Source organism: uncultured Roseobacter sp. (genome assembly GCF_947495025.1).
Classification (GTDB): domain Bacteria; phylum Pseudomonadota; class Alphaproteobacteria; order Rhodobacterales; family Rhodobacteraceae; genus Roseobacter.
Genome location: NZ_CANLXG010000001.1, coordinates 1 through 114,554, shown reverse-complemented (window position 1 = coordinate 114,554; position 114,554 = coordinate 1). Strand labels below are relative to the sequence as shown.

At 60.6% G+C, this 114,554-nt stretch carries 109 protein-coding genes and 2 tRNA genes; 59 read left to right on the top strand and 52 right to left on the bottom strand.

What is annotated here, in order from left to right:
• Positions 1-56: 56 nt before the first annotated feature.
• Positions 57-1,379, bottom strand: coding sequence for a DEAD/DEAH box helicase (locus Q0792_RS00555; RefSeq protein WP_298835598.1), 1,323 nt, complete (start codon positions 1,377-1,379; stop codon positions 57-59).
• Positions 1,380-1,732: 353 nt separating this feature from the next.
• On the opposite strand from Q0792_RS00555, the gene Q0792_RS00550 reads away from it, so the two are divergent.
• The 8 genes from Q0792_RS00550 to Q0792_RS00515 all read left to right on the top strand — a co-directional run bounded on the left by Q0792_RS00550 (position 1,733) and on the right by Q0792_RS00515 (position 8,128).
• Positions 1,733-2,146, top strand: a complete 414-nt coding sequence (locus tag Q0792_RS00550) for a Fur family transcriptional regulator (RefSeq protein ID WP_298835596.1) — start codon at positions 1,733-1,735, stop codon at positions 2,144-2,146.
• Positions 2,147-2,361: 215 nt separating this feature from the next.
• Positions 2,362-2,655, top strand: a complete 294-nt coding sequence (locus Q0792_RS00545) for a ribbon-helix-helix domain-containing protein (RefSeq protein ID WP_298835594.1) — start codon at positions 2,362-2,364, stop codon at positions 2,653-2,655.
• Between the two features lie 108 nt (positions 2,656-2,763).
• Positions 2,764-3,159, top strand: coding sequence for a VOC family protein (locus Q0792_RS00540; RefSeq protein WP_298835592.1), 396 nt, complete (start codon positions 2,764-2,766; stop codon positions 3,157-3,159).
• 21 nt (positions 3,160-3,180) lie between these two features.
• Positions 3,181-3,705 carry a twin-arginine translocation signal domain-containing protein gene (locus Q0792_RS00535; protein ID WP_298835590.1) on the top strand — a complete coding sequence of 175 codons (525 nt, stop codon included), beginning with the start codon at positions 3,181-3,183 and terminating at the stop codon, positions 3,703-3,705.
• 15 nt (positions 3,706-3,720) lie between these two features.
• Positions 3,721-5,292, top strand: a complete 1,572-nt coding sequence (locus tag Q0792_RS00530; RefSeq protein ID WP_298835588.1) for a GMC family oxidoreductase — start codon at positions 3,721-3,723, stop codon at positions 5,290-5,292.
• A 114-nt stretch (positions 5,293-5,406) separates the two neighbouring features.
• Positions 5,407-6,279 (top strand): DMT family transporter, encoded by an 873-nt coding sequence (locus tag Q0792_RS00525; protein ID WP_298835586.1) that lies wholly within the window; start codon positions 5,407-5,409, stop codon positions 6,277-6,279.
• A 62-nt stretch (positions 6,280-6,341) separates the two neighbouring features.
• Positions 6,342-7,616 (top strand): phosphopyruvate hydratase, encoded by a 1,275-nt coding sequence (eno, locus tag Q0792_RS00520; RefSeq protein ID WP_298835584.1) that lies wholly within the window; start codon positions 6,342-6,344, stop codon positions 7,614-7,616.
• Positions 7,616-8,128, top strand: a complete 513-nt coding sequence (locus Q0792_RS00515) for a GNAT family N-acetyltransferase (protein WP_298835582.1) — start codon at positions 7,616-7,618, stop codon at positions 8,126-8,128. Before eno ends, Q0792_RS00515 begins: the two co-directional genes overlap by 1 nt.
• Here Q0792_RS00515 and Q0792_RS00510 read toward each other — a convergent pair.
• Positions 8,121-9,197, bottom strand: a complete 1,077-nt coding sequence (locus Q0792_RS00510) for an FAD-binding oxidoreductase (RefSeq protein ID WP_298835580.1) — start codon at positions 9,195-9,197, stop codon at positions 8,121-8,123. The genes Q0792_RS00515 and Q0792_RS00510 overlap by 8 nt on opposite strands.
• 46 nt (positions 9,198-9,243) lie before the next feature.
• On the opposite strand from Q0792_RS00510, the gene Q0792_RS00505 reads away from it, so the two are divergent.
• Complete coding sequence (locus tag Q0792_RS00505) at positions 9,244-9,663, top strand: cupin domain-containing protein (protein ID WP_298835578.1); 420 nt, start codon at positions 9,244-9,246, stop codon at positions 9,661-9,663.
• A gap of 2 nt (positions 9,664-9,665) precedes the next feature.
• On the opposite strand, the gene Q0792_RS00500 is transcribed toward Q0792_RS00505, so the two are convergent.
• Positions 9,666-10,790 carry an anhydro-N-acetylmuramic acid kinase gene (locus Q0792_RS00500; RefSeq protein WP_298835576.1) on the bottom strand — a complete coding sequence of 375 codons (1,125 nt, stop codon included), beginning with the start codon at positions 10,788-10,790 and terminating at the stop codon, positions 9,666-9,668.
• A 65-nt stretch (positions 10,791-10,855) separates the two neighbouring features.
• Here Q0792_RS00500 and tyrS point away from each other — a divergent pair, with 65 nt between their 5' ends.
• Positions 10,856-12,148, top strand: a complete 1,293-nt coding sequence (gene tyrS / locus Q0792_RS00495; protein ID WP_298835574.1) for a tyrosine--tRNA ligase — start codon at positions 10,856-10,858, stop codon at positions 12,146-12,148.
• On the opposite strand, the gene Q0792_RS00490 is transcribed toward tyrS, so the two are convergent.
• Positions 12,145-12,282, bottom strand: coding sequence for a hypothetical protein (locus tag Q0792_RS00490; protein ID WP_298835572.1), 138 nt, complete (start codon positions 12,280-12,282; stop codon positions 12,145-12,147). The genes tyrS and Q0792_RS00490 overlap by 4 nt on opposite strands.
• A 45-nt stretch (positions 12,283-12,327) precedes the next feature.
• On the opposite strand from Q0792_RS00490, the gene Q0792_RS00485 reads away from it, so the two are divergent.
• The 3 genes from Q0792_RS00485 to Q0792_RS00475 all read left to right on the top strand — a co-directional run bounded on the left by Q0792_RS00485 (position 12,328) and on the right by Q0792_RS00475 (position 14,992).
• Positions 12,328-13,224 (top strand): GNAT family N-acetyltransferase, encoded by an 897-nt coding sequence (locus tag Q0792_RS00485; protein WP_298835570.1) that lies wholly within the window; start codon positions 12,328-12,330, stop codon positions 13,222-13,224.
• Between the two features lie 44 nt (positions 13,225-13,268).
• Positions 13,269-14,024 (top strand): SDR family NAD(P)-dependent oxidoreductase, encoded by a 756-nt coding sequence (locus Q0792_RS00480; RefSeq protein WP_298835568.1) that lies wholly within the window; start codon positions 13,269-13,271, stop codon positions 14,022-14,024.
• Between the two features lie 170 nt (positions 14,025-14,194).
• The gene (locus Q0792_RS00475; RefSeq protein WP_298835565.1) at positions 14,195-14,992 is read left to right on the top strand and encodes a hypothetical protein; all 798 of its coding nucleotides are present in this window, start codon (positions 14,195-14,197) and stop codon (positions 14,990-14,992) included.
• Positions 14,993-15,022: 30 nt separating this feature from the next.
• Here the strand turns inward: Q0792_RS00475 and Q0792_RS00470 are convergent, their stop codons facing one another.
• From Q0792_RS00470 to Q0792_RS00460, 3 genes are all read right to left on the bottom strand, one after another.
• The gene (locus Q0792_RS00470) at positions 15,023-16,852 is read right to left on the bottom strand and encodes an ABC-F family ATP-binding cassette domain-containing protein (protein WP_298835563.1); all 1,830 of its coding nucleotides are present in this window, start codon (positions 16,850-16,852) and stop codon (positions 15,023-15,025) included.
• Positions 16,853-16,928: 76 nt separating this feature from the next.
• Positions 16,929-17,654 carry a GNAT family N-acetyltransferase gene (locus Q0792_RS00465; RefSeq protein WP_298835561.1) on the bottom strand — a complete coding sequence of 242 codons (726 nt, stop codon included), beginning with the start codon at positions 17,652-17,654 and terminating at the stop codon, positions 16,929-16,931.
• Between the two features lie 66 nt (positions 17,655-17,720).
• The gene (locus Q0792_RS00460; protein ID WP_298835559.1) at positions 17,721-18,197 is read right to left on the bottom strand and encodes an outer membrane protein assembly factor BamE; all 477 of its coding nucleotides are present in this window, start codon (positions 18,195-18,197) and stop codon (positions 17,721-17,723) included.
• 91 nt (positions 18,198-18,288) lie between these two features.
• On the opposite strand from Q0792_RS00460, the gene Q0792_RS00455 reads away from it, so the two are divergent.
• The 8 genes from Q0792_RS00455 to Q0792_RS00420 all read left to right on the top strand — a co-directional run bounded on the left by Q0792_RS00455 (position 18,289) and on the right by Q0792_RS00420 (position 24,282).
• On the top strand, positions 18,289-18,861 hold the full coding sequence (locus tag Q0792_RS00455) for a YceD family protein (RefSeq protein ID WP_298835557.1): 573 nt from the start codon (positions 18,289-18,291) through the stop codon (positions 18,859-18,861).
• A 232-nt stretch (positions 18,862-19,093) separates the two neighbouring features.
• A complete protein-coding gene (rpmF, locus tag Q0792_RS00450) occupies positions 19,094-19,300 on the top strand; it encodes a 50S ribosomal protein L32 (protein ID WP_298835555.1) in 207 nt (68 codons plus the stop codon).
• Between the two features lie 48 nt (positions 19,301-19,348).
• Entirely contained in the window at positions 19,349-20,419 is a 1,071-nt protein-coding gene (gene plsX, locus Q0792_RS00445) for a phosphate acyltransferase PlsX (RefSeq protein ID WP_298835553.1), read from the top strand.
• A 1-nt stretch (position 20,420) separates the two neighbouring features.
• Positions 20,421-21,392: a beta-ketoacyl-ACP synthase III gene (locus tag Q0792_RS00440; protein ID WP_298835551.1), complete on the top strand. Its 972-nt coding sequence runs from the start codon at positions 20,421-20,423 to the stop codon at positions 21,390-21,392.
• A 96-nt stretch (positions 21,393-21,488) separates the two neighbouring features.
• Positions 21,489-21,791 carry an integration host factor subunit alpha gene (gene ihfA / locus Q0792_RS00435; RefSeq protein WP_298835549.1) on the top strand — a complete coding sequence of 101 codons (303 nt, stop codon included), beginning with the start codon at positions 21,489-21,491 and terminating at the stop codon, positions 21,789-21,791.
• 4 nt (positions 21,792-21,795) lie between these two features.
• The gene (locus Q0792_RS00430) at positions 21,796-23,001 is read left to right on the top strand and encodes a MerR family transcriptional regulator (RefSeq protein WP_298835547.1); all 1,206 of its coding nucleotides are present in this window, start codon (positions 21,796-21,798) and stop codon (positions 22,999-23,001) included.
• A gap of 57 nt (positions 23,002-23,058) precedes the next feature.
• Positions 23,059-23,135 (top strand) — tRNA-Pro (locus Q0792_RS00425).
• A 67-nt stretch (positions 23,136-23,202) separates the two neighbouring features.
• Positions 23,203-24,282: a 2'-deoxycytidine 5'-triphosphate deaminase gene (locus tag Q0792_RS00420; RefSeq protein ID WP_298835545.1), complete on the top strand. Its 1,080-nt coding sequence runs from the start codon at positions 23,203-23,205 to the stop codon at positions 24,280-24,282.
• Positions 24,283-24,286: 4 nt separating this feature from the next.
• On the opposite strand, the gene Q0792_RS00415 is transcribed toward Q0792_RS00420, so the two are convergent.
• The 7 genes from Q0792_RS00415 to Q0792_RS00385 form a co-directional block, all read right to left on the bottom strand.
• Entirely contained in the window at positions 24,287-24,451 is a 165-nt protein-coding gene (locus tag Q0792_RS00415) for a hypothetical protein (protein WP_298835543.1), read from the bottom strand.
• A gap of 71 nt (positions 24,452-24,522) precedes the next feature.
• Positions 24,523-25,131, bottom strand: coding sequence for an SMC-Scp complex subunit ScpB (gene scpB, locus Q0792_RS00410; RefSeq protein WP_298838527.1), 609 nt, complete (start codon positions 25,129-25,131; stop codon positions 24,523-24,525).
• 53 nt (positions 25,132-25,184) lie between these two features.
• Positions 25,185-25,976, bottom strand: coding sequence for a ScpA family protein (locus tag Q0792_RS00405; RefSeq protein WP_298835541.1), 792 nt, complete (start codon positions 25,974-25,976; stop codon positions 25,185-25,187).
• Between the two features lie 15 nt (positions 25,977-25,991).
• Complete coding sequence (gene nagZ, locus Q0792_RS00400; protein WP_298835539.1) at positions 25,992-26,990, bottom strand: beta-N-acetylhexosaminidase; 999 nt, start codon at positions 26,988-26,990, stop codon at positions 25,992-25,994.
• Between the two features lie 7 nt (positions 26,991-26,997).
• Entirely contained in the window at positions 26,998-27,984 is a 987-nt protein-coding gene (locus tag Q0792_RS00395) for an SPOR domain-containing protein (RefSeq protein WP_298835537.1), read from the bottom strand.
• 77 nt (positions 27,985-28,061) lie between these two features.
• Positions 28,062-29,807 carry an arginine--tRNA ligase gene (gene argS, locus Q0792_RS00390; protein WP_298835535.1) on the bottom strand — a complete coding sequence of 582 codons (1,746 nt, stop codon included), beginning with the start codon at positions 29,805-29,807 and terminating at the stop codon, positions 28,062-28,064.
• A gap of 69 nt (positions 29,808-29,876) precedes the next feature.
• Positions 29,877-31,019, bottom strand: coding sequence for a deoxyguanosinetriphosphate triphosphohydrolase (locus Q0792_RS00385; protein ID WP_298835533.1), 1,143 nt, complete (start codon positions 31,017-31,019; stop codon positions 29,877-29,879).
• Between the two features lie 85 nt (positions 31,020-31,104).
• Here Q0792_RS00385 and Q0792_RS00380 point away from each other — a divergent pair, with 85 nt between their 5' ends.
• A complete protein-coding gene (locus Q0792_RS00380) occupies positions 31,105-31,428 on the top strand; it encodes an iron-sulfur cluster assembly accessory protein (protein WP_298835532.1) in 324 nt (107 codons plus the stop codon).
• 8 nt (positions 31,429-31,436) lie between these two features.
• Here Q0792_RS00380 and Q0792_RS00375 read toward each other — a convergent pair whose 3' ends face one another.
• Both Q0792_RS00375 and Q0792_RS00370 read right to left on the bottom strand, forming a co-directional pair.
• Positions 31,437-32,492 (bottom strand): hypothetical protein, encoded by a 1,056-nt coding sequence (locus Q0792_RS00375; protein WP_298835530.1) that lies wholly within the window; start codon positions 32,490-32,492, stop codon positions 31,437-31,439.
• An 86-nt stretch (positions 32,493-32,578) separates the two neighbouring features.
• Entirely contained in the window at positions 32,579-32,866 is a 288-nt protein-coding gene (locus tag Q0792_RS00370; protein ID WP_298835528.1) for a DUF6749 domain-containing protein, read from the bottom strand.
• 350 nt (positions 32,867-33,216) lie between these two features.
• Here Q0792_RS00370 and xth point away from each other — a divergent pair, with 350 nt between their 5' ends.
• The 3 genes from xth (at position 33,217) to Q0792_RS00355 (ending at position 35,160) form a co-directional block, all read left to right on the top strand.
• Positions 33,217-33,999 (top strand): exodeoxyribonuclease III, encoded by a 783-nt coding sequence (gene xth, locus Q0792_RS00365; protein ID WP_298835526.1) that lies wholly within the window; start codon positions 33,217-33,219, stop codon positions 33,997-33,999.
• A 60-nt stretch (positions 34,000-34,059) separates the two neighbouring features.
• Complete coding sequence (locus Q0792_RS00360; RefSeq protein WP_298835524.1) at positions 34,060-34,515, top strand: hypothetical protein; 456 nt, start codon at positions 34,060-34,062, stop codon at positions 34,513-34,515.
• A 168-nt stretch (positions 34,516-34,683) separates the two neighbouring features.
• On the top strand, positions 34,684-35,160 hold the full coding sequence (locus tag Q0792_RS00355) for a hypothetical protein (RefSeq protein WP_298835522.1): 477 nt from the start codon (positions 34,684-34,686) through the stop codon (positions 35,158-35,160).
• Positions 35,161-35,208: 48 nt separating this feature from the next.
• On the opposite strand, the gene Q0792_RS00350 is transcribed toward Q0792_RS00355, so the two are convergent.
• Together Q0792_RS00350 and Q0792_RS00345 are read right to left on the bottom strand one after the other, a co-directional pair.
• Positions 35,209-35,793, bottom strand: coding sequence for an HNH endonuclease (locus tag Q0792_RS00350; protein ID WP_298835520.1), 585 nt, complete (start codon positions 35,791-35,793; stop codon positions 35,209-35,211).
• A 200-nt stretch (positions 35,794-35,993) separates the two neighbouring features.
• Entirely contained in the window at positions 35,994-37,037 is a 1,044-nt protein-coding gene (locus tag Q0792_RS00345; RefSeq protein ID WP_298835518.1) for an alpha/beta fold hydrolase, read from the bottom strand.
• 127 nt (positions 37,038-37,164) lie between these two features.
• Here Q0792_RS00345 and Q0792_RS00340 point away from each other — a divergent pair, with 127 nt between their 5' ends.
• Positions 37,165-38,172 (top strand): AraC family transcriptional regulator, encoded by a 1,008-nt coding sequence (locus tag Q0792_RS00340; protein WP_298835516.1) that lies wholly within the window; start codon positions 37,165-37,167, stop codon positions 38,170-38,172.
• 59 nt (positions 38,173-38,231) lie between these two features.
• Here the strand turns inward: Q0792_RS00340 and Q0792_RS00335 are convergent, their stop codons facing one another.
• Complete coding sequence (locus Q0792_RS00335) at positions 38,232-38,780, bottom strand: Crp/Fnr family transcriptional regulator (RefSeq protein WP_298835515.1); 549 nt, start codon at positions 38,778-38,780, stop codon at positions 38,232-38,234.
• Between the two features lie 99 nt (positions 38,781-38,879).
• On the opposite strand from Q0792_RS00335, the gene Q0792_RS00330 reads away from it, so the two are divergent.
• On the top strand, positions 38,880-39,428 hold the full coding sequence (locus Q0792_RS00330) for a hypothetical protein (RefSeq protein ID WP_298835514.1): 549 nt from the start codon (positions 38,880-38,882) through the stop codon (positions 39,426-39,428).
• Positions 39,429-40,048: 620 nt separating this feature from the next.
• Here Q0792_RS00330 and Q0792_RS00325 read toward each other — a convergent pair.
• The 3 genes from Q0792_RS00325 to Q0792_RS00315 are packed head-to-tail and all read right to left on the bottom strand — an operon-like array spanning position 40,049 to position 42,082.
• Complete coding sequence (locus Q0792_RS00325) at positions 40,049-40,714, bottom strand: alpha/beta fold hydrolase (RefSeq protein WP_298835513.1); 666 nt, start codon at positions 40,712-40,714, stop codon at positions 40,049-40,051.
• Entirely contained in the window at positions 40,711-41,337 is a 627-nt protein-coding gene (locus tag Q0792_RS00320) for a DNA-3-methyladenine glycosylase 2 family protein (protein ID WP_298835512.1), read from the bottom strand. Before Q0792_RS00320 ends, Q0792_RS00325 begins: the two co-directional genes overlap by 4 nt.
• A 1-nt stretch (position 41,338) precedes the next feature.
• The gene (locus Q0792_RS00315; protein ID WP_298835511.1) at positions 41,339-42,082 is read right to left on the bottom strand and encodes a precorrin-6A/cobalt-precorrin-6A reductase; all 744 of its coding nucleotides are present in this window, start codon (positions 42,080-42,082) and stop codon (positions 41,339-41,341) included.
• A 78-nt stretch (positions 42,083-42,160) separates the two neighbouring features.
• On the opposite strand from Q0792_RS00315, the gene Q0792_RS00310 reads away from it, so the two are divergent.
• Complete coding sequence (locus Q0792_RS00310; protein ID WP_298835509.1) at positions 42,161-43,384, top strand: MFS transporter; 1,224 nt, start codon at positions 42,161-42,163, stop codon at positions 43,382-43,384.
• 14 nt (positions 43,385-43,398) lie between these two features.
• Here Q0792_RS00310 and Q0792_RS00305 read toward each other — a convergent pair whose 3' ends face one another.
• From Q0792_RS00305 to cysS, 4 genes are all read right to left on the bottom strand, one after another.
• Positions 43,399-44,163: a squalene/phytoene synthase family protein gene (locus tag Q0792_RS00305; RefSeq protein WP_298835507.1), complete on the bottom strand. Its 765-nt coding sequence runs from the start codon at positions 44,161-44,163 to the stop codon at positions 43,399-43,401.
• Positions 44,160-44,882 (bottom strand): trans-aconitate 2-methyltransferase, encoded by a 723-nt coding sequence (locus Q0792_RS00300; RefSeq protein WP_298835505.1) that lies wholly within the window; start codon positions 44,880-44,882, stop codon positions 44,160-44,162. The genes Q0792_RS00305 and Q0792_RS00300 overlap by 4 nt, the downstream gene beginning before the upstream one ends.
• The gene (cimA, locus tag Q0792_RS00295; protein WP_298835503.1) at positions 44,879-46,501 is read right to left on the bottom strand and encodes a citramalate synthase; all 1,623 of its coding nucleotides are present in this window, start codon (positions 46,499-46,501) and stop codon (positions 44,879-44,881) included. Before cimA ends, Q0792_RS00300 begins: the two co-directional genes overlap by 4 nt.
• Positions 46,502-46,607: 106 nt before the next feature.
• Positions 46,608-48,068, bottom strand: coding sequence for a cysteine--tRNA ligase (gene cysS, locus Q0792_RS00290; RefSeq protein WP_298835501.1), 1,461 nt, complete (start codon positions 48,066-48,068; stop codon positions 46,608-46,610).
• Positions 48,069-48,290: 222 nt separating this feature from the next.
• Here cysS and Q0792_RS00285 point away from each other — a divergent pair, with 222 nt between their 5' ends.
• Positions 48,291-49,463, top strand: a complete 1,173-nt coding sequence (locus tag Q0792_RS00285) for a pyridoxal phosphate-dependent aminotransferase (protein WP_298835499.1) — start codon at positions 48,291-48,293, stop codon at positions 49,461-49,463.
• Positions 49,464-49,515: 52 nt separating this feature from the next.
• Here Q0792_RS00285 and Q0792_RS00280 read toward each other — a convergent pair whose 3' ends face one another.
• A complete protein-coding gene (locus Q0792_RS00280) occupies positions 49,516-50,121 on the bottom strand; it encodes an outer membrane beta-barrel protein (RefSeq protein ID WP_298835497.1) in 606 nt (201 codons plus the stop codon).
• A 405-nt stretch (positions 50,122-50,526) separates the two neighbouring features.
• Between Q0792_RS00280 and Q0792_RS00275 the strand changes: the two genes are divergently transcribed.
• Positions 50,527-52,065: a trimethylamine methyltransferase family protein gene (locus tag Q0792_RS00275; RefSeq protein ID WP_298835496.1), complete on the top strand. Its 1,539-nt coding sequence runs from the start codon at positions 50,527-50,529 to the stop codon at positions 52,063-52,065.
• An 84-nt stretch (positions 52,066-52,149) separates the two neighbouring features.
• On the opposite strand, the gene Q0792_RS00270 is transcribed toward Q0792_RS00275, so the two are convergent.
• The 7 genes from Q0792_RS00270 to pdxH all read right to left on the bottom strand — a co-directional run bounded on the left by Q0792_RS00270 (position 52,150) and on the right by pdxH (position 60,102).
• Positions 52,150-52,383 (bottom strand): hypothetical protein, encoded by a 234-nt coding sequence (locus Q0792_RS00270; RefSeq protein ID WP_298835495.1) that lies wholly within the window; start codon positions 52,381-52,383, stop codon positions 52,150-52,152.
• Between the two features lie 307 nt (positions 52,384-52,690).
• Entirely contained in the window at positions 52,691-53,125 is a 435-nt protein-coding gene (locus Q0792_RS00265) for a YHS domain-containing (seleno)protein (protein ID WP_298835493.1), read from the bottom strand.
• Positions 53,126-53,647: 522 nt separating this feature from the next.
• Positions 53,648-57,307 (bottom strand): vitamin B12-dependent ribonucleotide reductase, encoded by a 3,660-nt coding sequence (locus tag Q0792_RS00260; RefSeq protein ID WP_298835491.1) that lies wholly within the window; start codon positions 57,305-57,307, stop codon positions 53,648-53,650.
• Positions 57,308-58,107: 800 nt separating this feature from the next.
• Positions 58,108-58,184 (bottom strand) — tRNA-Pro (locus Q0792_RS00255).
• 40 nt (positions 58,185-58,224) lie between these two features.
• Positions 58,225-58,686 (bottom strand): DUF192 domain-containing protein, encoded by a 462-nt coding sequence (locus Q0792_RS00250; protein WP_298835489.1) that lies wholly within the window; start codon positions 58,684-58,686, stop codon positions 58,225-58,227.
• Positions 58,683-59,180, bottom strand: a complete 498-nt coding sequence (locus Q0792_RS00245) for a cold-shock protein (protein WP_298838524.1) — start codon at positions 59,178-59,180, stop codon at positions 58,683-58,685. Before Q0792_RS00245 ends, Q0792_RS00250 begins: the two co-directional genes overlap by 4 nt.
• 316 nt (positions 59,181-59,496) lie before the next feature.
• On the bottom strand, positions 59,497-60,102 hold the full coding sequence (pdxH, locus tag Q0792_RS00240) for a pyridoxamine 5'-phosphate oxidase (RefSeq protein WP_298835487.1): 606 nt from the start codon (positions 60,100-60,102) through the stop codon (positions 59,497-59,499).
• Between the two features lie 141 nt (positions 60,103-60,243).
• On the opposite strand from pdxH, the gene fabI reads away from it, so the two are divergent.
• From fabI to Q0792_RS00200, 8 genes are all read left to right on the top strand, one after another.
• On the top strand, positions 60,244-61,050 hold the full coding sequence (gene fabI / locus Q0792_RS00235; RefSeq protein ID WP_298835485.1) for an enoyl-ACP reductase FabI: 807 nt from the start codon (positions 60,244-60,246) through the stop codon (positions 61,048-61,050).
• 4 nt (positions 61,051-61,054) lie between these two features.
• Positions 61,055-61,657 (top strand): LysE family translocator, encoded by a 603-nt coding sequence (locus Q0792_RS00230; protein ID WP_298835484.1) that lies wholly within the window; start codon positions 61,055-61,057, stop codon positions 61,655-61,657.
• A 7-nt stretch (positions 61,658-61,664) separates the two neighbouring features.
• Positions 61,665-62,195, top strand: a complete 531-nt coding sequence (gene gpt / locus Q0792_RS00225; RefSeq protein ID WP_298835482.1) for a xanthine phosphoribosyltransferase — start codon at positions 61,665-61,667, stop codon at positions 62,193-62,195.
• A gap of 133 nt (positions 62,196-62,328) precedes the next feature.
• On the top strand, positions 62,329-63,504 hold the full coding sequence (locus Q0792_RS00220; RefSeq protein ID WP_298835480.1) for an aminotransferase: 1,176 nt from the start codon (positions 62,329-62,331) through the stop codon (positions 63,502-63,504).
• An 81-nt stretch (positions 63,505-63,585) separates the two neighbouring features.
• Positions 63,586-65,424: a peptidylprolyl isomerase gene (locus Q0792_RS00215; RefSeq protein WP_298835478.1), complete on the top strand. Its 1,839-nt coding sequence runs from the start codon at positions 63,586-63,588 to the stop codon at positions 65,422-65,424.
• A gap of 7 nt (positions 65,425-65,431) precedes the next feature.
• Entirely contained in the window at positions 65,432-66,943 is a 1,512-nt protein-coding gene (trpE, locus tag Q0792_RS00210; RefSeq protein WP_298835476.1) for an anthranilate synthase component I, read from the top strand.
• Positions 66,944-66,946: 3 nt separating this feature from the next.
• On the top strand, positions 66,947-67,984 hold the full coding sequence (locus Q0792_RS00205) for a succinylglutamate desuccinylase/aspartoacylase family protein (protein WP_298835474.1): 1,038 nt from the start codon (positions 66,947-66,949) through the stop codon (positions 67,982-67,984).
• Between the two features lie 148 nt (positions 67,985-68,132).
• On the top strand, positions 68,133-70,217 hold the full coding sequence (locus Q0792_RS00200) for an EAL domain-containing protein (protein ID WP_298835472.1): 2,085 nt from the start codon (positions 68,133-68,135) through the stop codon (positions 70,215-70,217).
• On the opposite strand, the gene Q0792_RS00195 is transcribed toward Q0792_RS00200, so the two are convergent.
• Positions 70,218-72,146, bottom strand: coding sequence for a divergent polysaccharide deacetylase family protein (locus tag Q0792_RS00195; RefSeq protein WP_298835470.1), 1,929 nt, complete (start codon positions 72,144-72,146; stop codon positions 70,218-70,220).
• Between the two features lie 189 nt (positions 72,147-72,335).
• On the opposite strand from Q0792_RS00195, the gene Q0792_RS00190 reads away from it, so the two are divergent.
• From Q0792_RS00190 to lexA, 7 genes are all read left to right on the top strand, one after another.
• A complete protein-coding gene (locus tag Q0792_RS00190; RefSeq protein ID WP_298835468.1) occupies positions 72,336-72,917 on the top strand; it encodes an aminodeoxychorismate/anthranilate synthase component II in 582 nt (193 codons plus the stop codon).
• The gene (trpD, locus tag Q0792_RS00185; RefSeq protein WP_298835466.1) at positions 72,914-73,933 is read left to right on the top strand and encodes an anthranilate phosphoribosyltransferase; all 1,020 of its coding nucleotides are present in this window, start codon (positions 72,914-72,916) and stop codon (positions 73,931-73,933) included. Before Q0792_RS00190 ends, trpD begins: the two co-directional genes overlap by 4 nt.
• Positions 73,930-74,601, top strand: coding sequence for a uracil-DNA glycosylase (locus Q0792_RS00180; protein WP_298835464.1), 672 nt, complete (start codon positions 73,930-73,932; stop codon positions 74,599-74,601). The genes trpD and Q0792_RS00180 overlap by 4 nt, the downstream gene beginning before the upstream one ends.
• Complete coding sequence (trpC, locus tag Q0792_RS00175) at positions 74,598-75,410, top strand: indole-3-glycerol phosphate synthase TrpC (protein WP_298835462.1); 813 nt, start codon at positions 74,598-74,600, stop codon at positions 75,408-75,410. Before Q0792_RS00180 ends, trpC begins: the two co-directional genes overlap by 4 nt.
• Before the next feature lies 1 nt (position 75,411).
• The gene (gene moaC / locus Q0792_RS00170) at positions 75,412-75,891 is read left to right on the top strand and encodes a cyclic pyranopterin monophosphate synthase MoaC (protein WP_298835460.1); all 480 of its coding nucleotides are present in this window, start codon (positions 75,412-75,414) and stop codon (positions 75,889-75,891) included.
• On the top strand, positions 75,888-77,060 hold the full coding sequence (gene glp, locus Q0792_RS00165) for a gephyrin-like molybdotransferase Glp (RefSeq protein WP_298835458.1): 1,173 nt from the start codon (positions 75,888-75,890) through the stop codon (positions 77,058-77,060). Before moaC ends, glp begins: the two co-directional genes overlap by 4 nt.
• A gap of 67 nt (positions 77,061-77,127) precedes the next feature.
• On the top strand, positions 77,128-77,829 hold the full coding sequence (gene lexA, locus Q0792_RS00160; protein WP_298835456.1) for a transcriptional repressor LexA: 702 nt from the start codon (positions 77,128-77,130) through the stop codon (positions 77,827-77,829).
• Positions 77,830-77,844: 15 nt separating this feature from the next.
• Here lexA and Q0792_RS00155 read toward each other — a convergent pair whose 3' ends face one another.
• Positions 77,845-79,875 carry a ComEC/Rec2 family competence protein gene (locus Q0792_RS00155; RefSeq protein WP_298838521.1) on the bottom strand — a complete coding sequence of 677 codons (2,031 nt, stop codon included), beginning with the start codon at positions 79,873-79,875 and terminating at the stop codon, positions 77,845-77,847.
• 99 nt (positions 79,876-79,974) lie between these two features.
• Here Q0792_RS00155 and gltX point away from each other — a divergent pair, with 99 nt between their 5' ends.
• The 3 genes from gltX (at position 79,975) to Q0792_RS00140 (ending at position 83,460) form a co-directional block, all read left to right on the top strand.
• Positions 79,975-81,375 carry a glutamate--tRNA ligase gene (gene gltX / locus Q0792_RS00150; RefSeq protein ID WP_298835453.1) on the top strand — a complete coding sequence of 467 codons (1,401 nt, stop codon included), beginning with the start codon at positions 79,975-79,977 and terminating at the stop codon, positions 81,373-81,375.
• Positions 81,376-81,490: 115 nt separating this feature from the next.
• The gene (gltA, locus tag Q0792_RS00145) at positions 81,491-82,786 is read left to right on the top strand and encodes a citrate synthase (protein ID WP_298835451.1); all 1,296 of its coding nucleotides are present in this window, start codon (positions 81,491-81,493) and stop codon (positions 82,784-82,786) included.
• A 374-nt stretch (positions 82,787-83,160) separates the two neighbouring features.
• Positions 83,161-83,460, top strand: coding sequence for a hypothetical protein (locus Q0792_RS00140; protein WP_298835449.1), 300 nt, complete (start codon positions 83,161-83,163; stop codon positions 83,458-83,460).
• 23 nt (positions 83,461-83,483) lie between these two features.
• Here the strand turns inward: Q0792_RS00140 and Q0792_RS00135 are convergent, their stop codons facing one another.
• From Q0792_RS00135 to Q0792_RS00090, 10 genes are all read right to left on the bottom strand, one after another.
• Positions 83,484-84,260 carry an enoyl-CoA hydratase-related protein gene (locus Q0792_RS00135; RefSeq protein WP_298835447.1) on the bottom strand — a complete coding sequence of 259 codons (777 nt, stop codon included), beginning with the start codon at positions 84,258-84,260 and terminating at the stop codon, positions 83,484-83,486.
• 94 nt (positions 84,261-84,354) lie between these two features.
• On the bottom strand, positions 84,355-84,819 hold the full coding sequence (locus Q0792_RS00130; protein WP_298835445.1) for a cytochrome c-type biogenesis protein: 465 nt from the start codon (positions 84,817-84,819) through the stop codon (positions 84,355-84,357).
• The gene (locus Q0792_RS00125) at positions 84,816-86,780 is read right to left on the bottom strand and encodes a heme lyase CcmF/NrfE family subunit (protein WP_298835443.1); all 1,965 of its coding nucleotides are present in this window, start codon (positions 86,778-86,780) and stop codon (positions 84,816-84,818) included. The genes Q0792_RS00130 and Q0792_RS00125 overlap by 4 nt, the downstream gene beginning before the upstream one ends.
• A 59-nt stretch (positions 86,781-86,839) precedes the next feature.
• On the bottom strand, positions 86,840-87,427 hold the full coding sequence (locus Q0792_RS00120; protein ID WP_298835441.1) for a holin family protein: 588 nt from the start codon (positions 87,425-87,427) through the stop codon (positions 86,840-86,842).
• Positions 87,418-88,029 (bottom strand): holin-associated N-acetylmuramidase, encoded by a 612-nt coding sequence (locus Q0792_RS00115; RefSeq protein WP_298835439.1) that lies wholly within the window; start codon positions 88,027-88,029, stop codon positions 87,418-87,420. Before Q0792_RS00115 ends, Q0792_RS00120 begins: the two co-directional genes overlap by 10 nt.
• A gap of 81 nt (positions 88,030-88,110) precedes the next feature.
• Complete coding sequence (gene ccmE / locus Q0792_RS00110; RefSeq protein ID WP_298835436.1) at positions 88,111-88,554, bottom strand: cytochrome c maturation protein CcmE; 444 nt, start codon at positions 88,552-88,554, stop codon at positions 88,111-88,113.
• 6 nt (positions 88,555-88,560) lie between these two features.
• Positions 88,561-89,589: an N-acetyl-gamma-glutamyl-phosphate reductase gene (gene argC, locus Q0792_RS00105; protein WP_298835434.1), complete on the bottom strand. Its 1,029-nt coding sequence runs from the start codon at positions 89,587-89,589 to the stop codon at positions 88,561-88,563.
• Between the two features lie 25 nt (positions 89,590-89,614).
• Complete coding sequence (locus tag Q0792_RS00100) at positions 89,615-90,424, bottom strand: glutamate racemase (protein ID WP_298835432.1); 810 nt, start codon at positions 90,422-90,424, stop codon at positions 89,615-89,617.
• Positions 90,425-90,450: 26 nt separating this feature from the next.
• Positions 90,451-91,329, bottom strand: coding sequence for a lysophospholipid acyltransferase family protein (locus tag Q0792_RS00095; RefSeq protein ID WP_298835430.1), 879 nt, complete (start codon positions 91,327-91,329; stop codon positions 90,451-90,453).
• 77 nt (positions 91,330-91,406) lie between these two features.
• Positions 91,407-94,805 (bottom strand): indolepyruvate ferredoxin oxidoreductase family protein, encoded by a 3,399-nt coding sequence (locus tag Q0792_RS00090; RefSeq protein ID WP_298835429.1) that lies wholly within the window; start codon positions 94,803-94,805, stop codon positions 91,407-91,409.
• A 172-nt stretch (positions 94,806-94,977) separates the two neighbouring features.
• Between Q0792_RS00090 and Q0792_RS00085 the strand changes: the two genes are divergently transcribed.
• The 3 genes from Q0792_RS00085 to purL all read left to right on the top strand — a co-directional run bounded on the left by Q0792_RS00085 (position 94,978) and on the right by purL (position 100,747).
• A complete protein-coding gene (locus tag Q0792_RS00085; RefSeq protein WP_298835426.1) occupies positions 94,978-95,883 on the top strand; it encodes a LysR family transcriptional regulator in 906 nt (301 codons plus the stop codon).
• A gap of 286 nt (positions 95,884-96,169) precedes the next feature.
• Positions 96,170-98,458, top strand: a complete 2,289-nt coding sequence (locus Q0792_RS00080) for a mechanosensitive ion channel family protein (RefSeq protein ID WP_298835425.1) — start codon at positions 96,170-96,172, stop codon at positions 98,456-98,458.
• 129 nt (positions 98,459-98,587) lie between these two features.
• The gene (purL, locus tag Q0792_RS00075) at positions 98,588-100,747 is read left to right on the top strand and encodes a phosphoribosylformylglycinamidine synthase subunit PurL (RefSeq protein WP_298835423.1); all 2,160 of its coding nucleotides are present in this window, start codon (positions 98,588-98,590) and stop codon (positions 100,745-100,747) included.
• Positions 100,748-100,751: 4 nt separating this feature from the next.
• Here the strand turns inward: purL and Q0792_RS00070 are convergent, their stop codons facing one another.
• Together Q0792_RS00070 and Q0792_RS00065 are read right to left on the bottom strand one after the other, a co-directional pair.
• Positions 100,752-102,017 carry a VWA domain-containing protein gene (locus Q0792_RS00070; protein WP_298835421.1) on the bottom strand — a complete coding sequence of 422 codons (1,266 nt, stop codon included), beginning with the start codon at positions 102,015-102,017 and terminating at the stop codon, positions 100,752-100,754.
• Positions 102,018-102,128: 111 nt separating this feature from the next.
• Positions 102,129-103,037: a MoxR family ATPase gene (locus tag Q0792_RS00065; RefSeq protein ID WP_298835419.1), complete on the bottom strand. Its 909-nt coding sequence runs from the start codon at positions 103,035-103,037 to the stop codon at positions 102,129-102,131.
• 283 nt (positions 103,038-103,320) lie between these two features.
• Between Q0792_RS00065 and Q0792_RS00060 the strand changes: the two genes are divergently transcribed.
• The 4 genes from Q0792_RS00060 (at position 103,321) to Q0792_RS00045 (ending at position 107,797) form a co-directional block, all read left to right on the top strand.
• On the top strand, positions 103,321-104,250 hold the full coding sequence (locus Q0792_RS00060) for a phosphoadenosine phosphosulfate reductase (protein ID WP_298835417.1): 930 nt from the start codon (positions 103,321-103,323) through the stop codon (positions 104,248-104,250).
• Between the two features lie 38 nt (positions 104,251-104,288).
• Positions 104,289-105,323, top strand: coding sequence for a dihydroorotase (gene pyrC, locus Q0792_RS00055; protein ID WP_298835415.1), 1,035 nt, complete (start codon positions 104,289-104,291; stop codon positions 105,321-105,323).
• 66 nt (positions 105,324-105,389) lie between these two features.
• The gene (locus Q0792_RS00050; protein WP_298835413.1) at positions 105,390-106,067 is read left to right on the top strand and encodes an orotate phosphoribosyltransferase; all 678 of its coding nucleotides are present in this window, start codon (positions 105,390-105,392) and stop codon (positions 106,065-106,067) included.
• 236 nt (positions 106,068-106,303) lie between these two features.
• Positions 106,304-107,797 carry a replicative DNA helicase gene (locus tag Q0792_RS00045; RefSeq protein WP_298835411.1) on the top strand — a complete coding sequence of 498 codons (1,494 nt, stop codon included), beginning with the start codon at positions 106,304-106,306 and terminating at the stop codon, positions 107,795-107,797.
• An 18-nt stretch (positions 107,798-107,815) separates the two neighbouring features.
• Here the strand turns inward: Q0792_RS00045 and bluB are convergent, their stop codons facing one another.
• Positions 107,816-108,439, bottom strand: a complete 624-nt coding sequence (bluB, locus tag Q0792_RS00040) for a 5,6-dimethylbenzimidazole synthase (protein WP_298835410.1) — start codon at positions 108,437-108,439, stop codon at positions 107,816-107,818.
• Positions 108,440-108,554: 115 nt separating this feature from the next.
• Between bluB and Q0792_RS00035 the strand changes: the two genes are divergently transcribed.
• From Q0792_RS00035 to Q0792_RS00020, 4 genes are all read left to right on the top strand, one after another.
• Entirely contained in the window at positions 108,555-109,352 is a 798-nt protein-coding gene (locus Q0792_RS00035; protein ID WP_298835409.1) for a DUF1194 domain-containing protein, read from the top strand.
• Positions 109,353-109,425: 73 nt separating this feature from the next.
• The gene (alr, locus tag Q0792_RS00030) at positions 109,426-110,460 is read left to right on the top strand and encodes an alanine racemase (protein ID WP_298835408.1); all 1,035 of its coding nucleotides are present in this window, start codon (positions 109,426-109,428) and stop codon (positions 110,458-110,460) included.
• Positions 110,457-111,230 carry an ABC transporter permease gene (locus Q0792_RS00025; protein ID WP_298835407.1) on the top strand — a complete coding sequence of 258 codons (774 nt, stop codon included), beginning with the start codon at positions 110,457-110,459 and terminating at the stop codon, positions 111,228-111,230. The genes alr and Q0792_RS00025 overlap by 4 nt, the downstream gene beginning before the upstream one ends.
• An 8-nt stretch (positions 111,231-111,238) precedes the next feature.
• Positions 111,239-111,985, top strand: a complete 747-nt coding sequence (locus Q0792_RS00020) for an ABC transporter ATP-binding protein (protein ID WP_298835406.1) — start codon at positions 111,239-111,241, stop codon at positions 111,983-111,985.
• 16 nt (positions 111,986-112,001) lie between these two features.
• Here the strand turns inward: Q0792_RS00020 and Q0792_RS00015 are convergent, their stop codons facing one another.
• From Q0792_RS00015 to Q0792_RS00005, 3 genes are read right to left on the bottom strand one after another with little or no spacing between them, the layout of a single operon-like run.
• Positions 112,002-112,670, bottom strand: a complete 669-nt coding sequence (locus Q0792_RS00015) for an aspartate/glutamate racemase family protein (RefSeq protein ID WP_298835405.1) — start codon at positions 112,668-112,670, stop codon at positions 112,002-112,004.
• A gap of 6 nt (positions 112,671-112,676) precedes the next feature.
• Positions 112,677-113,516 (bottom strand): ABC transporter permease, encoded by an 840-nt coding sequence (locus Q0792_RS00010; RefSeq protein WP_298835404.1) that lies wholly within the window; start codon positions 113,514-113,516, stop codon positions 112,677-112,679.
• Positions 113,517-114,371, bottom strand: a complete 855-nt coding sequence (locus Q0792_RS00005) for an ABC transporter permease (RefSeq protein WP_298835403.1) — start codon at positions 114,369-114,371, stop codon at positions 113,517-113,519.
• Between the last annotated feature and the right edge of the window lie 183 nt (positions 114,372-114,554).

Here is a 114,554-nt window from a genome sequence, read left to right as displayed (position 1 = left end):
ACATGATTGTCAATTGCCCGGACCTGCGCCGGACAGCTTCAGTGGCGTTCTGCGGATCAGGCCGCGCGCTGGCTGCCGCCACCGCCACGATTGCCACCGCGGCGCCGTCTGCGACCTGCACCAGGTTTCTTGGCCTGGGTTTGTTCGCCGCCAGGGCGGTTTCCGCCTGATTGTGGACGACCGCCGCCACCACCACGCCGACGCCCGCGACCACCTTTGGGTTTTGTGCCTTCGGGAATATCTGCAACCTCCCAGGGGCGACCTGACCCGACAGGGATCGCAATCCCCATGGTTTTCTGAATGGCTTTGAGTTCGCCCATCTCATCGGGAGCACAGAACGCAATCGCGGCACCGTCCTTACCGGCACGAGCCGTTCGGCCGATGCGGTGTACGTAATTGTCCGGAACATTTGGCAGGTCGAAGTTGTAAACGTGCTTCACATCCGGAATGTCCAGGCCGCGCGCGGCCACGTCGGTCGCAACCAGCACGGTGATCTCGCCGGACTTGAACGCCGCAATGGCACGGTCGCGCTGGCCCTGGGATTTATTTCCGTGGATCGAGGCCGCATCATAGCCCGCCTTGACCAGCGTCTTCATCAGCTTTTCTGATCCGTGCTTGGTGCGGCCAAAAACAAGCGCCCGTTCGCCGCGGTGCCTGGCCAGCATCTCGATCAGCAGGTTCGCTTTCTCCGCCTTGGCAATGAAATGCACCTCCTGCGTCACCTTGTCGGCCGCCTTGCCCGGCGGCGAGACTTCCACCCGGATCGGGCGATTGAGATAGCTGTTCGCAATCTCATTCATCAGTTTCGGCATGGTTGCCGAAAACAGCATTGTCTGCCGGTCTTTGGGGATCACAGATGCGATTTTGCGCAGATCATGGATAAAGCCCATGTCGAGCATCTGGTCTGCTTCATCCAGCACCAGAAAATCGGCTTCATCAAGGCGCACCGCCCGCCGGTCCATAAGATCCAGCAGCCGCCCGGGCGTGGCCACCAGCAGGTCAACACCCCGCTCCAGCCGTTTGATCTGGTTATTGATGGACTGCCCGCCAACCACCATCGCCACCTTGATCGGCGTGTTCTCTGCAAATGCACGCAGGTTGACGCTGATCTGTGTGGCCAGTTCGCGCGTCGGCGCCAGGATAAGCCCGTGCACAGACCGGGGCGCGGGGCGTTTCCCGATCTCCAGCATCCGCGCGATCAGCGGCACACCAAAAGCCGCCGTTTTACCTGTGCCGGTCTGGGCCAGGCCCATCACATCACGCCCGTTCAGCGCATGCGGAATTGCCTGCTTCTGGATCGGGGTCGGATCCTTCAGACCCATTTTTTTCAGGCGCGCCACCAGAGCCGGTGGCAGATCCATCATATCGAAGTCACTCATATCGTCTTTCCGGCCCGCACGCTGGCAGACCTTACAAATTCTCGGTCGCACCCTTTTTTCAGGGGTGCGTACGTCGGGACACGCGAAACAGGATCGCAGGTGCCGGCATCCTGCCGGAACCTGTCCGTCGCGTCTGGCCCCACGCGTGATTTTGGGAACAACAGCGGACCTCTGAAACGGGCGCGCACATCAGGTCGTCTGACCCGGGCGCCCGCACTGCTCACGCGGCAGAAGGCATCGCCTGCGGTGCACATGGGGGTTTTTTATCCACATGTCAACAGCCGTGACCGATACCGGGTGGCACCGTCCGTGAAAGACCGCTAAACAAAAGCCCGTTCGGGCAGGAAGCAACTATGAGCAACTCAATTATCAGACGCTGCGAAGACCGCGGGCTTCGGATGACCGGTCAGAGGCGCGTTGTGGCCCAGGTGCTGGAGGACAGTGACGACCATCCGGATGTTGAGGAGCTTTATGCCCGCGCCTCGGCCGTTGATGACGCGATTTCCATTGCAACGGTCTACCGGACGGTCAAGTTGTTTGAAGAGGCCGGCATTCTCGACAAGCTGGAGTTCGGAGACGGCCGGGCACGCTATGAGGATGCCGAACGTGACCACCATGATCATCTGATCGACATGAACTCGGGCGAGGTGATCGAGTTTGTAGACGCGGAGATCGAAGCGCTGCAGGAAAAGATCGCGCGCAAGCTGGGATACGAACTGCGTGGGCACCGGCTGGAGCTCTACGGCGTCCCGCTCAAAAAAACCTGAAACAGCTGCTGGTCAGGCACCTGCCCGGCTCTCCACATTCTGCGCCACGCCCCCGGCTGATCGGTCCGGTCACCGCCCAGACGGCGTGACTGCTGTGCTTTTCCGGAGTGCTGTCCGCTGCGTAGACAGCCAGAAACAACTCGTATACGCTTTTCGGTACGGGCAGGTGAAAAATACGGTTGCGCACAGTACAGCGCCGGCCCAGGGAGGAAAATATGTGTCAGGTATTTGCCGGACAGGATCCGGAAAGGTATGCGTCGACCACACGCAGATTGCGGCTGAACGGTCAGAGCACGAGCATCAGGCTTGAAAACGCGTTCTGGCAGGTCATTGATACCATTGCAGAAAACGAGGGCACGACGGCACCCGCCTTTGTCTCGACCCTGCATGCCGAGGTCCTGGAGCTCCGTGGCGAGCCAGAGAACTTTACGTCGCTGCTGCGCTGCGCCTGCCTCAAGTTTATGGAACTGAACCCAGGCACCGAAGACGTGGCCATCGCCGCGGAATAGCCCGATCCGCTGACCGGATGCCCCCGGGACGGGTAGTACTCCCATACTACCCGGCCGACTTTGCCCGCGCTTACTCTGATTTGTGAACCGTCACAAAGGAGAGGCGCTTTGGCCAAAAATATCCATTCAATGATCCGGGTGCTGGATGAAGCGCGCTCGGTCGCGTTCTACGACAAAGCCTTTGACCTGAAAGTCGCCGACCGCCTGGATTTTACCGACTTCACTCTGGTGTATCTCAGCAATGCCGAGAGTGGTTTCGAGCTGGAACTGACAATCAACAAAGACCGGACAGAGCCCTATGACATGGGCGATGGCTACGGGCATCTCGCAGTGTCAGTTGCAGACCTGGAGGCAGAACACGCCCGGTTTGAGGCCGAAGGGCTGGCGCCACGCAGACTCGTGACATTCGCGCCTGACGGCAAGCTCGTCGGGCGCTTTTTCTTTGTAACCGATCCGGACGGTTACGAGATCGAAGTGCTTGAACGCAGCGGGCGCTTCACGTGATTTTTCGAGGGAGGACTTAACATGACAATCCAAGACAGCCCGAAAGGGCTTACCCGGCGCCAGCTGTTGTCGCGTGCGACTGCAGCCGGGGCGTCATTCGTAGTCGGAGCAGGCTTTATCGCCGCACCCAATGCGTCCTGGGCGGCCACGGCGGACCATCTGCGGCCCGAAACCTTTGCCACACTGGTCCAGATGGCCCGCGATATCTATCCCCACGACAAGGTAGGTGACGAATTCTATGTGATTGCCGTCAAGGGCTATGACACTGCCGAGGCCGCGGAGAACGTCGAGGTGGGCATTGCCGGTCTGGATGCCGCAGCGCGCGGCAAAGGACATGCAAGCTATCTGGGCATGGGCTGGGAACGCGACCGTGTCGATCTGTTGCGTGCGATGGAGGACAGCGCGTTCTTTCAGCAGGTGCGCGGCGGCCTGGTCACAGGTCTCTACAATCAGAAAGCTGTCTGGCCGATCTTTGGCTACGAGGGCTCCTCATTTGAATTCGGCGGTTACATCGACCGCGGTTTCAACGACATCAACTGGCTTTAAGGGGAGACTGGCACCATGACGGCACCATTTGATCTCACAGACGACAGCGTCGTTGTTATCATAGGCACGGGCGCAGGCGGCGGCGTGCTGGCAAACGAACTGGCTCAGAAAGGCGTCAGCGTCGTCGCGCTGGAGGCCGGCGGTCGGCACCTGCCGGAGGATTTCATCAATGATGAATGGGACAGCTTCGGCCAGCTGGCCTGGCTCGACCCACGCACCACCTCGGGAGACTGGCGCGTAGCCAAAGACTTTTCCGGCCTGCCCGCCTGGATCGTAAAATCCGTGGGCGGCACGACCCAGCACTGGGCAGGCGCCAGCCTGCGGTTCCAGGAGCATGAGTGGAAAGCGGCAACCACCTACGGCAATGTCCAGGGCGCGTCCCTGCTCGACTGGCCGATTGACGCCGCCGAAATGGACCCCTGGTACACAAAGGCCGAAGACAAACTGGGCGTCACCCGCACCGGCGACCGCCCTGGGCTGCCGGGCAACAACAATTACCTGGTGTTCGAAAAGGGCGCAAAGGCGCTTGGCTATGAGCAGGTCCATACCGGTCGCATGGCGATCAACTCTGATGAGAACCGCGACCGGCAGATGTGCCAGCAGACGGGCTTTTGTTTTCAGGGGTGTAAATGGGGCGCGAAATGGTCGGCCGGATACGTTGATATCCCGCAGGGCGAGGCGACCGGCATTCTCGAGGTCCGTCCACAGTCGCATGTCGCGCGGATCCTGCACAACGACGCAGGCAAGGTCACAGGTGTCGAATACTATGACGCAGAGGGCACTCTGCAGATGCAGAAGGCCCGTGTGGTCTGTGTTGCCGGCAATTCGTTTGAGAGCCCGCGCCTGCTGCTGAACTCGGCCTCGTCAATGTTCCCGGACGGCCTTGCGAACAGCTCCGGCCAGGTGGGTCGCAATTATATGCGGCACATGACCGGGTCGGTCTATGCGACCTTTGACCAGCCGGTGAAGATGTGGCGCGGCACGACCATGGCCGGCATCATCCAGGACGAATCCCGACACGACCCGAGCCGGGGTTTCGTAGGTGGTTACGAGCTGGAAACGCTCGCGCTCGGCCTGCCGTTTATGGCGGCCTTCCTCGACCCCGGGGCATGGGGGCGTGAGTTTACCTCGGCGCTCGACAGCTATGAGAACATGGCCGGCATGTGGATCGTGGGCGAGGACATGCCGCAGGAAACCAACCGCGTCACGCTGAACACAGGTGTTACGGATCAGTACGGTCTGCCGGTGGCGAATGTGCACTTTGACGATCACCCCAATGATATCGCGATGCGCAACCACGCCTATCAGCAGGGGGTCGCCGTCTACGAAGCGGTGGGGGCCACACGGACGTTCCCGACGCCTCCCTACCCGTCCACGCACAACCTCGGCACCAACCGGATGTCCGAAAACCCGCGTGACGGTGTTGTGAACAGGTGGGGACAGACCCACGACATCGCGAACCTCTTTATTTCGGACGGCTCGCAGTTCACAACCGGGGCTGCGGAAAACCCCACACTGACGATCGTTGCCCTGGCGATCCGCCAGGCCGACCATCTGGCGGGTGAGTTGTCCAGAGGCAATCTCTGAGCATGAACCTGTGTGCCCCGGCCCGCCCGGGGCACAGCCCACGCCCTGCAGGGCATTGACGTTTTCCTGACATTCTGAAACTCCGGACCCTGTAATTTCCAGGACGTTTCCCACATGGACAATCTGCGCGGTGCCGCTCTGATGGTGCTGGCCATGGCCTGTTTCGCGGTCGAGGACATGCTCATCAAGTTTCTGGCGGCAGGCATGCCGGTGGGTCAGATCATCGGTATGCTCGGGCTTGGCAGCGCGCTGCTGCTGGGGGTCGTCCTGCGTATCCGGGGCGAGGCCCTCTTTGACCGGGCGATGCTGACCCCTGCAATTGCCATCCGCGCTGTGGGCGAACTGATCGGCACGCTGGGCTTTGTCACCGCTATTGCGCTGACCCCCCTGTCGTCCGCGTCCGCGATCCTGCAGGCCACACCGCTCGTTGTGACCCTCGGTGCCGCGCTCTTTCTGGGCGAAGCCGTCGGCTGGCGCCGGTGGTCGGCGATCCTGGTTGGTTTTATCGGCGTGCTGATGATCATCCGTCCCGGAATGGAAGGTTTCAGCTGGCTTTCCCTCTTTGCCCTGCAGGGCGTCTTCGGGCTGGCAATCCGTGATCTCGCCACGCGCCGGGTGCCACCCCATACATCCACCCTGCAGCTGAGTTTTCTGGGCTTTCTTGTTCTGATCCCCGCCGCTGTGATCATGCTGATGATCCCGGGATCCCCGGTCACCGCCCCGACGGCCATCGCCTGGGTCTGGCTGATCTGCGCACTGCTGATCGGCATCGTCGCCTACTACACCATTGTTTCGGCCATGCGCATCGGCGACGTCAGTTTTGTCACGCCTTTCCGGTATTCGCGCATCATCTTCGCGCTGGCGATCGGCGTGGGTGTTTTTGGTGAAGAGCCCGATACCATGACACTCGCCGGGGCCACCGTTATTGTTGCGTCGGGCCTCTATACCCTGTGGCGGGAAAGAAATGTTCGCGCTAACAGCGCCTGACCCTTTCCATCACAGCCGCATCCCGGTATCACCCGGCCAACAGATACGCACAGGAGCCTGACATGAGCACGATCATTGACATCCATGCCCGCGAAATCCTCGACAGCAGGGGCAACCCCACGGTCGAGGTGGACGTGATCCTTGAAGATGGGACGATGGGACGCGCTGCTGTGCCATCCGGGGCATCCACCGGTGCATATGAAGCGGTTGAAAAGCGCGATGGCGACAAATCACGCTATATGGGCAAAGGTGTGCTTGAGGCCTGTGCTGCCGTGAACGGCGAGATTGCAGAAGCGTTGGTGGGTATTGATGCGACCGAACAGGTCGACATCGACACCACCATGATCGAGCTTGACGGTACAGACAACAAAGGCCGGCTGGGTGCCAACGCAATCCTTGGTGTGTCCATGGCCGCTGCCAAAGCCGCTGCGGATTTTTGCACGCAGCCGCTCTACCGTTACGTGGGCGGTACATCAGCACGGGTTCTGCCGGTGCCGATGATGAACATCATCAACGGTGGCGAGCACGCAGACAACCCGATCGACATCCAGGAATTCATGATCATGCCGGTGGCTGCGGAGAACATCCGCGAAGCAGTTCGCATGGGTTCCGAGGTTTTTCATACGCTGAAAAAAGAGCTGTCCGCGGCGGGTCTGTCTACCGGCATCGGTGACGAGGGCGGCTTTGCACCCAATATCAGCTCCACGCGGGACGCGCTTGATTTCATTCTGAAATCTATCGAGAAAGCCGGATATAAACCGGGTGACGACATCTACCTCGCAATGGATTGTGCCGCCACCGAATATTACAAAGACGGCAGATATGAGCTGGCCGGAGAAGGCAAATCGCTCTCCTCCGCCGAAAACGTCGATTACCTGACAGCGCTGGTAAACGACTATCCGATTATTTCCATCGAAGACGGCATGTCCGAAGACGACTGGGATGGCTGGAAGGCACTCACGGACGCTCTGGGCGACCGGGTTCAGCTGGTGGGCGACGATCTCTTTGTGACAAATCCCGCCCGCCTCGCGATGGGCATCGAACGCGGCTCGGCCAACTCGATGCTGGTCAAGGTCAACCAGATCGGCAGCCTGACCGAGACGCTCAAAGCGGTGGATATGGCGCACCGCGCGGGCTTTACCAACGTGATGTCCCACCGCTCCGGCGAGACCGAGGACGCCACAATCGCAGACCTCGCCGTGGCGACAAACTGCGGCCAGATCAAGACCGGCTCGCTGGCACGTTCCGACCGGCTGGCCAAATACAACCAGCTGATCCGCATCGAAGAAGCCCTGGGCGAGACCGCAGAATACGCGGGTCGTTCGATCCTCCGCTGATGTCAGAAGTCATCGTCAGGCAGGCGGAAACGCCTGCCGATCTCGACGCGGTCCGGGACCTGTGCTGGGAATACCGGGATTATCTGCTGAACTACAGCGACGAAGTGCGCGCGGCGGTTGCCGTGACCTACGGCGAACAGGCCTATGCGGCTCTGATGGACCAGCTGGCCGCAAAACACGCGCGGCCGAAGGGCATTATTCTGATCGCCGAAAAAGACGGCGAGGCAGTGGGGTGCGGCATGTACCACCCCCTGAATGATGAAGACGCGGAAATCAAACGCGTTTTCATGCGAAAAACAGCGCGGGGGACCGGTGCAGGGCAGAAGATCTCGCAGTGCCTTGTCGATCAGGCCCGCTCGGACGGGTATCGCCGGATACTGCTGGATACATCACGACAGTTTGTGCACGCGCAACGCCTCTATGAAAAACTCGGGTTTGTGTCGCGTGGGCCGTATTCAGAGCTGCCTCCCGAATATGTAAAACTGCTGGCTTTCTACGAGCTTATTATCTGAACCGCTGCGGCCGGTATGGGGCCAGCAGGGCCGCATCACCATTGCCGAGCGGTCGGTCCATCACTTCTGCGGCCGCCAGCTCACCCACCAGGGGCGCCAGCGTTGCGCCCGAGTGCATTGTCGTCACATAAAGACCTTCGGGTCCGCAGCGGCCAATCACCGGCAGCCCGTCTTCAGGCACCGGACGCCAGGCCAGAGTGACATCCTGCCAGTCCACCTTTTGCCCGATCAGTGCGCCTACCCGGTTTGCTGCTCTCTGGGCAAGATCAGACGGCAGTTCTCTGACATCTGTACTGTTGTCGCCCTGATGGGATGCGGCGGTTGGTGCCAGCAGGCGCCCGTCCGGTTGCTGACGCAGTTCCTGACCGGGGCTGACCAGAATGTGGCTCAGCAAGGGTGGCTGGGGTGTGGTGCGCATGATCAGGCCGGGTCGGTCCGGCATCTTCAGCGGCACATCCACGGACGCCAGCAGGCGGGGTGTTGCCGTACCGGTTGCCAGCACGACACGGTCGGCTTCAATTGTTCCGCCGGCCCATTCGACGCCCGTGATCCGTCCGTTTGTCTGCGCCAGCGCTGTAACTGGCACCCCGGCGATGATGCGCGCGCCCAGCGAGCATGCTGCATTCAGTGCATCCTGCGTCAGTACAGCCAGATCAACGGCGCCCTCGTCCGCGAACAACAGCGCGCGCTCCGGCGGCCGGACGGATGGTTCGAACGCAGCAAAGGCGCGGGCATCCAGTTCACGGACAGCATATCCAAGCGCTCTCAGTGCGTCGCGCTGTGCGTCAAAGGCCTCGCCCTGCTCTTCCCAGCACAGACACCCCTGCCACTGCACTGCGCGGCTGCCCAGCGCTTCTGCAAGCCGATGATGCGCCCCGATTGACGCCGCACGCAGCCGGAAATGGTCCTCGTCTGAATAAAAACTGGCGTTGATCCAGCCAAAAGAAGCACCGGACGCACCGCCCGCCGGCTGACCCGCCTCAATGATAGTGACGGCAACACCAGCAGCCGCCAGATTCCATGCAGTGACGGCGCCCAGAATGCCCGCACCCACGACGATCACTTTCATTTGCCGTTCCTCTCGACCTGCACCGACAGAAGAGTACAGTGCTGTTATGACAGCACAAGAGATCATCGCACGTCTGGGTCTGGAACCGCATCCCGAAGGCGGGCATTACCGCCAGACCTGGGTTGCGGAAAATGCCGGACGCCCGACAGGCACCTGCATTTTCTTTCTGCTGGCCGCAGGTGAAACCAGCCACTGGCACCGGGTCGACGCGACGGAAATCTGGCTCTGGCACGCAGGCGCACCTCTGGTGCTGTCGATGAGTGACACTGATGCGGGGCCAGCGACGGATCACATGCTCGGGCCGGACCTGACCACCTCCCTGCCCCAGATTATCGTGCCGGAGAACCACTGGCAGGCCGCGCGCACGACCGGAGACTATACACTCGTCAGCTGCACCGTCTCACCCGGCTTTCAGTTCGATGGGTTCACACTGGCCGATCCCGGTTTTGACCTTCCCCGCAGCTGAAATCAGTCTGCCGGCACTGCCGTATCCGGGGTGCTGAGAATGCCACCACTTACAGCAGCGCGCACGCCGGTTGTACCAGGACAGGAGGTCGGCAGGCCGCGCGCGACCCGCACGGCGAGATAGGCAAAGGCCTGCGCTTCGAGCATATCGCCATCAAGGCCCACCTCTTCGACCGGGATTACCGGACAATCCAGCGACACCGACAGCATCTCCATCAGCACCGGGTTGTGCCGCCCGCCGCCGGTGACCAGAACCCGTTCGGGTGGTGTGGGACAATGCATGACACCCTGGGCCACGCCAGCCGCACACATTGCCGTCAGCGTCGCGGCAGCATCCGCATCGTCCAGTTCGTTGACCAGAGCCACCATTTCCGCAAAATCATTCCTGTCCAGCGACTTGGGTGGTATCCGAGCGAAATATTTTTCGGCCAGGAAAAGCTCAAGCGCGCCCTGTTCGACCGTGCCCTGCCGCGCGATCCTGCCATCTTTGTCAAATGGAACTCCCCTGCGCGCGCGCAGCAGATCATTCAGCGGCGCATTGGCGGGCCCGGTGTCAAAGGCGAGCAACCCGCCATCGGTCTCGGGATGCGGAGCCGCCGGATCGACATACGTCAGATTACCAACACCGCCAAGGTTCAGAAAGGCCAGTGGAGCCTCTGCGCCGATGTAACGGGCGCAGGCAAAGTGGAAGAACGGTGCCAGCGGTGCCCCCTCGCCGCCCAGTTCGACATCTGCCGTCCTGAAATCCCAGACAACAGGGCGCCTGAGCGCCGCAGCCAGCCAGGCGCCATCACCAACCTGCAGGGTTCCCTGTGCACGCGGTGCATGTGCCAGGGTCTGACCGTGAAATCCGACCAGATCGACGTCTCCGAAACCACCCAGCAACTCCCGGTGGGCTTCTTCAACGACGCGCTTTGCAGCGGCGACGGCCGGACCGTTCCACTGACCAAGAGCGGCTGCGAGAATTTCCTGTTCTGTCGGGGAATAAGCGCGGTAGCCGGTTTCGCCGAAAGCATCGATCCTGTGCCCGTCGGTACGCAGCACAGCCGCATCAACACCGTCCAGAGAGGTGCCGCTCATAGCACCCAGTGCCGTGACGATTCCGGTTTTGGGGATGGCCCTGCTCAAAGCCTTTTCCTTTGTCTTTGCACCGCATATAGAGTGATCGTATTCACCGTGAAAGAGCAAGTACCATGACCTGGCACCCCAAATCGGATTTCGTCGCTGTAATGATCGAGCGCGGCTTTCTAGCCGATTGCACCGATTATCAGGGGCTGGACGAAGCGCTGCTGTCCGGGGTGAAGCCTGCCTATATCGGCTTTGATGCCACGGCAAAATCGCTGCACGTCGGCTCTCTCATCCAGATCATGATGCTGCGCTGGTTCCAGAAAACCGGTCATAAGCCGATCACGCTCATGGGGGGTGGTACCACCAAGGTGGGTGATCCGTCGTTCCGCGCGGACGAGCGCCCGCTGCTGAGCCCCGCAGACATCGACACCAACATCGCCGGGATTAAAAAGGTGTTTTCTGCCTACCTCCACTATGGCGACAGCGACACCGGCGCGATGATGATCAACAATGCCGAATGGCTGGATGATCTGAACTATCTCGATTTTCTGCGCGACATCGGGCGGCATTTTTCGATCAACCGTATGCTGTCATTTGAAAGCGTCAAATCGCGTCTTGATCGCGAACAATCCCTGTCGTTTCTCGAATTCAACTACATGATTCTGCAGGCCTATGACTTTATGGAACTGCACCGCCGCTATGGCTGCGTGCTGCAGATGGGCGGGTCGGACCAGTGGGGCAATATCGTCAACGGCATCGACCTCACGCGGCGCGTTGTCGACGGCGAGGTCTATGGCCTGACCTCGCCGCTGCTCACCACCTCGGATGGTAAGAAGATGGGCAAATCCCTGGCCGGTGCGATCTGGCTGAATGGCGATATGCTGAGCCCCTATGAGTTCTGGCAGTTCTGGCGGAATACAAACGATGCCGATGTCGGGCGTTTCCTCAGGCTGTACTCGGAGCTGCCGGTAGATGAATGTGATCGTCTGGGCGCTCTGGAAGGCTCTGAGGTCAATGAGGCCAAGATCAGGCTGGCCAATGAGGTCACAACGCTGTTGCATGGTGCCGAGGCTGCCGCAGCGGCAGAGGCAACGGCGCGGGAGGTTTTTGAAAAAGGCGGTGTGGGCGATGATCTGCCGCGTCTGACAATCGCGGCCGACGAGCTGTTCCTGGTACCGGCACCAGGCCAGCCAGAGGGTTCAGAGCCGACGGAAATTCCGGTTGCCGGTCTGCTTGTAAAGGCGGGCCTGTGTAAGTCAGGCAAAGAGGCAAAGCGCCTGATCGCGGAAAGTGGCGCGCGTGTCGACGACGAGCTTGTGACACCGGACAGCCCCCTGCTGAGCCTGCGCCGGCTGCGCGCGAAGCCGGTGAAACTCAGCGCCGGCAAAAAACGCCACGCGCTCGTACAGCTGGGCTAGAACCAGAGCCAGTCGACCACCGACAGGATGGCAAACACAGGAACTGACAGAGCGGCCGCCACAAGAAAGGCGGCCGTTTTTGTCACGCGGGTCGATGGTGCGGAAACGCCCAGTACAGTCTCGCTGTTTTTCATGCCGTCATTAACCACGTTTTAGGTTTCCACTGCGTTAATCAGTGCATGTTTGACGCAGCCCCGGATACCCCGCCAACCGCTCTCCAGCAAAGTGCTGAATTTGCCGGTGCGCTGGAACTGCTCGGGCAGATGCCCCGGCGCCTGCCGGATGGCACGCTGGCACTGCAGCGGCGCTGGAAAGGTCTGCCGGTGACGCTCCTGTCCCGGGCGCAGGTACACAACCCTTCCGCGCTGTGGCGGCATCTGGCCGGCAGCCGCACGCGTGGGCCGGTCATCATTTCGCCTGATCACCCGGTTGATCTGGTTCCGGAGGGTGCCCTGCCACTGGTCAGCCCTGCGACCATTGCCCGACTTGATCTGAGCGGAACAGAAGAGACGCTTGCCTCAGGGCTGCATCAGAAGTGGCGCAACAGGCTGAAACACGCGCAAGGCCAAAACCTCCGCGTCACCCGTCAGAACATGCCGGACGATCCCGGCCACTGGCTGTTGCGTGCGGACAGCGCGCAACAGCGCAGACGCGGCTATCGCAACTGGCCGACCGCAATGACAATTGCCTGGCTGCGGGCCAACGCCGGCAAGGCAAAGCTGTTCACTGCGCTGGACGGCAAAGAAACCGTTGCCGGGCTGCTGATCCTGCGTCACGGCAACGCAGGCACATATCACATCGGCCATACGACCGCGCGCGGGCGCAGGTGTTCGGCGCATACTCTGCTGCTCTGGTCGGCTCTGACGTGGCTGCAGCGCAAAAGTGCGGACACAGTCGACCTTGGCATCATCAGCACAGAGGACGCTCCCGGGCTGGCGCGTTTCAAACTCGGGACCGGCGCGGGGGTCCATCGCCTTGGCGGCACCTGGGTCTGGTGGCCCCCGGTTACACCTGTGTTCAGGGGTATCGCACGTCTGGATAATCGTCTGATGCAGGGTCTCTGGACAGACCGCTGACCCCGTGCTTTCTGGTGCGCGTGAACAGGGAGGGGCAGCAGATCATGGAACTGGCAGATACAGCGGCAATCATCACTGGCGGAGCCTCTGGCCTGGGCGAAGCAACGGCGCGTGGTTTTGCAGCCCGCGGTGCAAAGATCACGGTTCTTGACCGGGATCGGATACGCGGAGAGACAACGGCGCGCGAGATCGGCGGCCATTTTGTGGAAACGGATGTGACCGACGAAGCCTCGGTGGCCGCTGCGATTGCCGAAGCCCTCGACAGAATGGGCAGCATCAATGCTGCAATAAACTGTGCAGGCATTGCCGATGCCGCAAAAACAATCGGGCGTGACGGACCGCACCCGCTTGACCTTTTCCAGCGCACCGTCGACATCAACCTTGTAGGCACCTTTAATGTGGCCCGGCTGGCGGCGGATGCGATGCAGCACAACGCTCCCGCTCAGGATGGTGCGCGTGGGGTTATCATCAACACAGCCTCAATCGCGGCTTTTGACGGGCAGAAAGGTCAGACGGCATATGCCGCATCCAAGGGTGGTGTTGTCGGGCTGTGCCTGCCGATGGCACGCGATCTCGCCCGCTCCGGCATTCGTGTCATGACGATTGCGCCAGGTATCTTTATGACGCCAATGCTTGCGGGACTGGGCCAGGATGTGCAGGACCAGCTTGCCGCAGATGTACCCTGCCCGCCCCGTCTTGGTGATCCGTCGGAATACGCGGCACTTGCCGCATTCATCATCAACGCCGGGTACCTCAACGGCGAGGTGATCCGCATCGACGGCGCGCTGAGGATGCGCTGAGCCGCGGCGCAGGTCGGCGCGTTTCTGCCGCCGCCAGGCGTACCTGCGCCCGTCCCGGTGGGGATTCCTGCTCATTCTTGTGTCATCGGCCCCGATGCAAATTCCATCTCCGGTAGTGAATCAGGCATGTCGTCTGATCACCAGAACACCTGAAATTCCGGAGTATGCCCATGACGCACAGATCCCCAGTAAACCTGTTCAGATACACAGCCGCCGCAGTGCTTCTCTGTGCAGCGCCCGTACCGGCCGCGGTGCTGCAGCTCGATATTGTAACGGTCGGTATCTGCGATTCCGGCCCTGCGGGTTGCTTCGAGCCGGATATCGACCAGAGCTATATGAACCGGATCTTTGATCAGGCGGATATCTCGCTGAACTTCCTGCCATCGCCTGATCCGGTCACGCTGGATCTGGCCTCGTTAAGCAACAGCGCGGGACGGGCGAGCCCGTTCAGTCTGCTGACCGACTTTGCGAACACCGCAGCACCCGACACGCCCCCAGGTGTGGCAGTTCTGGGATTCGGCCCCCGGCTGACCGGCAACACCGTGGGTGCTGCGTTTTTTGATGCACCGTCTTTTCCCTTTGGGATTGTCAGTGCCGATGGCACCTCCCGGCCGCTTCAGAGCGTCGTTGCTGCGCATGAGCTGGGTCATATCCTTGGAGCGGATCACACCGACGACGGGATGGGCGCGCTTATGGATCCTGTGATCAACGTCTCACTGCTGGATGACCCGGGGTTCCTGCCTTTCATTCCTGCCGGCGTGGCCGGGTCGCTGCGTTCAAGCAGCCTGCTTCAGGAACTCAACGGTGAGGATCCGGGCGACGGACCGGGTGATGTTCCGGGCGACACGCCGGAAATTCTGCCCCCCAGCGTCGCCGCGGTACCCCTTCCGCCTGCATTTGCGGGCTTTCTGATGGCTCTGAGCGCGTTTGCCTTCCCCGCGTTGCGCCGTCGTCGCCGCGCCGTCTGAAACCGGTTGACCCGATGCGTCCGTATCGGGTCAGCTGCCCTCAGCCGAAGCTTTCTCTTCCAGGGTCAGCCATTCTTCCTCGGCAGCCGCGAGTTTCTCCTGGCGTTCGACCAGCGCATCGGTCGCTTTCTGAAATTTGACGGGACTGGACGTATAGAGATCAGGATCTTCGAGCAGACCGCCAAGTTTTCCGATCTCGGCTTCGAGTCTCTCGATCTCGGCAGGCAGCGCTTCAAGCCGGTGTTTTTCCGTAAAACTCAGCCCCTTTTGCTTTGACTGTTTTGTCTCTCCGGGCGGGTTACCGGTTTTTTTCGCTCTCGCCGGCTGCTCTGCCTGCGAGGGTGCATCACGGGGCGCGCGCTGGCTGATATAGTCACTCCAGCCGCCTGCATATACCGTTGCCCGGCCGTCGCCTTCCATCGCGATCGTCGTGGCCGCGACGCGGTCGAGAAAATCCCGGTCGTGGCTGACCAGCAGCACCGTTCCGTCATAGGTGCCGAGAAGCTCCTGCAGCAGATCAAGCGTTTCCACATCCAGATCATTGGTCGGCTCATCGAGCACCAGAAGGTTGCTTGGCCGGGCCATCAGTTTTGCCAGCAACAGGCGCGCTTTTTCACCACCTGACAGCGCACGCACCGGCGCACGCGCCTGCGCCTCGTCAAATAGAAATTCCTTGAGATACCCCACAACATGCTTGGGTGTGCCGCGCACCATGACCTGATCGGCCTTGCCCGAGACACGCATTTCGGGATCACCGGTCAGGCTGTCCCAGAGGCTCATATCGCCATCAAGCTGCGCCCGCGCCTGATCAAACAGCGCGAGCTCCAGATTGGTACCCAGCCTGACAGTTCCGGTATCCGGTGTTTCGCGACCAATGAGCATGTTCAGGAGAGTGGTTTTGCCAACACCGTTGGGGCCCACAAAGGCTATTCGGTCACCGCGCTGCACTGTCAGCGAAAACGGCCGCAGGATCGTCCGGTCACCGAACGACTTTGAAATACCTTCTGCCTCGATTACCTTACGGCCCGATTTGGGTCCGGCATCGAGGGCCATTGCCGCTGTGCCCTGTCGCGTGATCTGCGCCGCACGGACTGCCCGCAGGTCCTGCAGAGCACGTACCCGGCCCATATTGCGCTTGCGGCGCGCAGAGATACCTTCGACTGCCCAGCGGGCCTCGGCCCTGATCTTGCGGTTGAGTTTATGCCGCTGCGTATCTTCTTCTTCCCAGATTGTGTCGCGCCAGGCTTCAAAGTCCGCAAATCCTTTTTCCTGACGGCGCACATCACCCCGGTCGATCCACAGCGTGGCGCGGGTCAGGGCGCGCAGAAACGCACGGTCATGGCTGATGATGACATAACCCTGACGGGACTGCCTGAGCTCGTTCTCCAGCCAGGCGATAGCCTCGATATCGAGGTGGTTTGTCGGCTCATCAAGCAGCATCAGATCCGGCGCACCGGCCATCAGACGGGCCAGAGCCGCACGGCGGCGCTCTCCACCGCTGGCGGTTGCGACCGGACGGGCGGGATCAAATTTCAGCCCCTCGCCCGCGCGTTCAATCCGATACATCTCGGACGGCTCCAGCCCCTGGGCTGCGAAATCTCCCAGCGTGGTAAAGCCGGACAGATCCGGGTCCTGTTCCATGTATCCCACGGACACGCCCGGGCCTGCCACAACCTCGCCGCTGTCAGGTTCCACAAGGCCGGCCATCACCTTCATCAGAGTGGATTTGCCCGACCCGTTGCGCCCGACAAGGGCCACACGATCACCGGGCTGAGCCACCAGGCTCAGGTCGTCGAAAACCGGATCACCGCCAAAAGTCAGCGATACGCCGTTCAGTTGTAAAAGCGGTACACGTGCCATAGTGGCGGGCTACGCGCCCGCGCCGCCGGGGTCAATGCATCCCGGACGGCAGACTGGCGAAAAGCGGCTTTGCGGTTCAGACAAGGGCGCGCAGCAGCCTTTTGCGCGTCGCGGGTATGGCGCTTATTTCGATGCCGGTAAAGACGTGCAGTGTATTCATCTGCCGGTCGATGACGGCGTGATCACTGACCCACCCGCCCATCATCAGATAGCTTCTCAGCAGCGGCGGCATCGAGCGCAGGGCCTTCACCGGGTCGGGTGTACGGCGCAGGCGCGCGGCATACCGGAAAACCTCCGGTGCTCTGATCCGCGGCAACCAGCGCCGCGGTGCCAGATACCGCGCGCGCAGCATCGCAAAGGTATCGAGGTAGGCATCCGGTTCCGTACCCTGAAAGGACGAACAGCCAAAAAGCAGCCGCGCGTCACGATCATCGACATGTTGCGTAATGACTGACCAGGCCAGGCGCAGGATGTCCGGGTCGCTGCAGCCGGGCGCCACGCAGAACCGCCCGACCTCTACCATGAGACCCTCAAAGTCCTTAAAGGCTTCCAGACCATAGAACCGCGCGGAATAACTCTGTTCAATGTCAGCCGCTGTGAAATCCCGCATGCGGAAACAGCACACCAGTGCTCCGCTGCGGCTGTCTTCGATCAGAATATGCGCAGCATCCGCATCCCAGGCGTCCCCGGTGTGTTCCCCGGCATGCCCGAAGGAAGACGCGCGCAGCCTGAGTGCGGCAGCAACCTCTTCCGCGCTGCGGGCGCGACGCGCCGTAAACACAGGGCTATGCGCATTTCCCATCGCCGTCTCCTGTCGTGTGATCCTGCCGGCGGCATATCTGTCGCGCATGACGCGGCGGTGACAGGATCAGCCGCCCAGACCAGACGGTGCAAAGCTTCCGATGTTGCCAAAGAGCTGCTGCAGGAAGCTGCGGCTGCCGACAGTTGTATCTGTCACGCGTCTGGCAAGCGGAACGACCTGGCCGTCCTCAAGGCCAAAGCGTTCGACATTTGCGACGATACCGTTCGAATCAAAACTGATGGCCAGCACTTCGCGATCTACCACCTGAGGTTCAAGAAATGCGGTTTTGCGGATTCTGCTGCGTACGAAATACATCGCATTGTCACTGATCACGGACGAGGACGCTGCAGAACCCAGCGTTTCCTCAACGCTTGAGCGTGTGTCAACGCCAACGGCGATCTGATCAAGGTCTTCCTGCGTCGGCACATACCCGTGATTACTGTAAAGCGACGAACAGGCACCGACCACACAACAAACGGCGATAACCCCCGCTAGTCTGAGTGCGCGCGCGGCACATCTTTTCGACTCAGACCCTGTCAGCATGCAATTGTACCCTCTTGCCCTTGGGCGGTATGACTTTTATCCCGCTTATACCAAGCAGACGCCCCGGTTCAAGAAACGAAAGCAACACATAATGAAGCAGACCACAACGTCTCCGACGGCACTGCGCGTGGCCGACCTTGCCCAGAACCATCCCACACCCTTTGCCTTTCGCCCTGAAACCGAAGAGCTGAAGGCAATTGCCGCGCAGCTTGACCTGCTGGGGTTGCGCAAATTGTCCTTTCAGGGGGAAATCACCGCCACCGGTGCCGCCGACTGGCAACTGCAGGCGCGCCTTGGCGCGACGGTCGTTCAGCCCTGCGGCGTGACACTGGCCCCGGTGACGACGCGGATAGATGCCGACGTCACGCGGCTTTTTCTGAGCAACTTCTCTGATCCGGACGAACCGGAGGCTGAAATGCCGGCGGATGATACCTCTGAACAACTCGGGACGCATATCGACCCTCGGGCCATCATGCTGGAGGCGCTTGCCCTCGAACTGCCGCTGTATCCGCGCGCGCCTGACGCAGGGACAGGTGACCTTTTATATGCCGGACCAGGCGTGGAACCGATGCGGGATGAAGATGCGCGCCCCTTCGCTGGGCTGGCAGACCTGCGGGACCAGCTGGCACGGGATACGTCTTCCGATGATACTGATGACCGGTAAAGCACCCACCGCGATCGTCGGGGAAAACCGGCCGGAAACCCTCAGAATATCCTGAAAACCTGCTTGCAGAGCTTTTGAATCCGGGTATTTTGCGCGCCTCTGCGAATTAGGGTTGGACTTCCTTTCAGACAGGCCCTAAACGCACGTCACACCCGATGTGGGACAGATTCCGAAAACAGGCCGTCTGGCTGCCTTCTGAGCGCCCGGCCCCGAACGACAAAAGGACAAGCCAATGGCTGTTCAACAGAACAAAGTTTCCAAATCGCGCCGCAACAATCGTCGTGCGCACGATTCTCTGGTTGCTGCAAACCCGAACGAATGCACCAACTGTGGCGAGCTGAAACGTCCCCACCATGTCTGTGCTTCCTGTGGCCACTATGACGACAAAGAAGTCGTGGCACTGACAGAAGAGATTGATCTGGACGACGACGCGGCCTAAACCTGTCCCTTAAAGAATAAGGGCAGCAGGTTTGGAGGCGGTCGCTCTATGACGGCACAGACCGATCAGGCAGAGACAAAGACCGGGCGGATCGTCATTTCCGTTGATGCGATGGGCGGAGACGCCGGGCCCGCTGCTGTTGTGGCGGGCTGTGATGTGTCTGCCCGCAAGAACCCTGACATCAGTTTCATACTCCACGGACCCGAAGACGAGCTGCGGGCACTGGTTGCAAGACGCCGTGTTCTGGACGGACGCTGCGAGATCCGTCATGCGACGGGCATCGTCACCATGGACGACAAACCCAGCCATATCGTGCGCAACGGCGGCGAAACCTCTATGTGGTCCGCTATCGAGGCTGTGCGCGAAGGCAGGGCCTCGGTCACAGTATCCTGTGGCAACACCGGCGCACTCATGGCGCTCTCGACGATCCGGCTGCGCAGGCTGCCCGGTGTCAAGCGCCCGGCTATCGCGGTGCTCTATCCCTCTTCGAACCCGCAGGGTTTTAACGTATTGCTCGATGTAGGCGCAGATGTGCGTGCCGACGCGGATGATCTGCTGCGCTATGCGCTGATGGGCATGTCCTACGCGCGCAACGGTCTGGATCTGCCCCGCCCCAGGGTCGGCCTGCTGAACGTCGGCACCGAGGAACACAAAGGGCGGCCTGAGCTGAAAGAAGCCTATGAGCTGATTCGGGGTCAGTGCGATACCGCAGGTTTTGAATTCACCGGCTTTGTTGAGGGCGGCGATATTTCGGGCGACATCTGTGACGTCATTGTCACTGATGGCTTCACCGGCAACGTCGCGATCAAGACCGGAGAAGGTACTGCAAGCCTCGTCGGCAACCGTCTGCGGGAGGCCTTTCACTACTCACCTCTGTCCAGGCTTGCCTCTCTGCTGGCCTATACCTCGCTGGGACGCCTTCGCAAAAAGATTGACCCGCGCCGGGTAAACGGCGGTGTTTTTCTTGGCCTGAACGGCACCGTGGTGAAATCGCATGGCGCTGCTGACGCAACAGGTGTATCAGCGGCGATCAAGCTTGCCGCTCAACTGGCCCATATTCAGTTCACGGACAAACTGGCGGCGCGGGTTGCGGCCCTGCCGGCAGAGGAGAACACATAACATGACGATCCGCGCTGTAGTTGCCGGTGTAGGCCATTACCTGCCAGAACGGGTAGTGCCGAACACGGCCTTCGAGAAGACGCTGGATACGACCGACGAGTGGATCCGCGCAAGGTCAGGCATTGAACGCCGCCATTTCGCTGCCGAAGGCCAGACGACATCCGACATGGCCGCCCGCGCGGCCGAAGCTGCAATCGCGGACGCGGGCCTGACGGCCGACGATGTGGACGCCATTGTGGTTGCGACGTCCACGGCCGATCTGACTTTCCCGTCCGCGGCGACCATGGTGCAGGCCCAGCTGGGCATGACCGGCGGATTTGCATTCGATGTCCAGGCTGTCTGCGCGGGCTTTGTCTATGCGCTGAGCAATGCAAACGCGCTGATCCTCTCCGGCCAGGCGCGCCGCGTTCTGGTCATCGGCGCGGAAACATTCAGCCGCATTATGGACTGGACCGATCGCTCGACCTGTGTGCTGTTCGGCGATGGCGCAGGCGCGCTGCTGCTTGAGGCGCAGGACGGTGCCGGCACGCCCGATGATCGCGGCATTCTGTCGACGGATCTGAATTCGGACGGTCGTCACAAGGATCTGCTTTATGTGGACGGTGGCGTATCGACCGGTACAACCGGGCACCTGCGCATGCAGGGCAATCAGGTTTTCCGCCACGCCGTCGAGAAGCTTGCAGCGACCGCCAACACAGCCATGGAACGTGCCGGCGTGACAGCTCAGCAGGTCGACTGGATCGTGCCCCACCAGGCGAATATCCGCATCATTCAGGGCACAGCGAAAAAGCTGGGTCTGCCAATGGAAAATGTCGTTGTTACGGTGCAGGACCATGGCAATACATCGGCTGCATCGATTCCCCTGGCCCTGTCCGTGGGCCGCGACCGGGGCCAGATCAAACCCGGCGACCTGATCGTAACCGAGGCGATCGGCGGTGGTCTTGCGTGGGGCGCCGTGGTTCTTCGCTGGTAATCATGTATTTTCCGCTTATCCCCGGCCACGCAAGCCGTTGATATTGACTCGGAAATTGCGCCTCCCCTATGGTGACTGAAAATTCAGGGGGACACCATGGCCGAAAAGACTTTGACACGTATGGATCTGAGTGAGGCCGTTTTCCGGGAAGTCGGCCTGTCCAGAAACGAAAGCGCACAGCTTGTTGAATCCGTGCTCGAGCATCTGTCAGACGCGCTCGTGCGCGGCGAACAGGTCAAAATCTCTTCATTTGGCACATTTTCGGTACGGGACAAATCCGCCCGTGTTGGCCGCAACCCCAAGACCGGCGAAGAGGTTCCGATCAACCCCCGCCGTGTTCTCACCTTCCGCCCTTCGCACCTGATGAAGGATCGCGTGGCGAACGGGAACAAGTCCTGAGCTGATGTCAAAATCACCTGATGCTTTCCGCACGATCTCAGAGGTCGCAGACTGGCTGGGCGTGCAGGCGCATGTCCTGCGTTTCTGGGAGAGCAAGTTCAGCCAGGTAAAGCCCGTCAAACGGGCCGGCGGCCGGCGGTATTATCGCCCGAATGACATGTTACTGCTGGGTGGGCTGAAAAAGCTGCTGCACGAAGACGGCCTGACCATCAAAGGCGCTCAGAAAATGCTGCGCGAAAACAGCGTGGCACATGTCGCCGCGATGTCTCAGCCGCTGGACGACCTTACAGCCGCCGTTATCGATGATCGCATCGAGGAGGCGGCGGCAGATACGCCTGACCCCGCGGCGGCAATGCCAGATGATATCGTCACGCAGGCAAAGGCTGCTAAGCCTGCAGAGGGAACGTCTGATCCTGCTCCTGCAGAGACGGTCAGTGAGACAGAAGAGCCGGAAACAGCGGAACCTGTCGACACAACCGATGTGACGGAAGTCACCGACCACGCGTCTGAAACACCGGAACCTGCAGGGCTGGAACAGGCTGACGACAGTGAGGACGCCGCACCACCTGTCGCAGCCGAGCCGGTTTCAGACAGTGAAACGGCACCCGATGCCTCGGACGTTCCGGTCGTCGACGACGCTGTGGAGACAACGTCGGATGTCGATACAGAAACCGAAGTTCTGATGGATGCCGATGACCCCGGTGCTGCAGGTATGTCTGCAGAAGAAATTGAAGCGCCGGAAGACGACCCGCCTCATGACGATCCGGAGGAGGTGAGCGGAGACCTTCCGGGTTTCCTGCGACACCCGCTGTCACATACAACCCAAGAAACAACAGCCGAAGACGCGCCACGGGAAATGTCTGCGGCGGCGCCACCAACGATCTCTGATGAGCCACCACAGGATAATGTTCTGGAACACGTTCCGGACACAGAACCCGAAGTCGCCGAAGTGGACTCCGCACCGGAACCAACGGCGTCCGACACCTCACCGGACGACGTACCCGCACCTGCCCCGGCCCCACGCAAAGTGGACATCCCCGCGCCGCCTGCTGAAAGCACAATGACGGTCGAGCCCTCCGCGCTGACAGCCCTGTCGCGGGTTCGCAGGCTGACACCGGATCAGGCCGATGCAATCCGGCCTCTTGTGGCGCGACTGGCACAGCTGCGGGCGGATATGTCCGGGCCGCACAAAGACTCCGGCAAAGACTGAGGCAATGGCAATTCGCTCTTGTCACGGCCCTCAGATCGGGTATGAAGCGGCACATGTCGGGCTATGGCGCAGCCTGGTAGCGCGTCCGTCTGGGGGACGGAAGGTCGCAGGTTCGAGTCCTGCTAGCCCGACCATCAACCGACATGTACAAAGAGCCCGCGCCCTTGCAGCGCGGGCCTTTGCACTTTCAGGAGCCAGTTCATGAGCGGCGTTCTTCCCAGTCAGCAGATCGCACAGATGATCGCTTCAAATCAGATCGCAGGCACGCGCAGCGTATCCACAGCGCAGATCCAGCCAGCGAGCCTCGATCTGCGTCTCGGGCGCACAGCCTGGCGGGTACGGGCCTCTTTTCTGGCCGGTTCGGGGGCACGTGTTTCAGACCGGCTGCGTGAATTTGAAATGCACCGCGTTGACCTCACCGATGGTGCTGTTCTGGAAAAGGGCTGCGTCTATGTCGTGCCCCTGATGGAGTCGCTCGCGCTGCCAGACAATGTCCAGGCGGTCGCCAATGCCAAAAGCTCCACCGGACGCCTTGATCTGCTGACCCGCACGATCACAGATGGCGGCACCGAGTTCGACCGTATCGCGCCGGGCTATCACGGCCCGCTTTACGCCGAGATCTGCCCGCGGTCTTTCTCGGTCCTCGTCCGGCCTGGCATGCGTCTGAACCAGATCCGTTTTCGCGACACGCAGGCGGTGCTGGGTGACGACAGCCTGCGCGCTCTGCACGCACAGACACCGCTGGTCGATGGCGAAGCTGTCATTGACGACGGGCTTGGCTTTTCCGTGGACCTGCGCCTGCCCGATACAACGCTTGTGGGTTACCACGCCAAGCCGCATACGGGCGTGATCGATCTGGACAATATCAATCACTACACCGCATCCGAATACTGGGAAGAAGTGCACAGCGACAACGGCAAGATCATTCTTGACCCCGGTGCCTTCTACATCCTTGTCAGCCGCGAGGCGGTGACCATTCCACCGGATTATGCCGCGGAAATGGCACCCTTCCTGGCCATGGTCGGCGAATTCCGGGTGCATTATGCCGGATTTTTTGATCCCGGGTTCGGGTATGCCGAAGCGGGCGGTGCAGGTTCGCGCGGGGTGCTTGAGGTGCGCTGCCATGAGGCCCCTTTCGTGCTGGAGCACGGACAGGTTGTCGGGCGGCTGATTTACGAGAAAATGGCCGCTCAGCCCGAACAGCTTTACGGCGCAGATCTGGCATCAAACTATCAGGGCCAGGGCCTGAAACTTTCCAAGCACTTCAAAACCCCGGGCTAGCACATCACAGGCGCCCGATACGCCGGGCCACTTTCAGTGACCGCTGGGCCTGGTGGATCTGAACCGGCGCGGCCTGATCACCTGAAATACCTTTCAGACCAGCGCGCATGCCACGGTTTACCAACCGTCGCAGCACCAGTCGCATGACCATCTGAAAAATTCTGTCCATCGGGCTTCTCCCATCTTACTGCTCCCGGAGCAGCCTGCCCGGGAAATAGGGCCAATTTGAGGAAACACCTGTCAGTCCTCGAAAAGCTCGCTCTGGCCTTCGGTGCTCTCTTCCTCATCGTCTTCCGCGTCGCCCGCAATCGGCAGGCTGCCCGGCGGTGGCCTGTTTTCGAGCAGACCGGCTGCCCGCAGTTCCTTGAGACCTGGCAGATCACGGGCATTTTCGAGCCCGAAGTGATCAAGGAACCCTTCAGTCACCACAAAGGTTACAGGCCGCCCGGGGGTCATCTTGCGGCGTCCGAACCGGATCCATTCCATCTCCAGCAACTGATCCACCGTGCCCCGACTGACGGATACACCACGGATTTCTTCGATCTCGGCCCGGGTAACCGGCTGATGATAGGCAATAATCGCCAGTGTTTCGATGGCCGCACGCGACAGCTTGCGGGTCTCAACGGTTTCGCGTTGCATCAGAAACCCGAGGTCAGGCGCGGTGCGCATCGCCCAGGCATCGCCGATCCTGCAGACGTTGACACCCCGGCCTTCATAGCGTTTGCGCAGATAGACGATTGCTTCTGCCGGGTCTGACCCATGGGGCATCCGTGCTGAAAGCTCCCGCAAGGACACAGGCTCTGCCGACGCAAACAGGATCGCTTCGACCATGCGCTCCTGCTCCGCCATTGGCGGTGCCTCAAACAGGCTCTGTTCTTCTTCGGTTTCCGGGGCGTCTTCTGTCACGCAGGTCTGTCCTTTTTGCGCAGCTGGATCGGCGCGAATGTCTCTGACTGGCGTATCTCCAGATGGCCCTCTTTGACAAGCTCCAGCGACGCCGCAAAAGTGGCAGCCGTGGCCGAACGGCGGCGCAAGGGGTCCATTTCCCAGCCTTCGGGCAGATAGCTCACAATATCTGTCCAGTCACCGGCAAAGCCGATCAGGCCACGCATGCGGTCCAGCGCCTGCTCCATGGTGAAAACCGCATCCCGGTCCATGACAAAGGGCCGGAATTCATCCCGTGTGCGGATGCGCGCATATCCCTGCATCAGATCCAGCAGGTTCGCCGTATACCGGATCCTGCGCGTGCGGGTGACTTCCTGGGTCTGCCCCCGGGCGAAAAAGTCGCGCCCTAGGCGATCGCGCCCCATCAGACGTGCAGCGGCGTCGCGCATAGCCTGCAGCCGTTCCAGCTGGAAGGCCAGATGAGCTGCCAGCTCTTCCCCCGAGGGGCCCTCCTCCGTCGGATCAGGTGGCAATAAAAGGCGTGATTTCAGAAAAGCGAGCCAGGCCGCCATCACCAGATAATCCGCGGCCAGTTCCAGACGCAGCGCCTTGGCGCGTTCCACAAAGGCCAGATATTGCCGGGCCAGGGCCAGCACGGAGATTTTGCGCAGGTCCACTTTCTGGGTGCGGCTCAGCGTCAGCAACAGATCCAGAGGGCCTTCAAACCCGTCGACGTCGACGATCAGCGCCTCGGCTGCCAGCCGGTCCGCGACGGAGGTTCTGTCCTCTTCGAAAGTGTCCTCTGACATGGACTGGCCCGACCTTCACGCCCTGTTCAACAGCGTCCCAAGCTGGGCGTGAAGGGCGGGAATGTCAATATCATCAGGTGTCCTGCGCGCGGCCAGTGCACGCTCTGCGCGCGCCTGGGCGGCAGGGGTCATGCGGCCCGATGCATCGGCCACTTCACGACGCGCTTCCAGCGGTGCGTTACAGTGCAGAATAACGTCGCATCCTGCATCCAGCGCCCGGCGCGCGAGATCGCTGAGCTGCCCCCGCAGCGCCTTCATCCCCAGGTCATCCGTCATGATCAGATTGTCGAAACCGATTTCCTCACGGATCAGTTTCATCACGACCGGCGACAGAGTGGCCGGGCGATCATCAATTTCCGAATAGACCAGATGCGCGGTCATGCCCATCGGCAGATCATTCAGCGCATGGAAAGGCGCGAAATCCACCGCGCTCAGGTCCTGCGGACTGGCCGGGACATGTGGCAGATCGAAATGACTGTCCATCGTTGAACGGCCATGCCCCGGAATGTGTTTCAGCACCGGCAGAACACCACCTGCCAGCAGCCCGTCTGCCGCCGCGCGGCCAAGACCGGCAACGGTTTCAGGGTCAGTCCCGTAGCACCGGTTGTAAAGAAACGGATGGGTTTGCGGCCCGGCGACATCCACCATGGGGGCGCAGTTGCTGTCGATACCCAGCGCGTAAAGCTCTGCAGCAATCAGCCGGTATCGCAGATACATCGCCTCGCCCGCGTCCGGCCCCGCCGCTGCGACAAAGTCCAGCGGTGGCATCCACTCTGTCCAGACCGGGCTGCGCAGGCGTTGCACCCGCCCGCCTTCCTGATCGATTGTGATCGGCGCGTTGCGCCCCACACAGTCGCGCATTTCCGCGCAGAGTGCGCGAACCTGGTCAGGGTTGTCGATATTGCGCGCGAAAAGTATAAATCCAAACGGGTCAGCGTCGCGGAAAAACGTCTTTTCCTCAGGGCTCAGGCGCAACCCGTCTGCATCGAGAATTGTCGCGCCAAAGCCGGACACCAGGCGCCTACCGGCTCGCAACAGGGATACAATCGACCCCTTCAGCCTTGAACGCAGCGCAGAACCGGCGCGAGTCGCTCAGATCCAGAAAACCCATAACGCGAAGCCGGTAGAACGTCCGACCACCGGACTGCGCCTTTTCGATCACCCGTGATTTGCCGTTCATGAAATCGCCGAACCGGCCTGCCAGTCTGTCCCATTCGCTGCGCGCAACCTTTGGACTTTCAAATGCGCCCAGCTGTGCAAGACGTGTGCCTGCCGGAATGCGGGACGGATCAATCTCTGCCGTCTCAGGCGCCGGTGTAAACGCGGCCGTCTGCACACGCGCCGGACGCAGCACAGGCCGCGCAGATACACGCAGACCGGTCTGCGACACGACCGCGGGCTCCGGTGCCGGCAGTGCTTCGGCAGCGGCCTGCAGAACGGCGTCCCGCGGAACGGATGCCGCTGCAGCTGTTCCGGTCTCCATCGGCTCCGTATCCGCTGTCAGTTCCTCAACGAGTTCGTTGATCGCCGCAGCCTGATCAATGCTTGCCACCGGACCGGGCGCAACGCCCTCAAAAGCGTCCTGCGCGGGGCTGAGACGCACCGGCAGCTCGACAGGTGCCGCCGCCTGAATGACCGGCTGGTCTTCGTCGCTGAGCGCGGCACCGCGCGGCGCAAGCACAACCTGATCCACCGGTCCTGCCGCAATACCTTCTGCAGCGATGGCGTTCACCGCAAGGCCCTGGTGGCGGGCCAGTTGTCCTCCGGGATTTTCCGGCCTGACGCGCATGTCGCCCTCGGCGGCCCTGACGACCGGAATACCGCTCACGTCGCGCACCATCAGCTTGTAGCCCCAGACGCCGATACCGGCAATCAGGGCCAGCGATACCGCCGCCCCGGCCAGATTCGTCATGAAAGTCAGGGAATTAGCTGCCTCGGGCTCCTGCGCCCGGGTTTCCGGTGCACGACCATAGCCGCCCATACCATGGGAGAATTCTATATCCGCCATCAATGCCTCGCTCTGCCGTCGGGGTACATTGCCCCTCTGGTCGTGTTCGATTGCCTGTCCGGACGCTGGCTGGCCTGTTACCGCATTTCCTGCGCCGGTGTGACGCCAAGAATACCCAAACCGGCCGAAATTACAATCGCCGTGGCACGGGCCAGGGCGATTTTTGCCTGGCTTGTGGCGGCATTGCCCTCCTGCACGGCACGCAGGCTGTCGTCTGACCGGCCAAGGTGATAGAGGCTGTGGAAATCGGAGGCCACATCATAAAGATAAAAGGCGACCCGGTGCGGCTCGTTTGTGCGTGCCGCTGTCTCTACCAGCCGCGGCCACTCCGCCAGTCGCGCCGCCATCGACAGCTCGGCCGGATGCGACAGCTGACCAAGGTCAGCCCCGCCAAGCGTGTCGTCATCGACAGCAATGCCCGCCTCTCCCGCTTTGTTCAGGATCGACGCGATCCGCGCATGCGCATACTGGACGTAGAACACCGGGTTCTCCCGGCTCTGTTCGAGCACTTTGTCAAAATCAAAGTCCAGCATCGCGTCGTTCTTGCGGGTCAGCATCACGAACCTGGTGACATCGGGGCCAACCTGGTCGACCACATCGCGCAGGGTCACAAAAGTCCCTGCCCGTTTGGACATCTTGAACGGCTCACCGTTTTTGAAGAGCTTCACCAGCTGCGTCAGTTTGATGTCGAGCGGCACGTTGCCATCAGAAAGTGCAGAGACTGCGGCCTTCATCCGTTTGACATAGCCGCCGTGATCCGCGCCAAAGATGTCGATCAGCGCGTCAAATCCACGGGACACCTTGTCATAGTGATAGGCGATATCCGGTGCAAAATAGGTCCAGCTGCCGTCTGATTTCATGACCGGCCGGTCCACGTCATCGCCGTGCTCTGTTGACCTGAACAGGGTCTGCTCCCGCGGCTCCCAGTCTTCGGGTTTCTTGCCCTTGGGTGGCTCGAGCACGCCTTCATAGATCAGACCCTTGCCCCGCAGATCGTCAATGGCAGCCTCGATCCGGCCGGTGCCGTAGAGTGATTTTTCGGAGTAAAACACATCCATTTCGACGCCGAGCGCTTTGAGATCAGCACGGATCAGGCCCATCATCGCGTCAGTGGCGAAATTCCGGACCTCTTCGAGCCAGTACTGCTCGCCTTTGTCGAGGTAAGCGTCGCCAACCTTGTCCTTAAGCGCCTGCCCCACCGGGATCAGATAGTCGCCGGGATAGGTACCATCGGGAAAGGCGACTTCCTGGCCATGCGCTTCCTGATACCGCAGGTACACAGACCGGGCGAGCACATCGACCTGTGCGCCGCCATCGTTGATGTAGTATTCCCGCGTCACCTCAAAACCGGCAAAGTCCAGTAGAGATGCCAACGCATCACCGAAGACCGCACCGCGGGTATGACCCACATGCAGCGGGCCGGTCGGATTAGCGGAGACATATTCCACATTGACCTTTTTGCCGGCCCCGAGCGATGCCCGGCCAAAACCGGTGCCCGCGGCCAGTATTGCGCGCACAACATCCTGCCAGACGACAGGTGCCAGCCGCAGGTTCAGAAACCCGGGGCCCGCGACCTCGGCACTGGTGATCCGTGCATCCGCGCTCAGCCTTTCGGCCAGCACGCCGGCGATGTCGCGGGGTTTCATGCCAGAGGGTTTGGCCAGCACCATTGCAGCATTGGTGGCCATGTCACCATGGGCTGCGTCCCGCGGTGGCTCGACCGTCACATTTTCCAGCGAAAGCCCCTGCGGCAGCACACCATCCGCCATCATGGCGGTCAGCGTTTCGGTCACAAGGTGACGGATATCAGCAAAAAGGTTCACAGGCTCTGGTCCTTTGGCAAGTGCTGCGCGCGGTTTATCACGGCCTGTGCCCGGGTCAACCGCGCAGGCTCAGAGCCCGCCGACCAGGCGCTCATGCTCCTGCAGCGCAAACCGGTCCGTCATCCCTGCGATATAGTCGGAAACGATCCGCGCAAGGTCCGTTTCGGTCTGTGCGGCCTCGACGTCCTTGCGCCATTGTTTCGGAAGCTGATCGGGGTTTTCCATGAACCATGGAAACAGCTCTTCGACGACCCGTGTGACACGTGCGCGCATCTCGATCACGCTTGGCGCGCGGTACATCCGCTCAAACAGGAATGCGCGGATGACTTTGAGGTCCTCAAAAACGGGACCGGAAAACCGGATGATCGGATAGCCCGCCAGCCGGATGTCCTGCACCGTTGCGGGCTGCAGACCGGCAAGTCTTGTCTGCGCATACCCGATGACATCCTCAACCAGCACGCCAAAGAAACGGCGCAGTGCTTCGTGACGCCGGCGGTAATAGTTCAGCCCCGGATAGCGTTTGTCTACGGCAGTAAAACAGTCTCTCAGGATTGGCAACTCTGCCAGCTCGTCGGTTGAAAAGAGCTCCGCGCGCAGACCGTCGTGCAGATCGTGGTGGTTATACGCCACATCATCCGCAATGGCCGCCACCTGGGCCTCGGCGCTGGCATGAGTATGCAGTTCCAGATCCATTTCGGCGTTACAGGCAGCAAGCGCCCAGGGAATGTCCCCGGTCACCGGGCCATTGTGTTTTGCCAGACCTTCCAGCGTTTCCCACGTCAGGTTCAGCCCGTCGAAATCGGCATAATGCCGTTCCAGATGCGTGACGATCCGGATTGCCTGCGCATTGTGATCAAAACCGCCAAAGGGCGCCATCAGCTCGCAGAGCGCGTCCTCCCCGGTATGCCCGAATGGCGTATGGCCCAGATCATGCGCCAGGGCGACGGCTTCGGTCAGCTCTGCATTCAGCCCCAGCGCGCCGGAAATCGTCCGCGCCACCTGCGCCACTTCGATAGAATGGGTCAGACGGGTGCGGTAATAATCGCCTTCATGCTCGATAAACACCTGGGTTTTGTGCTTCAGCCGCCGGAAGGCGCTGGCATGGATAATCCGGTCCCTGTCGCGCTGGAAACACGAACGGAAGGTGCTTTCCTCTTCCCGCACACGCCGCCCCCTGGCCAGTGCGGGATCAGAGGCATAATGCGCAGTCATAGCTCGCTGGTCCTTGTGGCCTGTCCCGGGGCTTTCTATATTGCACATGTAACGTGATTGAAACCGCCCCACGGAGCCTGAGCAGATGCAACTGCCCCCCAAAGTCACCTCACGTGCGTTTGAGCGCCTTGCGGAAATTGGTGCTGCAACCGACGGCAAAGCCCTGCGGGTCGCTGTCGAGGGCGGTGGATGTTCGGGGTTTCAGTACGAAATCGCGCTTGATGAGCCACGCGATGACGATCTGGTGCTGGAAGGTGCCGGGGAAAAAGTCGTTGTGGACGCGGTTTCGCTGCCATTTCTGACGGATGCCGTTATTGATTTCACCGAAGAGCTGATCGGCGCGCGGTTTGTGATCGAAAATCCGAATGCCACAAGTTCCTGTGGCTGCGGCACGTCGTTCTCGATGTAGGCGGCCCGTCAGGCGTCAGCCCGGGCAAACCCCTCAAAGAAATCACCGAACCGGGTGGTCGATTCTGCGGCACAGGACAGGATGCGGTGGTCGTCCTCCCCGAGGACCGCTTCCAGCAGACCGCGCATCTGATCCCAGTCGCAGCTGCGCGCGGGCCCAAGATGGAACATATATTCGGAAATGCGCCGCAGTGGCCCGCGTGAGGACCCCAGTCGCTCGACCGTCAGCGCGCCCTCGACCGGTGTTCCGTGGAAGCCTTCGGCCCCGGCATGAGCAGCCCACCAGCTGCCCACAAGGTATTCATGATAGGCATCCGGGGCGCCGCTTCCCTGCGCTGCGGACCGCAGGGAAAAACGTCCGGTCTCCAGCGCCAGCCAGTCTTCCCAGATATCGCTGGGTGTGCGCCCGGCAAACCGCAATGCCACACAGACCTCGGAAAGCAGGTCGAAATCCTGATCCAGCCAGGCCAGCACACCGGCAAACTCAAGGCTGGTAACGGCTTCTTCGGTCAGACACGGGTCATTCCTGCCATATTCTGACAGATAAAAAACGATATGCGTCAGCTCGTAGGCTGCCTTTTTGTTGGGCAGTGCGAAGGTGTCACTGCAGCTGATAAACCTGCGAAGCCGGGCCGCGAGTGCAGTGTCGCCCGAACCCTCTCCCCGGCGCGCGAGAAGTCGTTCTGCTTCTGCCCTTTGCAGGTCTGAAAGTTCCGCATCAACAAGACCACGCGCCCGCACCCTGTGGCAGACCCCGGCACCGGCATCGCCCTGCATTCCCAGATCCTCAAGATCCAGACAGACAGAAAGCAGAAAGCGGTAATACTGCGGGAAAAAGGCAAGACGGCCGGCAATGCTGTCATAGAATGGCCGATAGACCTCCAGCGCTTCCGGCTGCAGTCTGGCGCCTGATGTCGCCAGTACATTCAGCAGCTCGGCGTTTTCCTTGAGCCAGAAGACGTCACTGCTGTCCCGGCGGTGCAGAGCGAAGTTCCGCAGAAGCAGTGCCTGGCGCTGGCTCAGATTTGGCCTGCGCGGCAACCCGATTGAAATCACGTTGGACATGAGCTTTCCTTTCGCTGTCAACGGGTTGCCGCACAGAGCGTCAACAGGTCAGGACCCTTGGGGAAGATCCTGAACCGGTTGAGCTGTTACGTGTTGGGCGTCATTGATGTGGTGAAGAGCCCGGTGGCCTCGCCCGCCAGAGCATCACTGCCCGCAATCATGGACGTGGTGAACTGTCCGGTTTCCATGCCGGTCATCGTCGAAGCAGGCGCCATTGATGTGGTGAAGAGCCCCGTGGCGTCACCGCACATCATGTCGCTGCCAGAGCACTGCATCGACGTTGTGTAAAGGGCTGTCGCGTCTCCGGTGTGAATATCTGCAGCAGGGCCGGTCACATCACGGGCGATTTCAGCTTTGAGCATTGCGTTGGTCATCAGTTTGTATCCCTTTCAGTTGAAGTTCAGGTCGCCCATTAACGCTTGCTCTTAAAGCTCGAATTTTAAAGAAAAAAACCCGTTAAGATTGCATTAACCATCAGTTATCCACAAGGTGCTCCGCCGCTAAATGATCAGAATGGAAAGAAAACGCTTTACGGTAATCTTCGTTAAAGAAATTTTATCCACAACCGGCTGGTCTGTGGATATTAACCTTTTGCCAGCTTTTCCGGGAAACACCTTAACGAGAATCACCACGTTAATACTCACCCCAAGAGTGCGATGCGCCGGGGTTGCTCCGCCTGCCCGCATGCGCGATAGATCAGAACGGAAGACGGGGAGCTCAGAATATGAAAATTGCGACGTTCAATATCAACGGTATCAAAGCCCGGATTGAAGCGCTTCCGGCATGGCTGAAAGACGCGCAACCGGATGTGGCTCTGCTGCAGGAGATCAAATCTGTAGACGAAAACTTCCCGCGCGAAATCTTCGAGGATCTGGGCTACAACGTCGAAACTCACGGACAGAAGAGCTTCAACGGGGTGGCAATCCTTTCCAGACTGCCGCTGGAGGACGTCTCGCGCGGCCTGCCCGGCGATGACAGTGACGAGCAGGCCCGCTATATCGAAGCAACCGTCATGGGCGTCAAAGATGCAATACGGGTTTGCGGACTTTACCTGCCGAACGGCAATCCTGCGCCGGGTCCGAAATTTGACTACAAGCTTGCCTGGATGGCGCGCCTTGAAGCGCGGGCCAGAGATTTGCTGTCGCAGGAAATCCCCTTTGTCATGGCGGGCGATTACAACATCATTCCTCAGGCCGAAGACGCGGCAAAACCAGAGAGCTGGCGCGAGGATGCCCTGTTTCGTCCCGAAAGCCGCACAGCTTTCCGCCGCCTGCTCAATCTTGGCCTGACAGAGGCTTTCCGGGTGCGCACGCCTGGTCCTGGTCACTACAGTTTCTGGGATTATCAGGCTGGCGCATGGAACCGGAACAACGGTATCAGGATCGATCATCTGCTGCTGAGCCCGCAGGCTGCAGACATGCTCCAGGACTGCCAGATCGACAAAGATGTACGCGGTCGCGACAAACCCTCCGATCACGTTCCCGTCTGGATAGATCTGGCTGCCTGAGCGGTCATTTTGATGCCACAGTCTGCTGTTAGAAACGCCTCCGCACCACAGGAGCGACCGATGACGCAGCAACTACCGATTTCCTTTCGCCTGACAGCCGGCAATGCCGGATTCCTGTTCGGCGGCATTGCGCTGATACTTGTGCTTGTTCAGTTCGCAGCAGGGCCGTTCGCGCCCCAGCAGACGATTGGCGTCAGCATCGGGGAAATAGCCGCAGAAATCCGTCAGTCCGCGGCAAATGCACTGGCCGGACAGACAGCCCCGGAGCCACAGGTTTCAGCCTGGAACATTGACCGCATTCTGTCTGTATTTGCTGCAGTAACGGCGGGAGCGGCGATATTGCTCGGTATGCTGGCCTTCATCCTGCGCGAAAACAGGAAAACGGCCGCCTACGCGCTCACCCTGGGCGTCGGCGCAGTTCTCTTCCAGATGTTCGTCTGGACAATCATGCTGGTTGCCGGCGTGTTCCTGCTGATCGGCATTATGCAGAATCTCGACAGCATACTGGATTTCTGACCACCCACACGTTGTCGGCCCCTGAAATACAGGTGTTTTCACGGGCCGGGCCAGGCCCGCTTGTGAGCCATTGAAAATTTTATCCGGAACATTCCGGTGCCGCGTTTGTTGTGTCTGCAGAAATCACGACCCGCAGAGGGCGTGATCATCTGACAGAAAGGACACGACATGAAACGCACATTGATCACAGGTATCGCACTGCTTTCCGCAGCACCGGCACTCGCCACATCAGCGGTCGGAGAGATTGAGGTGCAGGCAGACCTGACAGCTGTCGAGAACCTTGAAGCAGCACAGGTCTGGACCAGCCTGAGCGACGATCTGGAAACAGAGATCGCGGAACGCCTGGTCAGCAGAATTTCCGAGGATGGCGCGACAATTAAGGTCGATATCGACGAAGTTGCACTCGCCAACCTGTTTTCGCAGCGCCTTGGTGGTGCGCAGAGCAAGCTGGTCGGTGATGTCGAAATCGATGCACCGGGCCTTTTCAACCAGATAGACTATACGCTCACTGTGACAGCGGATCAGGCCATCGCCTACTATCCTGAAGGCACCACGCCGGGAGAGGTGTCGGTGGACAGTGAGATTTACTACAACGCGATGCTGGATGCCTTTGCAGACAACGTGGCGTCCAAATTCGACCGGTAAACACGCAGTACCGATAAAGGGCAGCGCTTCGGTGCTGCCCTTTTTGCGTCAGGCCTCGAGTTCTGCGTCCCAGTAGAGAAAATCCATCCAGCTGTCGTGCAGATAACCGGGCGGAAATTTCCGGCCCATGTTGCGCAGTTCCTCGGCCCCGGGCTGGCGCGGTGGTTTGCGCAGCGACAAACCCGTGCGATGCAGCGGTTTTGCCCCTTTTTTCAGATTGCAGGGGCTGCAGGCCGCAACGACATTCTGCCAGCTCGTCACACCGCCCGATGCACGCGGAACCACGTGATCAAAGGTCAGCTCTCCTTTTGCGCCACAGTACTGACACCGGAATTCATCCCTCAGAAATAAATTAAAGCGCGTGAAGGCCACGCGCTTTTGAGGTTTCACATAGTCTTTCAGGACAACGACCGAAGGGATCCTGATCTCGGTACTGGGGCTTCGGACGATGTCATCGTATTCGGCCACGATATCCACCCTGTCGAGCCAGGCCGCCTTGACCGCTTCCTGCCAGGGCCAGAGCGACAGCGGATAGTAGCTGAGAGGCCGGTAGTCCGCATTCAGAACCAGGGCTGGCCTGTGTTTCAGGCTGGCAGGGTTTCGTGTGAATTCCGTTCTGAAGTCGCCGTCCATGATCGTACTGAACCTCTTGCCGTTCCGCGTCCGGTCCGGCAGGCCAATCCCGCCGATAGGTGGACTATATCTCGTGGTTTCAGACTGACAAGCCCCTGAATGACCACAATATGTCGCAGAGTTGTTATGCCGGTTCTGTAACGGCCGGATGACGGTTATCCACAGGCCCGGCTCTGCAGCAGAGGCCGGGCCGGGAAAGGTCAGTGCCAGACACCGGCAAGGTGTGCCCGGATGATCGAAAGGATCTCGCGGTGCATCGCCGCGCGGTGGGTCGTTCCCTGTTCACAGACGATCTCGTCTCCCGGTTCTTCTCTGGCCAGGATGGCGTAGCCCTGCTCAAGACATTCGCCCATAAAGTCGAAATGACCAGCGCCCGGTATCTCGATATGCGTGACCAGATCCGGTCGCATTGCCGCGGCCAGCGCGCGCGCCTCGACATCCTGGTCCAGCATATCCTGCCGCCCCGCGCCCAGCACCATCACCGGGCGGTCAATGGCCGCAAGGCTGTCAGGATCAAAGGTCTGAACACCGCCGGGATCAAGCGCAATAAACGTCGCAATACGCGGATCTGACCGGTCGCTTTCAAGAAGCGCAAGATCGGCCTGTGCCTCGCCCACACGCCACATTGCAAGCGCTGCACAATCGGGCCGGTCCGGTACCACCTGGCATTTTGCCGCAAATCCGGCAGCGTCATGCCGCGCGCCCGCCGCAGACAGCATGGTGTACCCCCCCAGTGAATGGCCTGCGGCTGCGACACGCGTCAGATCCATGTGATCGCCAAACCGCGGGTCACGCGATGCCGCGTCGAGGCTGACGCTCAGATCAGTTGCCCGCAGCCACAGTTGCCGCGCAGCGTCAGGGTCGCGGTCAAAACTGGTGGTGCCGGGGTGGTTGGGCATGACCGAAATAACACCTTCTCTGGCCAGCGCCTGTGCAAGCCACGCCTGATTGAGAGAATTGCCGTACATCCCGTGCGAAATCAGCATCACGGGGAACACCCCTGGCGCGATACGCGCACCATGCAGCGCGCTTTCGACATTCCAGACGGCGCTGCCACGCAACTGCTGCGGTGTCCCGTCCTCCCGGGTCGGGTACCAGACATGACCCGCGAGTGTTCTGCCGGTGTCTTCGTGTACAGCTTCAAATTCTGCGACGGCCGCAGAATAACCTTCTGCATCAGCGGGTGCTGCGAGGCCCAGGGCAATGGCCGTTCCGAGTATCAGATTGTGTAGTGTGGCGTTCATGGTGAACCTCCGTCGTAAATGGGTTGCGATGCACAGGACTTGAGCGACGGGGCAATTTCGGGCAATGCCTGGGCTGTCCTGAATGCCGTTTCAGGACAGCTGAGCGCAATCGAGGACATGAAAACGGATGATTTCGATCCCCCTGCCCCTTGTACTGACAGTTCTGGCTGTCATCGCTGCCGTTTTCACAGGAACACGGCACTGGCTGCCCGGCACGGCGCGCGCAGCCTTCACGGCTCTGGCAGGCCTTATCGCCACGCTGACCCTCATGGTCACGCTGCGTTTTGCCTGGGATCTGGAACAGGTGATCGGAATACAGCGGGTTTTACCCTTCTTTATCGGGCCTCTGGCATGGGTGGGATATCTTGCGCTGTCCGACCGGGCGGAACGTTTTGCGCAGGCCGCGTGGCTGCACATCGGTATCGCCCTGCTGGCGGCGGTGCCTGTGATGGCTCTGCCTGCTGTACGTGGTGCGACAGATTTTGCCATCGCGCTGAGTTATGCTGTTTACGCGACCGCGCTGCTGCGTCTGTGGCGTGGCGGACCCGACAGGCTGTCACGCGTGCCCATCGGACACGTTACCGCGCTGCGCAGGCTGATGCTGGCCGGCGCGGGTATGCTCGCGCTGACCCTTGTGATGGACACGGCCATCGCTTTTGACTTTGCGCGTACCGGCGGTGAAAATGTGCGCCGGCTGCTGTCCTTCGCCAGCCTGTTGCTGATCGTGTTACTCCTGATCGCGGTCGTCGTTGCGCTGCGCGGACAGGGCAACGCCACCCTGCGCGATGCAACGGATGCTGACCGCGCACTGGTAGATCGCGCCGCGGCCTGTCTCAGAGAGACCCGGCTTTTCACTGATCCCGAGCTTTCCCTGACACGTCTGGCCCGCCGGATTGCGGTGACCGACCGCGCGCTTTCAGAGGCTGTCAACCGCCACACGGGGGCCAATGTCTCGCAGTTCATCAACGGGTTCAGGGTCGCCGAAGCGGCGGATCTGCTGCGCAGCACCCGCGATCCGGTCATGCGCATCGGCGAACAGGCAGGGTTTCTGACCCGCTCAAACTTTTATGCCGAGTTTCAGCGTGTGCATGGCATAAGCCCCGGCGCCTGGCGCAAGACGGAAAGCACGGTATGAATGACCGTTTGGGGCCCTCTTTGACCGATGCTGCAAGACGCACGAATGGCCGCTTCATGTCATTTGTCGCCGGTGCGTAAACGACTCATTGTGACAGGTGTGATCCCCAAAAAGGATGCAATCAATGTATGGGGAAAGATGTCTTCATAGCCGGGGAATGCTTGGCGAAACCACGTGAGCCGCTCAGCACCTTTAAGAGCGGCGAGGCACCACTCTCGATCTACCTTCCGACTTAGCGCGTCCCGTAGAACACCATTGGCCCAATTTCGGATGGGTTCAGATGAAATCATCCGATTTGAAAGTAGATCACTGTCGATCCTTGCAAGCAGGGCATCGGTTGTTGCCGCAATGGACACGAGCGACAAACCGTCGCGCGTTCGAGCGATGTTTGGCGTGATAACGCAGGGACCCACATAAAACCCGACGCTAACTTCTTTGCCGTCTTGGTCACAAATACTGCTTACCAAGCACCCTTCCAAAAGAACGAATTCGTCTGTTTCGGGTTGTTCCTGCCGGGTAAGGTGCACCCCTTTGCTCAAACGCTTTCGTTTCCATTCAGATGCAAATTCGTCCGCGCAAGCCATAACTGACAGGTCAGGTGACTGCATCAGAAACGTCCGTAAATCCATTTTGGCGTGCCTTATCAAATGATAATGCGGGTGACTTCGTCTGAGGGCATGTGTGGCACAGATCAAGGAGTTTACAAAATGACGAACAGAATTTTGTCAAAGCACATTGGAATAATCGCGGTTGGCTCAGGACTGATAGGTGCATCAATCTATTTGCTTATGATCAATATCACGCTCGTCCATATCGAAGCAGTCTCGGGGCACTTCCCCTTCGACATGCGTCCTTTCGGCTATGGCTCCACAGAGGCGGCGACGCTTCTCGGAGCGTTAGGAGCGGAAGGGCGCGCGTATTATCTCAGTCACCAGATCGCTTTGGACACACTTTATCCAGCCATGCTCACGTTGACTTTGATAGCCACGATCTGCTGGTTTGGGCAACGCATGCCAAACAGAAAACTTGTCCGCTTTGGCATTGCCCTTTCGGTTGGTAGCGCTCTGTTTGACTATGTCGAAAACCTTGGTATTGCGGCCATGATTTGGAGCTGGCCCGAGGTTTCCGTTCCACTGGTTTTTGCCACTAGCACAGCCACAATTCTTAAATCCGCTTTTACAACCGTAGCTGTGCTGCTGACGCTTCTGGTAGGGTTTAGCTGGACACGTCATTCTGAAGCCGACGTTTGTCCATAGGTGGGCAACGTCGGCTTTGTCCGCACAGCGGACGTTGTCGACCACACAGAACGAGGGGGTTCAGGTATGGTGCGTCAAAGTCGTCCTCCCCGTCTGGTCAGGAGGCGGTGACGCACTACCTCTGTGACGCCCAACACCCACAAAATGATGAGGTAAGTTGCCGATGCGACTGAGGTACCCGATCGCTTTGAGTCTGATAATTGTCGCCGGATGCGCGCCGACTTCTGATGTAACGTATTCAACGATTACCGTGAATGGTGAAAAATACCCGTTTCGGACCAGCACAGTGGACGGCCCCGATGGTCCCTTCCGGTCGTCAGGCGTCAAGGTGCGCAGCCAGTATCACCCATGCCTGCCTGAAAGCCCCGGAGATTGCGCGGCGGTCGTGCAGTACGCGGAAAACCAGCGCCCGGGCGGCAACTGACCGGCGCCTCCGGCACATTGCCGCAGATCCGCAGCACATTTGACCGGAATGCCACCGCGAGAACCGCAACCAATCGTCTGCACATCTGAAACAGCCACACCGGACGGTCCGTACGACAACCCGACATTCAGACCGGTTCGGTCAACGGTCTTTAAGCCCGCGGTGACCGAACATCGGGTGCCTCAGAGAGTAGCCTCTACAGACTGAGCTTGTCGCGCATAAAGGCCAGCGCCACTGACAGCCCGTCGGGCGCTATGCCGTGGCCGGTGCCTTTCATGATATGGGCATAGACGTCCTGCCAGCCGGCTTCCTGCAGGGCCTCTGCGGCCTGCGGCAGGGATTGCGGCGGCACCACGTCGTCCTGATCACCATGAACCAGCAGAACCGGCGGGCGGACCACCACCTCATCAGCGAGCGTTTCCGGGCGCAGCAGACGGCCCGAAAAGGCAACGATCCCTGCGATCTCATCCTCGCGCCTTGGTGCCACATGCAGGGACATCATGGTCCCCTGTGAGAACCCGAAGAGCACCACCTGTTCGGGCAGGACGTCCTCGTCCACCATCAGCGCATCCAGAAAGGCATTCAGGTCATCGACCGCCTGCATCATGCCGCGTTCGGATTCTTCTTCGGAAGAGCCGTCTATCCAGGGGATCGGGAACCACTGAAACCCCATCGGCGCCCCGGCACAGGCCTCAGGCGCGTCCGGCGCCACAAAGAGCGTGTCAGGCAGATGCTCGCCCAGCGGATCGGCAAGGCCCAGCAGATCAGCCCCGTTCGCGCCGTATCCGTGCACAAAAACCACCACAGAGCGCGTGTCCCCGGATACCGGCGCGCGGCGTTCTGCGTTAAGTACTCTGGTCATGTGATCCCATCCCTTTGTCTGGCCACCCGGTAGTACGCAAAGAGCAGTCGTGCTGCAACTGATCGCCAGGGCGACCAGGCGGCGGCCCTCTCCCGCAGGGCGCGCTCTCTGGGGCGCTCCGGCAGGTCATAAAGCACGCGCGCTGCCTCCTGCAGCGCCAGATCGCCGGCTGCAAAAACATCCGGACGGCCAAGGCTGAACATCGCATAGATCTCCGCAGTCCAGACGCCGATGCCCGGCACCGCAGTCAGCGTGCGGACCACTTCGGCATCGGAGGCGGTGCGCAGGGCCGGATAATCGATCGCTGCGCTGGCCAGCGCATGGGCATAGCGGGCTTTCTGACGGCTGAGGCCAAGCGCACGCAGGTCTACTTCGGACACAGCGCGGACTGCCGCCTCAGAGGTCATACCGGCCTCCAGTAGACGGGTCTGTATCGCTCGCGCCGAGGCCACGCTGACCTGCTGGCTGACAATCGCACTGAGCAGTTCGGAAAACCCGTCGGGCCTGCGCCTGAGCGGCAAAGGTCCGGTGGCCACCAGCGCGCGGGCCAGATGCGGGTCCTGTCCGGCAAGCCAGGCTGCTCCGGCGCTGACATCCGCATCGGTTTCGATGATCCTGCTCATGTCAGCTGTCAGCTTCCCAGGCAAGCGCCTCGGCTACACTCTCGACAACGGTGGCTCCCACGGGTGGCGGCGGCCGGTCAACCATCAGCACCCGGATCCCCAGCTGCCGCGCGGCCAGTAATTTCGACATGCTGGCAACGCCGCCGACATTGCGGCAGATCAGCCGTGTGATCCGGCAGGCCGCAAAGAGCGCCTGCTCCTGGCGCTGCGAAAAGGGCGGTTTGCCTTCGACGAATTTCAGATAGGGATAGGGCGAGGGTGTGGCCGGCATGCGGGTCTGGCGCAGATAGACCACCTGCCCGGCGAAATCCGCGTAGTCCGGCAGGCTGCCCCATCCGGTATTCGAAAAGACCCGCGCGCCCTCCGGCACTGCAGCAACCGCAGCCCGCGTGGTCGGATAGCTCGTCCACTGGTCAGATCCCGTTGGCAACCAGACACTGCGCAGCACACGCATATACCGCACCTGGTGACGGCTGCAGAAAAGACTGGCCTGGTTGCTGATATCATTGTCAAACGGATGACTGGCATCAATCACAGTCGTCACATTCTGCGACAATGCCCAGTCCCGCAGACCGTCCGGACCGGCAAAAGTCCCGACCCGCGTGGGCACCGGCAAAGGCTCCACCCCGCGTTCAGGTTCAGGCAGGCTGGCGATAACATCCCTTCCCCGCGCGACCAGTCCGATAATCATCCCATGCGCTTCCCTGGCACCAGCCAGGACAAGGGTCTTTCCAGCGTTCCTCATGGCTGCATCATTATCGCACAGGACAGGCCAGACAAGAGGGCTTGCTCCACAAACGCAGCAGGACTACTGACAGTACCTATGGAATATGCAGACGACAGCCGCGCCAGGCGAAATGTAACCGTTCTGGTCCTTGCTCAGGCCTTCCTTGGCAGCCAGATCACCATGATCTTTGTGATCGGCGGCCTAGCAGGTCAGCAGCTGGCAACCAACGTCTGCCTGGCCACCCTGCCCATCTCGATGATCGTCTTCGGATCGATGACCACCGCCCCCTGGCTGTCGGGCATCATGCAGCGGTTCGGCCGGCGTGCCGGCTTTCTTGTGGGGTCAACAGGCGGGCTGATCGGGGCGGTCATCTGTGCATGGGCACTGACAATGGAAAGCTTCAGCCTGTTTCTTCTGGGCAGCTATCTGACGGGTATCTATATGTCGGCACAGGGTTTTTACCGGTTTGCCGCCGCAGACACCGCATCTGAGAGCTTCCGGCCCAAAGCGATCTCCTATGTTATGGCAGGCGGTCTGCTGTCGGCCATCATCGGCCCGCAGCTTGTAGGCTATCTGAGCGGCAACACGCCCGATGCCACCGTGATGCGGTTCTTCCCCGTCTATATTGCGGCCATCGTGCTGAACATCATCGGGATGATGCTCTTTGCGTTTCTCGACATCCCGAGACCTGACCGGATCACGGAAGCATCGGACCGCGGCCGCAGCATCGGTGAGCTTCTGCGCACTCCGCGCATTGCCGTGGCTGTGATCTGTGCGATGGTATCCTATGCGCTGATGAACCTCGTAATGACCTCAACACCGCTGGCGGTGGTAGGCTGTGGTTTCGCTGTCGCCGACGCCTCGAACGTCGTTACCGGACATGTGCTCGCGATGTTCGCCCCGTCCTTTTTTACCGGTCACCTGATTGTCCGGTTCGGTGTGGAAAAGATCATGGGGCTCGGACTGCTGATCCTCGGTGCAGCGGGCGCTGTCGCCCTGTCCGGTGTAGAGCTCGGCCACTTCTACATCGCGCTGATCCTGCTGGGCCTCGGGTGGAACTTCGGCTTCATCGGCGCCACCACTATGCTGGCCGGATCACATACACCGCAGGAACGTGGCCGTATGCAGGGGATCAATGATCTGCTGGTCTTTGGCGGTGTGACAGTCGCGTCGCTGTCATCCGGCGGGCTGATGAACTGCTCAGGCGGCACACCACAAGAAGGCTGGGCTGCGGTCAATATCGCGATGGTGCCGTTCCTGGCACTGGCCGGCGCAGCGCTGATCTGGCTGGTGCTGCGTCCCAAACCACAGACCGTCTGATCCGGCGGTCCTGCTCAGGCCCACTGCCAAAGGCGCAGGCTGCGCTTCAGCGGGTTCATTCCCATCCCGCCTTCGGCAACGATATGCGGCCTGCGCACCACCTGCTCCAGAAGATCGCGCGCGGCAAACGCCTCTGTCAGTGCAGGCCAGGCCTTTCTGCCGACAGACCGGCGAAGGTCCCGGCGTGAAAAAGTCGCAAGCGCGTCTGAAGCAAGGGTTCTGACGGCATCAGTGCGCCCATCGACGAGCGGGATGCGTTTCTCTGCCTCAAGCGCCGGGACGGCCTGCAGAAACCGTGCCAGACCGGCTGCCCTGCCCAGGGCGCGCACTGCGGCTTCGTGTTCGGGTTCGGCCCCCAGCGCACGGGCGCCAGCCCACATCAGCCCGGCCCCTGTTTCGTCCAGATACCGGGAGAAATGCGCTGCATCCTCGAACGGATCCCGGTAAATATCCCAGCGCCGGGCTGCCACGAGGCGGTCCAGCACCTCTGCGCCCTGACTGTCCAGAGCCAGCGCCAGCGGCGTGACCACTTCATGGCGCCGCACAATGCCGCGCGCGCCGATTTCGGTCAGCGCATCACGCCACCACTGCAACCGCATCTCGGCAATCATGGCCTCCTGCGTCACCCATGGCGCCCGCGACACCTCAACGTTAAAGGCATAAACGGGAAACAGTATCCGCCGCGCATCGACCGGCCCGGCCATTGCAGCTGCAAACCGGTCCGGGTCCGCCTTCTGTACCAGCGCAGCACAGGCGGTCAGGTCCTCGTCAAATATCATCCCGGCCGTACAACACAGAGCAGGTACCCGAATTCATTGCGGTGATCCCGCCAGAGCGCGGCCTCGTCCCGCCCTTCCTGAAGCACATCGGCAAGCGCGCCCTTTGCGTCCACCGCAAGAGCGTTAATCCGGGCGTCCATTGGCTGGTAATAGGCCTCCCACGCCGCGTCTGACAGACGCCGCGTTCCCGCGCAATCGTATCCGGCAGCGCGGATGTGATCGAGGAGGCCCGCTTCTCCGGTCATATCCGGATACTCAGCCCATCCCTCCAGAGCCGCGCGCGACGGCGTTTCTGTAAACCAGCAGACCTGGGAAAAAGCGATCGCGCCACCGGGAGCCAGCGCTGTCTTCCATGTTTCCAGTGCCTCGCGAACCCCCAGAAAATAAACCGCCCCCGCACACCATATGAAATCGTATGGCCCGGCGATATCTGCCATATCACCGGCCATGATTGTTGTACGCGGGTCAGCACCATGTGCGGCCTTTGCCTGGTCAACAAAGCTCTCCGTTTTGTCCAGCGCTGTGACATGGCCCTCCGGTGCTGCTGCAAGCAGCGCTGGAATGTCCGCCCCCGGTCCGCACGCCGCGTCGCAGATACGCGCTTTGCGGCCCACACCCGCAAGGTCCGCGGCCCAGGCAACATCGGCAGGCTCGCCAGGACCCTCGCGCGGCAGGTCGCGGTGCAACGTGAAAAAAGCATCCCGGTAGGCGTCGTTCATGCAATCTGCTTCCGGTCCCGCAGGATTTTCCAGCGTATGGCATCAAGCAGCGCCTCAAAAGAGGCATCCACTATGTTGGGCGAGACCCCGACAGTTGACCACCGCCGGCCCTGCCCGTCCTCACTGTCAATAATGACCCTTGTCACGGCCTCTGTACCGCCCTGTGTGATCCGCACCTTGAAATCCACCAGCCGCATGTCGTCGATGATCGTCTGGTACCGGCCAAGATCCTTGGCCAGCGCTTTGGCCAGCGCATTGACCGGCCCGCGGTCAGACCCCAGTTCGTCCATGCTCTCGCTGACAGAGAGCTTCTTGTCGCCATCGATTTTCACAACAACGACAGCCTCGGACAGGCTGATCATTCTGTCGTATTTGTTTTTGCGCCTCTCTACGGTCACCCGGTACCGTTTAACCTCGAAAAAGTCCGGCATCTGCCCGAGGGCCGAGCGCGCCAGCAGCTCAAAACTGGCCTGGGCCGTGTCATAGGAATACCCTTCAGCCTCGCGCTCCTTGATCGTATCGAGGATCAGGCCAAGCGCCGGGTCGCCCTTTTCAACTGTCAGTCCGGCACCCTGAAGCCGTTCGCGCAGGTTTGACTGACCCGCCTGGTTCGACATTGGGATAATACGGGCATTACCGACATCCGCCGGATCAATATGCTCATAGGTGCTCGGGTCTTTGAGGATCGCGCTGGCGTGCAGACCGGCCTTGTGCGCAAAGGCCGAAGAACCAACAAAGGCAGCCTGGGCGCGCGGCACCCGGTTCAGGATTTCGTCCAGCATCCGCGAGGTACGCGTCAGTGTTTTCAGTGCCTCCGGCGTAACGCCGGTTTCAAACCGGCTGGCATAGGGCTCTTTCAGCAGCAGAACGGGGATCAGTGCGGTCAGATTTGCATTGCCGCAGCGCTCGCCGAGGCCATTGAGGGTGCCCTGTATCTGGCGGGCGCCGGCATCCACCGCCGCCAGACTGCAGGCCACAGCATTTTCGGTATCGTTGTGCGTGTGAATACCCAGCCGGTCTCCGGGGATGCCCGCAGCGATCACCTGTGCGGTGATGCGACCGACCTCTTCGGGCAGCGTCCCCCCGTTGGTATCACACAGAACAATCCAGCGCGCGCCGGCGTCCAGCGCCGCACGTACCGCCGTCAGCGCGTAATCCGGGTTGGCTTTGTACCCGTCAAAGAAGTGCTCGGCGTCAAAGAGCGCTTCGCGTCCCTGATCCACAATATGCGCAATGGATTTCGCAATGTTTTCAGTATTTTCTGCCAGCTCAACACCCAGGGCTGCGCGTACATGGAAATCATGTGTCTTGCCAACAAGACATACCGCAGCTGTGCCTGCATTCATCACCGCCGCCAGTACATCGTCATTTTCCGCTGACATGCCGCTGCGTCTGGTCATGCCAAAGGCCGTCATGCGCGCACGGGTGTCCGGAGCATTGTCGAAAAAAGCGCTGTCCGTGGGGTTCGCCCCGGGCCAGCCGCCCTCGATATAGTCCACGCCCAGCGCGTCGAGGGCCGCGGCGATGGCGCGTTTTTCGTCCGTCGAGAACTGCACGCCCTGGGTCTGCTGGCCGTCGCGCAGGGTGGTGTCATAGAGGTACAGGCGTTCACGGGTCATGCGATTTTTTCCGGCTGTCTGAGGGCGTTGGTGCGGGCTCGGGTAGGTAAAACGTCGGTATGACGTCGGTGCCCGGTGCGGGTGCTGGCCTGGGGTCGCAGAGGGATCACTTCAGAGGTTCCAGCTTTGAGGGGTCAAAGTCCGGAGTTGTCTCGAGTTCGACCTTGTCTTTACTCATCCGGACTTCCACACCCGCGCTGACCAGCATTGTTTTGAGGGCATCCACAGCTTCAAAATTTTTGGTGGTCATTGCCTCGGTGCGTGCGACTGCCATGGCGCCCTCGTAAGCGGTGAGGTCGACAGGATCGTTCAGAGCTTTATCCAGGGAGTACCCAAAAGAGGTCCACCATTTAGATGTATAGTCAAAACCAAGAAACCAGAGCCCTTCTGCAAGTTGTACTTTACTTTCGAACGAACCCTTTGCGTCCTTTGCAAGACGGTACATTTCAGTCAACGCACTGTGGGTATTCAGGTCGCCGGCAAGTGCATCCACCACCGAAAAAGGTGGGTTTGTCCCACTGATTGACCCGGCAAGTTTATCACGGTCTTCGTCGATAACAGTATACCATTCCCGCAGCGTCTTCTCCGCCTCCTGACGTTTCTTCTCTGTCCAGTCCATCGGCTTGCGGTAATGCGTCGACAGCATCACAAAGCGGATCACCTCGCCCGGCACGCCCTGATCCAGCAGGTCCCGCACGGTGAAAAAGTTGCCGAGGGACTTGGACATCTTTTTGCCCTCAACCTGCAGCATCTCGTTGTGCATCCAGACATTGGCCATGACGTCCGTGCCATTTGCGCAGCAGCTCTGGGCGATCTCGTTTTCATGGTGCGGGAACATCAGATCGTTGCCGCCGCCGTGAATGTCAAACGTTTCGCCCAGCAATTCGCGCGCCATGGCGGAGCATTCGATGTGCCAGCCCGGACGCCCCGCGCCCCAGGGACTGTCCCAGCCGGGCAGATCATCGTCCGAGGGCTTCCACAGTACGAAATCCATCGGGTTGCGCTTGTAGGGGGCGACCTCGACCCGCGCACCGGCGATCATATCATCCACGGTGCGGCCCGACAGCGCCCCATAGCTTTCCTTCCAGCTGTCCACGGCAAAGAGCACATGGCCTTCGGCGGCATAGGCATGCCCTTGCCCGATCAGCGTTTCGATCATGGCGATCATCTGGCCGATGTATTCGGTGGCGCGTGGCATTTTGTTGGGCTCCAGCGTACCGACCTCCTTCATATCCTGCAGATACCACGAGATCGTCTCGTCCGAGCGTTCGCGGATCAGATCCTCCAGCGTGCCGGGGGCGCCGGCCTCTTTGCGGCGCTGCGCCTCGGCGTTGATCTTATCATCGACGTCAGTGAAATTGCGCACATAGGTCACGTGATCCGCCCCATAGACATGGCGCAGCAGCCGGTAAAGCACGTCAAAGATGATCACCGGGCGCGCGTTGCCCAGATGCGCGCGGTCATAAACGGTCGGGCCACAGACATACATCCGCACGTTTTGCGGATCGATGGGCACAAAGGCCTCTTTCTTCCGGGTCCGGGTGTTGTGCAGTGTGAGTGTCGTCATGACAGGTGTCCTTGGCGCAGGGGTCAGCGCGGGCATAGCAATCATCTGTCAGAATGGAAACGACCAGAACTGCCCGCAGGAAGCGTTCAGTTAATAATACAGCAGATAATTGTTGTACGGGTCATAGGGAGCATGTGGCACGGGGGCCGCGCCCGGGTCAAGCCCGATTGACGAATCGCGCGGGCAATGCGCCTCTGCCCGGACAACTGAGCGGAGGCAGAGATGCAGCTTTCACAGCGCCTTATGGGCATCAACGGCGGCGGGTCCGATGGATGGGACGTCTTTCTCAAGGCGCGCCGCATGATCGCGGCCGGCACGCCGGTCACAGAGCTGACCATTGGCGAGCATGATATCCGCACTGCCGCACCGATCCTGCAGGAAATGCACAGCAAGGCGCTGGCGGGCAATACGGGCTATGCGGCAATCCCCGGATCTGAGCCGCTGCGCGAAACGGTCGCCGCACGCGTGCAGGCCCGGACAGGGGTGCCGACAAAACCGGGTAATGTTCTGATCACGCCGGGTGGGCAGTCTGCCCTCTTTTCTGCGCATATCGCCGCCTGCGACGCAGGCGATACGGCGCTGTACATTGATCCCTATTATGCCACCTACCCCGGTACGCTGCGCGCTGCCGGTGCCGTACCACAGGTAATCACCACCCGCGCCTCGGATGCGTTTCAGCCCCGCGCCAGCGACATCGCAGCCCATTCCGCGGGCGCGCGGTCGCTGCTGATCAACAGCCCCAACAACCCTACGGGCGTGGTCTATTCCCGTGCCACGCTGGAGGGGATCGCAGAGGTCTGCTGCCGCGATGATCTGTGGCTCATCTCGGACGAGGTCTATGACACCCAGGTCTGGGAAGGCAGCCATATCAGCCCGCGCAGTCTGCCGGGCATGGCCGGACGCACGCTTGTTGTTGGATCACTGTCCAAATCCCACGCCATGACCGGATCGCGCTGCGGCTGGCTGGTGGGGCCGGAAGAGGCCATCTCGAACCTGATCAACCTGGCGACGAACACCACCTATGGCGTGCCGGGGTTCATCCAGGATGCAGGGCTTTATGCGCTGACCCGCGGCACAGAATTCGAAGAAGAGATTGCTGCGCCTTTCCGGCGGCGGCGGGCACTGGCACAGCAGGTGCTGGCCGGACAGAATACGGTGGCCCTGGTGCCGGCACAGGGGGCCATGTATCTGATGCTGGATATCCGCGCGACAGGTCTGAGCGGCGAAGAATTCGCCTACAGCCTGCTGGACGCCCACCATATCGCCGTTATGCCCGGTGAAAGCTTTGGCCGTTCAGCCGCGGGGCATATCCGCGTAGCCATGACCGTCGCAGACGACGCCTTTGAGGTCTCGCTGAAAAAGCTCTGCGCACATGCCGAGGCGCTGGCCGTCTGAATTGGCCCGGATGCGGGGGGAAGACATCCGGGCCGGTGCGTGTCGGCTCCGGTCAGAACCGGAATGATGCACGCACTGTCAGGGTCGTGGCATCCGCGTCAGCGCCTGCAGCATTGCCAAGGTCGCTGAAGTTGTGACGCAGCAGTTCTGTACCAACGGTGAGACGCTCAGTGGCCTGCCAGGCGACACCCACGCCATAGAACGGCCCTGTGTCGTCACCCGCTGTGGTGTTCACACGTGCCGCACCTGCTGTGGCATAGGGCAGCCAGCGCCCCATGTCGTAACCGGCCCTGAGCTTGAGCCGCGTGACGTCCTCGACCGTGGCCGCACCGGCACCGATGTCGATGTCAGTCTCGTCATAGTCCAGCTCGATACCGCTGACCCAGGCGCCATAGTCATAGTTGTAACCGATGTGCAGACCATAAAGCGTGTCATCACCGTCCACGCCGTCCAGCGCGCTGTCACCATTGACATCACCGTATCCCAGCTGGGCACCGGCGTAGCCGCCCGTCCACTGGCCGCCTGAATACACAGGCTCAGGCGCAGGTGCCACAGGGACTGTTTCAATCACTGGTGCCTCAGGTGATCCTGCAGTTGCAGCCGTGGCGGTGAAACCTGCAGCGATCAGCGCTGCGCGGAATGCTCTTGTCTTTTTCATGACTGTCTCCTTGCCATCTTCCGGCCGGCTCAACTGCCGACCCGTCCCCTGGACCTGTGCATGTCCGAAGCTGGTTCAATGGGCCTGCCAAAAAGGACCGGACATCCTGCCCGGAACCACCGGATTTCCGGCAGAACACTGCCAGCATGGTGCTTTACCCGGCCACTTCCCGCCGGTTCCGTTGCTGTGGAAAAAAATTTCGTGAGGTCGCAAACAGACTTGACCGGTCCGCCACCGCTGCGTCACCCTGCCACAGACAGGGAGGCGCGCATGCAGGGCGTACGCAGTAAGATCAAACTGGTGGTCTGCACGATCGGCGCGGAACGCGGACGCGCGGCGCGGGGGCGTCCGGCGGCGGTCTGAGACCGATCCCATAACGCCCTTTCCCTTTTCCGGACAATACAAATGACACAATCGACCAAATCCCGCAGCGGAGGCCGTTCGGCGCGCCGTGCAGCACGCGCCCGCGCTCTGCCCGAGCATATGCGCCCCGTCAGGCCCGGCCTTGAAGGCGGCACCTACCGGCCTCTGAGTGCCATTGATATGGACAACATCCACAATGCCGCGCTGCAGGCACTCGAGGAGATCGGTCTGGTAGACGCGCCCCCAACGGGCGTTGAATATATGACTGCCGCCGGCGCGATACAGGGCGATGACGGACGCCTGCGTTTTCCCCGCGCGCTGGTCGAGGATGCCATTGCGCGTGCCAACCGCACGGTGACCCTTTTCGGGCGCGATCCGGCACACGACCTGAACCTGTCGGGCAACCGCGTGCACTATGGCACCGCTGGCGCGGCAGTTCATCTGGTGGAACCTGACGGTCGCACTTACCGGGAAAGTACCCTGCAGGATCTGCACGACGCGGCCCGGATCACCGACGTACTCGACAATGTGCATTTTCTGCAGCGCCCCATGGTCGCCCGCGACGTCACCGACAACATGGAAATGGACATCAACACCGTCTATGCCACCGCCGCCGGCACGACCAAACATATCGGCACGTCGTTTTATGACCCTGCCCATGTAAAACCCTGCATCGAGCTGCTGCACATGATCGCCGGGGGCGAGGACAAATGGCGCGAACGGCCCTTTATGAGCAATTCCAACTGCTTTGTCGTGCCGCCGATGAAATTTGCCACGGAATCCTGCCTCGTGATGGAGGAATGCATCCGCTACGGCATGCCGGTGCTGCTGTTGTCTGCGGGCATGGCCGGCGCCACTGCCCCCTCGACCGTAGCGGGCGCGATTGTACAGGCGGTGGCCGAATGCCTGGCCGGTCTGGTCTATGTACAGGCCGTGAAACCGGGCCATCCGGCGATTTTCGGCACATGGCCCTTTGGTCTTGATCTGCGCACGGGCGCGATGACCGGTGGATCGGGCGAGCAGGCCCTGCTGACTGCAGGCTGCGCACAGATGCATAAGTATTACGATCTGCCCGGCGGGGCGGCGGCGGGCATTGCTGATGCCAAACTGCCCGATATGCAGGCCGGCTGGGAGCAGATGTGCTCGAATGTTATGGCAGGGCTTTCGGGGCTTAACATGGTCTATGAAGCCGCGGGCATGCATGCCTCACTGCTGGGGTTCTGTCTGGAATCGCTGATCCTGAGCGACGACCTGATCGGTCAGGCGCTGCGCTGTGTGCGGGGCATCGAAGTGAATGAAGAGACACTGGCACTGGATCAGATGCGCGAGGTCTGCATCGGTGGTCCCGGCCACTACCTTGGCACTGAACAGACCCTCGGCCGGATGGAGATTGACCACGTTTATCCCGCCCTGGGAGACAGAACATCCCCCAAGGAATGGGCCGAAAACGGCAAACCGGATCTGATCGAAAATGCCCGCCTGCGCAAAGAGGAAATCCTCGGCCAGCGCGCGGCGGCACGGTTCGATCCGGCTCTTGATGCCGCGATACGCGAAAAGTTCAGCATTTACCTGCCGGCATAAAAGCAACCCCCGGTGCGGTATCGCACCGGGGGCACTGTCCGGATCCGGTCACAGGGCAGCGACCGGCAACCAGACGCCCAGGGATCAGGTGGGCATCAGACCGGCTTCCTGAGCAGCCTGAATTTCCGCGGCATCCAGCGCGCCATCGGCATTCAGGTCCATTGTGTTGAAGGCATCGGCCGTGATGTCAGGCATCACCGCCTGCACCTCGTCAATGGTCAGAACGCCGTCGCCGTTGGCATCTGCCTCTGTCGCGGCTGTTGCGGCACCCGCGACACCGAGGGCAAGGACGATCGACGTAAGGGTTGTTCTGGTCATGATGATTACTCCCATTTTTAAGCGGAACATCTCCGCCCCCCTCACATGGCACCGGTCCTGCACGATGACATCCCCTGCAGCACCAGGGGCTGAAAACCGGCACCTGCCAGCCCAAAGCAGGTGATTTCATCGGAGAGACTCTGCCGGGCAAAATCCTGCCGGCGGGATTTTCGGCAAACCATGACCTATATCTGGCTGTTCCGGCGCTGAACCGCCGAAACGCAGCATCGGCGGGAACCTGCAGATGCAAAAAGCCCGGGCGACAGTGGCTCGCCCGGGTTCTGGCCGCGTTCTGCGTTGTGAGGGGTCAGAACGGATGAATACGCGGCCAGTTCTCGTCACCTGCGGTGATGTACATCGGGATATCTTCCTGCCAGAGGGTCTGGGCCCGTGGGTGGACCTGGACGTAGAGCGTGCCATCGACCACCTGCCAGACGGTCGGATCGCCCGGCGCTTTGTAGCCCTGGCTGGCCGCCCACGAGCAGTATCCGTCATAGGCAGGCGCATAAGAGGCCGGGTCCGCCTTGAAGGCGTCGCGGTTTTCCTCGCTGCTGAAGTACCAGACGGCACCGTTCCAGAAGTGGTTGAAGCGTGCCTCGCCCTGCGCGGGTGTGCCCGAATGGTAGGACACGGTGTCATAGCCGCCGATTGCAACAGCAAGCTGGTTTCCGGCCGCGGCCGTCTGGGCGGTCAGCGCCACACCCGCAGCAAGACCAAGAGCGAGAAGGGATTTTCTGAGCATGGTGATCTCCGTTATTAAAAAGTCCCGGGATCGGGATGCCCGTTTGCTAACGGAGGTTGCGTTCACTTGCACATGACGTTGCCGCCAGAAAAACGGGCGGCATTTTCACACAGATTTCAGTTGCAGTTTATCGCCTCGGCACCCGGCAGGCGGGAAAGAAAAAGGGGTGCCGAAGCACCCCTGGGAGTTTCGCCGTTCAGGCTCAGTTTGTTAACCGCTCGGTATTTTTCTGCCTGCGGCCTGAACGTCGTCAGAGGCGAACGCATCCGCCCCGTGTAAGCGCGGGTTTCCTGAGAAACCCGCCAGGTTGGAGAGAGCGGGTTTCGCAGAAACCTGCGGAGTCCAACTCTGTCCCAATTGAAGTGGCCAGGGTCCCACCCCGCCCCGCTTCAATTCTTGTGGAAGCCCCTTGCGGGATTTCCGCCGGATCAGGCCAATAGGCGGCCCTTACCGGTATTCGTCGGGGGCCGGCCTGCTCGGATGGCCAGGCCCCCTACACGTCCCCCAGGGACGCGTTTCCTGTCAGCTGCAGCCGGACGTGCCGCCGCAGGTATTACACTTCATGCACGTGCCGTTGCGCACCAGCGTGTAGTTGCCGCATTCGCCGCAGGCTTCGCCCTCATAGCCCTGCATTTTCGCCTTGGTCCGGGCGTCCATGCTGACCGTGCTGCTGGCGACAGCCGTGGTGGTCGTCATGGTGGCCACACCGCCTGTGGAACCTTCGAGCGGGGCAATCCCGTCAAAGGATACGGTTTCCTCGGCAAAGCCCTGCTGGCCACCCTGCAGAACCACCAGCTCCTGAGGCAGACGCTTGCGCAGGTAGCCTGTGGAGCTGATCTGCTTAAGCACTTCGAGCGATTTGGAGGCAGCGCTTTCAGAAAGCTCAGAGACGTTGCTCACACCCTCTTCCTCGCCACGGCCCAGATCGTCAAAGCTGTGACCCTCGGGCGCGACATGCGCCAGATCGGTACGATCAAGGTAGGAGACAGCCAGCTCGCGGAACACATAGTCCAGAATGGAGGTCGCGTTCTTGATTGTCTCGTTGCCCTGCACCATGCCAGCAGGCTCGAATTTGGTGAAGGTAAAGGCGTCGACGAACTCCTCCAGCGGCACACCGTACTGCAGGCCCACCGACACAGCGATGGCGAAGTTGTTCATCATGGCCCGGAAACCTGCACCCTCTTTGTGCATGTCGATGAAAATCTCACCCAGGTTGCCGTCCTCATATTCACCGGTACGCAGATAGACCTTGTGCCCGCCCACGATAGCCTTTTGCGTATAGCCCTTGCGGCGCTGAGGCATCTTTTCGCGGTGCGATTTGACGATTTCCTTGACGATGATCTTCTCGACGACCTTTTCAGCCAGCACGGCGGCTTTTTCAGTGATGGAGCCGCTTTCCAGCACCTCCTGGGCGTCCTCGTCGTCCTCGACCAGGGCCGCGGCGAGTGGCTGGCTGAGCTTGGAGCCGTCACGATAGAGCGCGTTGGCTTTGACCCCCAGCGACCAGGAAAGCTCATAGGCCTTCTGGCAGTCTTCGATGGTGGCATCGTTGGGCATGTTGATCGTCTTGGAGATCGCACCCGAGATGAAGGACTGGGCGGCAGCCATCATGGTGATGTGGCTGTTAACGCTCAGGAAACGCTTGCCTTTCTTGCCGCACGGATTCGCGCAGTCGAAAATCGACAGGTGCTCGTCCTTCAGGAACGGCGCGCCTTCGAGGGTCATCGTACCGCAGACGTGGTCATTGGCCAGTTCGATGTCCTTTTTGCTGAAGCCCAGATGGCGCAGCAGGTCAAAGGACGGATCGTTCAGTTTTTCGGCCGGGATGCCCAGCACCTGTGTGCAGAACTCCTCGCCCAGTGTCCACTGGTTGAACACGAACCGGATATCAAACGCCGAGGCCAGTGCCGCATCCACTTTGGCCAGCTCATTGGCGCCAAAGCCATGCCCTGCCAGTGTGGTGTGGTTGATGCCCGGCGCATTGCCGATGGTGCCGTGACCGACCGCATAGGCGACGATCTCTTCGATCTCGGCGGAACCGTAGCCCAGTTTTTCAAGGGCGGCCGGCACCGACTGGTTGATGATTTTGAAATACCCACCACCTGCGAGCTTTTTGAACTTCACCAGGGCAAAATCGGGCTCGATGCCGGTTGTGTCGCAGTCCATCACCAGACCGATGGTGCCCGTCGGCGCAATCACAGAGACCTGCGCGTTGCGGTAGCCGTGCGCCTCGCCCAGTTCCAGCGCCTGATCCCATGCGCCGCGCGCCACTTCGATCAGCTTTTCATCGGGGCAGTTTTTGTAATCCAGCGGGACAGGTGCCACCGCCAGCTTTTCGTAGCCGCCCACTTTGCCGTAGGCAGCGTTGCGGTGGTTACGAATGACACGCAGCATGTGGTCTGCGTTTTTGGCGTGCCCCGGGAACGCGCCCAGCTCACCGGCCATTTCAGCCGAGGTGGCATAGGAAACACCGGTCAGGATCGCGGTAAGTGCACCACAGAGGCTGCGGCCTTCGTCGCTGTCGTAGGAATAGCCCATGTTCATCAGCAGACCGCCGATGTTTGCATAGCCCAGACCCAGCGTGCGGAAGTCATAGGAGCGCTGTGCGATCTCTTTGGACGGGAACTGCGCCATCATCACCGAGATTTCCAGTGTGACCGTCCACAGACGTGTGGCGTGCATGTAGTCCTCGACCTGGAATACGCCATCCCTGAGGAAGGTCAGCAGGTTCATCGACGCGAGGTTACAGGCGGTATCGTCGAGGAACATGTATTCCGAGCACGGGTTCGAGCCGCGGATTTCGCCGTCTTCAGGGCATGTATGCCAGTCATTCACCGTGTCGTGGTACTGGATACCCGGATCGGCACAGGCCCAGGCGGCGTGGCCGACCTGCTCCCAGAGATCGCGTGCCTTGACGGTCTTGGTAACCTTGCCGTCGACGCGGTTGATCAGTTCCCAGTCGGCGTCCTTCTCTACAGCGGTCAGGAAGGCGTTGGTGACGCGGATGGAGTTGTTCGAGTTCTGGCCGGAAACAGAGTTATACGCCTCGGAGTCCCAGTCTGTGTCGTATGTCGGGAATTCGATCGATGTGTGGCCCTGCTTGGCGTAATCCAGCACGCGTTTGACGTATGTCTCCGGGATCGAGACCTTCTTCGCCTCGCGGATCGCCTGTTTCAGCGCGTCGTTTTTAGCCGGGTCATAGGCGTCCTCGACCGTGCCGTCCCACTCGCGGATCGCGGTGAAGAGCAGGTTGAGTTTCTGCTCGTGCATCTTGGAGCCCGCGACAATGCTCGCCACTTTCTGCTCTTCGATGACCTTCCAGTTGATGAAATCCTCGATGTCGGGGTGATCCGCATCAACGATCACCATTTTCGCGGCACGGCGTGTGGTGCCGCCCGATTTGATGGCGCCTGCGGCCCGGTCGCCGATTTTCAGGAAGCCCATGAGGCCGGAGGAGCGGCCACCGCCCGAAAGGCTTTCGCCGGCTGCCCGCAGAGACGAGAAGTTGGTGCCGGTGCCGGAGCCGTATTTAAACAGGCGCGCCTCGCGCACCCAGAGATCCATGATGCCGCCGTCGTTGACCAGATCATCAGAGACCGACTGGATAAAGCAGGCGTGCGGCTGCGGATGCTCGTAGGAGGATTTGGATTTGGTCAGCTTGCCGGTTTTGTAATCGACATAGTGGTGGCCCTGGGCGGGGCCGTCGATGCCATAGGCCCAGTGCAGACCGGTGTTGAACCACTGCGGGCTGTTGGGGGCCGCGCGCTGGCTGGCCAGCATGTGGCGCATTTCGTCGAAATAGGACTGTGCGTCTGCTTCATCGGTAAAGTAGCCACCCTTCCAGCCCCAGTAGGCCCAGGCGCCGGCAAGGCGGTCGAAAACCTGCTTGGACGAAGTCTCGCCACCCATGGACGCGCCCTCTGCCGGTACCGAACGCCACAGGAATTCGGGAACGCCCTTTTCCTTTACTTTACGGGTCGCTGTCGGAACGCCGGCTTTGCGGAAGTACTTCTGTGCGATGACGTCGCTGGCAACCTGGCTCCAGGAGGCAGGCACTTCGACCTCGTCGAGACGGAAAACAATGGTGCCGTCCGGATTGCGGATCTCCGACGCCGTTGTCACGAATTCCAGGTCTGCGTACGCATCCTGCCCGACTTTGGTGAATTTGCGTTCAATCTTCATGTGCGCTGCCTCATATCCAGCTTTTCCATCCATGAGCCCGTCGCGTCATTGCGCTTGAGGCCCAGCCCGTTGCCGCCGGTCTGAGGCAAAGTGATCCGGTCCGCAGCAACGCAGAATGCGCGCCCCGGTCACGGTTCAGATCGGTAAATTACTGATCGTCTTATGCCCCTGTCCCGTCGATCCGCCCCTGAGCGTTTAACCACTACATGTTGTGGCGTCATCGTCGGCCTGCACAAACTGACGTATCTTGCCCTGGTGGGTCAACGATATTTTTGTACTTTTTTTAAAACTTAGCGGCTTGACGGAAGGCGTGATTTAAGCAGCGTTCACGACGACGTGATTCAGATCACAACCCAGAGTAACATCGCAGGTTCGGGCTGTGGACAACCTCTCAGATCATGCGTCTGGATTTTCCTTTTTGTACGGCAAGCTTACGCAGTCTCATTGAGGCGATACGTGAGATTATCCACAATACGCTGCCGCATTCTGAGACATTCGTTATCAAAAGGTAAACGAATGAACCCGACCGGTAAGGATATTCACCGGATGTTACAGTTTTATGGCACCGCCGTGGCGCGACTGCATCAACCCTCCCCATATATGGTGAGGTTAGTCACAGGACGGCCAGGAGCAACACCACATATTGTGCATTCGGATTCTGCGGAACGCCGGGGATTCTGATCTCAAGCGACGGATCGAGTCGCAGTCCGTCACTGAGCAGCAGGCGTCCGGAACCTCGCCTGGCAAGACCTGAGCCACAGCGGTTCTGCGCCCGTCAGTATTACAGAAAAATCTGAAAGTGGTCGGAGCGAGAGGATTCGAACCTCCGACCCCCTGTACCCAAAACAGGTGCGCTACCAGGCTGCGCCACGCTCCGACTGCGCCCACATAGACCGGCTGACATGATTTGAAAAGCCCTAACAGGGCCAGATAGCATCAGAGTGTTCAAAAGACGGGTGACGCACCTGCGATCCGACCGTAATTCCCAGCGCTTTGGACATACCGCCGTTGATCTCGAGCACATGGGTGAGCCCCCTGCCGCCGGGAATCGGCGTTTCATCAAGCGGCACGGCGCGATGGTGAATGTGGCGCACAATACCCTGCGGATCGATAAAGATCATATCCAGGGGTATGAGCGTGTTGCGCATCCAGAAGGAGAGACTCTGCGGTGCAGGATAAATAAACAGCATTCCCGCCGATGCAGGCATGCTTTCACGATGCATCAGCCCCTGAGCGCGTTCGGAACGATCATCTGCTATTTCGACGGTGAAACGCGCGGATCCCCAGTCTCCGCGGAGATAGACCGTACCATCGCGACACGTCTGTGCCGCCACAGGCCCCGCCAGCAGAACCAGAACGGCCGCAAACCTGAGAATCATTCCTCGTCGCGGTCGAGTGCGGCTTCCCATGCGAAAACTTCCGCGGCCATGTGACCTCTGCGGCCCTCGATAACGCGCAGCGCCAGAGCCTCTCCGGGTGCCAGATCTGACAGCCCCGAACGGCGCAGAACCTCCATGTGGAGAAAGATATCATCGCGGCGACCGAAGATATTGGCGAAACCAAAGCCCTTGCCTTTATCGAACCATTTCACACGGGCCGGTTCCAGCGGCGCGCCGGCAACAACCTCAGGATCGAGGGCTGCAATGTCAGACAGGCCGGCGCTGTCACCGGTGTCTGGTGGGTGAAGTGCAATAACGTGAGTCGCCTGAACACCACGGTCAGTGCGCTGGATCTCCAGTTCGACCCGCGCGCCGTCAGCAACCGAGCTCTGTCCGAAATTGCGCAAGACGTTCACGTGAAGGAGAATATCCGGCCCGCCCTCGTCAGCCACAACAAATCCGAACCCCTTTACAGGATCGAACCATTTGACCATTCCCGATACGGGTGTCGCGATTTCAGCCGCTTCGTTCACGCACTCTCTTCCCGGACTCCTGGGCCACTATACCACACTCTTGCGCGAAAAGGCTTTCATCTATCAACCAAAAACGCGCCTGTGCACCTTAATTAGGGCTCGTATTCCCAATTATGCACTGTCGCAAGCATCACCGGATTGTGAAAGGGTTAATTTTTCCCGCGAGGCGGGAGGACGCTCCTGCAAGCCTTTGAAAGCAAGGTGCGTCACAACATGCGCACATTAACTGTGCAAAAATACACAAACCGGAAAATGCCCTGTTTCTGAAGCAATTGCTTCACGGATTCAGGCGCTGCACGCTCCATTCAGCTTCGTGAGATGCACGTCTCCAGACGAAACGGTCGTGCAGCCGGAAATCTCCGTCCGCCCAGAATTCAATTTCTACGGGCGTGATCCTGTAGCCGCCCCAGAATGGCGGGCGCGCCGGGTCGGTACCATGACGGGCCGTGACACGGGCGACTTCGGCCATCAGCGCGCTGCGGCTGCTCAGCGGCTGCGACTGTTTTGATGCCCAGGCGCCAAGACGGCTTTTGAGAGACCGCGAGGCATAATACTCGTCAGCCGCCGGCCCGTCCTCGCGGTCGATCATACCGCGCACACGGATCTGCCGGCGCAGCGATTTCCAGTGCATCACAAAGGCCGCCTTCCCCGCGCTGTCGAGTTCGCCGGCTTTGGCGCTGCCGTAGTTCGTGTAGAAAACGAAACCATCGTCTTCGATCGCCTTGAGCAGCACCATCCGGGCGTTGGGCAGCCCGTCTGCATCTACAGTGCTCAGGGCGATGGCATTGGGGTCATTGGGCTCACTTTCGGTGGCCTCTTCCAGCCAGCGCCGCGCGATGGCAAACGGATCGTCGCCTGCAAATTTTCCTGACCGCTTTTCCATCTGATATGCTCCATCGGTGTCCGTCGCGCACAACAGGTGGCTGTTGTGCCGGAAAGGTCAAGGCCACCGCGACATCTTGATGGCCCCCTGCCAATCGCCTAAAGGTCAGAGACTGACTTATGAATTTTGCAGGGGGTGATCATGGCAAACGATCTGATGGCGGGCAAACGCGGGCTGATCATGGGGCTGGCCAACGACAAGTCGATCGCCTGGGGCATCGCAAAAACATGCGCCGATGCCGGCGCACAGCTTGCGTTCTCCTACCAGGGCGACGCGCTGAAAAAGCGGGTGGACCCCCTGGCGGCACAACTGGGCAGTGATATCGTCCTGCCCTGCGATGTCAGCGACGAAGGGTCGATCGACGCACTGTTTGACGCGCTGAAGGAAAAATGGGGCTCCATCGACTTTGTGGTCCACGCCATCGGCTTTTCCGACAAAAATGAACTGCGCGGTCGCTATGTCGACACAAGCCGCGCAAACTTTGCCTTGTCGATGGATATTTCGGTTTATTCGTTCACAGCCGTTGTTCAGCGTGCCGAAAAGATGATGAACCCGGGCGGTTCGTGCCTGACACTCACCTACTATGGCGCGGAAAAGGTCATGCCGCATTATAACGTCATGGGCGTGGCCAAAGCAGCGCTTGAGGCGTCAGTCCAGTATCTGGCCGAGGATCTGGGTAAGGACGGCATTCGTGTGAATGCTATTTCTGCCGGACCTATCAAAACGCTTGCGGCAAGCGGCATCGGTGATTTCCGCTATATTATGAAGTGGAACGAATACAACTCGCCCCTGCGGCGCAATGTGACCACCGATGACGTTGGCAAGGCAGCTTTGTTCCTGCTGAGTGATCTCGGCTCGGGCACGACGGGCGAAAACCTGCATGTGGACGCGGGATATCACGTGGTCGGCATGAAAGCGGTTGATGCACCTGATATGAGCAGGGACTGACCAGGTGAGCCCCGAGAGCCTGATTGCCTTCAATCTGGTACTGGCGGCGGCCATCGCCAGCCCCGGGGCTGCGCTGCTTTATTTCATCAGGACCACCGTCAGCGCCGGGCGTGCGGCGGGTATCGCCACAGGTGCGGGCCTTGGCGTCGCCGCGGCATCCTGGACGCTGGCGGCCCTTCTGGGTCTGGAAAGCATTTTCCGTCTCTTTCCCTGGACATACACAATCCTGAAAACTGCCGGCGCGGTGTATCTTCTGTGGATCGCCCTGCAGACCTGGCGCCGCGCACGGGACCCTCTTGCCGACAGTGCCACGCCCCGCGGTCGGGCCTTTGTTTCCGGCCTTCTGGTCAATGCGGGCAATCCCAAGTCCATGCTCTTTGCGGCTGCGGTGATCCTTGTGGTCTTTCCACAGGGGCTTGCAACCGGCGATATCGCCGTGATCGTCATTAATCATATGGTGCTTGAGATCCTCTTCTACACGCTCTTTGCCGTGCTGCTGTCCAGTGGACCTGCCAGACGGGGCTATCTGAGTGCCAAACCCCTTCTGGACCGGATCGCAGCCACTGTGCTGGGTGCTCTGGGCCTTCGCCTGCTGCTTGAGAGGTAACTGAACCATGACGTCAAAAGACCCTGGCCGCCTGCCACATGAAAAAGGGTTTCATATCAGCTGGGACCAGATCCACCGCGACAGCCGCGCACTGGCATGGCGCCTTGACGGTCAGGGCCCTGATGACGGCGCCTGGCGCGCAGTGGTGGCCATCACGCGCGGCGGTATGGCCCCGGCGATGATCGTGGCGCGCGAACTGGACATCCGCGTCGTCGACACGATCTCGGTCGTTTCTTACCATTCCGGAGGCGGCAAAGCCGACCAGCGCCGTGATGCACAGGTATTGAAAGCACCTGATGCAAAGATGATGGGCGACGGCACAGGTATTCTGATCATTGACGACCTCGTAGACAGCGGCAAAACGCTGGAGCTGGTCCGCGCGCAGTACCCCGAGGCGCATTTCGCCACCGTCTACGCGAAACCTCAGGGCGAACCACAGGTCGACACCTTCATTACCGGCGTCAGCCAGGACACATGGATCTTTTTCCCCTGGGATATGGCCCTGCAGTATGTTGAACCCTACCGCGGCACAGACTGACCCGGCAAAGCAGAACCTTCCGCTTGCGGCGGGGGTATTCAGCGCCGGACCACTACAGCACCTTCTGCGGCTTCAGGTGCGCAATATCCCGCCAGCGCCCCCCGCCACCTGACCCGGCGTGACAGGAGATCAGATGTCTGAGACGAGAACCACAAGTACTTTTGCTCCGCCGGTCATGGAAGCGCGGCGCTGGCTCGATGGCGTCGAGTTTCCCCCCGGCCGCGCACTGATCAATGTCAGTCAGGCAGCCCCCGTGGACCCGCCGGTTGACGGAATGCGTCAGGCAATGGCCGATGCGGCACTCACCCGCGACGATGCACATCTTTACGGACCTGTACTCGGCATGCCTGCGCTCAGAGAGGGCCTCGCCGACCGGACGGCAGCCATCTACAAAGGCAGTGTATCAGCGGCGCAGGTGGCGATTACGTCAGGCTGCAATCAGGCTTTTGCCGCCACGATTTCCACGCTCTGCACCGAAGGCGACGAAGTAATCCTTCCGACGCCCTGGTATTTCAACCACAAAATGTGGCTCGATATGGCGGGTGTGCGCAGTGTTCCGCTGCCCACCGGTGCCGCACTTCTGCCGGACCCGCAGGCCGCTGCCGTGCTGATCACGGACCGCACGCGCGCCATTGCGCTTGTTTCCCCAAACAACCCGGCAGGCGTCGAGTATCCGGCAGAGCTGCTGCGCGCGTTTTTTGATCTGGCGCGCGCCCGTGGCATCGCGCTGATTGTCGATGAAACCTACCGCGACTTTCACAGTCAACCGGGGGCGCCGCATGATCTGTTTCATGACCCTGACTGGCACGACACGCTGATCCATCTGTACTCCTTTTCCAAGGCCTACCGGCTGACCGGCCACAGGGTTGGCGCCCTGGTTACCAGTGCATCCCGCCTCGCGCAGGCCGAAAAGTTTCTGGATACCGTGGCAATCTGCCCCGGACAGATCGGTCAGTATGCGGCCCTCTGGGGCATGCAGAACCTCGATGACTGGCTCGCCGGCGAGCGGGATGAGATCCTGCGCAGGCGCGCGGCCATTGAGGCGGGTTTTACTCCGATGGCGGAGCGTGGATGGTCGCTGATGGGTGTCGGCGCCTATTTCGCGTATATGTCGCATCCCTTCGCCGAAAGCTCGGCGACACTGGCACCAAGGCTGGTGCGGGAACAGGGTATTCTGTGCCTGCCCGGCACGATGTTCTGTCCCGGCGATGATCCTGCCGGCGCGCGACAACTGCGGATTGCCTTTGCCAATCTCGACGTGCCCGGCATCGGCGCATTTTACGCACGCCTGGCTTCGGTGACCGGCTGACGCGCCCTGCCCCTTGCCCCTGCCCGCGCCTGCGCATAGACAGTGCTGCAACAACAATGTCCCTGTGGATGAGAGGTCAGGATGGCTGCTGGAAAGAGCTTATCGAAAACGGCGATGTGGATCCTTATGGGTCTGCTTTTTCTGGGCCTCGCCGGCTTTGGCGCGACCAACCTGTCGGGCAATATCCGCAGTATCGGTACCGTCGGTGACAAGAGCCTGCCCGTCGAGGCCTATTTCCGTGGTCTCCAGCAGGAAATTCAGGCGTTTCAGCAACAGAGCGGTCAGGTCCTGCCCTTTGCACGCGCACAGGAAATCGGCCTCGACCGAGCAGTCCTGCAGCGTCTGGTGGCCAATCGCGCACTCGATCACGAGGCATCCCTTATGGGCATTTCGATCGGTGACGAAAACCTGCGTGACCGCATTCTGAGCATCGGTGCATTCCGGGGGCTGAACGGTGAGTTCGACCGCGAGGCCTACAGATTTGCACTGCAGCAGAATGGCGTGACCGAAAGCCAGTTTGAGGTCCAGTTGCGCGAGGAAGTCGCACGCACGCTGCTGCAGGGTGCAGTTCTGAGCGGCGTGGAGATGCCCGATACCTACGTGGACACACTGATGACTTATGTTGCAGCGCGCGCCAGCTTTACCTGGACCGCCCTGGGCGCTGACGACCTTGAGGCACCGCTGCAGGTGCCCGACGATGCAGCACTGCGCGCGTACTACGACGAGAATATCGACGATTTCACGCTGCCGGAGACCCGCAGGATCACCTATGCGATCCTGACACCCGACATGCTGATTGACGAAGTGGAAATCGAAGAAGCCGTGCTGCGCGAGCAATACGAGGCCCGCTCTGCTGAGTTCAACATGCCCGAGCGCAGGTTGGTGGAACGGCTGGCCTATCTTGACGAGGCCTCCGCCTCTGCTGCACTGGCAAAACTTGGCGACGAAACCGGGTTCGAGGATCTGGTAGAAGAGCGTGGCCTGACCCTGCAGGACGTGGATCTTGGTGATGTCAGCCTGTCTGACCTTGGCGAGGCGGGCGAGGCTGTGTTCGCAGCCTCGGTCGGTGACGTGGTGGGCCCTCTCCCCAGTTCTCTGGGGTCAGCGCTCTTCCGGATCAACGCTGTGCTCCCGGCGCAGGAAACATCCTTCGAGGATGCACAGGAAATTCTCCGCCCGGCACTGGTAAACGACCGCGCACAGCGCCTGGTGGATGCTCAGGCTCAGAACCTCGATGACATGCTGGCCGGTGGTGCCACGCTCGAGGAACTCGACACCGATACCGACATGGTCCTCGGCCAGATCGACTGGACCGCTGCCACGGATGAAGGTGTCGCAGCCTATGAGGCTTTCCGCGCCCAGGCCGCTCAGGTGAGCGCCGAGGATTTCCCGGCAATCGAACGACTGGATGATGGCGGTCTGTTCGCACTGCGTCTGGACGACGTTCTGCCCCCGCGCCCGCAGCCCTTTGAGGACGCACGCGCAGACGTGATTGCCCACTGGCAGGCCACCGAAACCGCTGCCCGGCTGGCTGCACAGGTTGAAACCGCGCTTCCGCAACTGGAGAGCGGCACCAGCTTTGCCGATCTGGGATACGATGCAGTCGTCGAGGAAAACCTCATCCGCAGCGACTTTGTCGGCGGCACACCCGCGGGTTTTATGAACACCGTCTTCGGGATGGAACCCGGTGAGGTCCGCGTGGTCGAAGGCCCCGGCAGCGTCATCATTGTCCGGCTCGACAGCACGGCAGCACCGGCAGACAACGAAGACAATGCCCGCCTGCGCGAACAGCTGGCGCAACAGGCCGGTGATACGCTGGCACAGGACCTGTTCGATATTTACAGCGCGGATGTCACCCGCCGTGCGGACCCTCAGATCAACCCGCAGGCCCTGCAGGCCGTGCACGTCAACTTCCCCTGATCCCGGCATGGCACTGACACCGGAATTCGATGCGTTTGAGGCCGCCTATTCTGCAGGCCGCAACCAGATCGTCTACACCCGCCTTGCGGCGGACCTTGATACGCCCGTTTCGCTGATGCTCAAACTCACCGGTGCACAGAAGGACGCCTTTGTTCTGGAATCCGTTACAGGCGGAGAAGTGCGCGGGCGTTATTCGATCATCGGTATGAAGCCGGACCTCGTCTGGCGCTGTCGTGGCGAAACCAGCGAGGTGAACCGTTCCGCGCGGTATGATGCGGCGGCCTTTGCCCCGATGCACGGCAACCCGCTGGATGCGTTGCGCGCGCTGATTGACGAAAGCCGGATCGACCTGCCCGAGGATCTGCCCCAGGCGGCCGCCGGGCTCTTTGGGTATCTGGGCTATGACATGGTGCGCCTGGTGGAGCACCTGCCCCATATCAACCCCGATCCGCTGGGCCTGCCGGATGCTGTGATGCTGCGCCCCTCGGTCGTCGCCGTTCTGGATGGCGTCAAGGGTGAAGTCACCGTTGTCTCACCGGCATGGGCCTCTGACGGACAATCGGCACGTGCGGCATACGCCCAGGCCGCCGAGCGGGTCATGGACGCCGTACGGGATCTGGAACGGGCGATGCCTGCGGCAACACGCGATCTTGGCGATGCCGTCCCCCCCGGTGACCCGGTGAGTAACTTTACCCGCGAAGGCTATAAGGCCGCAGTGGAAAAGGCGCGCGACTACATTGTTGCCGGTGACATTTTTCAGGTTGTCCCGGCCCAGCGATGGACCCAGGATTTCCCGCAGGATCCATTTGCGCTTTATCGCTCGCTGCGGCGCACGAATCCGTCGCCGTTCATGTTCTATTTCAACTTCGGTGGGTTTCAGGTGATCGGTGCCAGCCCGGAAATTCTGGTGCGTGTCTTTGGTCAGGAGGTCACGATCCGCCCGATCGCCGGCACCCGCCCACGCGGTGCGACACCAGAAGAGGACCGCGCGCTGGAAGCCGATCTGCTGGCCGACAAAAAAGAGCTGGCCGAACACCTGATGCTGCTTGATCTGGGCCGCAACGATGTGGGCCGGGTTGCAAAAATCGGCACGGTGCGCCCGACCGAAGAATTCATCGTCGAGCGCTACAGCCACGTGATGCACATCGTCTCGAACGTTGTGGGCGAGCTGAACGAGGGCAAGGACGCGCTGGATGCATTCTTTGCGGGCATGCCTGCAGGCACGGTTTCCGGGGCCCCCAAGGTTCGTGCGATGGAGATCATTGACGAGCTGGAACCCGAAAAACGCGGCGTCTACGGCGGCGGTGTCGGCTATTTCAGCGCGGGCGGTGACATGGATATGTGTATCGCGCTGCGTACCGCCGTCGTGCAGGACAAAAAGCTTTATATTCAGGCCGGTGGCGGTGTTGTCTATGACAGCGATCCGGAGGCTGAATATATGGAAACAGTGCACAAATCCAACGCGATCCGGCGCGCAGCAGCGGATGCGGCGCGCTTTTCCGGCGACGGGAACAGCTGATCCGTGGCCCGCGCCTCATTTGAGATAGCGGGCCACCGCATCGCGCCGGGTAACGCGGATACGGTTCACCTGCCTGTCTCGAGCATGCCCGATCACACGCCGGTCAGCCTGTCCGTGCGTGTTCACCACGGCAGACGCGCGGGCCCGACGGTGTTTGTTTCGGCAGCGGTGCATGGCGACGAGGTCATCGGCGTAGAGATCGTGCGACGGCTGTTGCGCGCGCCCCAGCTGAAATCGCTCCGGGGTACGCTGCTGGTGGTGCCCATCGTCAACTCGTTTGGGTTTCTGAACCGGTCGCGGTACCTGCCCGACCGGCGTGACCTGAACCGGTGTTTCCCCGGGCATCCGTCGGGATCTCTGGGATCACGGCTGGCGCATATTTTCCTCAACGAGGTGGTTCTGCGCTGTGATACCGGCATTGATCTGCACTCAGCGGCGGTCCACCGCACAAACCTGCCTCAGATCAGGGTGTCGCCCGGTCACAGCAAAACGGCGGCGATGGCGGAAGCTTTCGGCGCGCCGGTGATCCTGACATCACCGCTGCGCGACGGCTCGCTGCGCGCCGAGGCTGCAGAGCGCGGCACACCTGTGTTGCTTTATGAGGCCGGTGAAGGGCTGCGCTTTGACGAAATGGCGGTGCGGGCGGGTGTTGCAGGTATCCTGCGCGTGTTGCGCAGCCTTGATATGCTGCCCGCGCGCGGGATCTCCAAGGCGCGCGCACGACCCTACCTGTGCAAGTCCTCCACCTGGTTGCGCGCGCCTGCGGGTGGATTGCTGCGCACCTTCCGTGCCGAGGGCGAAACCGTCAGTGCCGGTGATGTGCTGGCCAGTGTCTCTGACCCTTTTGGCGGGATCGAAACAGACCTTATTGCTCCGTCTGACGGCATCCTGATCGGCCGGGCCATTCTGCCTGTGGTCAACGAGGGGGACGCGGTCTTTCATCTTGCAGCCCTCAGCCCGACCGCCGCAGAGGACACGGTCGAGGGTCTTGCGGCGCAGCTCGAAAGCGACCCGCTTTTTGATGAGGATGAAATCATCTGAACGCTCCGGCACTGCAGATTTGTTTTAAATCGAAGACATTTTGCGCCCTCCGATCCGACGGCTTTTGAAACTTCCTCAATGATCCTGCGTCATTACGTTCCCGTATTGTGACGGTCTGCAAAGGCCTGATCTGACGAGAGTGAGAAATATGGCCCCCCGATCCTGGCTATGGAAACCTGCCGTACTGCGCGCACTTCTGAAAATCTGTATTTCCAGGCCACAGCGACTCTGGAGACGATATGTAATCGCCGTGATCTTCGTGGCGGCGATGCTGGGCACAGTACATGCAGTCTCGCTCAAGAGCGTCCGCATGCTGGAAACGCACGCAGAACTAGTGAGCATCGCAGGCGATCAGCGCATGCTGAGCCAGCGCATTCTCTTTTACATGAACAGATACGCAGAAACCGGCAGTCAGAGTGGCAAAGATGGTCTCGCCGCCTCTGCTTCAGCCTTTGAAAAGATGCACCGTGAACTGAGCGCCAGAACCGATCTGCCTGCAGAAGTCAGGACGTATTATTCTGAAACCGGCGAAATGCCTCTGGACAGTCTCACACAGCGATTTGCGGCCATGGCGATCTATTTTCCGCAATCCGGCGGCACAGAGCGGGAAAACATCCGCGAGCAACTGAACTTCTGGGCCAAGACAGAACTGCTGGACCGGCTGGATGGCATGGTCGCGTTGCTGGAAGGACGGCTTGCGCAACAGTTGCTGAGGCTAAAGCGCATTCAGAACGCGGCATTCGTCAGTGCTGTTATCGTACTCGCGATCGAGGCCCTTTTGATTTTTCTGCCCGCACAGATCAGCGTCAACCGCAGTATCAGACGTCTGGAGCGCCGAAAGAACCAGCTCCAGGCCGCTTTCCGCAGGATGCAGGCACGAAACCAGGAACTGTACCAGGCGCATAAATCACTGAACTACGCGGCCACACATGATGTGCTGACGGGTCTCGCAAACCGCCGCGCGCTCAACAGCTATATGACGCGGTTGCCACAAAACAGCGCCGAAGGAGATGTCGGGATCTGCCTTCTGAAAATCGATCTCGACTACTTCAAATCGGTAAACGATATGCTTGGGCATGCAGCCGGTGACGATGTACTGGTCCGGGTTGCCCGGCTTTTGCGCAAGCACGGAAAGCCTGACGACTTTATTGCACGTATCGGCGGCGACGAATTCGTCATGGTGATCACATCCCGCGCCGCACCAAGGTTCGTGGAAACGCTGGCGGACAACATTGTCCGGTCAGTCAGTGAACCGCTCGTGATCAAGGGCAAACCCTGCCGGATCGGCGCCAGTATCGGCTATACCTTCGCCAGTTCCTCCACCGCGACACAGGACCAGCTGCTGCTGGAGGCTGATCTTGCCCTCTACCGTGCAAAACGCGGCGGACGGGGCATTGTCTGCCGGTATTCTGAAGAGATGCGCACCGATATTGAGACCCGCAACATTCTCTTCGAGGAAATCAGACGCGGTTTCGATGAAGGCCAGTTCCGGCCCTACATTCAGCCACAGGTCTGCACCGGCACCGGCAGATTGCTGGGCGGCGAAATCCTTGTCCGCTGGGCACATCCTGAACGCGGTGTAATCCCACCCGCCCTGTTCATGGCGGCTGCAGACGAAGCAGGCCTGCTGAACCAGATCGACATGCTGATGCTGCAGGAGGGTCTTGATCTGCTGGAGCGTGTGCGTGCAGGCGGCGTGGCGCTGCCCCGGATTTCTTTTAACGCCTCGCCTGCGACACTGCGCGACGTGCACCTGCCTGATCGCATGATGCAGGCCGTAAAAGAGCGTTACCTGTCGCCGTCTGATGTGACACTGGAGGTTCTGGAATCCACCGTCGTGGAGAGCGGAGAGGACGTTGCGGTATCCATCGTCAATCGCATTGCAGACAGCGGGTTCAATGTTTTCCTCGACGACTTCGGCACCGGTTACGCCTCGATCTCTACCCTGTCTCACCTCCGGTTGAGCGGGCTCAAACTCGACCGGTCGCTGATTTCACCGGTTCCGGAAAACCGGGCGGAAAGCATTATCGGCGCTCTGGTGGGCCTGACAGAAAAGCTGGGTATGATCATCGTTGCCGAGGGCGTGGAATCTTCGGCGCAGCTGGACGTGGTGCGCGACCTGGGATGCCAGATCATGCAGGGGTTTCTGATTGCCGAGCCAATGCCGGAAGATGCGTTCGTAGCCTGGTACCGCGACCGAGAAACACAGGCCGAGGAAGCAAGGCTTGCCTGATCAGAGGCTTTCCTGAACCGAAAGTGCGGCACTCACCGGGACAATCGCCACCCGGCCGGCACGGTCCTGAAGTGCCCATACCAGCAGTGCTGAAACGGTTTCTTCGCGCAAACGGCCGAGCATCACCACACCACCTTCCTGAGACGCGCGGAATGCCGCCTGATCCAGAAAACGGCGGATGACAGCCGGCGACTGGTCCTGACCGTCAAAGTCGCGGAACACCACCGCCGACGGCACACCGGCACGTGCGGCGAGTTTCTGTACAGTGTTCAGGCCGCGGTTCTGTGTGACAAATCCGTGGCCGCTGTCTGCCAGACTGCCGGTGACCTGTTCACTGGCTTCCCGGGTGGTCTGCACGCCGGTTCCGGGCCCTTCAAGAACACCTACAGCTTCCGGCACGGCGTCCAGCGCAGCAGAGAGCGTCACCGCCGCGTCACTTGCCACCGCACCTGCTGGAAGGTTGACAAGGGACAGTACCTCGAACCCTTCAGCGCGATAGGCCGCCGCCCGTTCCGCCGCATCAGGAAGCGTCGCATCGACAGCAAAACTCACCGGGTATGGGAAGCTGCGCAACGCCGGCAGACCAATCGTGCCGGCAGAGAGATCGGCACCCGTATCCATCAGAACAATGGCCATGACCGGCTTGCCGTCCGGGTTGTCTGCAGGCCGCGCGTATTTTTCGACCGGTTTTGCACCGGTCGGTGCCGTGATTACCGCGGCTTCCCCTGCCTCGGCTTCCGGCTCTGCCGGTTCAGCGGCCGTCTCCTCTTCTTCCGCCGCCGCGCCGAGATTTGGCAGGCGGTTTGTACGGACCCCTTGGGCAAGGTTGCCCAGCGTGCCCTGCAACGTTCCGGGCACGGCAGGTGCCGGTACAGCATCGTTTTCAGCAGACGGTGGGCCCGATGACGTATCCGCAATTGCGGCGGCCTCATCCGGGATGCTGCTGCCGGCGTCAGGCTGCCCGACAGACGTTTGTATTGTCGGCGCAGTTTCAGGAGCAGGGTCACTCACACCCGCGTCACCGGTACCGGGCGCAGGTGCCCGGACGTCCACAGGAAGCGTTTGTGCCGACGGAACGCCCGCGGTCGATGTGTCCGCCCCGGCCACTTGTGCAACCTCTGGTTCTGATGCGGGTGCGGGCGTCACGAATTCCGCTTTCTCGTCTGTACCTGCAGCGGACAACGCCGCAAAGCCCGCGGAAACCACCGGTGCTTCAGGTATCGCCGGCTGAACAGGTTCTGGTGATACCTCGGGTCCGGCTGCGGCGAACGCAGACTGCTGCACCGGGACGCGGGGCGCCGGTGGCTGGGCAGGATCTGCGGATATTGATGTTTCATCCGGTGCCGGGGCGGGTACGGTCGTCCCGGTCGAAGGGGCAGAAAGACCGGCAATCTCGGTCTGAACAACCGGCGCAACCGGTTGTGCCGGACCCGTTTCAGGACCGGGGGTCGCTTCCGCGGCAACATCGCCCTGCTCTTTGGCGGCTGGCGGGCTGGCCGGGTCCGTAGACACACTGACCGAGGGTTCAGCGGACGGAACACTCAGACTGCTGGTTTGCCCGCCCCCCGCGACCGGCGCGTCAACCGCCGGCGCTGTCAGAGATCCCTCTCCGCCAGCGGGCGCTGGTTTACCGAGGGCCGACACATCACCGGCCAGAGGAACAGCAGCGGGCGTCAGGTCATCGGTCCGCAGGCCGGCCAGAGTGTCCGGCTCCGGCGCAGAACGCAGCGGGGCCACCGGCGTGTCATTCCCGTTTTCCACTGGCTGGATCGTCGTATCATCAACCGGTGCCGCCGCAACAACGGCATCATCCGTCTGTGCAGGCGCCACAACCGGTCCCGGTCTGTCAGTGAATATGGAAAGCAGTACGACGCCGCTGAGGCTGACGCAGCTGCCCCACAACACGCCTCTGATAAAACCTCTGGCCACGCTCAGCCCGTCCTCTCAGTTTGTCATACCCCGGCGGCGGGTTGGCACCCTGCCAGCCGTCCTGCGGGTTATCCGGCTCGTTCCGGGCGGCGCCACCTCTTGACGCAGGCTACCATCCCTGAACATGTATGCGCGATATATACCGTGTCTGGGGGGGCGTCCTCCAGCCCTGAAAGTAAAGTTTTGGACATGTTGCTGCTGATCGACAACTACGACAGTTTTACCTACAATCTCGTACACTATCTGGGCAGTCTTGGCGCAGATATTGTGGTCCGCCGCAATGACACCCTGGATGTGCAGGAAGCGATGGGGATGAACCCTGCGGGCATTCTGCTGTCGCCGGGTCCCTGTGATCCTGATCAGGCGGGAATCTGCCTGGCCCTTACACAGGCGGCGGCTGAAACCCGCACGCCTCTGATGGGGGTTTGCCTGGGCCACCAGACCATCGGGCAGACCTTTGGCGGCAGGGTTGTCCGTGCAGATGAGATTGTTCACGGCAAACTGGGCCACATCACCCACAGCGGAACAGGGCTTTTCAGAGGGCTACCCAGCCCCTTTGACGCGACGCGTTACCATTCTCTGGTGGTCGAGCGGGCCAGCCTGCCCGACACGTTGGAAATTACCGCACAGCTGGAGGACGGCACCATTATGGGTCTGCAACACCGTGAGCTGCCCGTTCACGGCGTCCAGTTTCATCCGGAATCGATCCGTTCCGAGCACGGCCATGCGCTGTTGCAGAATTTTCTGAATGAGATGAAGGTCCCGGCATGAGTGACGCGCTGAAACAGCTGATCGGTGCGGCTGCGGACGGCCCCCTGACAAAAGCGCAGGCCGAAGAGGCTTTTGCCATCCTTTTTGACGGCGAGGCCACACCCAGCCAGATCGGCGGCCTGCTTATGGCGCTGCGCACCCGCGGCGAAACTGTCGATGAATACGCGGCCGCAGCGGCGGTCATGCGTGGCAAATGCAACGCCGTCAGAGCCCCCGAGGGCGCCATGGACATCGTCGGCACCGGCGGTGATGGCAAGGGCACGCTGAACATTTCGACCGCAACGGCTTTTGTGGTCGCAGGCGCAGGCGTGGTGGTGGCCAAACACGGCAACCGTAACCTGAGTTCAAAGTCAGGCGCGGCCGATGCGCTGACACAGATGGGGATCAACGTGATGGTCGGCCCCGCAGTGGTCGAGGCGGCCCTGAAAGAGGCGGGGATCGGGTTCATGATGGCGCCGATGCATCACCCGGCCATTGCCCATGTCATGCCCACACGGGCCGAACTCGGCACCCGGACGATTTTCAACATCCTCGGCCCGCTGACCAATCCCGCGGGGGTAAAGCGACAGCTGACGGGTGCCTTTGCCCGCGATCTGATCCGCCCTATGGCAGAAACTCTTGGTGCACTGGGGTCCGAAAAGGCCTGGCTCGTGCATGGCTCTGACGGCACCGACGAACTGACCATTACCGGTGTCAGCTGGGTGTCCGCCCTGAACCCGGACGGCACTGTCACCGACATGGAAATCCACCCCGAAGACGCCGGTCTGCCCGTGCATCCCTTTGAAGCCATTGTTGGCGGCACACCCGAAGAAAACGCGCGTGATTTCAAAGCTCTGCTGGCGGGCGAGGCCTCGGCCTACCGCGATGCGGTTCTGCTCAATGCGGCGGCGGCGCTTGTTGTGGCAGATGCCGCACCCGATCTGAAAACCGGGGTCGGGATGGCCCGGACGTCTGTCGACAGCGGTGCTGCATCGGACTGCATCAAAGCGGTGGCCCGGATCACCCAGGCCACGTGACCGGCTTTGATCTGAGCCGCCTGGGCGACTGGGCGCATCTGCCGTTTTTCACCGAAACGCTGCCGGATATCGAGGCGGCGCTGGCACTGGACACCCGCAATACCCTGCCGCCGGCGACGCTGGTGTTTGCAGCCCTCGAGCGCACCTCACCTGATGCCACGCGCGTCGTCATTCTGGGCCAGGATCCCTACCCGACTCCGGGACATGCGCACGGTCTGGCCTTTTCTGCCGACGCCGGTGTCACCCCGCTGCCGCGCTCACTGGGCAATATTTACAAGGAGATGGAGGCAGATATCGGCACACGCCCCGCAAATGCCGACCTCAGGTTCTGGGCGGATCAGGGGGTTTTGCTGCTGAACACCTGTCTGACGGTGCCGGCAGGAGATGCAGGGGGGCATGCCAGGCTCGGGTGGCAGGCGCTGACAATACAGGTGCTGGACAGGCTCGCAGATGCGCCGCGCGCCTATCTGCTCTGGGGGGCCGCCGCGCATAAGTCAGCCGCAGACGTTGATGCGGACCGGAACCTGAAGATCATGACTGCCCATCCCTCTCCATTGTCGGCCCGCCGTGGTTTTTTCGGATCGCGCCCCTTTTCGCGCACCAATGCGTGGTTGCAGGCGCAGGGCCATCAGGCCATAAACTGGGCCAACACGCCGGAGACATCATGACAGACACCATCCTGGATAAAATCAAAGCCTATAAGCTGGAAGAAGTTGCCGCCGACAAGGCGGCCAAACCGCTCGCGGATGTCGAGGCCGAGGCGCGCGCCGCCGCCCCCGTCCGTCCCTTTGCGGACAATCTGCATCAGGCTTCTATTTCCGGTTACGGGCTGATCGCCGAGATCAAAAAAGCCAGCCCGTCCAAGGGTCTGATCCGCGAAGATTTTGATCCCGCGACACTGGCAGAGGCCTATGCAGAAGGTGGCGCCACCTGCCTGTCGGTGCTGACGGACACACCCAGCTTTCAGGGGGCCAAAGAATTTCTTGTCGAAGCCCGGGCTGCCTGTGATCTGCCGGTGCTGCGCAAGGACTTTATGTATGATCCGTACCAGGTCGCAGAGGCGCGCGCGATGGGCGCGGATTGTATTCTGATTATTATGGCATCCGTCACAGACGCGCAGGCGGACGAACTGGAGGACGCGGCGATCCACTGGGGCATGGACGTCCTGCTGGAGGTACACGATGCTGCAGAACTGGAGCGCGCAAGCCGTCTCAAAAGCCGCCTGATGGGGATAAACAACCGTAATCTCAAAACCTTCGAGACAACACTGGATACCACGCGCAAGCTGTCGCGCGATGTGCCGGCAGACCGGCTGATCGTCGCGGAATCCGGCCTCAGCACGCCCGAAGATCTGGCTGATATGGCGCGCTATGGTGCGCGGATTTTCCTGATCGGCGAAAGCCTGATGCGCCAGGCAGACGTGGAAACGGCCACACGCGACCTGCTGTCCTCTCCGGTGACAGCCGGGGGCATGTAGCATGACCGGCAAGCTCACACATTTTGACGCCCGGGGTGATGCCCATATGGTCGATGTCAGCGACAAGGCGGTCACTGACCGTATCGCCGTTGCGTCAAGTTACATCAGGATGTTGCCAGAAACCTTTGATATTATTCAGGAAGGGCGTGCAAAAAAGGGTGATGTTCTGGGGGTTGCGCGGCTTGCCGGGATCATGGCTGCAAAACGCACCGCTGATCTGATCCCGTTGTGTCACCCGCTGCCCATCACAAAAGTCGCGGTCGATCTGACCCCTGACCCGGAGCTGCCTGGATACACGATCGAAGCCACGGTGCGCACAACCGGCCAGACTGGCGTCGAGATGGAAGCGCTGACAGCGGCTTCGGTTGCCGCGCTGACGGTCTATGACATGGCGAAAGCTGTCGACAAGGGCATGGAAATCGGCGGCACCCGCGTTCTGCTCAAGGATGGTGGCAAATCCGGACGGTACGAGGCCACATGATCAGTGTCGCCGAGGCGCTCGATGCGCTCTCTGAGCTTGCCCGCCCCCTGGAGACGGAAACAGTACCGCTGCGGGCTGCTGCTGGCAGGGTTCTGGCCCGCGATGTCGCCGCAACCCGCACCCAGCCCCCCTTTGCGGCATCCTCGATGGACGGATATGCGCTGCGGCGTGTTGAGGTCGAACCGGATGCCATGTTCCGGGTCATTGGTGAAGCCGCTGCGGGTCACAGCTTTGAGGGCACCGTGGGACCTGGCCAGTGCACGCGGATTTTCACCGGCGCGCCGATGCCGGAAGGAACAGATTTTGTCGTCATTCAGGAAGATGTCACGCGCCGGGGAGATCTGATCACTCTGGGCCGGGATGTCGGCAGCAAGGACAATATCCGTCCCGCCGGTGGTGACTTCAGTACAGGTGATACGATGTCCGCCCCCCGCAGGCTGGGGCCGGCCGACGTCGCCCTGCTTGCCGCGATGAATATTGCCGGGGTGCCGGTGTTTCGGGCGCCCTCCGTTGCACTGATCGCCACAGGTGATGAGCTTGTGATGCCCGGCGAGGCCCCCGGCCCGGATCAGATCATTGCGTCCAACACCTTTGGCCTGGCCGCACAACTCGAAGCGCTCGGCGCGCGACCGCGCATGATGCCCATCGCGCGGGACACCGAAAGCGCGCTGCAGACGGTTCTGCGCCTTGCCGCGGATGCCGATCTGATCATCACCATCGGTGGCGCCTCGGTCGGGGATCATGATCTGGTGGCGGGTGTGGCCGCGGACATGGGCATGGAACAATCCTTCTACAAAGTCGCGATGCGCCCGGGCAAACCGCTGATGGCGGGTCGGCTGGGTGGCGTGCCGATGATCGGTCTGCCGGGCAATCCGGTGTCCGCGCTGGTCTGTGGGACCGTTTTTGTGGCCCCGGTTGTGGCTGCCATGCAGGGATTACCGCTCAGGCCTGCACGGCGGCTGACAACATCCCTCGCCTGTGACGTACCCGAAAACGGGCCGCGCGAACATTACATGCGTGCGCGCCTTGGCCCTGATGGGCTGGAACCGTTCGGCAGCCAGGACAGCTCGCTTCTGACGGTTCTTGCCGGTGCTGATGCTCTGCTGGTGCGCGCGCCCGGAGATCCGGCAAGGAAATCCGGAGACACCGTGGAATACATTCCACTCTGACGAACAGTTGACACAAAACGTGAACAAGACTAGAACAAACCCACATCACGTGGCGAAGGGACAGGACATGCTCACAAAGAAGCAACTGGATTTGCTGGACTTTATCAACAGGCGACTGCAGCGGGACGGTGTTCCGCCAAGTTTTGACGAAATGAAAGAGGCGCTGGATCTGCGGTCCAAATCGGGTATCCACCGGCTGATCACGGCACTGGAAGAGCGCGGCTTTATCCGTCGTCTTGCCCACCGCGCCCGCGCCATAGAGATCGTGAAACTCCCCGAATCCCTCGGTGGGGCGCCGCAGGGCGGTTTCTCCCCCCGCGTGATCGACGGCGATCGCCCTGACGGCCCACCGCCCCCGGGCGCACAACCGGTCAGTGGCGCATATGCGACCGAACTGCCGCTGATGGGTCGTATCGCAGCGGGTGTGCCGATCGAAGCCATCAATCAGCAATCGGCCAGCGTCGCTGTTCCGGGCGGCATGATCAGTGGCCAGGGCGATCACTATGCGCTGGAAGTCCGCGGAGATTCGATGATCGAAGCAGGCATCAATGACGGCGATGTTGTGGTGATCCGCGAAACCTCGGTGGCGGATAACGGCGACATTGTTGTGGCGCTGGTGGAAGACCACGAAGCGACGCTCAAACGTTTTATGCGCAATGGCAACAGCATCGCGCTCGAAGCGGCCAACCCGGCCTATGAGACCCGTGTTTTCAGCGAAGACAAAGTGAAAGTTCAGGGCAAACTCGTCGGACTTATCCGCACCTACTGAAAATCCCGGGCGGGGTCAGTCCCGCCTGTCTTTCCACTGCGTCCAGAGACGGTGACCGGTGGTGTCCCGCACGGACACCAGCCGGATACCGTCACCATCCGGAACCAGCGCAACAGCGCCGGTTGTCCGCAGCCGCGACGGATCAAAAACATCGCAGGCACGGTGTTCTGACGGCAGATCATAACTGGCAACAATAATCTCATCGGGCGCGCAGCCCGAGAAACCCGCGACCGCCTTTTTCCCGGACAGATGAATGACAGAGACGCCCCCCGGCAGAACCCCCGCACCGCCCTCGGGCCAGCGGCTGGCGGCAATTTCCTGCTCGGTGGGCTGCCCGTCGTTTTCCAGCCAGTTGCTCGCAATGAAACCCGCGCCGCGCGGTTTGCTCAGAGCGCGTCCTTCGGGTGTCATGACGCCGACAAGTGTTCCATTTTCCGCGATCAGTCCCAGCGGACGTTCTGCCTGAACCCAGAGCAGAAAGGCCAGCACAACCGGAACTGCCCCCAGCGACCTCAACCGCCCCTGCCAGATAATCATGAACAGAAAACCCAGCGCGATCATCGGCAGAACCGCCTTGCCAGGCCCCGCAACAAAGGACCGCGCTCCGTCCAGCCCGGCCACGAAGGTGCCGACCGACAGGATCCACTGCAGGCCCAGACCCATGATCCAGAGCCCGATCCAGTCCAGCCCGAATGGCGCCAGGATACCCGCAAGAACCGCCGCCGGCACAACGACAGAGCCCATAACCGGCACCGAAAGCAGGTTCGCTATCAGTCCATAATGTGACACGGCGTTGAAATGCGCCGCACCGATCGGGGCTGTGGCCAGCCCTGCGATGCCCGAGGATAAGAGAACTGCCGTTACCGGCATGGCCCATCTTGGACCCGTGGAGACTTTGTGATCCCGGATGTAGCCAAAAACCGCGACAAGCGCAGTTGTCGCCGCAAAGGACATCTGAAATCCAGGCCCCAGCAGCGCTTCGGGCCGCAGGATCAGAACGATGGTCGCGGCAATGGCCACGCCGCGCAGACTGATGGCGCGGCGATTGAACAGCACAGCCGTCAGCGCCACGGCGACCATGATAAAGGCGCGCTCTGTCGCGACGTTGCCGCCCGAAAGTGCCAGATACACCGAGGCAGCCATCAGCGCACCCACGGCGGCTGCCTTTTTTGCGGGAATGCGCAGTGCCAGAGGCGGTATCAGCGCAATGACGACCCGCAGAAGAGCAAAGACAAAACCGCTGAGCAATCCCATATGCAGACCGGAAATCGCCAGCAGATGGGCCAGATTGCTGGCCCGCAGGTCCTCCAGCGCCTGCTGGCTGATGCCGGACCGCGCGCCGGTCGTCACCGCGACCGCGACACCGCCAACATCACCGGGCAGCACCTCCATCACTCGCGCGGATGCCGCCATGCGCATACGAAAGATCGCGAGCCCGGCGGCGCCTTCGCTGGCTGGTGCAATTGCCAGAACAGGCACGCGCGTATAACCCACGCCGCCCAGTCGACCAAACCAGGCGTGGCGCTGAAAATCAAACCCGCCTGGCTCAACCGGTCCGCCCGGCGGCGATACATGCGCCGTGGTCATCACCCGCAATCCGGGCGCCGCATCGACGCTGGCCGTCTGGTCTCCATGCAGAGAGATACGCACCCGTGCCGGTGTTCGTCCGGGAGAGATCCGCTCCATGACCACCTGATCAAGCGTGAGGCGCAAAGCGTCGGAACTGCTGCGGTCAATGTTGACGATCCGGCCTTCCACCGGGCCGTAGTAGCGCCAGCCAAGCACCGGCCCGGCGACATCGTGCGCGCGCTCCGCCGCCAGCATAAAACCACCCGTCACAAGCGCAAGACCCACGGCAAGCGGCCCCCAGGCCTCGCCCAGAAACCGTGCCAGCAAAAGCAGTGCGAGTCCGGCAGCGGCCACGCCAGCCAGGAAAACCAGGGAGGGTTCAAAGCGCAGCGAGAAATAGCACCCGATTCCCACAGCAAGCAGGACCGGCACCCATTCGAAAAGGTGGCCGCGCTGAATCAGCAGTGTGGCTCTCATGGCCTGCACGCAGCACCTCCTTGCCCCCGGTCACTGCACTGGATAGACACGAGGTCACAGATTTATCCCCCCATGGTTACTGAAAGGTAAACGCGCCTTATGTCCGCTGATGTCGTCACACGTTTCGCCCCTTCACCTACAGGGTTCCTGCACATCGGCGGGGCGCGCACCGCACTCTTCAACTGGCTGTATGCACGGGGCCGCGGTGGCCGGTTTCTGCTGCGGATCGAGGATACAGACCGCGCCCGCTCCACACCCGAGGCCACGCAGGCGATCCTGGAGGGGATGTCATGGCTGGGGCTTGACCATGATGGTGACATCGTCAGCCAGTTTGAGAACGCGCCGCGCCACGCGGCCGTGGCGCATCAGCTTCTGGAAGATGGGAAGGCATACAAATGCTTTTCCACGCCTGAGGAAATCGCGGCATTCCGGGATGCCGCGCGCGAAAAGGGTGAAAGCACGCTTTTTCGTTCGCCCTGGCGCGATGCGGATCCGGCCACCCATCCGGATGCGCCTTTTGTCATCCGTATCCGCGCACCGCAGTCCGGCGAAACGATCATCCGCGACGAAGTCCAGGGCAATGTAACCATCAGCAATGCGCAGCTGGATGACATGATCCTGTTACGCTCTGACGGCACACCTGTTTACATGCTGGCGGTTGTTGTCGATGACCACGATATGGGGGTGACCCATGTGATCCGCGGGGACGATCACCTGAATAATGCCGCGCGCCAGATGATGATTTACGAGGCGATGGGGTGGGATGTGCCCGTCTGGGCGCATATCCCGCTGATCCACGGACCGGACGGCAAAAAGCTCAGCAAACGGCACGGCGCGCTCGGCGCACAGGAATACCAGGCAATGGGCTACCCGGCTGCGGGCATGCGCAACTATCTTGCGCGGCTGGGATGGAGCCATGGTGACGACGAGTTTTTCTCTGACGCGCAGGCGCGGGAGTGGTTTGACCTGGGCGGAATTGGCAAAAGCCCTGCCCGTCTGGATTTCAAAAAGCTGGAAAATCTCTGCGGCCAGCATATTGCTGCTGCCGATGATGCCGCATTGCAGCAAGAGCTGGTTTCTTTCCTGGCCGCGGCCCACCAGCCTGAGTTGAATGCCGATCAGGCCGAAATGCTCGGACGTGCGCTGTACTGCGTTAAAGAGCGGGCGAAAACGTTCCCTGAACTCCTTGATAAAGCTTACTTTGCGTTAACGTCACGCCCGATCACACCAGATGATAAGGCCGCGAAAAATCTCGATGCTGTATCCCGTGGTATACTGAGAGAATTGACGCCGCAGTTGCAAAATGCTAGCTGGAGCAGAGAAAATCTGGAAGCGGTTCTCAACGCCTTTGCAGAAGCTCAGGGGACGAAATTCGGCAAACTTGCCGGTCCTCTCCGCGCTGCACTTGCAGGACGTGCCGTGACACCGTCGGTTTTCGACATGATGCTGGTGCTCGGACAGGAAGAAACCGTCGCACGGCTGACCGATGCCGCTGAATAGGCCGCAGGGGACCCCCCCGCATGCAAGCGCGCAGATCACGACGGCAGGACGCAGGGATCTCCCTGTGTCTTAAGCCCTACGGCGGTTCACCGCCCCCAGACCGGAAGGACGACAGATGGCCGAGAGCACAAAATCCGCAAAGCTGACCATTGATGGCAAGGAGTACGATCTTCCGATCTTTTCTCCGACCGCAGGCCCGGACGTTCTCGACATCCGCAAACTCTATGCTCAGGCGGGTGTGTTCACCTACGACCCCGGCTTTACCTCGACGGCCAGCTGCGACAGCACCATCACCTTTATCGATGGCGCAGAGGGCGAGCTGCTGCACCGGGGGTATCCGATCGACCAGCTTGCCGGCAAATCGCACTATCTCGAAGTCTGCTATCTGCTGCTCTATGGCGAGCTCCCCTCGCCCGCAGAGCTTGAGGACTTTGAAAGCCGTGTGACCAACCACACGATGCTGCACGAGCAGATGATGAACTTTTTCCGCGGCTTCCGCCGGGACGCGCACCCGATGGCCGTTATGGTCGGTGTGGTCGGCGCGATGTCGGCGTTTTACCACGACAGTACCGATATCAGTGACCCGTGGCAGCGCGAGGTCGCCTCGATCCGTCTGATCGCAAAGATGCCCACCATCGCAGCAATGGCTTACAAATATACAATCGGCCAGCCTTTCGTGTATCCGCGCAACGATCTGGACTATGCGTCGAACTTCCTGCGCATGTGCTTTGCTGTTCCGGCCGAGGATTACGAGGTCAACCCGATCCTCAGCCGCGCCATGGACCGCATCTTTACCCTGCATGCAGACCACGAGCAGAACGCCTCGACATCGACAGTGCGTCTGGCGTCCTCGTCGGGCGCGAACCCCTTTGCCTGTATCGCGGCGGGCATTGCCTGTCTCTGGGGCCCTGCTCATGGTGGCGCCAACCAGGCCTGCCTGGAGATGCTCAATGAGATCGGGACACCGGACCGCATCCCCGAGTTTATCGCCCGTGCCAAGGACAAGAACGATCCGTTCCGCCTGATGGGCTTTGGCCACCGCGTTTACAAGAACTTCGACCCGCGCGCCAAAGTGATGAAAGAAAGCGCCGACGAGGTACTTGAACTGCTGGGTGTCGACAACAATCCGATCCTTCAGGTGGCCAAAGAGCTGGAAGCGGCGGCGCTTGCTGATCCGTACTTTGCCGACAAGAAGCTCTTCCCCAATGTGGACTTCTATTCGGGCATCATACTTGAGGCCATGGGCTTCCCGACATCCATGTTCACGCCGATCTTTGCACTGGCGCGGACCGTTGGCTGGATTTCCCAGTGGAAAGAGCAGATCAGCGATCCCCAGCTCAAAATCGGGCGCCCGCGCCAGCTCTATCAGGGTGAACTGGTCCGCGACTATATTGACATCGAAAACCGCTGAACCCGTCTGAGGGGACCGCGACGACAACGGGCTGCCCTGCGAGGCGGCCCGTTTTTCTGTGAGGCCGGCGAATCGCTCGGCGCGCGCCTTTGCCCTCGCAGACCACACGCACCACTACTGTAAACCAACCGCATCGTGAAAAATGGCAGGAATATGTCATTGTTTCTGGTCGCGCTCCAATACACCCGATTTCTTGACCGTGGCTCCTGCGGCTGAGTAAATACAGGTGTCGCGGGGGTAAATCTTCTCGGGATGGTTGTGCAGCGGATGCTGCCGGAATGCGTGTGTCTGCGCAGGCCGCTGAGGGGGCAGCCTTTTTGTCAGTAACCCCGGCAGGCGTTCAAACCGCCGGATGGTATGAAAAGAGTAGCGATATGCCACAGGGACACTCCCGGATAACCGGCTCCAGAGCCGGCCTCGCGCGCCAGATGCCCATCGCCAGCAGGAGCCTGCCGGGCCCTGAATGTGCGTTGTTCCACGATGAGGATGCAGACCAGGATCGTGTGGCAGTTGTTTACGACCACGGCGAAACACCACCGTCAATTACCGTGACCGATGCAGGTGCCTGCGTTCAGACCGTGCACGCAGATGGTGTTGCGGTGGCCGTGATCGCCCGTGCAGAGGGCCCGCGTCTGACCGCGGACGAGGTACTGCTTGTAGAGCGTTTTGTGTAACCGCAGGCGTCCGGCGAGACCGCTCAGCGGCCTTCGAATTTTGCGGCGCGCTTTTCAGTAAAGGCCAGGACACCTTCTTTGAAATCGCGGGAGCGCCCGCAATGCCCCTGCTGGCGCGCTTCGAGCGCAATCTGGTCCTCAAAGCTGTTATCCCAGCTGCCCCGGATCACCTGTTTGATGGCGCCATAGGCTGCGGTTGGCCCATCGGCCAGGTGGGCTGCTCTCGCTTTCCAGGTCTTTTCGAAATCGCTGTCCGCGACAGCCTCCCAGATCATGCCCCAGTCGTCTGCCTGGCGTGCGCTGATACGGTCGGCAAAAAGCGCCGCCCCCATCGCCTTGGCACCCCCCATGGTGCGCGGCAGAATCCAGGTGCCTCCTGCATCCGGGATCAGACCGATGCGCGAAAAGGCCTGCAGGAAATAGGCGCTCTCGGTCGCAATCACCACGTCGGCGGCCAATGCCAGATTTGCACCTGCCCCTGCTGCCGCGCCGTTCACAGCAGCAATCGTCGGCACCGGACATTCGGTAATCGCGCGCAGCATCGGCGCATATTCGTCGCGCAGGGTACGCTCCAGATCGATGCTGTCGGCCCCGACCCGGTCGCCAAGGTCCTGGCCCGAACAGAACGCGCGACCAGCGCCCGTCAGCACAACGACACGCGCGCGCTTGCCTGCTTCTGTCACGGCATAGGCCACTTCGGCACGCATCTGCGTGGTCAGGGCGTTCATCCGATCCGGCCGGTTCAGCGTGATGGTGGCCACGCCTGCTTGCTCTGTGCAGATGAGCGTCTGATAGTCCATGAGGTGTCCTTTCCTGACCCGCCGCAGCACCCACGGTGTGCGTCTCCGGCACAGTCATACCAAACTGATCAGTTCAGAAAAGAGAAACGATGCGTCAGTCGCGCATGATTTCACGCAAACGGGCCGCTTCGTCGTCGCTCAGCGCCGCCTCCTGGGGTGCAACGGCGTCTGAACGCCCCCGCAGATAAACAAAACCCAGCCCGAGGGCAGTCAGCAGCATCAGGGGCCCGGCGGCATAGAGCAGCCAGTTGGCCCCGGTCGCAGTCGGCTGGAAGAGAACATATTCGCCGTACCGCGCGACCACAAAATCAACAACCTGTGCATCGGTATCGCCCTCGACCAGACGTTCGCGCACCATCAGCCGCAGGTCTCTGGCAACGTTTGCATGACTTTCGTCGATACTTTCGTTCTGGCAGACCGGGCAGCGCAGACCTTTTGATATCTCCCGCGCCCGCTCTTCCAGGACGGGGTTGCTGAGCACTTCGTCAGGCTGAACGGCCAGCGCCACGCCCGGCAGTGCCGGCAACAGCATCAGGAGCAGCGCAAGCACGCGTATCATTCGGCGGGCACTCCCTGTGGGGATTTTCGCGCGCCGGCGGCCACACGAAACCGCCGGTCAGACAGGCTGAGCAGCCCGCCCAGTGCCATCAGGCCGCTTCCGATCCAGATCCAGTTCGTCAGTGGTTTGATATAGGTTCGCACGGCCCAGCCACCCTGCGCCTGCGCGTCACCGATCACAACGTAAACATCCCGCGCCAGATCATAGTCGATCGCCGCTTCTGTTGTGGGCATCTGCGCCACCGGATAGATGCGCTTCTCGGGTGTCAGCTGCGCAATCTCGCGCCCGTTCTGGGACAGTGTCACAAACCCCATCGTGGACAGGTAATTCGGCCCTTCTACCTGGCGCACATCGTTCAGCGTCAGTGTGTAGCTGCCCACACTGAAGGGCTCACCGATCTGCGCGACACGGATGTCTTCCTGTTTCCACGCCGTCAGACCTGCCACACCCATCATGGTGAAACCCAGCCCGGCATGAGCAACCATCTTGCCCCAGTCTGCCCGCGGCAGACGCAACAGACGGCCCCAGCGCTCCGGCCCGCGGCCTGCGCGCTGGATCAGATCAATGACGGTGCCCATCACCACCCAGGCTGCCAGGAACATTCCCACCGGACCGATCAGACTGCGACCGGTCTGCATCGTCCAGGCCAGACCTCCGATCGCCAGCGCCAGAATAAAGACATACCGCAGAGGCCGCGCCGTGCGCATTACACGAGCACGTTTCCACGGCATCGCCGATCCAATGGGCAGGATAAGCCCGAGCAGGATCATAAAGGGCGTGAAGGCCATGTTGAAAAATGGCGGCCCAACACTGAGCTTGCGATCAAAGAACATCTCGGCCACCAGGGGCCACATCGTTCCCACGAAAACTACAAAGCACGAAACGGCCAGCAGAAGATTGTTGGCGAGCAGCGCACTCTCGCGGCTGACAAGGCTGAAAACACCTTTCGCCTCCATGGCGCCCGCCCGCAGAGCAAAGAGGATCAGCGCGCCCCCCATAAAGAACGCCATGATCATCAGAATGAAGACGCCGCGTTCGGGATCATTCGCAAAAGCGTGCACCGAGGTCAGCAGGCCAGAGCGGACGATAAACGTACCGATCAGCGAAAAGCCAAACGCCAGGATCGCCAGCAGGATCGTCCAGCTTTTCAGGCTTTCCCGTTTTTCAACGACAATTGCCGAATGCAGCAGTGCCGCCGCCAGCAGCCAGGGCATGAACGAGGCATTCTCGACCGGATCCCAGAACCAGAAACCGCCCCAGCCGAGCTCGTAATAGGCCCACCAGGAGCCCAGAGCGATACCGATTGTCAGAAACACCCAGGCCGCCAGTGTCCAGGGACGGACCCACCGGCCCCATGCCGCGTCCACTCGGCCTTCGATCAGCGCGGCCACCGCAAAGCTGAATGCCATGCTCAGCCCCACATAGCCCAGATAAAGAAACGGCGGGTGGAAGGCGAGACCCGGATCCTGCAACAACGGATTCAGGTCCTGCCCGTCAAACGGGGGGACCGCCATGCGCAGAAACGGGTTCGACGTAAAGATAATGAAGGCGAAAAATGCAACCCCGATCGCGGCCTGAACGGCCAGCACACGCGCCCGCAGGGTGGGCGGCAGATTGCCACCAAACCACGCCGCCATTGCGCCAAACAGCGTTACGATCAGCACCCACAGCAGCATCGAGCCTTCATGGTTGCCCCATGTGCCGCTGATTTTGTAGAGCATCGGCTTGGCCGAATGACTGTTCAGCACCACAAGGCGCAGGCTGAAATCGGACGTGACAAAAGCCCACATGAGCGCGGCAAACGCGAAGGCGGTCAGCAGAAACTGGATGTTCGCCGCAGGTTCTGCCACTGCCATCCACGAGGGCCAGCGTTTGTGGGCGCCCACCAGGGGCACAACCGTCTGCACGATGGCGACCAGAAAGGCCAGCAACAGGGCGAAATGTCCGAATTCTGTAATCATGGGGCAGAGTATAAGCTCCGCCCCGCCTGCGTCCAATGCGAAAGCACCGGATCAGGTGATCACTTTGTCGCGGGTGGTACGGTGGTTTTCCACTCTGTGAGCGCTGCGTTGTGATCAGGTTCAAGAGACATCAGACCAAGCCGGCTGTCAGATCCCGTGTCGGCAGCGCCCGGAGTGTCTGCCCGCAGCGCGTGCAACGCCGCGATGTTTTTGATCACACGGGGCGCATGCGCCATTGTCTGGGCAATAGAGCGCTGAAACTGCTGACTTTTTACCTGATGGCGGGCACCGAAGTAGAACGAGACAATAACCCCAAGCAGCCACCACAACGGTTCGGGAACGAGGGCAATTCCCTGCATCCGGGCCGAGAACCATACCGGATCCGTCATCGCCGCGACAAAAAGAGCAAGCGTGCCAAGCGCCAGCGCTGGTCGCGGGATCCGGTTTATCCCGTCCATGATCCGGTCGAAAAGGCCGTCACGGCGGGTTTCAAACTCCGCAGCATATTGTTTGAGGGATTCGATCCGCAGCTCCTGATCGCGGGTTGCGTCCTCTTCGGCATTGCGGTGAAATACTTCAACTGTCTCTTTCAACACATTGCGGTTGCCACCAAATATGGTGTTCAGAATTCCTGTGATCAGGCCCATGCCGAGATCCTTTCCCTGAACTGCTGGTCTGTGAGATGAAAACGCGGCGCAATAAACTCCTCCGCACGGCGGATCCATCCGCCTTTGCCGCCGGCCCGGGTGCGCGCGTATTTGCGACTGGCTGCCCGGCGATCCGCGATGCGGAAATAGTAGTTGCGGCGTGCGATTCCGTAGGCATCCACAAAGTAATCCGGAGCTTCCATCCACGCCGCCTGCGCCGCACCTATGGTTTTGGAGCCCAGAATACCATCAACAGCCAGATCGTGACCCATGTCTCGCAGCAAACGCTGCAATATGCGGATCGCATTGCTGCCCGCATTTACATACATGTCGAAAACAGTTGCATGCAGCGCTTGTGGCAGCTTTCCGATCAGCGGCTTTTCGAAATAGTGTTTTTCAAAGATTTCAACGGCCTGCTCTCTTGTGAGTGCGCGCACGTCAGACACGTTCACCAGACCGTCCTGATCAAGGTCGAGCCCCAGTCGCCGCATGGTGTGTATCGTGACACCAAAATTCGTGGCCCCGCCCGGATCATCCGGGTCATTCACAAAGCCACCTTCGCGCGCCACAATTTCTGTGGCGATCTGCCTGACGGTCTGCATCGCTGTCCCCTTTGCGCAAATAACGTTGCGCAGGAGACTGCGATAAGGCTGTTAAATTAAGCTGATACCACCGTGACGGTGCTAGGTGTCGGGATCTTTATACACGCCCTGGGCCTTCAGGGCGTCGACCACCTCGGTTGGCATGTAAGTTTCATCATGTTTTGCAAGAATTTCAGATGCTTCAAAGACACCATTAATGTATCTTCCGGTCCCGACCATGCCCTGATTTTCTTCGAACAGATCAGGCAGAACTCCGGTATATGTCACCGGCACAACTGCTCCGCCATCTGTCACGCTGAAGCGGATCGTCTCGCCCTGACCCCGCTTCAGAGAGCCCTCCTCTACCAGACCGCCGATCCGGAAAACTTCTTCGGGGCCCGGCGGTTCCGCAAGAACCTGGCTGGGCGCCCGAAAGAAATTGATCCCGTCGCGCATCGCATAGCCGATCAAAACAGTGGACAGAACGAGCGCCACCGCGGCAACAGCCACAACCTGGATACGACGTTGTTTCTTCAGGTTTTTCATGCAACCTCACGGGAAGAGCGGAGCCATCATCAGCCCCTCGGTCTCCTCAATACCTAACATCAGATTGGCGTTTTGCAACGCCTGGCCACTGCTACCTTTTGTCAGGTTATCCAGCACACCGACGATGATCGTCCGCCCGGAGATACGGTCCTGTGAAACGCCGATATGACAGAAGTTTGACCCCCTGATATGACGGGTCCCCGGCACTTCACCAAAAGGCAGAACCTCAAGGAATGGCTCGTTCGAGTATGCAGTTTCAAACGATTTATGAATAGCTTGCGCGTCGCCCTTAACGTAAGCTGTCGCAAGGATTCCGCGGTTGGCCGGGATCAGATGCGGGGTAAACTGTACCCTGACCGGCCTGCCCGCGAGCGCCGAGAACTCCTGATCGAACTCACCCAGATGCCGGTGTGTGCCCCCGACCGCATAGGCGTTGTAGCCTTCTGACAACTCCGCATGAAGAAGGTTCTCCTTCAGACTGCGGCCGGCACCTGAAACCGCGCACTTCAGGTCCAGTATTATGTCGTCCAGATCAACCAGACCGTCTGCAATCAGCGGTCTCAGCATGTACTGGCCTGTCGCAGCGTTACAGCCCGTACCGGCCACAAGCCGCGCGCTCCGGATCTCGTCGCGGTAAAACTCTGTCAGTCCATAAACCGCCTCTTTCTGGATCTCTGCGGCGGCATGGTCATTGCCATACCACTGTTTGTAGGCCGCCGGGTCACGCAGCCTGAAATCCGCGCTCAGATCAACAATCCTGAGAGAGCGCGGCAACCGGGCGATGACTTCCTGGCTGGTTTTGTGCGGCAGGGCGCAAAAACACAGATCAATATTTGCAAAGTCGATCTCGTCGATTTGCAAAAGAGTTGGCAGGGCCAGATGACGCAGATGCGGAAACACCTGGGCGATCGTCTGCCCGGCTTTGGAATTTGCCCCCAGAGCCTTGATTTTCATAGAGGAATGCCCGGCAATCAGCCGGATGAGTTCAGCGCCGGTGTACCCGGATGCGCCAAGGATCGCGATGGAATATGTCATGGTTCGGTCCGTTAAAGAGGAAAGATCAGGCTGCCTGGAACGTGATCTGTCGTCGGAGGAACTGGGTTGCCCGGTCGCTGACGCGTGCAGCATCACCCGTGGTCAGAAATGCGGCCTCGCCGGTGCCCAGCATATCGGGGTGACGGTCGAGGTAATCCGCCAGACTGTCGGCCACCAGAGACGCCTGGCTGAACACGCGGACGTCCTGGCCGAGCGCGGACTGAAAACACTCCTCCATCAGAGGATAATGGGTACAGCCCAGAATGGCTGCATCGGGATCCGGCATTTTGCGCTTGAGCGCGTCAACATGGCTGCGCACGAGTGCTTCGGCGAGGATCATGTCACCATCTTCAATCGCATCCACGACCCCACCACAGGCCTGGGCCTCGACATCAACACCAATCGCGCGAAAGGCAAGCTCCCGCTGAAACGCGCGGCTGGAAACAGTTGCAGGAGTTGCAAACAGCGCCACGTGCCGAACCGCCACCTCGCGCGGCGGCGAGTTGTCCCCCCACTGACGTTCTGTCAGCGCTTCGATCAGCGGTACAAACACGCCAAGCACCCGCTTGTCTGCCGGCACCCAGCTTTCCTGCATCCGCCTCAGCGCGGCAGCAGAGGCCGTGTTACAGGCGAGAACAACAAGATTGCAGCCTGCATCGAACAGGCGTTCCGTAGCGTCGCAGGTAAGCGCATAGATATCATCCGCCGTGCGCACACCATAAGGCGCATGTGCGCTGTCGGCCAGGTAGACGACCGGCAGGTCAGGCAGACGCCGGTCGACCGCATCCCACACGGTCAGCCCGCCCAGTCCACTGTCAAAGATGCCAACTGCCATGGTGCCAGATCCTTCAGAGCACCCTGTCAGTTCCGGTGCCGCGCCTCGAATTCATACCCCAGCTCAAACTTCTGCGCAGGGTCTGCTGACAGCCCATACGTGGCTTTTCGCAGAAAATCCATCATCGCTTTACTGTCGCCGGATAAAGAGTCAAGGCGCGCCTGATCCAGAGGGCTGCCGACAGACACCCGAACAGGCGTGTCGACCCGTTTGCCAAACTCCTTGATCAGCAGGCCCATCCGCAGTGTGTTATGCAGATGGCTGGCGATCTGGAACAGGCGGCTGGTGTGGCCCTCGAAATATACCGGCACGACGGTGGCGCGTGATTTCACAATCATCCTGGCCGTAAAACTGCGCCAGCCCGGATCCATCGGCGTCGAAAACGGCCGTGCGGCCGTGCTGACGGTGCCGCCAGGGAAAACTCCGATCGCACCGCCGGCAGCCAGGTAATCCAGCGCCTTTTTCCGGGTGGTGATGTTGGCGGCCACCGCCTCCCGCGTTTCGTCGAAGCTGATCGGCAGAACGACACGGTTCAGATCCGCAGACCTGCGAAACACAGAATTTGCCAGGATACGGAAATCGCCGCGCGTTCGCGCCAGAATATGTCCCATCATCAGGCCATCAAGAATGCCGTATGGGTGATTGGCCAGCAGTATGAGCGGGCCGCTCCGGGGAATATTATCGAGCGCGCCCTCCGCAACATCGAGGGTCAGCCCATAGCGCTCAACCATCACATCAAAGAAATCCCGCCCGGCTGCGACTTCTGTTTCATAGCCCCTGGCGCGCCGGATTAGCCTCAGCCGACCGGTTGAGTTTTCCATCAGCCGGATCAGGGCGCGGCCCCCACGGGATTCAGCTGAATAGGAATAGCTGATGTCCGCCGCGGCTTTTGAACGGATAGACAAAGCCCTGATGTCCTTTCGCACGGCTCAGATTTGCAGGTGGACCTATCATGCCCCGCGTGTATGACAATCCTGTAAATTCACTCTGCTGCCTGTGAGGCCGCCGGGCCTCCGGCGCGGATCGTTTGCAGAAGTGCGGCGCGCGTGACTGCCGCTTTTTCGGCGTTTGCGTGTTTCACCGGGCCAAAGCCGCGGATCTGCATCGGGAGTTCGGCCAGTGCCAGAACCGCCGGGCGCGTGACGTCATTCAGAAGCGGCAGGACTTCCTTCATATCCTTTTCATACTGCCTGATAAGCGCGCGCTCCATGCGTCGCTCTTCGGTATAGCCAAAGACATCAAGCGGCGTGCCGCGCAGGAACCGCAGACGAGCAAGCAGACGCAGCGGCCGTTCGATCCAGGGGCCAAACGTTCGCTTGGCCGGGCGCCCGTCCGGACCTTTTCCGGACAGCATTGGCGGAGCAAGGTGATAGGTCATCCGGAAATCGCCGTCGAACTCGGCGCCGGCCTTTTCCGCCGTAGAACCCAGAAGGCGCGCTACTTCGTATTCATCCTTATATGACAAAAGCTTGTGATACGACTTTAAAGCGGCCCTTTGCGCCTCAGGGTCCGTGATCATCTCAACAAACCGTCTGTACCGGCGTGCGAGACGGCGACCCTGGTAGGCGACAAGGTGGTCCGCGCGGAAGTTTATCTTCTCTTCGGTGGATCTGGGCAGTTCCACGACGTTGGGCTGCATCAGAGCCGCGGCGTCTTCGGGATGGGTCACTGCCCAGCGTCCGATGTCAAAAGCGCGCAGATTGCGTTCAACCGCGGCACCGTTGAGCGCTATTGCCTCACGGATCGCTTCTTCTGAGAGCGGCAGGTAGCCTTTTTGCCAGGCTGCGCCAAAAATCATCATGTTGGAAAAGATCGAATCCCCGAGTGTCACCCGCGCCAGCTCTGATGCATCAAACAACGCCAGACGGTCGCGCAGACGCGATTCCAATGCAATGGTCAGCTGCTCCTGCGGCAGGCGGAATTCTGTGTCCCGTGTAAAATCACCGGTGATAATTTCATGGCTGTTCACCACTGCGCCGGTGCGTCCCGTACGGGTCAGCCCAAGCGTCTTCGCACCCGCTGAAACCACGAGATCACCGCCGATGAGCGCATCTGCCTCGCCGGTAGCGACCCGTATCGCACTGATATCGCCGGGATTATTTGCAAGGCGGCAGTGTATGTGCACAGCACCGCCCTTCTGCGCAAGGCCGGCCATTTCCATCATACCCGCCCCTTTGCCATCCAGATGCGCGGCCTGCGCCATCACAGCGCCGATGGTGACAACGCCAGTGCCTCCGACGCCGGTGATGATTACATTGAATGTGCCATCAATTGACGGCAGGACAGGCGCAGGCAGATCCGGCAGATCAAGACTGGCCGTTGGCTCCTTGCGGAGTTTCGCGCCCTCCAGCGTCACAAACGAGGGACAGAAGCCTTTGACGCAACTGAAATCCTTGTTGCAGCTCGACTGATCAATCGCCCGTTTTCGGCCCAGTTCGGTTTCTTTGGGTACGACGGACACACAATTTGACTGCACACCACAGTCACCACAGCCTTCGCAGACGTCGGTATTGATGAAAACCCGTTTGTCCGGGTCCGGAAACAGCCCCCTTTTGCGCCGCCTGCGTTTCTCAGCGGCACAGGTCTGGATATAGACAATGGCGCTGACACCCGGTGTCTTTGCAAATTTCTCCTGAACAGTTTGCAAATGTGCCCGCTCATGGATTTCGACGCCTTTTAAGGCATCAAAATCAATATCTTCTTTTTCGTCATAGACCACAGCAAGGTGCCTGAGCCCCATCGCGCGCAGCTCATTCACGATACGCGGTGCTGAAAGATCGCCATCGTTACCCTGCCCGCCGGTCATTGCGACAGCATCGTTGTAAAGAATCTTGTAGGTGATGTTTGTGCCGTTGCTCAGAGCAGCCCGGATCGCCTGAACGCCCGAGTGATTATACGTGCCGTCGCCAAGGTTCTGGAACACATGATCCCGGGTGGAAAAAGGTGCCTCTCCGATCCAGTTTGCACCCTCACCGCCCATATGGGTGAATCCTGAGGTTTCGCGGTCCATCCAGATCGCCATAAAATGGCATCCGATCCCCGCGTAGGCGCGGCTGCCATCAGGCACTTTTGTCGATGTGTTGTGCGGGCAGCCGGAGCAGAAATAAGGCAGACGGGCGGCAATCTCGGTAGCGTTGTCCGCGCGCTTTGCTTCTTCGAGCACCGCCAGACCTGCCGTTATGGCCTCATTGCTCCTGCCTTCTTCCACCAGCACCTGACCAAGCTTCTGTGCAATATCAACAGGGTCGAGAGCCCATTTTGAGGAGAAAAACTCCTCGCCCTCCTTGCGCCCGCCATAGACACGACGGCCGCGGCGATCATCAAAGATAGCCTCTTTGATCTGCACTTCGATCAGTTTGCGCTTTTCCTCGATGACCACGATCAGGTCGAGGCCCTCGGCCCAGTCGTGAAAGCCCTTCATGTCCAGTGGCCAGGTCTGTCCGACTTTGTATGTCGTGATCCCCAGGCGTTCCGCTGCGGCTTCGTCGATATTCAGGAGGCTCAGAGCGTGGACCAGATCGAGCCAGTTCTTGCCGGCAGCCACAAACCCGATTTTCGCACCCGGCTTTCCCCACACCCGCCTGTCCATCCTGTTGGCATGGGAAAAGGCCTCGGCCGCATACCGTTTATGGTCAATCAGACGCGCTTCCTGCTCGATACGCTCGTCAGGCAACCGGATATTCAGACCACCTTCCGGCAATTCGTAATCCGGCGTCACAAAAGACAGACGATCCGGATCGCCATCCACTACGGATGTGACCTCCACGGTGTCTTTCATCGTTTTCAGCCCGACCCAGACACCGGCATAGCGCGACAGGGCAAAACCATAGAGACCATAGTCCAGCACTTCCTGAACACCCGCAGGGCTGACGACGGGCATATAGGCGTCAACCATGGCAAACTCGGACTGATGCAGAACGGTCGACGACTCGCCGGTATGGTCGTCGCCCATGGCCATCAGCACGCCGCCGAACCTGGAGGAACCCGCCATATTGGCATGACGCATCACATCGCCGGAACGATCAACGCCCGGCCCTTTGCCGTACCACAGCCCGAAGACGCCGTCATAGCGTCCCTCGCCGCGCAGTTCAGCCTGCTGGCTGCCCCAGAGCGCCGTGGCCGCGAGATCCTCATTCAGACCGGCCTGAAAGGTGATGTCGTGCTCGGTCAGCGGCCTGAGCGCGCGCTGCATCTGCATATCCACCGCCCCAAGAGGCGAGCCGCGGTACCCTGTCACCAGGCCCGCTGTGTTGAGCCCGGCGGCCCTGTCGCGTGCCTTCTGCATCAGCATCAGCCGCACCAGCGCCTGCGTGCCGTTCAGCAACACCGGACTTTTATCCAGGTCATACCGGTCATTGAGTGTAATCTTCTGCGTGCTCATCAGGCGCCCTCCCCGGCGTATCCAGTGTTGCACATATTTCCCTCAATAATAGGTCACAAAAGCTGACCTGTATAGGGTGAATTCTGCAAAATCACCCTGCGCCCCGCTGTCGAGTCTGTATTTCCGGGCCGGATAGCGCTACCAACCCGTGAACACTTTTTCGGGATACGTCATGGACTGGGACAAACTGAGAATATTCCACGCGGTTGCGGATGCGGGGTCCCTGACGCATGCGGGTGACAAGCTGAACCTGTCGCAATCGGCCGTCAGCCGTCAGATCCGCGGCCTCGAAGAATCGCTCAATGCAACGCTTTTTCATCGTCACGCACGCGGGCTCATCCTGACGGAACAGGGCGAGCTGCTGTTTGACGCCACATCGGCGATGTCCCGGCGCCTTGATACCGCTTCTGCGCGCATCCGGGACAGCGAGGAAGAAGTCTTTGGCGAACTGCGGGTCACGACGACCACCGGGTTCGGCACGCTGTGGCTGGCCCCGCGCCTGCCAAAACTTTACGAGCAGTATCCGGATCTCAAGATCGACCTGATGCTGGAAGAGCGTGTGCTTGACCTGCCGATGCGCGAGGCGGATGTCGCCATCCGCATGAAGGAACCCAGCCAGGCAGACCTGATCCGCAAAAAGCTCATGATGATCCGCATGTGTCTTTACGCGACACCTGACTATCTCGACGCACATGCTGCGCCACGGGAGATCGACGACATCGAGGACCACCGGCTGATCTGTCAGAACACGGACAGCGATCAGGTCGGTGCGGGCCGCAGTCTTGTGCAGCACCTGATGACCTATAACCTGCGCTCCCTGCTTACCGTAAACAACTACTTCGGCGTACTTCAGGGTGTTCTGCACAATCTCGGGATTGGTGTGCTGCCCGACTACGTCACCCAGGACTTCCCTGATCTGGTTCAGGTTCTGCCAGACCTTGAGTCGGCAGATGTGCCTGTTTTTCTGGCATATCCCGAGGAGCTGCGCCATTCGCAGCGGGTTGCCGCCTTCAAAGACTTCGTCCAGGACGAGATCATCAGCTACCGTAAACAGCTGAGAGAAAAACAGAAAATCTGACCAAATGGTCAGGTATGCAGAAATCGCATAGCAGACATGTTGCCGCATATGCATAAACTGCCTTGATTGGCGGCAATCTGCATCCTATCTGACCATTCGAAGGCGGCGGAACGATGTTCTGCCCTTCATACCTCCCTGTTGGACTTGGCCGAGCTTCGCGCTCGGCCTTTTTTTTTGCGGCGACCCTGCAACAGCAGGTGGCGTCGGGAACCCCTCAGAACCGCCATGCTTGCAATAGTCTGGGAAACCGCCAGTCTGTCGTCGCTGGTTAACCGGGGGAAATCTGATGATCGTTCGATTCGTGTGGCTGTGGGCCATGTCGCTGCTGCTGCTTGCTCTGCCTGGCGCAGGCGCCGCGCAGAGCCTGTCCGTCGGAGACTCGGGCGCACCGGCGAGCGTCGAAGTACCGGAAGACCTGACACCGGAAACCGTGCGCGATCTGGTCGCCGGCCTGACGGATGCACAGATCCGCCAGCTCCTTCTGGAACGACTGGATGCTGTTGCCGAAGAGCAGCAGGAAGCCGCCGCGGAGGCCACCGAAGCCGGCGCAAACCTTTTCTATCATGCAACAACGGGCGCCGTGCAGCAGATCGTCATATCGGTACAGAAACTGCCGGTTCTGTTTGAACGCCAGCCCCAGGCGTTCGTGACGTTTTACGAGACTTTCGGCGGCAGCGGTATTCTGCAGATGCTCGGCTATTTTGCGATCATCCTTGCCGCTGGATTTGCTGCTGAGTTTGTCGTCAATCGGCTGACGCGCAACTGGCATCTCTCTTCTGCAGACCCGGTCCAGGATACGTCGCGCAGCGCGTTCCGCACTCTTGGCAAAAAACTCTGCCGCGACCTGCTGGGTGTTTTCGTCTTCGTGGCTGTTGCCCGCACTGTCGCCTTTTCGGTTCTGCCGCCGGAAATGCTGCCCTATGGGGGTATCATTCTGTTCAATCTGGTCGCCCTGCCCCGGATCGCCATGGCACTTGCCGGGTTCCTGCTGTCTCCGAAGCAGCCAGAGTACCGCTTTGTGAACACAGATGACCGGACTGCAAGGTTTCTCAGCAGGCACATTCTGGGCTTTTCGCTGCTGATCGGCTTCATGCTCGCCATTCTGGAATTCAACGGCATCAACGGTCTGGAGGCGGGGGAGACCCGTCTGGGGTTCTGGCTGAATCTCGCGGTGCATCTCTATATTGTCTGGATGGCGTGGAGGGCCCGTTTCGGGCTTGTCGACATGATGCGCGGCGCGGATGACGATGTGAGTGCCATCGAGGAGCGTGTCTCCCGGGCGTACCCCTGGTTTGCGATCGCGGTGTCCATCGGCACCTGGTGGGTGGTGAATATCATGGTCAGCTACGAGGCCTGGGAACTGCTCAGCACCACACCTCATTTCAAGAGTATGGCTCTGCTGCTGCTTGCCCCGGCGATGGATACCGCAGTGCGCGGTATTGTGCGGCACCTGATGCCCGAGATGTCCGGCGAAGGCGTTGTTGCAGAGCGCGCGCACATTGCAGCAGAACGGTCCTGGGTGCGGATCGGTCGTGTGATTGTCTTTGGTCTGGTGATTATCCAGATCGCCAATTTCTGGGGCATGTCGCCGGTGCGGATTGCCACAGGTGCCGTCGGCGAGCAGTTCGCCGCCAGTATCATCGAGTTCCTCATCGTTGTTGCCACCGGTTATCTGGCCTGGGAAATCGTTTCCCTGGTCGTGAACCGCCAGCTGGCAGCCGAGATGACCGCCTCGGGTGCGGTACCGGATGAAGAAGCCATCGGCGGCGACGGCGGCGGTGCCGGTGGATCACGCCTCTCGACCGTTCTGCCGCTGATCCTGCTGGCAGCACATACGGCCATTGCGGTGCTCTTTGCCCTGATTGCGCTCAGCGCGCTGGGGATCGACACGACGCCCCTGCTGGCCGGTGCCGGTATCGCCGGTCTGGCCATCGGTTTTGGTGCGCAGAAGCTGGTGACAGATGTCGTTTCGGGTATCTTCTTTCTGGTCGATGACGCCTTTCGCGTTGGCGAATATGTCGAGGTTGGTGATACCAAGGGCACGGTCGAGAAAATCTCGGTGCGCTCAATGCAGCTGCGCCATCACCGCGGCCTGGTGCATACTCTGCCCTACGGCGAGATTCCCAAGATCACCAATTACAGCCGCGACTGGGTGATCATGAAGCTCAAGTTCACCGTGCCCTTTGACACCGACCCCGAGAAGGTCCGAAAACTGTTTAAAAAAATCGGTCAGGAGGTCCAGGCGATGGACCTTTACAAGGACGACATGCTGCAACCCTTCAAATCCCAGGGGGTGTTCAATTTCGATGACGTGGGCATGGTGATCCGGGGTAAATTCATGGCCCGCCCCGGTTCGCAGTTCATGATGCGCAAGGAAATCTACAACCGCGTCAAGGCTGTGTTCGACGAGAACGGCATCGAATTTGCCCGCCGCGAGGTACGGGTGAACGTGAACGCCGAAGGCCATGAAGAGGATGCGGCGGATATGTCCAGAGTGGCAGGTGCAGCCGCCTCAGGCGCGGTTCAGGCCGGTCTTGCCGGTCAGGGCGCCGCACCGCCCAAGGACGGCCCCTGAAGACAGCAGCGCCCACGAAAGCGCCTTCTGCGCAGCGCTGCGGCGGATTGCATTCGTTCTCCTCTTCCATGGCAGCGCCCGCCCATGTAAGAGGTGCGCATCATCTGCCAGCCCGGGGGAATTCGGCACATGCAAGAGCCTGCAATCACACCTGACCTGATCGCCAGTCACGGGCTGAGCCCGGAGGAATATGAACGTATTCTGGAAATTGTCGGACGCGAACCGACCTTTACCGAACTGGGCATCTTTTCGGCCATGTGGAATGAGCACTGCTCTTATAAATCGTCCAAAAAATGGCTGCGCACGCTGCCTACCACCGGCCCGCAGGTCATCTGCGGACCTGGTGAGAACGCAGGCGTGGTCGATATCGGCGATGGCCAGGCAGTGGTCTTTAAAATGGAGAGCCACAACCACCCCTCCTATATTGAGCCGTATCAGGGGGCCGCGACCGGGGTGGGTGGCATCCTGCGCGATGTTTTCACCATGGGCGCACGGCCCATTGCAGCGATGAACAGCCTCAGCTTTGGCGAACCGGCGCACCCCAGAACAAGGCAGCTGGTCAACGGTGTTGTCGCGGGCGTTGGCGGGTACGGAAACTGTTTTGGCGTGCCCACCGTGGGCGGAGAGGTTCGTTTCGATCCGGCCTATAACGGCAATTGTCTGGTGAATGCCTTTGCCGCAGGTCTCGCGGATGCAGACAGTATTTTTTATTCTGCGGCTTCAGGCGTCGGCATGCCCGTCGTTTATCTCGGCGCCAAAACCGGTCGCGACGGCGTTGGCGGCGCGACTATGGCATCGGCGGAATTCGATGACACAATCGAGGAAAAGCGCCCCACGGTTCAGGTGGGTGATCCTTTCACCGAAAAACGGCTGATGGAGGCAACTCTGGAGCTGATGCAGACCGGCGCCGTGATTTCCATTCAGGATATGGGCGCGGCAGGCCTGACCTGCTCTGCTGTCGAGATGGGCGACAAGGGCCATCTGGGCGTGCGGCTGGATCTGGAAAACGTGCCCGTGCGCGAAGAGGCGATGACCGCTTACGAGATGATGCTGTCAGAAAGCCAGGAACGGATGCTGATGGTGCTGCGCCCCGAGCTGGAAGCCGAAGCCAGGGCCGTTTTTGACAAATGGGACCTCGATTTCGCCATTGTGGGTGAAACCATCGCCGAAGACCGCTTTCTGATCATGCTGAACGGCGAGGTCAAAGCCGACCTGCCTTTGTCCAGACTGGCCTCCAGCGCGCCGGAATATGACCGCCCCTGGATCGAGACACCGGCACCGCTGGATCTCGGGACGGTCGCCGGAATTGACCCCATCGACGGCCTGCGCACACTGATCTCAAGCCCCAATTACGGCTCGCGGCAATGGGTCTATGAACAGTATGATACGACCGTTATGGCGGACACCGTGCGCGTTCCCGGCATCGGCGCCGGTATCGTGCGTGTGCACGGAACCGACAAGGCCCTGGCCTTCACCTCGGATGTGACGCCCCGCTACGTCAAGGCCAATCCCGTCGAGGGTGGCCGTCAGGCCGTGGCCGAGGCCTATCGCAACCTCAGCGCTGTGGGGGCCAGACCCCTTGCGACCACGGACAACATGAATTTCGGCAATCCCGAAAAACCCGAGATCATGGGACAGTTCGTCGGCGCGATAAAAGGGATCGGCGAAGCCGTTGCAGCACTTGATATGCCAATCGTGTCCGGCAACGTGTCGCTGTACAACGAGACGGACGGTCAGGCGATCCTGCCAACACCGACAATCGGTGCCGTGGGTCTGATCGAGCACACAGATGATATCATCGGCTTTGATGTCCGCGCCGGGTATCACGCGCTGGTTCTGGGCGCGACTGTCGGACACATGGGGCAGTCAGCCCTGCTGGCAGAAGCTTTCAGCCGCAATGACGGCGAAGCTCCGGCCGTAGATCTGGCTCAGGAAGCCGTGCATGGCAACTTTATCCGCAAAAACCGTGCGCTGATCAGTGCCTGCACCGACCTGTCAGATGGCGGGCTGGCGCTTGCTGCATTCGAGATGGCCGAAGCAGCCGGCATTGGCATCACACTGACAGATGGTGATACGCCGACGCTCTTTGGCGAAGACCAGGGGCGCTATCTGATCGCCTGCACTGCAACCCAGGCGTCCGCGCTGACCAGCGCGGCCGCAGCCGGGGGCCTCGTGCTGACAAAGGTGGGAACCTTCGGGGGTGAAACAGTGCAGTATGGCAATTCCAGAGCACCGCTGGAATTCCTGGCGCGTATCTACCGCAGCAGCTTTGCCGGCGCTGTTGCCTGACCTCTCAGTCGGGCGTTTCGATCATCTGCATCAGCCGGGCCTTCTCGCCCATGTCATCGGGGCGGGATATCACCGCAGCAAGCTCCTGAAGTGATGCAATCGAATGACCGGCGCGAAAACTGTCCACATGCGGCAGCATCGCTGCAATCCCCCGGGCTCTGGGGGCAAAACCCTCCCAGCGCAGCAGCGGATTCAGCCAGATCAGCCGGCGAGCCGACAGGTGCAGACGTTCCATCTGTCGCGCCAGATGATCAGGGTCGTCCCGGTCAAGCCCGTCGGTAATCACCAGCACTACAGCACCCTGCCCCATAACGCGGCGCGACCAGTCGCGGTTAAAGGCTTCGAGGCATGCGCCGATGCGGGTGCCACCTTCCCAGTCCTGCGCTTCGGCTCCTGCCGCCGCGAGTGCGGCATCGACGTCGCGCTGGTGAAGATGACGCGTGATATTGGTGAGCCTGGTTCCGAAGGTGAAAGCATGCACCCGCGCCCAGCCCGCGCCACGCGCGTTGGAAACAGCGTGCAGAAAATGCAGCACAACACGGCTGTACTGGCTCATGGAACCCGAGATATCGCAGAGCACCACCAGATTGGGCCAGCGCGGGCGTTGCCTGCGCCGCGCAATCCGGTGCAGGTCACCGCCCTGCCGCATGGCCTGGCGCAGCGTACGCGCCGGGTCGACCTGACCGCGCAGGCTTGCCTGTCTGCGGCGTGACAGGATGGGCTGAACAGGCAGCGTCAGTTTCGACAGCATACGCCTGGCCTGCGCCATCTCTTCGGTACTCATCTGTTCGAAATCGAGGCTGCGCAGACGTTCCTCAGAGGACATTGTCTGGCTGGCGTCGACCTCGATCAGCACTTCGTCGTCCTCGCCTTCCGGACGGTCCGAAAGGTCAGGCGCCTCCAGCCCGTCCAGCAGGGCTTCTGCTGCGCGTTTCTCCGCGGCCTGCGCGCTCCGGTCCTCCTGAACACCCCGCACGGCCGGGATCATCATTGACATCATGTGTTCGAGGTACCGCGGATCGCGCCAGTACAGACGGAAAACCTGTGCAAATGTCCGGCGGTGCTCTGGCCTGCTCACAAAACAGGCGTGGAGTGTCCAGTAAAAGTCGCGTTTTTCACTGAACCCTGCGGCCTCGACCGCCCGGATGGCATCGATCACCCGCCCGGTACCCACAGGCAGTCCGGCCCGGCGCAGCGCCCGCGCAAAATGCGTGATGTTGCCCGCAAGTTTCGGGTTTTCGGGCAGTTCGAGGGGAATGTATTCAGGCATCAGGCTTTGCAGAGGCCCTGCCCTGTTCGGTCCTTATACCGCCCTGCGCGCAGCTGGCCGCTGACGCAGACGAGGCCTCTCTTTGCGGCAAATCCGTCGGTACAACCAAAGTCACGCAGGCTCCAGGGACGAACGCACCTCGTCCAGAATGCGTTTGGCAGCCGAACCCTGAAGCTTCTGAATATCATCCTGGTATTTCAGGATTGCGCCGAGCGTGTCCGCAATCACTTCGGGGCTGAGATTGATCACATCAAGCGCGAGGAGACATTTGGCCCAGTCGATCGTCTCTGCCACACCGGGTTTTTTAAAGAGATCCTCTGTGCGCAACGCCTGAACAAAAGCAACCACCTCGCGGCTGAGCGCTTCGGCGGCTTCTGGTGCGCGGGCTGTGAGGATATCCATTTCTCGATCGAAATCCGGGTAATCCACCCAATGATAAAGGCACCGCCGCTTGAGCGCATCATGTACTTCGCGGGTCCGGTTGGATGTCAGGATCACAATCGGTGGCTCCGGTGCCACGATGGTGCCGAGTTCCGGAATGGTCACCTGAAAGTCACTGAGGGCTTCCAGCAGAAAGGCCTCAAAGGGTTCGTCGGTGCGGTCCAGCTCGTCGATGAGCAGCACCGGTGCGCCGCCTGCATCCGGCCTCATGGCCTGCAGCAACGGGCGCTCGATCAGGTACTCATCACTGAACAGCTCGGCCTGCAGGCCTGCGCGGCTGCTGTCGCCTGCCGCCTCGGCGGTACGGATTGCAACCATCTGCGCCGCAAAGTTCCATTCATACACGGCACTTGACGCATCAAGCCCCTCGTAACACTGCAGGCGGATCAGGCGACGGCCCAGCGAGGCGGCAAGGGCACGGGCAATCTCTGTCTTGCCGACCCCCGCTTCACCTTCGAGAAACAGCGGACGGCCCAGCCGCAGCGCCAGGAAAACAACCGTACCAAGAGCGCGGTCGCAGACATATCCCTGCTCTGCGAGCATTTCCTGCACGGCATCAATCGTTTCAGGCTGTCCCATCCTGCCTCCCTGTTCTGTCCCGCTAAGGTGCATCGTGAACCCCGCGCGTCAAGCACCCATATCCGGTGCGGACGGTAACAGCTTACGGGTCTGTGCCGCTTTTTCTGGGCATCCGGTTCCCGACACTGTATGTTTCTCACGGCTTTTCGGCGGTTTTCGTCAACGCTCCGGCAACAATAGGCGCAGCTACGCCCTTTTGTTTCCGACCTGACGGGACAACCGGTGAAAAGCCAGGACAGCGACGCGCGGCAGGGGCCGCCCGGATGTCAGGGGGACATCAGATATGCCGGACACGGCGATAGAATTCGGACCGTCTCTTCGGGGGCTGAGCATTTCAGACTGGATCACCGAAGTGTCCGGGCTGGTGGAGCCCCATGGCTATCTGGCAAAGCTCGGGCGCAGCCATCTGGCGACCTTCGTGGAAGACAGCAGTACGCTGCTGGTAACCTTTGAAACACTTCAGGGCATCAGCGCGCTGTCTGAACACGCCCGTCCTCTGGGCTGGAAGATGGTGCGCAACCACCGGTGGTCGCATATGGCGCTGATCAGCGACGGTGATACCTGGTTCCGCGATCCGGCAGTCTATGCCTGGTTTGACCGGCTGGTGGATGAAGGTTTTTTCGACGAGTTTGACAGAGTTCTGTTTTATGGTGCCGGTCCCTGCGGTTATGCTGCGGCGGCGTTTTCGGTCGCCGCGCCTGGCGCAAGGGTCCTCGCTATTCAGCCGCAGGCCACGCTGGACCCGGAAGTTGCAGGCTGGGATGCGCGTTTTGCCCATATGCGGCGCACGGATTTCACGCGCCGGTACGGGTATGCTCCCGATATGCTCGAAGCCGCCCGCCAGGCGTATATTCTGTGCGACCCGCGCGAAACCGAAGATGCCATGCACGCTGCCCTGTTCCGCGGTCAAAATATCACGCAGTTCAGCCTGCCAAATATGGGTGCGACACTCCAGACCGACCTGCTTGAGATGGGTGTTCTGCTTGATCTGATAGAGGCCGCAGGCAAGGGCCTGCTGACCCCCGGACTGTTCGCCCGCCTGCTGCGCGCTCGGCGCGAACATGTGCCCTACCTGCGCCGGCTGCTGAACCGCCTTGAACGCGACGAGCGCCATGACCTGGTGCGTTTGCTCTGCCAGAGCGTAAGTTCCCGCATGAACGTGCCACGCTTCACCGCCCGTCTGGAAAAGCTCAGAGCGACTGGATCAGACTGACGCTGGCGCTGACCGCGCTCCTGTGCTAGCGCAGAATTATGACCTCAACACTGACGATCCGCCGCCCCGATGACTGGCATCTGCACCTGCGCGATGGCGCTATGCTGCGTGCTGTCCTTCCTGAAACTGCCCGCCATTTCGGTCGCGCGATCATCATGCCGAACCTGGTTCCGCCGGTGGTCACAGGGGCGCAGGCGGCAGCATATCGCGACCGCATTCTTGCAGCCCTGCCCGAAGGTTCGGATTTCACCCCCCTGATGACGCTCTATCTGACCGAGGACAGTGATCCCGCGGACGTCGAAGCCGCCCATGCTTCGGGCCTGATACGCGCGGTCAAGCTCTATCCGGCGGGTGCCACGACGAATTCCGCCAGTGGCGTCACCAATTTCGACAAGGTACGTCCGGTCCTGGAAAAAATGGCCGGGATCGGTCTGCCTCTCTGCGTGCACGGCGAAGTCACGGATGCAGACATCGACATCTTTGACCGCGAAGCGGTGTTCATAGACCGTATCCTTGACCCGATCCGCCGGTCCACACCGGGCCTCCGGGTCGTGATGGAACACATCACCACCTCCGATGCAGTCGACTATGCCCGGTCTCAGGGCAGCGACCTGGGTGCAACAATCACAACGCACCACCTGGTGATCAACCGTAACCACATCCTGGCAGGCGGTATCAAACCGCATTACTACTGTCTGCCGGTTGCCAAACGCGAAGAACACCGCCTGGCCCTGCGCGCCGCCGCCACCTCCGGCGAAGCGCGGTTCTTTCTGGGCACCGATTCCGCACCGCATACTGACGCAAACAAACTGTTGCCCTGCGGGTGTGCGGGATGTTTCACAGCCACAAACACCATGTCCATCCTGGCGCAGGTATTTGAGGAAGACAGCGCACTCGGCCGGCTCGAACGCTTCGCCTCGCTGAACGGCCCCGCCTTTTATGGCCTGCCCCCGCATGACAGCACGCTCACGCTCGAGAAAAAAACACCCGATTACCCTGCACAGATCAGCACTGATGACGGCCCGGTTACCGTATTTGACCCCGGATTTCCCCTGACCTGGCGCGTTGCCTGACTTCTTCTGGACTGAATTATCCCCGCCGGAGACCTCCGACCTCCGCCCTCTGCAAGGACACTGATCATGATCCCAACCAGTTACCCGGATGCCTCTGAAATCGCCCGCCTGACCGCCCGGATGCTGCTCGAAATCCGCGCCGTCCATTTCAACACCGACGAACCTTTCACCCTGGCGTCCGGCCTGCCGAGCCCGACGTATATCGATTGCCGCAAACTGATCAGCCACCCCCGTATCCGCAGCACCCTGATGGATTTTCTGACCGTCACGGTGATGCGCAACGCGGGTTTTGAAGCCTTTGACAATATCGCGGGCGGTGAAACCGCAGGCATTCCTTTTGCCGCGCTTGTGGCGGAACGTATGGCGCTTCCGATGACCTATGTGCGCAAAAAACCCAAAGGGTACGGGCGCAACGCGCGCATCGAAGGCGACATGACCGATGGCCAGCGCGTGCTGCTGGTCGAGGACCTGACCACGGATGGCGGCTCGAAACTCTCTTTTGTGGATGCGATTCGCGAAACCGGCGCAACCTGCGGCCATACGGCCGTGATTTTCTATTATGATATCTTCCCCGAAACGGAAAAGACGCTGGGGGATCACGGGGTTGAACTGCACAGCCTGTGCACCTGGTGGGATGTGCTGGCCGAGGCGCGCAACCAGCAGGTTTTCAGCGCCGGCACACTGGCCGAAGTGGAAAAATTCCTGAACGATCCGCGTAAATGGCAGGAAGAAAACAGGAAATAAATTTCTGTCCACAAAGCTCATGAGCTGTACACAGGAATCGCTCGGGGTTGCCTGGATTTTGTGGTAGAGTTGAGAAATATTACCATATCCGCCGTCTGCAGAGTTGTGCACAGGCTTATACTCACGTTATCCCGGATTTCATTCCACGTGGATTTGTGCCCGCGCTTTCGCTAGAACAGACAGACCGCGCCGGTGAAGCGCGGGGACGAGCAGCAAGTGCGCGAACAGGGACAGAAATGAACGAAGTATCGGCGATAAATCCGACCGGCGTGGATGTGCAATCCCCCGAAACAATGCCCCATTCGATTGAGGCCGAACAGCAGTTGCTGGGCGCGATACTGACCAACAATGATATCTACGACCGGGTCGCGTCTGTCATTGGTGCCAAGCACTTCTATGACCCGGTTCATGCGCGTATTTTCGACATCGCCGCGGCCCGGATCGCCAAGAACAATCTTGCCTCGCCGGTGACCCTCAAGGCCTTCATGGAAGACGACGAGGGCCTCAGGGAGCTGGGCGGCCCGGCCTATCTGGCGCGCCTTGCCGGTGCGGCAATATCCGCCTTTGCGGTACGGGACTATGCGCAGATGATCTATGATCTGGCGGTCCGCCGTGATCTGATCAGCCTTGGCCGTGAAATTTCGGAAAAAGCGGCATGCATTGATGTGGCCTCTGAACCCCGCGAGCAGATCGTGGCCGCCGAACAGGCACTTTACTCGCTTGCCGAACAGGGTCAGGTAGAAAGTGGATTTCAGAGCTTTCTCAGCGCTGTAACAGACGCTGTTAATGTCGCGAATGCCGCCTATCAGCGCGAGGGTGGACTTGCCGGTGTCTCAACCGGGCTGATCGACATGGACAAAAAGCTGGGTGGTCTGCACCGCTCGGACCTGCTGATCCTTGCCGGCCGGCCGTCGATGGGCAAGACGTCGCTGGCCACAAACATCGCCTTCAACATCGCCAAAGCCTACAAAAAGGGTGTCGGTCCTGACGGTACCGAAGGCGCCATTGAGGGCGGCGTCGTTGGGTTTTATTCTCTTGAGATGAGCGCCGAGCAGCTCGCCGCGCGGATTCTGTCAGAAGCATCAGAAGTGCCATCCGAACAGATCCGTCGCGGCGATATGACCGAGGAAGAATTCCGCCGGTTTGTGGATGCTGCCAAAGCCCTGGAAGCCTGTCCGCTGTTTATTGACGACACGCCCGCCCTGCCCATCTCGCAGCTTGCGGCCCGGGCCCGTCGCCTCAAGCGGACACACGGGCTTGATGTGCTGATGGTAGACTATCTGCAACTGGTGCGCGGAACCGGGCGGTCCGAAAACCGTGTGAACGAAATCTCCGAGATCACCATGGGGCTCAAGGCGATTGCAAAGGAACTGGATATTCCGGTTATCGCCCTGTCCCAGCTTTCGCGTCAGGTCGAAAACCGCGAGGACAAACGCCCGCAGCTGAGTGACCTTCGTGAATCAGGCTCGATCGAACAGGACGCCGATGTAGTGATGTTCGTGTTCCGCGAGGAATATTACAAAGAGCGTGAGAAACCGGGCGATCACGATCTGGAAGCCATGGCCAAATGGCAGGAAGAAATGGAACGCCTGCACGGCAAAGCCGAGGTGGTGATCGGCAAACAGCGTCACGGTCCCATCGGCACGGTGGAGCTCAGCTTTGAGGGGCGTTTCACCCGGTTCGGCAATCTTATCCAGCCCTGGCAGCAAGGCGGCGATCAGGAGTTCTGACCGCTCGTTTCCGGTGCGTCAGACAACACGCCAGCGCGTGGCCGTATTGGTCTGCCAGCCTGTTTCGTGCAACAGCGGCGTGTCGCTCGGCTCCTGCGCATACCCGAGGCAAAGATAGCCCGTCAGGCGCCAGTCACGGGGTACTTCGAGAATGTCTGCAATAGCCACCGGATCAAGGATCGACACCCAGCCTACCCCGATGTTCTCTGCACGCGCAGCCAGCCAGAGCGTGTGGATCGCCATAACGGTTGAATAGGCCAGCGTTTCGGGCATTGTCTGGCGCCCCAGCCCGCGGCCCTCGGGTACGGCGCCATCGGTGAAAATGGCCAGATGCACCGGCGCTTCGCGCAGGCCTGCGAGTTTCAGCGCAAGATAGTCCTTCTGCGCCGTCCCGGTGTAAGCCGCCGCCGCCGCCGCGTTGCAGGCTTCAAAGCTCGCGATCACGGACGCCCGGTGTGCCGGGCTGTCGACCTGCAGCACCCGCCACGGCCGGGCGTTGCCAACGGATGGCGCGCAGTCCATACGCTGCCGCAGTCTGGCCAGCACCTCCGGCGCTATGGGTTCACGCCGGAAATGACGCACGTCCCGGCGCCATTTCAGCACCTGGTCCAGGGTATCGCGGTGGTCCTGCGTCAGTTTCATGCCTCTCTTTTACACGTCTGTGCGTATTCGGACAGACCCCCGGCAAAGGTTTCCGGCGAACAGGTATACACCAATTTGATTGGACACGGGCAGGCAATTCAGGCGCAATGGCATCATGCGTTATCTGATCCTTTTAGCAGTTCTTCTGCTGCCGGCATTTCCGGGTCTGGCCGACGAAACCGAAGTCGACCTGGAACTGGTGCTGGCAGTTGATGTCTCGCGGTCGATGTCGGATGAAGAACTGGCGATCCAGCGGCGTGGCTATGCCGATGCGCTGAACAGCCCCCAGGTGGTGGCGGCAATAACCGGCGGGATGCTGGGGCGCGTTGCCATTACCTATGTGGAATGGGCCGGAGAATACAGCCAGAGGGTTCTGGTGCCCTGGCGGATGCTGAGCAGTGCCGGGGATGCCGCAGAAATGGCCGCAGAAATTCTCGCGGCGGACGCCCCGGGGTTGCGCCGCACGTCAGTCTCGGGCGCGCTTCTCTATGCGGCGGACAGTTTTCAGGACAACGGCTTTCGCGGATTGCGCCGGGTCATCGACATTTCAGGTGACGGCCCCAACAACCAGGGCCGTCCGGTGCTGCGCGCACGCGACCAGGTGCTGGCGCAGGGTATTACAATCAACGGCCTGCCGCTGATGACCTCTGACGCGCTGAGTTCGCTCTGGGGGCTGCCGGACCTCGATCTCTACTACACGGACTGCGTGATCGGCGGCCCGGGCGCTTTTGTCGTTCCGGTCTTCGGCTGGGATCAGTTTGCCGAAGCAGTCCGGCGCAAGATGGTTCTGGAGATTGCAGCACAGCCCGATCCCGACCCGTTGCTGCGCCGTGTCTCAGGCAGGCCACCCTACGATTGCCTGATCGGCGAGAAAATGTGGGAGGAAAACCGCCCCTACCTGGTTATTCCCTGAAATCGTCCGCCTGCAGGCACGGTGCCCGCGCTCCGGGACTTGACCTCGCCCGTCATCCTGTCATGAACGCCACATGAGCACCGCGACACTGACAACTGACCTGGCTGCCCTGACCGCGAACTGGCGTGACCTGGACAGCCGCACGGCCTGCGAAACGGCGGCTGTGGTCAAGGCTGATGGTTATGGCCTGGGTGCCGCAGAAGTGTCCCGGGCGCTGGCCGCAGCAGGCGCGCGACACTTCTTTGTAGCCGTCGCAGAAGAAGGCGTTGCCCTGCGACAGGCCCTGGGCGAGGGCCCGTCGATCAGCGTCTTTTCCGGTCATATGGCCGGCGATACAGATCTGATCGCCGGCGCGCAGCTGACACCCATGCTCAACTCGGTCGACCAGATGCTGCGCCACGTGGAAAGCCTGCCGGGACATCCCTTTGGCCTGCAGCTCGATACCGGTATGAACCGTCTGGGCATGGAAGCGGCAGAATGGGATGCGGTAAAGGCGATAGCGCTTGGCCAGAGCCCCACGCTGATCATGTCGCATCTGGCCTGCGCCGATACGCCCGATGACGACATGAACGCACGGCAACTGGCGCGCTTTCGCGAGATGACCGATGGCATCGACGCGCCCCGCTCACTTGCAGCCACAGGGGGCATTCTTCTGGGCACGGAATTTCATTTTGACCTGACGCGGCCCGGTATTGGCCTTTATGGCGGCTTACCATTTGTCGATGCCCGCCCGGTGGTGACGCTTGATATCCCTGTCATCCAGGTGCGCGATGTCTCTCCCGGTGAAACTGTGGGGTACGGCAATGCCTGGATGGCGGGCCAGCCGTCACGCATCGCCACGATCTCTTCAGGTTATGCCGACGGCATCATCCGCGCGATGGGGCCAAAGGCGCGTCTGCATGCCGGAGATATGCCCGTGCCGGTGGCGGGTCGCATTTCCATGGACCTGATCGGCGTTGACGTTACCACGCTGCCAGGTGACCCGGAAACACTCCAGCTTGTGGGACCACATCAGTCGGTGGACACCGTGGCCGACTTCGCCGATACCATAGGCTACGAAATCCTGACCTCTCTGGGAGCGCGCTACAGACGCGTTTACCGCACATGAAACCAATCGCCCTGCTGGGGCGCACCGTTCTGGGGATGCTGGCCGCAATCGGCCGGATTGCCCTGTTTGCCGGACGCGCCATCGGTCACCTTGTCCGACCGCCCTTTTACGGGCGCGAGTTCCTGTCAGCCTTGCTGAACATCGGCTGGTTGTCGCTGCCCGTGGTCGGGCTGACGGCTGTCTTTACCGGCGGCGCGCTGGCCCTGCAGATCTATGCAGGCGGCTCGCGGTTCAACGCCGAGGCCGTGGTGCCGCAGATCGTGGCCGTCGGCATGGTGCGCGAGCTTGGCCCCGTGCTGGTCGGTCTGATGATTGCCGCACGCGTGACCTCGTCGATTGCCGCAGAAATCGCGACCATGAAAGTGACCGAGCAGATCGACGCGTTGGTCACCCTCTCGACACACCCGATGAAATATCTGACGGTGCCGCGTGTTCTGGCCGCCACGCTCGTCGTGCCTTTGCTGGTCGGTGTCGGCGATATTATCGGGATTTTCGGCGGTTATGCTGTTGCGACCGGAACGCTGGGATTTAACCCGGCAGCTTACATCCGCAACACTGTGAATTTCCTCGAACCGCTGGACGTCATTTCCTCGCTGACCAAGGGCGCGGTCTTTGGCTTTGCGGCTGCCACTATGGGCTGTTTTCACGGTATGAATTCCGGTCGTGGTGCCATGGGCGTGGGCCGGGCCACCAAATCCGCCGTTGAGGGGGCAGCCGTGCTGATCCTCGCTGCGAACTTCGTGCTGACAGGGGTGTTTTTCTCGCTATGACCCAGAGCATGATCAGAATGGAAAACATCCATAAATCGTTCGGCACAAATCATGTGCTGCGCGGTCTGGACCTGGAAATTGCCAGGGGCTCGTCGATGGTTATCATCGGAGGGTCCGGGACCGGCAAATCCATCGCGCTCAAGTGTATTCTGGGCCTCGTGCAGCAGGACAGCGGCACCATCACAGTCGATGGCAAAGACGCCTCCAGCGGCGACCGGGATGCGTTTCTTGCACGGTTCGGAATGCTGTTTCAGGGCGCTGCACTTTTTGACAGTCTGCCGGTCTGGCAGAACGTGGCGTTTCGCCTGCTGCGCGGGTCGCTCAAACGCCCCAAAGAAGAAGCCCGCCAGATCGCCATTGATAAACTGCGCCGCGTGGGCCTCAGGGCCGATGTTGCAGACCGGTTTCCTGCCGAGCTTTCGGGTGGCATGCAAAAGCGTGTGGGCCTTGCGCGCGCCATCGCGGCAGAACCCGAGATCATCTTTTTTGATGAACCGACCACCGGTCTCGACCCGATCATGTCCGGCGTGATCAACGATCTGATCCGCGAGATCGTCGTGGAAATGGGCGCGACCGCCATGACGATTACGCATGACATGACCAGTGTGCGCGCAATTGCCGACAATATTTCCATGCTGCATGACGGGGTGATCCAGTGGACAGGACCCGTCGCTGACATGGACCATTCGGGCAATGCCTATCTGGACCAGTTCATACAGGGCCGCGCCGAAGGACCGATTGAGGCCGTTCGCTGAGCGGATACCGATGGTATCAGCCGGCGGGTTCTGCGGTGCTTCCTGTGACAAGCCAGGAACAGCATGTGGCCGCACAGGCCACCGGATCGATCACCGCCACATCGACCGCCCTGCGCACGGCAGCCGTCACGTGGACCATGCCTGCGCATCCCAGAATGATCGCGTCAACACCGTCGTAGGTGACAGCCGTTTGCGCCGTCTCCAGAACCTGCCGTGTGACGTCCTCATCGCCCGACTCCAGCGCCAGCACCGGCACATCTGACGCGCGCACCCGGGCCAGGTATCTGCCCAGACCCAGTGCACCGATGTTGTCCTGAAGAACCGGTACGGACACCTGCATCGTAGTCACAACGCTGAAGCGCCATTGCCTCAGAGCGGCGTAGTGGTATGCCGCCTGCCCGATGCCGATCACCGGACATGCTGCCCGCGACGCTGCCGCCGCCAGCGCAGTATCATCAAAACAGCCGATAATGATGGCCTCTGCGCCCTGCTCCGACGCGGCCTCGACCAGCTTCAGCAGAGGCTCTGTGGCCCGCTGACCATCGGCCGCGCCCTGAATCGACGCAGGTCCGTCATGCGACGTCCACCCCTCGAACGCCAGCCCCGGTGCTGCCCGTTTTGCCTCGGAAACCATTGCCTCTGTCATCGGGACGGTGCTGTTTGGGTTAATGACAACGACAGCCATAACCGCTCAGACCATCCCTTTGCCGGCGTCCGAGCCCAGACGCGCACGCCGCCGCCCTGTCAGCCAGACGACCAGAAGGAAAAACGCGATGACCAGCAGCGAAAAGACGGTGGTCAGCGTGCCCAGCGCAAAAAGGACCGGTGTTGTGACGTTGGTCGTCATGCCAAAAATCTCAAGTGGCAGGGTATTGTAGCTGCCGGATGTCAGAAGTGTGCGGGCAAATTCATCATAGCTGAGTGTAAAGCCGAACAGTGCCACGCCGATCAGCGACGGCGCAATGATCGGCAGTACCACATGCCGGATCGTCTGCCAGGGTGTGGCGCCCAGATCGCGGGCGGCTTCTTCATAGCTGCGGTCAAACCGGTTGAAGACCGCAAACATGATCAGCAACCCGAAGGGCAGCGTCCATGTCAGCTGCGCACCGAAACCCGACGTCGACCAGTGCACCGGCAGGCCGGATTGCGACCAGATCAGTCCGACACCCAGTGACACCAGAATGGACGGGATCACCAGAGATGTGATGATCAGGTAGAACAGCGCGGTTGATCCGGCGAACCTTTTGCGAAAGGCCAGCCCGCCCATCACCGATACGACTACGGTGGTGACCATGACCATCAGTCCCAGCACGAATGACCGGCGGAACGATCCCCAGATATCCCCGACCGCCTGTTGCTCAAACAGATCGCGGAACCAGTGCAGGGATACGCCACGCATCGGGAATGTCAGCCCCCCGCCGGGCCCCTGAAAAGACAGAATGCCAATTGTCAGCGTCGGGCCATAGAGAAAGACCAGAAACAGCACAAAGAATGCCGAAAGTAGGTAAAAGGAGAAAGGTCGCGGTTCCATTCAGAGCTCCCTGCGGATGTCGACGAGACGCAGCAGAATGCCGATCAGCATCAGCACAGTGATCAGCAGGATCACGGCGGTGGCAGACGCAGAGGGATACTGCAGCAATGCGATGTCGTTCTGGATCATCCGGCCGACGTTCGCCGACTGGCTGCCCGACATGAAGCGTACGGTGATGAAGTCTCCCATTACCAGAGCGACGACGAAAATTGTGCCGATCATGATGCCCGGGCGCGTCAGCGGAATGATCACATGCCACAGCGTCTGCCAGCCACTCGCGCCTGCGTCCGTAGCGGCCTCAATCAGGGACCTGTCGATGCGCATCATCGTGTTGAAAACCGGCACCACCATGAAAAGCGTATAAAGATGCACAAAGGCGAGGATCACGCTGAAGTCACTGAACAACAGCCAGTCCAGCGGCTCGTCAATTACCCCCCAGGAAATCAGCGTGGAATTGGCCAGCCCGTTACGGCCCAGGAACGGAATCCACGAGATCATCCGGATGATGTTCGAGGTCCAGAACGGTATCGTACAGAGCAGAAACAACGCGATCTGCCAGGTCAGGCTGCGCACGTGAAACGCCAGAAAATAGGCAACCGTAAAGCCGATCAGCAGTGTGAAGACCCAGGTGATCGCGGCATATTTAAGGGTGTTGAAAAAGACGCGGTAAGTGACCTCTGACCCGAGCAGGAACGCGTAGTTGTCAAACTGAAACGCCGGATAGATCGACCATTCCGTAGCACCCCAGAAGCTGACCACGCAGATCATCACAACCGGTGCCACGAGAAACACGCCAAGTACGAGCGCCAGCGGCCCGGCCATCAACCATCCTGCAATATGTCGGTTGTTCAGCATAACCTGCCTTCACTCTTCCAGAAATACTCTCGTGGGGTCCGGGGGGCAGACAGCCCCCCGGCCGGGGGGGGGGGGGGGCCGGGGGGGGCCGCCCCGCGCCACCCCCACGCGAGGCAAGAAGGGGGGGGGGGGGAATGAGTTAAAGCAAAAGGAAGAAAGAGCCCACCCCCACCCCACCCCACA

Coding starts and splice junctions, on each gene's coding strand:
- Q0792_RS00555 (WP_298835598.1), bottom strand. CDS start 1,379: ATGAGTGACTTCGATATGATGGATCTGCCACCGGCTCTGGTGGCGCGC.
- Q0792_RS00550 (WP_298835596.1), top strand. CDS start 1,733: ATGAGCAACTCAATTATCAGACGCTGCGAAGACCGCGGGCTTCGGATG.
- Q0792_RS00545 (WP_298835594.1), top strand. CDS start 2,362: ATGTGTCAGGTATTTGCCGGACAGGATCCGGAAAGGTATGCGTCGACC.
- Q0792_RS00535 (WP_298835590.1), top strand. CDS start 3,181: ATGACAATCCAAGACAGCCCGAAAGGGCTTACCCGGCGCCAGCTGTTG.
- Q0792_RS00530 (WP_298835588.1), top strand. CDS start 3,721: ATGACGGCACCATTTGATCTCACAGACGACAGCGTCGTTGTTATCATA.
- Q0792_RS00525 (WP_298835586.1), top strand. CDS start 5,407: ATGGACAATCTGCGCGGTGCCGCTCTGATGGTGCTGGCCATGGCCTGT.
- eno (WP_298835584.1), top strand. CDS start 6,342: ATGAGCACGATCATTGACATCCATGCCCGCGAAATCCTCGACAGCAGG.
- Q0792_RS00515 (WP_298835582.1), top strand. CDS start 7,616: ATGTCAGAAGTCATCGTCAGGCAGGCGGAAACGCCTGCCGATCTCGAC.
- Q0792_RS00510 (WP_298835580.1), bottom strand. CDS start 9,197: ATGAAAGTGATCGTCGTGGGTGCGGGCATTCTGGGCGCCGTCACTGCA.
- Q0792_RS00505 (WP_298835578.1), top strand. CDS start 9,244: ATGACAGCACAAGAGATCATCGCACGTCTGGGTCTGGAACCGCATCCC.
- tyrS (WP_298835574.1), top strand. CDS start 10,856: ATGACCTGGCACCCCAAATCGGATTTCGTCGCTGTAATGATCGAGCGC.
- Q0792_RS00490 (WP_298835572.1), bottom strand. CDS start 12,282: ATGAAAAACAGCGAGACTGTACTGGGCGTTTCCGCACCATCGACCCGC.
- Q0792_RS00485 (WP_298835570.1), top strand. CDS start 12,328: ATGTTTGACGCAGCCCCGGATACCCCGCCAACCGCTCTCCAGCAAAGT.
- Q0792_RS00480 (WP_298835568.1), top strand. CDS start 13,269: ATGGAACTGGCAGATACAGCGGCAATCATCACTGGCGGAGCCTCTGGC.
- Q0792_RS00475 (WP_298835565.1), top strand. CDS start 14,195: ATGACGCACAGATCCCCAGTAAACCTGTTCAGATACACAGCCGCCGCA.
- Q0792_RS00470 (WP_298835563.1), bottom strand. CDS start 16,852: ATGGCACGTGTACCGCTTTTACAACTGAACGGCGTATCGCTGACTTTT.
- Q0792_RS00465 (WP_298835561.1), bottom strand. CDS start 17,654: ATGGGAAATGCGCATAGCCCTGTGTTTACGGCGCGTCGCGCCCGCAGC.
- Q0792_RS00460 (WP_298835559.1), bottom strand. CDS start 18,197: ATGCTGACAGGGTCTGAGTCGAAAAGATGTGCCGCGCGCGCACTCAGA.
- Q0792_RS00455 (WP_298835557.1), top strand. CDS start 18,289: ATGAAGCAGACCACAACGTCTCCGACGGCACTGCGCGTGGCCGACCTT.
- rpmF (WP_298835555.1), top strand. CDS start 19,094: ATGGCTGTTCAACAGAACAAAGTTTCCAAATCGCGCCGCAACAATCGT.
- plsX (WP_298835553.1), top strand. CDS start 19,349: ATGACGGCACAGACCGATCAGGCAGAGACAAAGACCGGGCGGATCGTC.
- Q0792_RS00440 (WP_298835551.1), top strand. CDS start 20,421: ATGACGATCCGCGCTGTAGTTGCCGGTGTAGGCCATTACCTGCCAGAA.
- ihfA (WP_298835549.1), top strand. CDS start 21,489: ATGGCCGAAAAGACTTTGACACGTATGGATCTGAGTGAGGCCGTTTTC.
- Q0792_RS00430 (WP_298835547.1), top strand. CDS start 21,796: ATGTCAAAATCACCTGATGCTTTCCGCACGATCTCAGAGGTCGCAGAC.
- Q0792_RS00420 (WP_298835545.1), top strand. CDS start 23,203: ATGAGCGGCGTTCTTCCCAGTCAGCAGATCGCACAGATGATCGCTTCA.
- Q0792_RS00415 (WP_298835543.1), bottom strand. CDS start 24,451: ATGGACAGAATTTTTCAGATGGTCATGCGACTGGTGCTGCGACGGTTG.
- scpB (WP_298838527.1), bottom strand. CDS start 25,131: ATGGCGGAGCAGGAGCGCATGGTCGAAGCGATCCTGTTTGCGTCGGCA.
- Q0792_RS00405 (WP_298835541.1), bottom strand. CDS start 25,976: ATGTCAGAGGACACTTTCGAAGAGGACAGAACCTCCGTCGCGGACCGG.
- Q0792_RS00395 (WP_298835537.1), bottom strand. CDS start 27,984: ATGGCGGATATAGAATTCTCCCATGGTATGGGCGGCTATGGTCGTGCA.
- Q0792_RS00385 (WP_298835533.1), bottom strand. CDS start 31,019: ATGACTGCGCATTATGCCTCTGATCCCGCACTGGCCAGGGGGCGGCGT.
- Q0792_RS00380 (WP_298835532.1), top strand. CDS start 31,105: ATGCAACTGCCCCCCAAAGTCACCTCACGTGCGTTTGAGCGCCTTGCG.
- Q0792_RS00375 (WP_298835530.1), bottom strand. CDS start 32,492: ATGTCCAACGTGATTTCAATCGGGTTGCCGCGCAGGCCAAATCTGAGC.
- Q0792_RS00370 (WP_298835528.1), bottom strand. CDS start 32,866: ATGACCAACGCAATGCTCAAAGCTGAAATCGCCCGTGATGTGACCGGC.
- xth (WP_298835526.1), top strand. CDS start 33,217: ATGAAAATTGCGACGTTCAATATCAACGGTATCAAAGCCCGGATTGAA.
- Q0792_RS00360 (WP_298835524.1), top strand. CDS start 34,060: ATGACGCAGCAACTACCGATTTCCTTTCGCCTGACAGCCGGCAATGCC.
- Q0792_RS00355 (WP_298835522.1), top strand. CDS start 34,684: ATGAAACGCACATTGATCACAGGTATCGCACTGCTTTCCGCAGCACCG.
- Q0792_RS00350 (WP_298835520.1), bottom strand. CDS start 35,793: ATGGACGGCGACTTCAGAACGGAATTCACACGAAACCCTGCCAGCCTG.
- Q0792_RS00345 (WP_298835518.1), bottom strand. CDS start 37,037: ATGAACGCCACACTACACAATCTGATACTCGGAACGGCCATTGCCCTG.
- Q0792_RS00340 (WP_298835516.1), top strand. CDS start 37,165: ATGATTTCGATCCCCCTGCCCCTTGTACTGACAGTTCTGGCTGTCATC.
- Q0792_RS00335 (WP_298835515.1), bottom strand. CDS start 38,780: ATGCAGTCACCTGACCTGTCAGTTATGGCTTGCGCGGACGAATTTGCA.
- Q0792_RS00330 (WP_298835514.1), top strand. CDS start 38,880: ATGACGAACAGAATTTTGTCAAAGCACATTGGAATAATCGCGGTTGGC.
- Q0792_RS00325 (WP_298835513.1), bottom strand. CDS start 40,714: ATGACCAGAGTACTTAACGCAGAACGCCGCGCGCCGGTATCCGGGGAC.
- Q0792_RS00320 (WP_298835512.1), bottom strand. CDS start 41,337: ATGAGCAGGATCATCGAAACCGATGCGGATGTCAGCGCCGGAGCAGCC.
- Q0792_RS00315 (WP_298835511.1), bottom strand. CDS start 42,082: ATGAGGAACGCTGGAAAGACCCTTGTCCTGGCTGGTGCCAGGGAAGCG.
- Q0792_RS00310 (WP_298835509.1), top strand. CDS start 42,161: ATGGAATATGCAGACGACAGCCGCGCCAGGCGAAATGTAACCGTTCTG.
- Q0792_RS00305 (WP_298835507.1), bottom strand. CDS start 44,163: ATGATATTTGACGAGGACCTGACCGCCTGTGCTGCGCTGGTACAGAAG.
- Q0792_RS00300 (WP_298835505.1), bottom strand. CDS start 44,882: ATGAACGACGCCTACCGGGATGCTTTTTTCACGTTGCACCGCGACCTG.
- cimA (WP_298835503.1), bottom strand. CDS start 46,501: ATGACCCGTGAACGCCTGTACCTCTATGACACCACCCTGCGCGACGGC.
- cysS (WP_298835501.1), bottom strand. CDS start 48,068: ATGACGACACTCACACTGCACAACACCCGGACCCGGAAGAAAGAGGCC.
- Q0792_RS00285 (WP_298835499.1), top strand. CDS start 48,291: ATGCAGCTTTCACAGCGCCTTATGGGCATCAACGGCGGCGGGTCCGAT.
- Q0792_RS00280 (WP_298835497.1), bottom strand. CDS start 50,121: ATGAAAAAGACAAGAGCATTCCGCGCAGCGCTGATCGCTGCAGGTTTC.
- Q0792_RS00275 (WP_298835496.1), top strand. CDS start 50,527: ATGACACAATCGACCAAATCCCGCAGCGGAGGCCGTTCGGCGCGCCGT.
- Q0792_RS00270 (WP_298835495.1), bottom strand. CDS start 52,383: ATGACCAGAACAACCCTTACGTCGATCGTCCTTGCCCTCGGTGTCGCG.
- Q0792_RS00265 (WP_298835493.1), bottom strand. CDS start 53,125: ATGCTCAGAAAATCCCTTCTCGCTCTTGGTCTTGCTGCGGGTGTGGCG.
- Q0792_RS00260 (WP_298835491.1), bottom strand. CDS start 57,307: ATGAAGATTGAACGCAAATTCACCAAAGTCGGGCAGGATGCGTACGCA.
- Q0792_RS00250 (WP_298835489.1), bottom strand. CDS start 58,686: ATGATTCTCAGGTTTGCGGCCGTTCTGGTTCTGCTGGCGGGGCCTGTG.
- Q0792_RS00245 (WP_298838524.1), bottom strand. CDS start 59,180: ATGGTCAAATGGTTCGATCCTGTAAAGGGGTTCGGATTTGTTGTGGCT.
- pdxH (WP_298835487.1), bottom strand. CDS start 60,102: ATGGAAAAGCGGTCAGGAAAATTTGCAGGCGACGATCCGTTTGCCATC.
- fabI (WP_298835485.1), top strand. CDS start 60,244: ATGGCAAACGATCTGATGGCGGGCAAACGCGGGCTGATCATGGGGCTG.
- gpt (WP_298835482.1), top strand. CDS start 61,665: ATGACGTCAAAAGACCCTGGCCGCCTGCCACATGAAAAAGGGTTTCAT.
- Q0792_RS00220 (WP_298835480.1), top strand. CDS start 62,329: ATGTCTGAGACGAGAACCACAAGTACTTTTGCTCCGCCGGTCATGGAA.
- Q0792_RS00215 (WP_298835478.1), top strand. CDS start 63,586: ATGGCTGCTGGAAAGAGCTTATCGAAAACGGCGATGTGGATCCTTATG.
- trpE (WP_298835476.1), top strand. CDS start 65,432: ATGGCACTGACACCGGAATTCGATGCGTTTGAGGCCGCCTATTCTGCA.
- Q0792_RS00200 (WP_298835472.1), top strand. CDS start 68,133: ATGGCCCCCCGATCCTGGCTATGGAAACCTGCCGTACTGCGCGCACTT.
- Q0792_RS00190 (WP_298835468.1), top strand. CDS start 72,336: ATGTTGCTGCTGATCGACAACTACGACAGTTTTACCTACAATCTCGTA.
- trpD (WP_298835466.1), top strand. CDS start 72,914: ATGAGTGACGCGCTGAAACAGCTGATCGGTGCGGCTGCGGACGGCCCC.
- trpC (WP_298835462.1), top strand. CDS start 74,598: ATGACAGACACCATCCTGGATAAAATCAAAGCCTATAAGCTGGAAGAA.
- moaC (WP_298835460.1), top strand. CDS start 75,412: ATGACCGGCAAGCTCACACATTTTGACGCCCGGGGTGATGCCCATATG.
- glp (WP_298835458.1), top strand. CDS start 75,888: ATGATCAGTGTCGCCGAGGCGCTCGATGCGCTCTCTGAGCTTGCCCGC.
- lexA (WP_298835456.1), top strand. CDS start 77,128: ATGCTCACAAAGAAGCAACTGGATTTGCTGGACTTTATCAACAGGCGA.
- Q0792_RS00155 (WP_298838521.1), bottom strand. CDS start 79,875: ATGAGAGCCACACTGCTGATTCAGCGCGGCCACCTTTTCGAATGGGTG.
- gltX (WP_298835453.1), top strand. CDS start 79,975: ATGTCCGCTGATGTCGTCACACGTTTCGCCCCTTCACCTACAGGGTTC.
- gltA (WP_298835451.1), top strand. CDS start 81,491: ATGGCCGAGAGCACAAAATCCGCAAAGCTGACCATTGATGGCAAGGAG.
- Q0792_RS00140 (WP_298835449.1), top strand. CDS start 83,161: ATGCCACAGGGACACTCCCGGATAACCGGCTCCAGAGCCGGCCTCGCG.
- Q0792_RS00135 (WP_298835447.1), bottom strand. CDS start 84,260: ATGGACTATCAGACGCTCATCTGCACAGAGCAAGCAGGCGTGGCCACC.
- Q0792_RS00130 (WP_298835445.1), bottom strand. CDS start 84,819: ATGATACGCGTGCTTGCGCTGCTCCTGATGCTGTTGCCGGCACTGCCG.
- Q0792_RS00125 (WP_298835443.1), bottom strand. CDS start 86,780: ATGATTACAGAATTCGGACATTTCGCCCTGTTGCTGGCCTTTCTGGTC.
- Q0792_RS00120 (WP_298835441.1), bottom strand. CDS start 87,427: ATGGGCCTGATCACAGGAATTCTGAACACCATATTTGGTGGCAACCGC.
- Q0792_RS00115 (WP_298835439.1), bottom strand. CDS start 88,029: ATGCAGACCGTCAGGCAGATCGCCACAGAAATTGTGGCGCGCGAAGGT.
- ccmE (WP_298835436.1), bottom strand. CDS start 88,554: ATGAAAAACCTGAAGAAACAACGTCGTATCCAGGTTGTGGCTGTTGCC.
- argC (WP_298835434.1), bottom strand. CDS start 89,589: ATGACATATTCCATCGCGATCCTTGGCGCATCCGGGTACACCGGCGCT.
- Q0792_RS00100 (WP_298835432.1), bottom strand. CDS start 90,424: ATGGCAGTTGGCATCTTTGACAGTGGACTGGGCGGGCTGACCGTGTGG.
- Q0792_RS00090 (WP_298835429.1), bottom strand. CDS start 94,805: ATGAGCACGCAGAAGATTACACTCAATGACCGGTATGACCTGGATAAA.
- Q0792_RS00085 (WP_298835426.1), top strand. CDS start 94,978: ATGGACTGGGACAAACTGAGAATATTCCACGCGGTTGCGGATGCGGGG.
- Q0792_RS00080 (WP_298835425.1), top strand. CDS start 96,170: ATGATCGTTCGATTCGTGTGGCTGTGGGCCATGTCGCTGCTGCTGCTT.
- purL (WP_298835423.1), top strand. CDS start 98,588: ATGCAAGAGCCTGCAATCACACCTGACCTGATCGCCAGTCACGGGCTG.
- Q0792_RS00070 (WP_298835421.1), bottom strand. CDS start 102,017: ATGCCTGAATACATTCCCCTCGAACTGCCCGAAAACCCGAAACTTGCG.
- Q0792_RS00065 (WP_298835419.1), bottom strand. CDS start 103,037: ATGGGACAGCCTGAAACGATTGATGCCGTGCAGGAAATGCTCGCAGAG.
- Q0792_RS00060 (WP_298835417.1), top strand. CDS start 103,321: ATGCCGGACACGGCGATAGAATTCGGACCGTCTCTTCGGGGGCTGAGC.
- pyrC (WP_298835415.1), top strand. CDS start 104,289: ATGACCTCAACACTGACGATCCGCCGCCCCGATGACTGGCATCTGCAC.
- Q0792_RS00050 (WP_298835413.1), top strand. CDS start 105,390: ATGATCCCAACCAGTTACCCGGATGCCTCTGAAATCGCCCGCCTGACC.
- Q0792_RS00045 (WP_298835411.1), top strand. CDS start 106,304: ATGAACGAAGTATCGGCGATAAATCCGACCGGCGTGGATGTGCAATCC.
- bluB (WP_298835410.1), bottom strand. CDS start 108,439: ATGAAACTGACGCAGGACCACCGCGATACCCTGGACCAGGTGCTGAAA.
- Q0792_RS00035 (WP_298835409.1), top strand. CDS start 108,555: ATGCGTTATCTGATCCTTTTAGCAGTTCTTCTGCTGCCGGCATTTCCG.
- alr (WP_298835408.1), top strand. CDS start 109,426: ATGAGCACCGCGACACTGACAACTGACCTGGCTGCCCTGACCGCGAAC.
- Q0792_RS00025 (WP_298835407.1), top strand. CDS start 110,457: ATGAAACCAATCGCCCTGCTGGGGCGCACCGTTCTGGGGATGCTGGCC.
- Q0792_RS00020 (WP_298835406.1), top strand. CDS start 111,239: ATGATCAGAATGGAAAACATCCATAAATCGTTCGGCACAAATCATGTG.
- Q0792_RS00015 (WP_298835405.1), bottom strand. CDS start 112,670: ATGGCTGTCGTTGTCATTAACCCAAACAGCACCGTCCCGATGACAGAG.
- Q0792_RS00010 (WP_298835404.1), bottom strand. CDS start 113,516: ATGGAACCGCGACCTTTCTCCTTTTACCTACTTTCGGCATTCTTTGTG.
- Q0792_RS00005 (WP_298835403.1), bottom strand. CDS start 114,371: ATGCTGAACAACCGACATATTGCAGGATGGTTGATGGCCGGGCCGCTG.